This window comes from Paenibacillus sp. 1001270B_150601_E10, from assembly GCF_015558675.1.
Classification (GTDB): domain Bacteria; phylum Bacillota; class Bacilli; order Paenibacillales; family Paenibacillaceae; genus Paenibacillus_B.
In genome coordinates this window covers 652-115994 of sequence record NZ_JADMOL010000005.1, presented here as the reverse complement: position 1 = coordinate 115994, position 115343 = coordinate 652, and the positions used below count along the sequence as shown (strand labels likewise).

The 115343-nt window shown below is 48.1% G+C and carries 98 protein-coding genes, 2 pseudogenes and 3 riboswitches; of the genes and pseudogenes, 65 read left to right on the top strand and 35 right to left on the bottom strand.

Annotated elements, in window-relative coordinates; all coding sequences use genetic code 11:
• Window positions 1-103 precede the first annotated feature (103 nt).
• Complete coding sequence (locus tag I2H74_RS13730) at window positions 104-784, top strand: DUF1232 domain-containing protein (protein ID WP_195574563.1); 681 nt, start codon at window positions 104-106, stop codon at window positions 782-784.
• Window positions 785-824: 40 nt separating this feature from the next.
• Here the strand turns inward: I2H74_RS13730 and I2H74_RS13725 are convergent, their stop codons facing one another.
• Both I2H74_RS13725 and I2H74_RS24675 read right to left on the bottom strand, forming a co-directional pair.
• Window positions 825-1376, bottom strand: coding sequence for a DNA topology modulation protein (locus I2H74_RS13725; protein WP_195574561.1), 552 nt, complete (start codon window positions 1374-1376; stop codon window positions 825-827).
• A gap of 18 nt (window positions 1377-1394) precedes the next feature.
• Complete coding sequence (locus I2H74_RS24675) at window positions 1395-1646, bottom strand: hypothetical protein (RefSeq protein WP_229106660.1); 252 nt, start codon at window positions 1644-1646, stop codon at window positions 1395-1397.
• Between the two features lie 351 nt (window positions 1647-1997).
• Here I2H74_RS24675 and I2H74_RS13715 point away from each other — a divergent pair, with 351 nt between their 5' ends.
• Window positions 1998-2696 carry a hypothetical protein gene (locus I2H74_RS13715; RefSeq protein WP_324254072.1) on the top strand — a complete coding sequence of 233 codons (699 nt, stop codon included), beginning with the start codon at window positions 1998-2000 and terminating at the stop codon, window positions 2694-2696.
• Window positions 2697-2767: 71 nt separating this feature from the next.
• Here the strand turns inward: I2H74_RS13715 and I2H74_RS13710 are convergent, their stop codons facing one another.
• Window positions 2768-3625 carry a YusW family protein gene (locus I2H74_RS13710; protein WP_229106659.1) on the bottom strand — a complete coding sequence of 286 codons (858 nt, stop codon included), beginning with the start codon at window positions 3623-3625 and terminating at the stop codon, window positions 2768-2770.
• A gap of 382 nt (window positions 3626-4007) precedes the next feature.
• On the opposite strand from I2H74_RS13710, the gene I2H74_RS13705 reads away from it, so the two are divergent.
• The 4 genes from I2H74_RS13705 to I2H74_RS13690 all read left to right on the top strand — a co-directional run bounded on the left by I2H74_RS13705 (window position 4008) and on the right by I2H74_RS13690 (window position 8972).
• Entirely contained in the window at window positions 4008-4463 is a 456-nt protein-coding gene (locus I2H74_RS13705; RefSeq protein ID WP_195574556.1) for a MerR family transcriptional regulator, read from the top strand.
• The gene (locus I2H74_RS13700; RefSeq protein ID WP_195574555.1) at window positions 4457-5662 is read left to right on the top strand and encodes an MFS transporter; all 1206 of its coding nucleotides are present in this window, start codon (window positions 4457-4459) and stop codon (window positions 5660-5662) included. The genes I2H74_RS13705 and I2H74_RS13700 overlap by 7 nt, the downstream gene beginning before the upstream one ends.
• A 336-nt stretch (window positions 5663-5998) precedes the next feature.
• Window positions 5999-6817 carry a MerR family transcriptional regulator gene (locus tag I2H74_RS13695; protein ID WP_195574553.1) on the top strand — a complete coding sequence of 273 codons (819 nt, stop codon included), beginning with the start codon at window positions 5999-6001 and terminating at the stop codon, window positions 6815-6817.
• Window positions 6818-6977: 160 nt separating this feature from the next.
• Window positions 6978-8972: an FAD-dependent oxidoreductase gene (locus tag I2H74_RS13690; RefSeq protein ID WP_195574551.1), complete on the top strand. Its 1995-nt coding sequence runs from the start codon at window positions 6978-6980 to the stop codon at window positions 8970-8972.
• A 189-nt stretch (window positions 8973-9161) separates the two neighbouring features.
• Here the strand turns inward: I2H74_RS13690 and fabI are convergent, their stop codons facing one another.
• Both fabI and msrA read right to left on the bottom strand, forming a co-directional pair.
• Entirely contained in the window at window positions 9162-9941 is a 780-nt protein-coding gene (gene fabI / locus I2H74_RS13685) for an enoyl-ACP reductase FabI (protein WP_324254071.1), read from the bottom strand.
• Window positions 9942-10162: 221 nt separating this feature from the next.
• Window positions 10163-10708 (bottom strand): peptide-methionine (S)-S-oxide reductase MsrA, encoded by a 546-nt coding sequence (msrA, locus tag I2H74_RS13680; protein ID WP_195574549.1) that lies wholly within the window; start codon window positions 10706-10708, stop codon window positions 10163-10165.
• A 290-nt stretch (window positions 10709-10998) separates the two neighbouring features.
• On the opposite strand from msrA, the gene I2H74_RS13675 reads away from it, so the two are divergent.
• The 5 genes and pseudogenes from I2H74_RS13675 (at window position 10999) to I2H74_RS13655 (ending at window position 18159) form a co-directional block, all read left to right on the top strand.
• Window positions 10999-12786, top strand: a complete 1788-nt coding sequence (locus I2H74_RS13675) for a B12-binding domain-containing radical SAM protein (protein ID WP_195574547.1) — start codon at window positions 10999-11001, stop codon at window positions 12784-12786.
• Between the two features lie 35 nt (window positions 12787-12821).
• A complete protein-coding gene (locus tag I2H74_RS13670; RefSeq protein WP_195574545.1) occupies window positions 12822-13937 on the top strand; it encodes a low temperature requirement protein A in 1116 nt (371 codons plus the stop codon).
• Between the two features lie 349 nt (window positions 13938-14286).
• Window positions 14287-16059 (top strand): annotated as a pseudogene (locus I2H74_RS13665) (ABC transporter ATP-binding protein); the annotation flags it as partial.
• Window positions 16060-16333: 274 nt separating this feature from the next.
• Complete coding sequence (locus I2H74_RS13660; protein WP_195574541.1) at window positions 16334-17008, top strand: response regulator transcription factor; 675 nt, start codon at window positions 16334-16336, stop codon at window positions 17006-17008.
• The gene (locus I2H74_RS13655; RefSeq protein WP_229106658.1) at window positions 17005-18159 is read left to right on the top strand and encodes a sensor histidine kinase; all 1155 of its coding nucleotides are present in this window, start codon (window positions 17005-17007) and stop codon (window positions 18157-18159) included. Before I2H74_RS13660 ends, I2H74_RS13655 begins: the two co-directional genes overlap by 4 nt.
• Before the next feature lie 268 nt (window positions 18160-18427).
• Here the strand turns inward: I2H74_RS13655 and I2H74_RS13650 are convergent, their stop codons facing one another.
• From I2H74_RS13650 to I2H74_RS13610, 9 genes are all read right to left on the bottom strand, one after another.
• Window positions 18428-19507, bottom strand: coding sequence for a M42 family metallopeptidase (locus tag I2H74_RS13650; protein ID WP_195574538.1), 1080 nt, complete (start codon window positions 19505-19507; stop codon window positions 18428-18430).
• Window positions 19508-19728: 221 nt separating this feature from the next.
• Window positions 19729-21486 (bottom strand): phospho-sugar mutase, encoded by a 1758-nt coding sequence (locus I2H74_RS13645; RefSeq protein ID WP_195574536.1) that lies wholly within the window; start codon window positions 21484-21486, stop codon window positions 19729-19731.
• A 58-nt stretch (window positions 21487-21544) separates the two neighbouring features.
• A complete protein-coding gene (locus tag I2H74_RS13640; protein WP_195574535.1) occupies window positions 21545-21733 on the bottom strand; it encodes a hypothetical protein in 189 nt (62 codons plus the stop codon).
• A 162-nt stretch (window positions 21734-21895) separates the two neighbouring features.
• Complete coding sequence (locus I2H74_RS13635) at window positions 21896-22612, bottom strand: pirin family protein (protein WP_229106657.1); 717 nt, start codon at window positions 22610-22612, stop codon at window positions 21896-21898.
• A 157-nt stretch (window positions 22613-22769) separates the two neighbouring features.
• Entirely contained in the window at window positions 22770-23171 is a 402-nt protein-coding gene (locus I2H74_RS13630) for a DoxX family protein (protein ID WP_195574534.1), read from the bottom strand.
• Between the two features lie 97 nt (window positions 23172-23268).
• Entirely contained in the window at window positions 23269-23736 is a 468-nt protein-coding gene (locus tag I2H74_RS13625) for a MarR family winged helix-turn-helix transcriptional regulator (RefSeq protein WP_195574532.1), read from the bottom strand.
• Window positions 23737-24117: 381 nt separating this feature from the next.
• Complete coding sequence (locus tag I2H74_RS25025) at window positions 24118-26214, bottom strand: CotH kinase family protein (protein ID WP_195574531.1); 2097 nt, start codon at window positions 26212-26214, stop codon at window positions 24118-24120.
• A gap of 18 nt (window positions 26215-26232) precedes the next feature.
• Window positions 26233-26940, bottom strand: a complete 708-nt coding sequence (locus I2H74_RS13615; protein ID WP_195574529.1) for a DUF4956 domain-containing protein — start codon at window positions 26938-26940, stop codon at window positions 26233-26235.
• A 3-nt stretch (window positions 26941-26943) separates the two neighbouring features.
• A complete protein-coding gene (locus tag I2H74_RS13610; RefSeq protein ID WP_195574527.1) occupies window positions 26944-27657 on the bottom strand; it encodes a polyphosphate polymerase domain-containing protein in 714 nt (237 codons plus the stop codon).
• 249 nt (window positions 27658-27906) lie between these two features.
• Between I2H74_RS13610 and I2H74_RS13605 the strand changes: the two genes are divergently transcribed.
• Entirely contained in the window at window positions 27907-29160 is a 1254-nt protein-coding gene (locus I2H74_RS13605; RefSeq protein ID WP_195574525.1) for a purple acid phosphatase family protein, read from the top strand.
• Window positions 29161-29325: 165 nt separating this feature from the next.
• On the opposite strand, the gene I2H74_RS13600 is transcribed toward I2H74_RS13605, so the two are convergent.
• The 5 genes from I2H74_RS13600 to I2H74_RS25165 all read right to left on the bottom strand — a co-directional run bounded on the left by I2H74_RS13600 (window position 29326) and on the right by I2H74_RS25165 (window position 37660).
• Window positions 29326-31008 carry an alkaline phosphatase family protein gene (locus I2H74_RS13600; RefSeq protein WP_229106656.1) on the bottom strand — a complete coding sequence of 561 codons (1683 nt, stop codon included), beginning with the start codon at window positions 31006-31008 and terminating at the stop codon, window positions 29326-29328.
• Between the two features lie 127 nt (window positions 31009-31135).
• The gene (locus I2H74_RS13595) at window positions 31136-32614 is read right to left on the bottom strand and encodes a glycosyltransferase family 2 protein (RefSeq protein ID WP_195574522.1); all 1479 of its coding nucleotides are present in this window, start codon (window positions 32612-32614) and stop codon (window positions 31136-31138) included.
• A complete protein-coding gene (locus I2H74_RS13590; protein WP_195574520.1) occupies window positions 32611-34149 on the bottom strand; it encodes a glycosyltransferase family 2 protein in 1539 nt (512 codons plus the stop codon). Before I2H74_RS13590 ends, I2H74_RS13595 begins: the two co-directional genes overlap by 4 nt.
• Window positions 34103-36421 (bottom strand): glycosyltransferase, encoded by a 2319-nt coding sequence (locus I2H74_RS13585; protein ID WP_195574519.1) that lies wholly within the window; start codon window positions 36419-36421, stop codon window positions 34103-34105. Before I2H74_RS13585 ends, I2H74_RS13590 begins: the two co-directional genes overlap by 47 nt.
• 129 nt (window positions 36422-36550) lie before the next feature.
• Window positions 36551-37660, bottom strand: coding sequence for a DUF6385 domain-containing protein (locus I2H74_RS25165; RefSeq protein ID WP_324254070.1), 1110 nt, complete (start codon window positions 37658-37660; stop codon window positions 36551-36553).
• 61 nt (window positions 37661-37721) lie between these two features.
• Here I2H74_RS25165 and I2H74_RS24655 point away from each other — a divergent pair, with 61 nt between their 5' ends.
• On the top strand, window positions 37722-37982 hold the full coding sequence (locus I2H74_RS24655; RefSeq protein WP_229106655.1) for a hypothetical protein: 261 nt from the start codon (window positions 37722-37724) through the stop codon (window positions 37980-37982).
• A 157-nt stretch (window positions 37983-38139) separates the two neighbouring features.
• Here I2H74_RS24655 and I2H74_RS25160 read toward each other — a convergent pair whose 3' ends face one another.
• Window positions 38140-39177, bottom strand: a complete 1038-nt coding sequence (locus tag I2H74_RS25160) for a DUF6385 domain-containing protein (protein ID WP_324254069.1) — start codon at window positions 39175-39177, stop codon at window positions 38140-38142.
• Window positions 39178-39303: 126 nt separating this feature from the next.
• Between I2H74_RS25160 and I2H74_RS13565 the strand changes: the two genes are divergently transcribed.
• From I2H74_RS13565 to I2H74_RS13555, 3 genes are all read left to right on the top strand, one after another.
• Window positions 39304-39645, top strand: a complete 342-nt coding sequence (locus I2H74_RS13565) for a DUF1904 family protein (RefSeq protein ID WP_195574516.1) — start codon at window positions 39304-39306, stop codon at window positions 39643-39645.
• 231 nt (window positions 39646-39876) lie between these two features.
• Window positions 39877-40494, top strand: a complete 618-nt coding sequence (locus tag I2H74_RS13560; RefSeq protein ID WP_195574515.1) for a LysE/ArgO family amino acid transporter — start codon at window positions 39877-39879, stop codon at window positions 40492-40494.
• Between the two features lie 108 nt (window positions 40495-40602).
• Window positions 40603-41226, top strand: a complete 624-nt coding sequence (locus tag I2H74_RS13555) for a TraX family protein (RefSeq protein ID WP_195574514.1) — start codon at window positions 40603-40605, stop codon at window positions 41224-41226.
• A gap of 24 nt (window positions 41227-41250) precedes the next feature.
• Here I2H74_RS13555 and I2H74_RS13550 read toward each other — a convergent pair whose 3' ends face one another.
• Window positions 41251-42012 (bottom strand): tryptophan-rich sensory protein, encoded by a 762-nt coding sequence (locus I2H74_RS13550; protein ID WP_195574513.1) that lies wholly within the window; start codon window positions 42010-42012, stop codon window positions 41251-41253.
• 468 nt (window positions 42013-42480) lie between these two features.
• On the opposite strand from I2H74_RS13550, the gene I2H74_RS13545 reads away from it, so the two are divergent.
• The 6 genes from I2H74_RS13545 to I2H74_RS13520 all read left to right on the top strand — a co-directional run bounded on the left by I2H74_RS13545 (window position 42481) and on the right by I2H74_RS13520 (window position 51594).
• Window positions 42481-43389 carry an NAD-dependent epimerase/dehydratase family protein gene (locus tag I2H74_RS13545; protein WP_195574512.1) on the top strand — a complete coding sequence of 303 codons (909 nt, stop codon included), beginning with the start codon at window positions 42481-42483 and terminating at the stop codon, window positions 43387-43389.
• A gap of 365 nt (window positions 43390-43754) precedes the next feature.
• On the top strand, window positions 43755-45143 hold the full coding sequence (locus tag I2H74_RS13540; RefSeq protein ID WP_195574511.1) for a dicarboxylate/amino acid:cation symporter: 1389 nt from the start codon (window positions 43755-43757) through the stop codon (window positions 45141-45143).
• 247 nt (window positions 45144-45390) lie between these two features.
• Window positions 45391-47202 carry an LTA synthase family protein gene (locus I2H74_RS13535; protein WP_195574510.1) on the top strand — a complete coding sequence of 604 codons (1812 nt, stop codon included), beginning with the start codon at window positions 45391-45393 and terminating at the stop codon, window positions 47200-47202.
• Between the two features lie 342 nt (window positions 47203-47544).
• A complete protein-coding gene (locus I2H74_RS25155; protein WP_195574509.1) occupies window positions 47545-49188 on the top strand; it encodes an endonuclease/exonuclease/phosphatase family protein in 1644 nt (547 codons plus the stop codon).
• 366 nt (window positions 49189-49554) lie between these two features.
• Entirely contained in the window at window positions 49555-50376 is an 822-nt protein-coding gene (locus I2H74_RS13525) for a M15 family metallopeptidase (RefSeq protein WP_229106654.1), read from the top strand.
• Between the two features lie 186 nt (window positions 50377-50562).
• Window positions 50563-51594: an FUSC family protein gene (locus tag I2H74_RS13520; RefSeq protein ID WP_195574507.1), complete on the top strand. Its 1032-nt coding sequence runs from the start codon at window positions 50563-50565 to the stop codon at window positions 51592-51594.
• Window positions 51595-51953: 359 nt separating this feature from the next.
• Here the strand turns inward: I2H74_RS13520 and I2H74_RS13515 are convergent, their stop codons facing one another.
• Together I2H74_RS13515 and I2H74_RS13510 are read right to left on the bottom strand one after the other, a co-directional pair.
• Window positions 51954-52655 carry a GTP pyrophosphokinase gene (locus I2H74_RS13515; protein WP_195574506.1) on the bottom strand — a complete coding sequence of 234 codons (702 nt, stop codon included), beginning with the start codon at window positions 52653-52655 and terminating at the stop codon, window positions 51954-51956.
• Window positions 52656-52778: 123 nt separating this feature from the next.
• On the bottom strand, window positions 52779-55013 hold the full coding sequence (locus I2H74_RS13510) for an ATP-dependent helicase (protein ID WP_195574505.1): 2235 nt from the start codon (window positions 55011-55013) through the stop codon (window positions 52779-52781).
• 441 nt (window positions 55014-55454) lie between these two features.
• Between I2H74_RS13510 and I2H74_RS13505 the strand changes: the two genes are divergently transcribed.
• The gene (locus I2H74_RS13505; protein WP_195574504.1) at window positions 55455-56240 is read left to right on the top strand and encodes a zinc ribbon domain-containing protein; all 786 of its coding nucleotides are present in this window, start codon (window positions 55455-55457) and stop codon (window positions 56238-56240) included.
• A gap of 193 nt (window positions 56241-56433) precedes the next feature.
• Entirely contained in the window at window positions 56434-56745 is a 312-nt protein-coding gene (locus I2H74_RS13500) for a dipeptidyl aminopeptidase (RefSeq protein ID WP_195574503.1), read from the top strand.
• 171 nt (window positions 56746-56916) lie between these two features.
• On the opposite strand, the gene mscL is transcribed toward I2H74_RS13500, so the two are convergent.
• Both mscL and I2H74_RS13490 read right to left on the bottom strand, forming a co-directional pair.
• Window positions 56917-57405, bottom strand: a complete 489-nt coding sequence (mscL, locus tag I2H74_RS13495) for a large conductance mechanosensitive channel protein MscL (RefSeq protein ID WP_195574502.1) — start codon at window positions 57403-57405, stop codon at window positions 56917-56919.
• Between the two features lie 97 nt (window positions 57406-57502).
• A complete protein-coding gene (locus tag I2H74_RS13490; protein ID WP_195574869.1) occupies window positions 57503-58405 on the bottom strand; it encodes a diacylglycerol/lipid kinase family protein in 903 nt (300 codons plus the stop codon).
• Between the two features lie 206 nt (window positions 58406-58611).
• Here I2H74_RS13490 and I2H74_RS13485 point away from each other — a divergent pair, with 206 nt between their 5' ends.
• Window positions 58612-59388, top strand: coding sequence for a sporulation protein (locus I2H74_RS13485; RefSeq protein WP_195574501.1), 777 nt, complete (start codon window positions 58612-58614; stop codon window positions 59386-59388).
• Between the two features lie 84 nt (window positions 59389-59472).
• On the opposite strand, the gene I2H74_RS13480 is transcribed toward I2H74_RS13485, so the two are convergent.
• The 4 genes from I2H74_RS13480 to I2H74_RS13465 form a co-directional block, all read right to left on the bottom strand.
• Window positions 59473-59733: a transposase gene (locus I2H74_RS13480; RefSeq protein ID WP_195574867.1), complete on the bottom strand. Its 261-nt coding sequence runs from the start codon at window positions 59731-59733 to the stop codon at window positions 59473-59475.
• 136 nt (window positions 59734-59869) lie between these two features.
• Window positions 59870-60490 (bottom strand): TVP38/TMEM64 family protein, encoded by a 621-nt coding sequence (locus I2H74_RS13475; RefSeq protein WP_195574500.1) that lies wholly within the window; start codon window positions 60488-60490, stop codon window positions 59870-59872.
• 42 nt (window positions 60491-60532) lie between these two features.
• On the bottom strand, window positions 60533-61705 hold the full coding sequence (locus I2H74_RS13470; protein WP_195574499.1) for an MFS transporter: 1173 nt from the start codon (window positions 61703-61705) through the stop codon (window positions 60533-60535).
• Between the two features lie 182 nt (window positions 61706-61887).
• Window positions 61888-62937, bottom strand: coding sequence for a serine hydrolase domain-containing protein (locus I2H74_RS13465; RefSeq protein ID WP_195574498.1), 1050 nt, complete (start codon window positions 62935-62937; stop codon window positions 61888-61890).
• Between the two features lie 230 nt (window positions 62938-63167).
• On the opposite strand from I2H74_RS13465, the gene I2H74_RS13460 reads away from it, so the two are divergent.
• A complete protein-coding gene (locus tag I2H74_RS13460; protein WP_085495594.1) occupies window positions 63168-63356 on the top strand; it encodes a hypothetical protein in 189 nt (62 codons plus the stop codon).
• A 188-nt stretch (window positions 63357-63544) separates the two neighbouring features.
• On the opposite strand, the gene I2H74_RS13455 is transcribed toward I2H74_RS13460, so the two are convergent.
• Window positions 63545-64339: a YhcN/YlaJ family sporulation lipoprotein gene (locus I2H74_RS13455; protein ID WP_195574497.1), complete on the bottom strand. Its 795-nt coding sequence runs from the start codon at window positions 64337-64339 to the stop codon at window positions 63545-63547.
• A gap of 523 nt (window positions 64340-64862) precedes the next feature.
• Between I2H74_RS13455 and coxB the strand changes: the two genes are divergently transcribed.
• The 31 genes and pseudogenes from coxB to I2H74_RS13300 all read left to right on the top strand — a co-directional run bounded on the left by coxB (window position 64863) and on the right by I2H74_RS13300 (window position 101389).
• Window positions 64863-65942 (top strand): cytochrome c oxidase subunit II, encoded by a 1080-nt coding sequence (gene coxB / locus I2H74_RS13450; protein WP_195574496.1) that lies wholly within the window; start codon window positions 64863-64865, stop codon window positions 65940-65942.
• An 81-nt stretch (window positions 65943-66023) separates the two neighbouring features.
• Complete coding sequence (gene ctaD / locus I2H74_RS13445; RefSeq protein WP_195574865.1) at window positions 66024-67874, top strand: cytochrome c oxidase subunit I; 1851 nt, start codon at window positions 66024-66026, stop codon at window positions 67872-67874.
• Window positions 67871-68488 (top strand): cytochrome (ubi)quinol oxidase subunit III, encoded by a 618-nt coding sequence (locus I2H74_RS13440; RefSeq protein WP_195574495.1) that lies wholly within the window; start codon window positions 67871-67873, stop codon window positions 68486-68488. Before ctaD ends, I2H74_RS13440 begins: the two co-directional genes overlap by 4 nt.
• Window positions 68489-68492: 4 nt before the next feature.
• Entirely contained in the window at window positions 68493-68816 is a 324-nt protein-coding gene (locus tag I2H74_RS13435) for a cytochrome C oxidase subunit IV family protein (RefSeq protein WP_195574494.1), read from the top strand.
• Between the two features lie 94 nt (window positions 68817-68910).
• The gene (gene ctaG, locus I2H74_RS13430) at window positions 68911-69822 is read left to right on the top strand and encodes a cytochrome c oxidase assembly factor CtaG (RefSeq protein WP_195574493.1); all 912 of its coding nucleotides are present in this window, start codon (window positions 68911-68913) and stop codon (window positions 69820-69822) included.
• An 89-nt stretch (window positions 69823-69911) separates the two neighbouring features.
• The gene (locus I2H74_RS13425; protein WP_195574492.1) at window positions 69912-70376 is read left to right on the top strand and encodes a DUF420 domain-containing protein; all 465 of its coding nucleotides are present in this window, start codon (window positions 69912-69914) and stop codon (window positions 70374-70376) included.
• A gap of 244 nt (window positions 70377-70620) precedes the next feature.
• Window positions 70621-72078, top strand: coding sequence for a PLP-dependent aminotransferase family protein (locus tag I2H74_RS13420; protein ID WP_324254079.1), 1458 nt, complete (start codon window positions 70621-70623; stop codon window positions 72076-72078).
• A gap of 10 nt (window positions 72079-72088) precedes the next feature.
• A pseudogene (locus tag I2H74_RS13415) lies at window positions 72089-72981 on the top strand (D-alanine--D-alanine ligase).
• Complete coding sequence (locus tag I2H74_RS13410; RefSeq protein WP_195574491.1) at window positions 72968-74140, top strand: aminotransferase class I/II-fold pyridoxal phosphate-dependent enzyme; 1173 nt, start codon at window positions 72968-72970, stop codon at window positions 74138-74140. Before I2H74_RS13415 ends, I2H74_RS13410 begins: the two are co-directional and overlap by 14 nt.
• Before the next feature lie 459 nt (window positions 74141-74599).
• Entirely contained in the window at window positions 74600-75547 is a 948-nt protein-coding gene (locus tag I2H74_RS13405) for an ABC transporter permease (RefSeq protein WP_195574490.1), read from the top strand.
• Window positions 75548-75574: 27 nt separating this feature from the next.
• Entirely contained in the window at window positions 75575-76471 is an 897-nt protein-coding gene (locus I2H74_RS13400; RefSeq protein ID WP_195574489.1) for a carbohydrate ABC transporter permease, read from the top strand.
• A gap of 69 nt (window positions 76472-76540) precedes the next feature.
• A complete protein-coding gene (locus tag I2H74_RS13395; protein WP_195574488.1) occupies window positions 76541-78163 on the top strand; it encodes an extracellular solute-binding protein in 1623 nt (540 codons plus the stop codon).
• A 199-nt stretch (window positions 78164-78362) separates the two neighbouring features.
• Window positions 78363-80156: a cache domain-containing sensor histidine kinase gene (locus I2H74_RS13390; RefSeq protein ID WP_195574487.1), complete on the top strand. Its 1794-nt coding sequence runs from the start codon at window positions 78363-78365 to the stop codon at window positions 80154-80156.
• Window positions 80150-81760, top strand: coding sequence for a response regulator (locus I2H74_RS13385; protein WP_195574486.1), 1611 nt, complete (start codon window positions 80150-80152; stop codon window positions 81758-81760). The genes I2H74_RS13390 and I2H74_RS13385 overlap by 7 nt, the downstream gene beginning before the upstream one ends.
• A complete protein-coding gene (locus I2H74_RS13380; protein WP_195574485.1) occupies window positions 81761-83677 on the top strand; it encodes a beta-N-acetylhexosaminidase in 1917 nt (638 codons plus the stop codon).
• 333 nt (window positions 83678-84010) lie between these two features.
• Window positions 84011-84739, top strand: coding sequence for a hypothetical protein (locus tag I2H74_RS13375; RefSeq protein WP_195574484.1), 729 nt, complete (start codon window positions 84011-84013; stop codon window positions 84737-84739).
• 54 nt (window positions 84740-84793) lie between these two features.
• Complete coding sequence (locus I2H74_RS13370; RefSeq protein WP_195574483.1) at window positions 84794-85201, top strand: GntR family transcriptional regulator; 408 nt, start codon at window positions 84794-84796, stop codon at window positions 85199-85201.
• On the top strand, window positions 85198-86106 hold the full coding sequence (locus I2H74_RS13365; RefSeq protein WP_195574482.1) for an ABC transporter ATP-binding protein: 909 nt from the start codon (window positions 85198-85200) through the stop codon (window positions 86104-86106). The genes I2H74_RS13370 and I2H74_RS13365 overlap by 4 nt, the downstream gene beginning before the upstream one ends.
• Window positions 86103-87008: an ABC transporter ATP-binding protein gene (locus tag I2H74_RS13360; RefSeq protein ID WP_195574481.1), complete on the top strand. Its 906-nt coding sequence runs from the start codon at window positions 86103-86105 to the stop codon at window positions 87006-87008. The genes I2H74_RS13365 and I2H74_RS13360 overlap by 4 nt, the downstream gene beginning before the upstream one ends.
• Complete coding sequence (locus I2H74_RS13355) at window positions 87001-88281, top strand: ABC transporter permease (RefSeq protein WP_195574480.1); 1281 nt, start codon at window positions 87001-87003, stop codon at window positions 88279-88281. Before I2H74_RS13360 ends, I2H74_RS13355 begins: the two co-directional genes overlap by 8 nt.
• A gap of 365 nt (window positions 88282-88646) precedes the next feature.
• Window positions 88647-88841: riboswitch (cobalamin riboswitch) on the top strand.
• A gap of 165 nt (window positions 88842-89006) precedes the next feature.
• Complete coding sequence (gene nrdI / locus I2H74_RS13350) at window positions 89007-89387, top strand: class Ib ribonucleoside-diphosphate reductase assembly flavoprotein NrdI (protein WP_195574479.1); 381 nt, start codon at window positions 89007-89009, stop codon at window positions 89385-89387.
• A 10-nt stretch (window positions 89388-89397) separates the two neighbouring features.
• Window positions 89398-91452, top strand: a complete 2055-nt coding sequence (gene nrdE, locus I2H74_RS13345; protein ID WP_229106685.1) for a class 1b ribonucleoside-diphosphate reductase subunit alpha — start codon at window positions 89398-89400, stop codon at window positions 91450-91452.
• Window positions 91453-91466: 14 nt separating this feature from the next.
• Window positions 91467-92462, top strand: coding sequence for a class 1b ribonucleoside-diphosphate reductase subunit beta (gene nrdF / locus I2H74_RS13340; RefSeq protein WP_195574477.1), 996 nt, complete (start codon window positions 91467-91469; stop codon window positions 92460-92462).
• Window positions 92463-92787: 325 nt separating this feature from the next.
• Window positions 92788-94434: a spore germination protein gene (locus tag I2H74_RS13335; protein WP_195574476.1), complete on the top strand. Its 1647-nt coding sequence runs from the start codon at window positions 92788-92790 to the stop codon at window positions 94432-94434.
• A gap of 16 nt (window positions 94435-94450) precedes the next feature.
• Complete coding sequence (locus tag I2H74_RS13330) at window positions 94451-95545, top strand: spore germination protein (RefSeq protein ID WP_195574862.1); 1095 nt, start codon at window positions 94451-94453, stop codon at window positions 95543-95545.
• A complete protein-coding gene (locus tag I2H74_RS13325; protein ID WP_195574475.1) occupies window positions 95542-96756 on the top strand; it encodes a Ger(x)C family spore germination protein in 1215 nt (404 codons plus the stop codon). The genes I2H74_RS13330 and I2H74_RS13325 overlap by 4 nt, the downstream gene beginning before the upstream one ends.
• A 450-nt stretch (window positions 96757-97206) precedes the next feature.
• Window positions 97207-97422: a cation transporter gene (locus tag I2H74_RS13320; protein ID WP_195574474.1), complete on the top strand. Its 216-nt coding sequence runs from the start codon at window positions 97207-97209 to the stop codon at window positions 97420-97422.
• 186 nt (window positions 97423-97608) lie between these two features.
• Complete coding sequence (locus tag I2H74_RS13315) at window positions 97609-97809, top strand: copper ion binding protein (protein ID WP_195574473.1); 201 nt, start codon at window positions 97609-97611, stop codon at window positions 97807-97809.
• A 31-nt stretch (window positions 97810-97840) separates the two neighbouring features.
• Window positions 97841-100273 (top strand): heavy metal translocating P-type ATPase, encoded by a 2433-nt coding sequence (locus I2H74_RS13310; protein ID WP_195574472.1) that lies wholly within the window; start codon window positions 97841-97843, stop codon window positions 100271-100273.
• A 168-nt stretch (window positions 100274-100441) separates the two neighbouring features.
• Window positions 100442-101098 (top strand): nitrite reductase, encoded by a 657-nt coding sequence (locus I2H74_RS13305; protein WP_195574860.1) that lies wholly within the window; start codon window positions 100442-100444, stop codon window positions 101096-101098.
• 51 nt (window positions 101099-101149) lie between these two features.
• Window positions 101150-101389 (top strand): glutaredoxin family protein, encoded by a 240-nt coding sequence (locus I2H74_RS13300; protein ID WP_195574471.1) that lies wholly within the window; start codon window positions 101150-101152, stop codon window positions 101387-101389.
• 172 nt (window positions 101390-101561) lie between these two features.
• On the opposite strand, the gene I2H74_RS13295 is transcribed toward I2H74_RS13300, so the two are convergent.
• The 3 genes from I2H74_RS13295 to I2H74_RS13285 all read right to left on the bottom strand — a co-directional run bounded on the left by I2H74_RS13295 (window position 101562) and on the right by I2H74_RS13285 (window position 104234).
• The gene (locus I2H74_RS13295; RefSeq protein WP_195574470.1) at window positions 101562-102332 is read right to left on the bottom strand and encodes a class I SAM-dependent methyltransferase; all 771 of its coding nucleotides are present in this window, start codon (window positions 102330-102332) and stop codon (window positions 101562-101564) included.
• Between the two features lie 200 nt (window positions 102333-102532).
• On the bottom strand, window positions 102533-103147 hold the full coding sequence (locus tag I2H74_RS13290) for a nitroreductase family protein (RefSeq protein WP_195574469.1): 615 nt from the start codon (window positions 103145-103147) through the stop codon (window positions 102533-102535).
• A 211-nt stretch (window positions 103148-103358) separates the two neighbouring features.
• Window positions 103359-104234 (bottom strand): AraC family transcriptional regulator, encoded by an 876-nt coding sequence (locus tag I2H74_RS13285; RefSeq protein ID WP_195574468.1) that lies wholly within the window; start codon window positions 104232-104234, stop codon window positions 103359-103361.
• Window positions 104235-104427: 193 nt separating this feature from the next.
• Here I2H74_RS13285 and I2H74_RS13280 point away from each other — a divergent pair, with 193 nt between their 5' ends.
• From I2H74_RS13280 to I2H74_RS13270, 3 genes are all read left to right on the top strand, one after another.
• Window positions 104428-104943: a YfiT family bacillithiol transferase gene (locus tag I2H74_RS13280; RefSeq protein WP_195574467.1), complete on the top strand. Its 516-nt coding sequence runs from the start codon at window positions 104428-104430 to the stop codon at window positions 104941-104943.
• A gap of 184 nt (window positions 104944-105127) precedes the next feature.
• Window positions 105128-105877, top strand: a complete 750-nt coding sequence (locus I2H74_RS13275) for an AAA family ATPase (protein WP_195574466.1) — start codon at window positions 105128-105130, stop codon at window positions 105875-105877.
• 47 nt (window positions 105878-105924) lie between these two features.
• Window positions 105925-106470 (top strand): GNAT family N-acetyltransferase, encoded by a 546-nt coding sequence (locus tag I2H74_RS13270; protein WP_195574465.1) that lies wholly within the window; start codon window positions 105925-105927, stop codon window positions 106468-106470.
• 238 nt (window positions 106471-106708) lie between these two features.
• On the opposite strand, the gene I2H74_RS13265 is transcribed toward I2H74_RS13270, so the two are convergent.
• Both I2H74_RS13265 and I2H74_RS13260 read right to left on the bottom strand, forming a co-directional pair.
• A complete protein-coding gene (locus I2H74_RS13265; RefSeq protein ID WP_195574464.1) occupies window positions 106709-106876 on the bottom strand; it encodes a hypothetical protein in 168 nt (55 codons plus the stop codon).
• A gap of 143 nt (window positions 106877-107019) precedes the next feature.
• Window positions 107020-107643 (bottom strand): hypothetical protein, encoded by a 624-nt coding sequence (locus I2H74_RS13260; protein ID WP_195574463.1) that lies wholly within the window; start codon window positions 107641-107643, stop codon window positions 107020-107022.
• A gap of 527 nt (window positions 107644-108170) precedes the next feature.
• Window positions 108171-108371: riboswitch (cyclic di-AMP (ydaO/yuaA leader) on the top strand.
• A gap of 112 nt (window positions 108372-108483) precedes the next feature.
• A riboswitch (cyclic di-AMP (ydaO/yuaA leader) is annotated at window positions 108484-108650 on the top strand.
• Window positions 108651-108908: 258 nt separating this feature from the next.
• Between I2H74_RS13260 and kdpF the strand changes: the two genes are divergently transcribed.
• The 5 genes from kdpF to I2H74_RS13235 form a co-directional block, all read left to right on the top strand.
• Window positions 108909-108989 (top strand): K(+)-transporting ATPase subunit F, encoded by an 81-nt coding sequence (gene kdpF / locus I2H74_RS25300; RefSeq protein WP_139829183.1) that lies wholly within the window; start codon window positions 108909-108911, stop codon window positions 108987-108989.
• Between the two features lie 30 nt (window positions 108990-109019).
• A complete protein-coding gene (kdpA, locus tag I2H74_RS13250; RefSeq protein WP_195574462.1) occupies window positions 109020-110687 on the top strand; it encodes a potassium-transporting ATPase subunit KdpA in 1668 nt (555 codons plus the stop codon).
• Window positions 110688-110714: 27 nt separating this feature from the next.
• Window positions 110715-112742, top strand: coding sequence for a potassium-transporting ATPase subunit KdpB (gene kdpB / locus I2H74_RS13245; RefSeq protein ID WP_195574461.1), 2028 nt, complete (start codon window positions 110715-110717; stop codon window positions 112740-112742).
• 16 nt (window positions 112743-112758) lie between these two features.
• Window positions 112759-113334: a potassium-transporting ATPase subunit KdpC gene (gene kdpC, locus I2H74_RS13240; RefSeq protein ID WP_195574460.1), complete on the top strand. Its 576-nt coding sequence runs from the start codon at window positions 112759-112761 to the stop codon at window positions 113332-113334.
• Between the two features lie 171 nt (window positions 113335-113505).
• Window positions 113506-115343: histidine kinase (locus I2H74_RS13235; RefSeq protein ID WP_229106653.1), on the top strand; the 1838-nt coding region annotated here is incomplete at its 3' end.

Genomic DNA, 115343 nt, shown 5'->3' with positions numbered 1-115343 from the left:
CCCCATAGTACGACTGTTATTGTGAAGTTGTTCCTGTTTCGTTGATTTCGTTGAGAAAATGTCAACACGGTGTTTGTTATCAACAGGGGAGGAGTGGGTTGAGATGCCCAATGAGCAGAAGGACAATCAACTTGGTGAAACCTTATCGTCCTTGCTGAAGGCTCGGTCCTTATCCATGCGAAAGCTCAGCACGCTTTCAGGAATAGATACGGCTACGATATCACGGATCGTCAACGGCAAGCAGAAGCCGAAGTTGAGCCACTTAGAGCGATTTGCCGTTCATTTAGGAGTTCCGGCTTCGCATTTGCTTCAAGCAGCTGGATTTGGCGGCATGACAGCTGACGAGCATCCATTTACAAATATTCATTCCACGCTATCAAGTATTACTGAGATCCTGCAGGCCTCGAAGCTGATCGGCTATCCATTTAAGATTGAGGATGTTCAGCAGGAATTGGCGAAGTATGAGCCTTATGCGCTAACAGAGGAAGGACAACGAATCATCGTAAAGGATTTCCCGATGAAAATAGCCAGTGTGAATGGGGCAGGTCCCTTTATTGATGAATTGAAGAAGCTGTACGAGCATTTCTGTGCAAATGAAGTACCTGTCGAGAAGCGTGCGATCATGGGAAGCGCGCTGCTGTACTTTGTACTGTCGGCAGATGTTATCCCTGACTACGTATTCCCGATTGGATACCTCGATGACGCTATTGCGGTCCAATTGGTCTTGGCTCGTCTTTATCGCGAGGATCTGGAAGCCGGATCTTCAATGGACTTGTATGAATAAAGCACTAAGAAAATGAAGACAAGACGGACGCGCTATTTCATTATTTTGCGGGGAACGGTTCAAGGTCTTCAAAGACACGTGCCCCCGCATCTTTCACTTTGTCCAGGAATGACTTGGCTTCTTTCGGGCTCTTAATGATTACAATTTTGGCATGATCGGAATGCTCGCTCAGCTTGTTCATAATGCTGGGTCTTTTATCTCTTCGGTAATTCCATCCTAGCTTGATGAAGGGCCAATCCAACGATTCGGGGCAGCCCTCATTGAGATCTGGTCTTGTTTTGCCGTGGTACTGAATTCTTCTTTTAATGACGCGATACGTGGTGACCCAAGGGGACAGATCAAAAAAGACGATGACATCGGCTGCCTGCAAACGAATATCCAAAGTACGGCCGTAATAGCCATCAATGATCCATTCTTCCTTTTGAACGAGCTGCTGGTTGAATTCAACCCATTCATCGTGGGGAGTTTGAACCCAGCCCGGCTGCCAAAAGTACAAGTCGAGATGATAGATGGGAATTTGAAGAAGCTCGCCAAGCTGTCGAGAAAAGGTGGATTTCCCGGCACCGCTTGAACCAATGACGATCAGTTTCATGTGTATGTATCCTCCTGGCTACCATAGTTGGCCTTCGCCCAGATCCAGATAAATATCCGCTCTTTCAAATGTTTCGCGATTCTGTTTCGCATTGTCGGAATGGAATCTTGCCATAACAGTCAAGCCCAGTGAATCACTGCGGAAAGGAGCTTGCCGTATGCCTCCAACCAGAACAGCCTCAGAAATAGGCTCCCAACCACCCCGTGTATAGAAGGGCACTAGAGCAGGCTTGCATCTGAAAATACTAAGATCAGGGCTGCTTCTATCCATAAAGGAACAGGCCTCTTTAATCATCCTTAAACCGAAGTGGGATGTGTATCAGGGTTGTCAGGCCAGGGGACATCGTCACCGTTATGTTCGAAGGCTTGAGGCCATTCTTGTTGCATCATTGATAGAATTTGAACCTTATCCGGTTGAGAAGATATAATCTCAATCAGTTTAACACATTCATATGAGCTTATCAGAAACATCGAAAAAGGATATTTACTGTACTTTTCCAAATCAAACATTAAATCTCCTAATATGCGATAAAAAAGATGGAATATGGAAGAAATATCATTTTGTTTCGGAAACTATTCCGTTATCATAGATAAAAAAAGACATAGAAAAAGAGGGGATTCTGTGAGAAAGAGTTTGATACGCACTGCCATTCTATCCACTTCACTTCTGATGGTGGCTTTTGGCATGTCTGCATGCAGCAGTAATACGAGCAGCTCAGCTTCAGCTGACACTTCTGCACTAGAAAAAAAGATTGCGGAACTAGAGAAAGAGAACAAGGAGCTGAAGGCGCAGCTTGAAGGCGTTGAGGGCCATGGTGCAACAGATAGTAGCAATGAAGGGGTTAAAGAAGAGCCGGTAAAAGAAACCGCAGCAGACCCATCACCAATACTTGAAGCAAATAAGGCTGTAACTGTAGATAAATATGCAGAAGTTACCTTGCTGGGTGCAAAGTTTAAGAAGAAGGTAGAGCCGCCTAATCCAGATAGCTTCTATACGTATTATGAGGTGAAAGAGAACGATAATATTTATTTGGACACTGTGATTAAAGTTAAGAGCTTGCTGACGATTGGAAAGAGTGCGGATGAGTTCGTGTCAGTAGACGTGCTCTATGATGGCCAGTATGAGTATGGCACGTTCTCTACGATTGAAGATCGTGGAGGAGCAGACTTTACATATACGAATATTACGCGTATAGAGCCGCTGAAATCGGGTGTCATTCACTTCCTGGCAGAGGTTCCAGAAGAAATCAGTAAAGACGGTAAACCTGTTCTAATTAAAGTGAATATTAACGATCAAGAATATACCTTCCAAGTGAAATAATATATCGCAGTATATTTGAGTTAAGAAAGCAGTCCTCATACTAGAGGGCTGCTTTTCTTGTATACAATGATTTACTTCAATTTGTATTCTTTTTCTACACCGTTGTTAAACTTCACTTCAAGCTCGAATTCCTCATAGCGGTTATCCAACTTAAATGCAGCCACTACCTGTTCAGCTACTTGCTGCTTTGTCGAATTCGCGTCAAAGGTTAGCTGATTAAGCTTTGCTTCCACCTGCTTGATGGCTTCGCTTCCTTTGATCTTAGTATCTTGATCGTGACGCTCATCCTTGATCTTGGCTTCCAGCTTGTTGCCTTTGCGTTGATACTCAACTTCATAGGTACCATGATCGTATTCCACCTCAAGATCGAATTCCATAAAGCGAGTGCTGCTGACCGCAGCTTGATTCTGGCTGCTGTTGCTGCCAGATTGGCTGGATTCTTGCTGATTGCTGCTGTTATTCAGATGCTGTCCAGACTCGTGAATGGATGCTGTTCCAAAATGAGCGCTTGTATGGTTTGGATTGTGCACCAATACCAGCTTGAGCTGCAGGACATCCTTGTAAGCGAGCTTCTTTAGCATGCTTTGCAGCTTCTTGGACTCGTTTTGTGCCGCTTTCGTGATAAGGCTGGCATCAGATGAAGGATATCCCTGAGCGGTCCAAGTGCTCTCTTGCTTTAGCTTGCTGATCATGTCATTCACAGTGGAAGTCGACAGCTTCACGCCTGTTAGATCAAAGAGCTGCTGTTGATCGAACGTCAACACTGTTTTATAGTTGTTCTCGTATAGGACGGAAGAGCTTGTTTTATGAACAGCTTGGCTCTCACGTTCGATGGAAGATTGCGAATGCGAAGCAGTAGGGAACAGCGCCACAGAGCCCGCAATCGCAATGATGCTCGTAATTGCGATCGTCTTCGTGATCGGATTCATAACGGTCATTCCTTTCTTTTTATGTATTCGTATACATACGTCACCTTATCATAGGCACTCTGTTTACTATTGCTCCATATATGACGTTTTTTTGAATAGTGAACGGATTTGTGTCTGTTTTTATTTACAAACAACATTGTTTGTTGTAAAATATTAAAATTTTTCTTTTGCAAGATAATGAAAAGGAAATAATCACAGCATTCCATACGCTTCATGGGCAGGATGATGCAAGATGCATCATGGCGCCTGTGAGGCTTTTTTTATATGGGAAAGGAAAAAATTAACGAATCGCGGCAGATTACATATGTAATCACTTACATAATATTATATATAAATAATTACATATGTAAATATTGACGCTTACGTTAACAAGGAGTATCGTATGAAGAGCATCAAGAACGGGGTGAAGGCAATGAAGACCTACAAGATCGAAGAGGTGATGCGCGAAACAGGGTTAACGAAGCGCACGCTTCGCTATTATGAGGAGCTTGGTATTATCCAGCCTCCTGATCGGAGTGAAGGGAATATTCGCTTGTACTCGGATGCGGATATTCGTCGGATTCGGTTACTGATCGAAGCCAAAGAGGTGCTCGGCTTCTCGCTCGCAGAACTTAAACAGTTTGTGGACTGGAGAGAGCACATTAGTGATGAGCATAGGAAGCAAGGGAAAGTAGAACAAGAGTCCTTGCTTACTGCTGAGGAGATGCTCATGAACCAGCTTCAGCAGCTTGAGAACAAGATGAAGCGCATGGAGGAATTCAAGGGCTACATTGAGGAGCTTCTTGAAACGGTTCGTGACCATCTCAAGAATGAAGAGGGGGAAACCAATGTATGTTAACAGAAGCACAAAAAAGCAGGGGTAGAAAAATCACAATCTTCGCCACATTCCTGGCATTCATGGGAATCGGAATTGTAGACCCGCTGCTGCCTATTATTGCTGAACAACTCGGAGCCAACCATGCACAGGTTGAGATGCTGTTTACGGCATATATTTTTACGATGGCGATTATGATGCTCCCTGTCGGGATGCTTGTATCAAAAGTAGGGGACAAACGAATGATGGTCATTGGGATGGCGATCGTTACCGTCTTTGCACTGCTGTGCGGCTTCTCCAATTCCATCTTGGAGCTGTCCCTATTCCGTGCGGGCTGGGGCCTAGGCAACTCGATGTTCTTTGCGACAGCGATGACGCTTCTGATCTCCTTGTCACCAACGGTATCTGGGGCAGTCGGCGCTTATGAGGCCGCGATTGGCCTTGGTATGGCAGGCGGACCGCTCGTTGGCGGACTGCTCAGCAGCTCCTGGCGCTATCCATTTATGATGACCGGCGTATTGATCTTTATTGCCTTCATCCTTGTTCTATCCCTGGTCAAAACACCGGAGATTCACCACAAAGGCGTGAAGCGTAAGGCAGCAGGATTCAAAGAGCTTGCCCATCTTCTCTCCTACAAGCCATTCTTGCGCGGGGCGATTGCAGGAATGCTGTACAACTACGGCTTCTTTGTCATCTTGGCTTATTCGCCGCTCGTGATTAAATTGACCGCAATTCAGCTTGGGCTTGTCTTCTTCGGCTGGGGCTTGCTGCTGGCATTTGGCTCTGCAAAGCTAGCTCATGCTCTGGAGACGAAGTATACGCCTGAGCAAATCTTGAAGTTCAGCTTGTTCGGCTTTGCCATTATCATTTTCTTATTGTTCTTCCTGCACAATACAGCGATTCAGATTACGCTTGTTGTCTTGTCCGGCCTTCTGTGCGGCTTGAACAACGCGCTCTTTACAAGCCATGTGATGGGCGTATCCCCTTATGAGCGCGGAATTACTTCAGGGGTATACAACTTCGTACGCTGGCTTGGTGCGGCGATTGCACCACTGTTGTCCGGTGTGATTGGCGGAGCGATCAGCCCATTCGCGCCTTATGGCGTTGCGGGCATTCTGCTTGTGATTGCAGGCGGCTTAATGTTTATTCGCGTGAAGCATACGTTGACTTCACACGCCGCACAAACGCAAGAAGCCGCTTCTTCAACAGGGGCGACAGTCTAGTATCCAACTGCTGAACGATGGACGGCATGAGTGAAGATGAGCGGACAATGATTCAGGTTTAACAGGGAATAAAATTTAACAGGGTGAAAGATCTTGAGTACAGGAAGAGAGGATGCTCTTCCATACTCAGGGTCTTTTTTTGTTTGGGGTTTACTCAAAGGGATATGGAACAGCGATTCGGTTAAAACAATGACATTCCAGTCTGGAAGGTTTTAACGTTCATTGTGGCAACAAATTTGTGAAACTATTCACTAAAATATCGACTTCTTTTCGCTATAGTAGAGATAAAGGGGCAAATCCGCCATTTATACAATATACAAACATGGGGTGGCTGACATGAGATATTCCATTGGAGAGTTTGCATCCATAACCGGTGTGACAGCGGACACGCTGCGATTATATGAAAAGCACAATATCCTTCGTCCGTTAAAGGATGATCACAACAAATACCGGTACTTTCATGATTTGGATGCTCGAAACCTGCTGATGAGCCGATGGTATCGCAGCATGATGATACCGCTTCATGATGTATCTTCCCTCATAAACGGAGGAACCATGCAGCAGGCGCTTGGCAAGCTAGAAGAATCCAAGCACAATCTACAGGAACAGCTACGAAAGAGCACGCTGCTCTTAAATAAGATTAATGAGATTCATACGGAAATTGAGCAAATTCGCAATCGGCTGCGGGAGTGCCAGATCAAGTCTGTGCCCGGACGATACCGTCTCAAGCAGACCGATCAGAATCGTTTATTAAAGGAGCATGCCTTGAAGCAGTTGGTGAATGAGTGGATGGACTTGCTGCCTTTTACGTTCTTTTGCTTTCGCATTGAGAATTGGCTCGAGGTCTTGAACCAAAAGGAATTGCAGTACAGCTGGGGGGTGTCGCTAACGGAGGACGACATGAGGGCATTAGAGGTCGAAGAGAATGATTATATGGAGTATTTGCCCCCGGCAACATGCCTTACTTCCGTCATATATGTTTCGGAGAAGGAGCCGTTCGGTGTGTCATGCTTTCAATTTATGCTGGATGAGATCAAAGCAGCAGGACATCTTATGAACGGGGACATTACAGGCAAGATTCTGCTTAATGAATATACGGAGGAGCGAGGTTCTTATCTGGAAGTCAATATTCCGATACAACCCGCTGTTGCCTAGACATTCGATACGAAGATCAAAGTCGTTTTTTACATGACTTTGATCTTTTTTTCACATAATCGTCATTGACCTTGGAGCTGCACCAAGGTTTACCCTGATCTTAACGCCTGCAAGGACGAAGCCAGCAGGCACCACAAACCAGATACAGGGGGAACACACCATGAAACGGAAACCAGGATTCAAGTTTCTCATGATCTCGCTATGCCTTGTGCTGATGGTATCCATGTTCAGCGGATGCAGCAGCGATAGCACGAAGCAGGATGCAGCTAACCAGCAAACCGAGCAGAATCAGACATCGAAGGAGCAGGATACAGCGGATTCGCCTTCGGCGGAGTTAACCTTTAAGCCAGGCACCTATACGGGAGAAGCGAAGGGGAAAGAAGGAGCCTTGAAGCTTGAGGTGACATTTACGGAGCATGAGATAGCCGACATTAAGGTCGTGAGCCAGGGAGAAACAGCGGGCATAGGAGATGCGGCAATTGAGTCGCTGAAGGAACAGATTCTCTCCGGCCAGACGCTTGCTGTAGATGCGGTCAGCGGTGCCTCTCAAACGAGCGAGGGCTTAATAGCAGCGGTAGAAGATGCGGTCAGTCAAGCTGGCGGCGATGTCGAGGCGCTTAAGAATCGAGCGGTGAAGAAGGAGAACGAGGGCAAAGTGGAGCAGCTTGAAGCCGATGTCGTCGTCGTAGGTGCAGGCGCATCAGGCGTCTCAGCGGCTGTATCTGCTGCGGATCAAGGAGCTAAGGTCATTCTGATAGAGAAGACCGCGACGATCGGAGGAGCAAGCAATCTGTCGTGGGCAGGAAAATTCTATAATTCTTCTGCATCTATCAGTGACGGCTTAAAGGTAGAAGTGGAAAAAGAAATCGCAGAATGGATCTACAACAATCACTGGCGTGTGGATGCGGCTGCAATTCGCCAGTATGTCACTCAATCCGGAGAAACCTATGACTGGCTCGCCAAGAAGGGCTACCAAACGACTTTTCTAAACTTTGCGGGAGAGCCGCTTCATGTGCTGCCGTCTTATGAGGACCGTCAGCCGCTGCTTCGTGCGATGCTCCATGCTTCTGTAGAGCAGAACGGGGGACAAGTGATTACAGAGACAACAGCGAAGGAGCTCATCACGAACGAGAGCGGAGCAGTTACAGGCGTGATTGCGGAGCAGTCGGATGGGACGAAGCTGAATATTGCCGCGAAGACAGTCGTCATGGCGACAGGTGGTTATGCAGCGAATAAAGAGATGGTTAAGGAAGCCTTCGGCTTTGAAGGCGTCAACGGCGGGCTTGGTCAAAATATCGGCGAGGGTCTAAAAATGGCATGGGCAGCAGGAGCTAAAGTGCCTGACAACTTCGGCGGTCAGATGCTCCATCAGACGCTTGCAAGAGCAACAGACAAGCTGAAGGAACAGTATTCAGCCTTCGAGGCGAGCTATCCCTTGATGCTGACGTACTTGCCGAACTTTATGAATGTAGGCCCTTCTGGCGCACGATTCCGTGATGAGGCGGCGACGCTTGAAGCTGTAGCGGCAGCGAATACAAGTGCCTTCAATGGTCCGCATCACTTGGTCATTGTCTCTCAATCCCAGCTTGATGCGCTGACGAAGAAAGGAATGAACGGGGTTCATGCGCCAAAGCTGCCAGGCATGCCGCCGGAATTCTATGCTGCATTCCAAGAGCAATTCAAGCTGGATACGCCATGGACGAATGCACAGCAAATTTTCGACAAGATGGTGGAGAATGGAGACGGTTATAAAGGCAATACCATCGAGGAGCTGGCGAAAAACGCGGGTATGGACGTAGAGGTATTCAGTAAAGCCTATAACAACTATCAGGCTGCGATCAAAAACGGAGTTGATACCGAATTTGGTAAAGCGAAGGAGTACTTGGAGCCTATGAGCGGAAATGGTCCGTATTATGCGATTATTGCAGAGGTAAATAACCTTGGCTCTGTCGGCGGACTGCTTGTGAATACCGAATTCCAAGTGCTCAATGATCAGCGTGTGCCGGTCAAAGGACTGTACGCGGTCGGCTTGGAGTCAGAAGGCGTATTGTTTAATGATACGTATGTCGGAAATGGCGTCGGCATTGGCTATTCCTTTACCTCGGGACGCCTTGGCGGAGAGAGGGCTGCTAGTGAAGCGTTAACTGCAAAGTAATGTATGAAGTAGATGATTGACATGAGCTCAAGCAAGCTTGAACCAAGAGATCATGAACGGGCTGCTGATGAGTAAAAATAAGCCAAGCTGGATGAGGGGCGGGCATTGCTCCCTTACAGCTTGGCTTCTATTTATACGTTATGTTGCGCTGCACCTGTTTGTCTATTTACGAGAAAGGACAAGCCAGGATTAGCCCATAATATTGTAGCCGGAGTCCACGTACACGATCTCGCCTGTGACGCCGCGGGACAAATGGCTCATCATGGCAAGGGTCATGTCGCCAACCTCTTCTTGCGTAACGTTGCGCTTCAATGGAGATTCCTCTTCGATCACATGCAGGATGCGATTGAAGGAAGGAACGCCTTTTGCAGCAAGTGTCTTGATGGCGCCAGCAGAGATCGCGTTCACGCGAATGTTGTATTTGCCAAGGTCAGAGGCGAGGTAGCGAACGGATGCTTCAAGCGAAGCCTTCGCGATGCCCATGACGTTATAGCCCTCAACCACGCGCTCCGCACCGAGGTAGCTCATCGTAATGATCGATCCGCCCTCTGTCATATATGGCTTAGCCGCCTTTGCAACAGCGATCAAGGAATACGCGCTTGTATCTTGAGCGAATGCAAAGCCTTCTCTTGATGTGTCGATGAAGTCACTCTTTAGATCCTCTGCATGAGCGAATGCAATGGAGTGAACAACGCCATGGATCGTGCCCACTTCTTGCCCGATCTTCGTGAATGCCTCCAGGATGCTCTCATCGCTGTTGATGTCGCATGGGATCACTAGCTTAGCATTGAAGTTGTTTGCTTCAATCAGTTTCTCAAGCTTTGCGAGAGAACGCTCCTTGCGATATGTAAAGATGAGGTTTGCGCCTGCTTGAATAAGCGACTTTGCAACACCCCATGCCAGGCTGCGCTCATTGGCAACACCCATGACAACAATATTTTTATCTCTTAGCTTAAGCAAATCTTCCATGAGATCCTCCTTAGGGGATTAGAATACATCGTGTATAAAACAGTCATTCATCATTATGGTTAATATCTGCTCTTAGCAGCTGATACCAAATTAGAGTATATCATACTTGAAATGGTTTGAAACTATATTTCCATATTCAGGGAGAATGTATGACCTAATCGGTATAGGTGCTTACCTATGCGAGGTACGCATCTGCAGTGCTGCGGAAGGAGGCGTCCTGCCTATTTCCAATGCTTCTCGATAAATTCATCCCGCCCCGAGACGGCACGATCCTGCTTATAGTGCTCCGGCTCCTTGCGGTAGTAGTCCTGATGGTAATCCTCAGCAGGGTAAAAAGGAGCAGCATCCCGAATAGGCGTCACGATCGGTTTATCGAATCGTCCGCTCTGTACGAGAGCTTCCTTCGATGCCTCGGCAAGATGGCGCTGCTCATCGGTATGAACGAAGATCGCAGTCGTGTACGACTCCCCGCGATCTTGGAATTGGCCGCCAGCATCCGTAGGATCAATCTGTGCCCAGTACAGCTCTAGCATCTGCTCATAAGAGATGAGCGATGGATCATACGTAATTTGCACGGCCTCAAGATGGCCTGTCGTTTGGGTTTTCACCTGCTCATAGGTGGGATTCTCCACATGTCCGCCCGTATAGCCGGAGATGACGGCATGAACGCCATCCCATTGGTCGAAGGGCTTGACCATGCACCAGAAGCAGCCGCCCGCGAATGTAGCGAGCTGAAGGTGTGAAGCCTGTGATTGCTGAGAGGTCATGATGAACCCTCCTTATCGTCGATATTTTCTATATACTAGCAGCTTATCACGCATTGTGTTGCTAGTGTACTGCGTTTGCCTGACATTGTGAAGAGCCTAGCTTCTGTAATGGCGGGGCTTATCCTATTCATTAAGAAGGTTTTCTATTGATTATGCCTCGTATAACCAACCCTAGCAGAGCTGTGACTTCCTCCATTGACGCGAAAGAAGCACATTCGTTACGGTATGGGGTGGTATGCCACTGCATGCACAACGCGTCATTTGACGCTATAAGATAGGAAGTTAAGCTGATGAAAACCATTGTAGCGGCAATCAATGCCAAGTATATACACACCGCGTTATCCCTTCGATTGTTGAAGGCATACGCCCAAGATACGTTTGAGATCGAGATGGCAGAGTATACCGTGAAGGACCCTGCGCTTCATATCGTAACGGATTTATATAATCGCAAGCCCGATGTGGTAGGCTTCTCGTGCTACATTTGGAACATTGAAGAGACACTAAACTGCGTATCCTTGTTGAAAAAGGTGCTGCCCGACGTCCGCATCATTCTTGGCGGTCCAGAGGTATCGTTTGACCCTGAGCACTTTATGAGTCGCGAACATGGAATCGATGTCATCGTCATGGGGGAAGGGGAGGCTGCCTTCAAGGCGATTCTTGCAGCCTATTCGGAAGATGGGGTGCTTCATCATATATCGGGCATTGCTTGGCGAGGATATGAGTATGCCACAGAAGGGCAGACTGAGAAAGTAGAACGCATATACGTTCAGCCTCAAACGGATAAGATTGCACTGGATGCGCTCCCTTCCCCTTATCGTTTGGAGGAGGATGTGCAGGATATTAGCAAGCGCATCGTTTATTTTGAAACGAGCCGTGGCTGCCCGTTCAACTGCCAATTTTGCTTATCGAGCACAGAGGTAGGCGTGCGCTATTTTGACAAAGAGCAGGTGAAGGCAGATCTTCTCTACCTTATCCAGCACGGAGCAAGAACGATCAAGTTTTTGGATCGTACCTTTAATATTAATCGGGAATATGCGCTCGACATCTTCCAGTTCCTGATCGACAATCACAACGGCTGTGTGTTCCAATTCGAGATTACCGCGGATATTATGCGGCCAGAGGTGCTTGCATTTTTAAATGAGCATGCGCCAAAAGGCATCTTCCGCTTCGAGATTGGCGTCCAGTCGACGAATGAGGAGACGATGCGGCTTGTGAAGCGGAGACAGAACTGGGACAAGCTTTGCCGAACCGTGAATCTGGTGAAGGAGGGCGGGAAGATCGATCAGCATCTCGATCTGATTGCAGGCCTTCCGGGGGAGGACTATGACTCCTTCCGCCGCACGTTCAATGATGTGTTTGCGCTTCGCCCGGAAGAGTTGCAGCTAGGCTTCCTGAAGCTGCTGCGAGGAACCGGACTGCGGCGAGATGCCGAGCTTTACCATTATCAATACATGGAGAACGCGCCCTATGAGATGCTGTCCAATGATGCGCTTTCCTTTGGCGATGTGGTAAGAATTAAGCAGACAGAAGATATTTTGGAGAAGTACTGGAATGACCATCGTACCGATCTCACGATTGAGATGCTGCTAGCGCTAGTCTTTGACACACCGTGGGACTTCTTTCATTCCTTCGGAACGTATTGGGCATCGCAGGGATGGTCAAGGATTGGGCACCAGCTTGCCGACTTATTTGTTCGGCTGGATCAATTCCTCGCTGCGGAGAAGGCACACGGCCTGAGTTCGATTCGCGGCATGATGCAACTGGATTACCTGCTTCAGCACAATCACAAGCCGCGTACGATCTGGTGGGAAGCGATGCCGAAGCAAGTCGTAAGCGAGTGGCTGTCTCGTGCTTCAGCACTGTCCTCTGCACAAGATCATACATTCAGAACCATGGAATGGACTGAGGGATATTTGCACAAGCATGCCATGGTTCATCGGCTTCCGTTTGACCTGAAGCTGTGGTTAGAGGATAGGAAGCTTATTGACAGCAAGGATACAATGGTAATGGTATTATTCGGAGATGCGGCTGATAAGGCAAAGGAGCATGGAATCAGCCGCTGGATGATCATCGATTAATCATTAGGTGCCGCTAAAAAAAGGAGGATGCATGAATGGAAGAACGCAAAGTATCCTGGCTCGAGCTGTTCTTTGATCTGGTTTTCGTTGCAGCTATATCCTCCACGAATCACCTGCTGCTCACGATCGGGGCGAATCCTGACAAATCACTCGTTTATTTTTTCGAATATTTGCTGATGGTTACGCCCATGTGGTGGGCATGGGTCGGGCAGACGATGTTCTTCAATCGTTTTGGGCTTGTCCTTCCTCGACCACAGGGCTATATGCTAGCACAGATGATGCTTCTGATAATCATGACAGCGAGTTTTAACTTGGACTTTGATGAGACGTATTATACGTTCCTCATTGCTTATCTCGGCATCCGCGGGATTACGATCATAGAATACTTTAGCGTATCGCGTGCTGTTTGCCCTCAAGAAGAGAAGGAAGTAGCGGGACTGCTCGGGCGTTTATTCTTAGTAGGCTTTTGCTTGTCGCTTCCGTCCTTGTTCTTTAGCGGCTGGCTGCGTTATCTGATTATGTATATCGGAATTGCGGTCGATATTGCGCTTCCACTAGTGAAAAAAGAGCGATTGAAGCGCATGCCTGTCGATCTGCCGCATCTGGCGGAGCGCTTTGGACTGTTGGTTATCATTGCCCTTGGGGAAATCATTGTGTCTATTATCAGTATTTTAAGCACAGATACGACGAATCTGAAGACGCTTATGTTCAGTATAGTTGCCTTTCTTATCGTATGTCTGATGTGGTGGGGCTACTACGAAGGCTATGAGAAGGTTATGAGCAAGGAAAAGCGCACGAATGGCCAAATTCTGCTGTATGGGCACTATTTTATCATGCTTGCCATTATGCTTCTTGCCGCAGATATTCACCTGATCTATGAGGGGCATGCCAGCTATATGCTTGAGGTCAATCTGTTATTCGGAGCTGCTGCCATGTTCTATATGGCGAAGCATAGTGTACTTGTATACCACAAGAAAGATGAGGTTCGCTTTGGTTACTGGAAAAGCATTTGGCTGCTGATCGGCACGCTCATCGCATATGCTACGATTGTGTGGTTTATGCTGCCGCTGTACACGGCACTTGGGTGGGTGATGCTGTTTCTTCTCTTGGATGCTGTATTGCATAAGCATAATAACGGAAAGCGTCCGTAAAGGCTTGCAGCACCTCTAGACTTTTTTTGCAGTATCCAGCAGTATCCTAATCTCCATACAGGCTTCATCGAAATGGCAATCGGCTCAAACGATAAAGTTCGGGCTGATTGTCTTTTTTTCTTCATATTTATCAATCACTCCTTCCTATAGCAAGAAGAATTTGAAGCTTTAAAAAGAGATGAGTTTAGCAGTAGGGGCATGCTCTTATTTTGATAGACGAATAGATAAGGAGATAGCGCATGAAGGGTGTTCAATGACGTCTTCTGTCTCATTGTTTAAATGGAGTTTACATTGCTCTTGTACGATAAAATCAATTCAAACAAGAGATAGGAATAAAGGAGTGGAAGATATGGATGCATATCCTCATGTTGAAGAAACCAAAGGCTCCCTTGGCAATTGGCGCAAATTTGTCCGCTTGATCCAAGAAACGAAGCCTTCTAAGGCGCTGCTGCTTACTGCTTTGCTCTTAAGCATTGGTGCCACGGTTGTATCATTAATTATCCCGATGTTTACAAAGGGCTTGGTGGACGGCTTTACGATGTCCTCATTGAAGTCCTCTCAGATTGTATCTTTGGGTATTGCCTTTGTGGTGCAGACGATCGCGAGCGGCGTATCGATTTATTTGTTGAATGTGATCGGGCAAAGGGTCGTCGCAAGCCTAAGGGATCGCTTGTGGAGAAAGATGCTCGTGCTTCCGGTTCCCTTCTATGATCAGAACCGGACAGGAGAGACGATTAGCCGGATTACGAATGATACAGGCATTGTCAAAAACCTGATCACCGAGCATCTGATTGCGTTTGTATCAGGGATATTGTCCGTTATTGGTTCTATGGTCATCCTCTTCATGCTGGATTGGCAGATGACCTTGATCATGCTGACCGTGATTCCGGTATCGGCGCTTGTGCTTGTTCCGCTTGGCAAGCAAATGTTCAAGATCTCGAAAGGCTTGCAGGATGAGACAGCTTCCTTCACAGGAAAGCTGACGCAGGTGCTGTCCGAGATTCGACTGGTCAAATCCTCGAATGCTGAGCAGCGTGAATATGAGAATGGCGCAAAGGGCATCTCGAATCTGCTTGCCTTTGGCATTCGTGAAGGCAAGGTGCAGGCGATGATTCAACCGCTTATGTCCTTTGTCCTGATGCTTTTGCTTGTCATCATCGTCGGCTTTGGCGGCATGCGCGTCTCCTCAGGAGCGATGTCTGCTGGTGATCTGGTCGCCTATATCCTCTATTTGATTCAGATTGTCATTCCGATGAGTCAGCTGTCGATGTTTTTCACACAAGTGCAGAAGGCCATAGGGGCAACGGAGCATCTAATGACCATTCTTGATACGGAAGAGGAAGATCATTCGAAGCAGGCGAAGGTAAAGGAAGGCAGCCTGCCGATGACCGTAGATCACGTGAACTTTGCCTATGAAAAGGGGCAGGAAGCGATACTTAAAGATGTTCATTTTCACATTCCTGCGGGCAAGGTTACTGCTATTGTAGGGCCAAGCGGCGGCGGCAAGACGACACTGTTCTCCTTGTTCGAGCGCTACTATGAGCCAACGCAAGGCTCCATTCGACTTGGCGATGAGCGTATTGATTCCTACTCCTTGCAATCCTGGCGCAGTCAGATTGGATACGTCTCACAGGAGAGTCCGTTGATGGACGGAACAATTCGGGATAATATATGCTATGGCATGAATCGGGAAGTAAGCGAAGAGGAGCTTAAGCTTGCAACGAAGATGGCGTATGCCGATATCTTTATCGATGACATGCCGCAAGGCTATGATACAGAGGTAGGGGAGCGCGGCGTGAAGCTGTCTGGCGGACAGCGGCAGCGGATTGCGATTGCGCGGGCGCTGCTTCGTGATCCGAAGATTCTGATGCTCGATGAGGCCACTTCAAGCCTCGACAGCAAGTCGGAGATCGTGGTGCAGGATGCGCTGCAGAACCTAATGAAAGGCCGCACGACGTTAGTGATTGCACATCGACTGTCTACAGTCGTTGATGCGGATCAGATCGTGTTTATTGAAAAAGGGAAAGTAACTGGTATCGGCTCTCATGAGCTGCTATTCGAAGAGCATGAGATGTATCGCGAGTTCGCCATGCAGCAGCTTCGCATTCAAGAGCAAGGACTGCGCAATGTAGAGGCGCTTCCTATGGAGCCCGATCAAGAAGATCAGCATCAAGAAGAGCAGGAAGCGTTTGAGCAAAAGCCACTATTTTTAAGAAAGCAGCAGTCGATGTAAGCTATAGCAAGCAGAAATGCAGGCTTTCAATACCAGAAAAGACTGCAGGATGCGTTCGTGAATAGTAAGGGCACTTTGATTGGATTGCAGATCCTAATGTACGTTTCGGGATGAATCAGATCCTTGTGCCCGCCTATGCAACACGGGAAGGAGGAGGCTAAGCTTGGTTAATCTATTGATTGCAGACGACGATCCCCATATCAGGGAGCTTGTGCGCGTATTTATGCAGCAGCAGGGATACCACGTAGAAGAGGCAGAGGATGGACGTGAGGCATTGTCCCTGCTTGAAGAGAAGAAGATTGATCTGATGATCGTGGATATTATGATGCCCAATATGGACGGATGGGAGCTGACGAAGGAGCTGCGGCAATATTACGATCTACCGGTGCTGATGCTGACAGCGAAGGGGGAGACCTCGCAGAAGATAAAGGGATTCAATCTAGGCGCGGATGATTATCTGGTTAAGCCCTTTGATCCTATGGAGCTCGTCGTGCGTGTTCGGGCATTGCTTCGCCGTTACCAGATTACGGTCTCCAATACGGTGCAGTTTGGCTGGCTACTGCTGGATCACAATACGTATGAGGTCTTGATAGGGGAAACGCGTCTTACGCTGCCAAGAAAGGAATTTGAGCTTCTATTCAAGCTTGGTAGCACGCCAGGCAAGACCTTCTCCCGTGAGCAGCTGATTGAGGATATCTGGGGGCATGACTTCGAAGGCAATGAGCGAACCTTGGATGTGCATATTAATCGCCTTCGAGACCGATTCGACGAGCAACTGCATGGCTTTCGCATTAAGACGATACGAGGCTTGGGTTATCGTCTTGAGGTATGCATATGAGGGAGCGCCAAGGTAGACATCCTGAAAGCCCCCCAACAAGTCGTCATTCAGCAAAAAAGATATCCAAGACGAGGAGATATCTAAAGCATACCCTTGACACGTTAATGCTGCTTCTCGTTCTAGTCGGAGTGTGGATTGCTGCATATTATACGCTGCAGTTCATTCTATCACGTACAGAGTGGGAGCTGTCCGGTCTCGCGTTATTTCTTGTTCAATCAGGCACAGCTACGGTCTACGGGGCTATTGTCCTTACCATCTTTATCTTATTTGCTTGGAGAAAGATGAATTATGCACTGACCCAGATTATCGATGCCCTTCGCCGAATCTCCAAAGGGGAATTCAATGTCATGATCGATACCGAGGATAGGATCGACGGTGAATATGACAAAATCATTGCAGGCATTAATGATATGGCTGTGGGGCTGCAGGAGATGGAGCAGATGCGTCAGGAGTTCATCTCGAACGTATCCCATGAGATACAGTCTCCGTTAACCTCGATTCGAGGCTTTGCCTTGGCTCTTCAAGAGGAGGAGTTGACTGAGAAGGAGCGCAAGCACTATTTGCAAATTATAGAGACAGAGACGATTCGGCTTTCGAAGCTAAGCGACAATCTGCTGAAGCTGACGTCCTTGGAATCGGAGCATCATGTCATGGCCGTCAATACGTACCGATTGGATGAGCAGATCAAGCAGGTGGTGCTTGCTTCGGAATCGCTGTGGGGTTCCAAAAATATTGAGCTTGAATTGTCCCTCTCCCATGCTACCATTACTGCGGATGAGGATGCGCTGAGCCAGGTATGGACGAATCTGATCCATAACGCGATCAAATTTGCCAAGGAGGAAGGCCATATTTGTATCGCAATGAAGCTTGAGGCTGACGTCATCCAGATCAGCATTGCAGATGATGGGATCGGGATTGCAGAGGAGCATCTTCCGCATGTGTTCGAGCGGTTCTATAAGGCGGATGCTTCCCGAAATCGAAAGCTAGGCGGCAACGGACTTGGTTTGTCCATTGTCAAAAAAATTGTGGAGTTGCATCGAGGTAAGGTTCAGGTTGAAAGCCAGCTTGGGGCCGGTTCTGTGTTTATCGTCCAGCTTCCTTATCAATGTGAAGTAAAGGCTGCAGTAGATGCACAAGATTCTTCTTCATAAAAAGGGATATGGCAAGATCATAAATGGTGGCTACGACGCTTGTTCACCTGTTTTTATCTGATCCATAAATAAAACAAAGCCCCCGAGCGAGGACAGGCAAGCTGTAATCGAACGCTCGAGGGCTTATTTGTTTAGAGATACCCTTATCTAATAACTGCTGTAATGTTCTGCCTATTCCTAACGAATGCGACCTGTTCTTATCACGATTAGGAATCATGACATTGCGTAAGCAACTTAGAATAGGGCACATTCATTGTCATGGGATGGCTTATGCATTCTCCACGATAGTGTTGTACGTTGTACGGTCTGTATGCTTCACCAGTTGAACAAGAAGCTCTTTCGCTGCATCGATATCATCGGTATGCACGATAGATGCTGGAGTATGGATGTAGCGGCCTACAACACCGATGATGGTGGAAGGCACGCCTTTACCGCTAAGGTGAATTTGACCAGCATCCGTACCGCCTGGCGATACAAAGTATTGGTACGGGATCTTATGCGTATCCGCAATATCTTGAACGAACTCAACAAGTCCGCGATGTGTGATCATCGTTGGGTCATAGATGCGCAGCAATGCGCCTTTACCCAAGTGTCCGAAGGAATTGCGGTCACCTGTCATATCGTTTGCCGCGCTGCAATCCAGACCATAGAAGATGTCTGGCTGGATCAGGTTAGCTGCTGTGCGCGCGCCGCGCAAGCCGACTTCTTCCTGAACCGTTGCGCCGGAGAATAGAATGTTTGGAAGCTTCACTTGATCCTTGTGGATTTCCTTCAACAGCTCAATAGCAAGTCCAACGCCGTAGCGGTTGTCCCATGCCTTCGCCATGATTTTCTTTGGGTTCACAAGCGGAGTGAACGGACATACCGGAACGATCTGTTGACCAGGGCGAACGCCAGCAGCCTCAGCTTCTTCGCGGCTGTCCGCGCCGATATCGATGTACATGACTTTTGGATCAACGGGCTTGTTGGCCGTTGCTTCATCCAATAGATGTTTTGGAATAGAGCCCACAACGCCTGTAATGCGTCCTTTTGGCGTGATGACTTCCACTTGCTGAGCAAGAATGACTTGTCCCCACCAGCCGCCAAGGGTATTGAACTTAATCATCCCGTTGTCGGTAATTTGCGTTGTCATAAATCCGACTTCATCCAAGTGTCCGGATACCATGACACGAGGGCCGTTTTCGTCGCCGCGAACGACACCGAATACGCCGCCTAGGGCGTCATGAATGATTTCATCTGTGTATTTGGAGATCTCTCCCTTAACTAAGGCGCGAAGCTCACGCTCGAAGCCTGGTGCAGCTGGGAATTCAGTTAAGGTGCGAAATAGTTCGAGTGTTTCCTGTTGCATAGGAAGAACCCCTTTCATTCAGTACATGGAATATATGGTTAGTATGAACCTATTGCAAATGCATTGCAAGCCAAACGAAGGCCAGAAAAGGGGATTGCGAGCAGAGCAAAGTCACCAATCCCTGTCATGGTTATCCGCGTCTAGAGACTTGGAAAAGGCAAGGAGAGTGTGCTCTTACTGCAGTCTTTTCTGACCTCGATCATCATTTGTGTTGCGGCTTTTTATCGCTGATTGATAAAGGCGTCGATGCGAGCCATTACATCATTTGTAAGAGCTGCAAGTCGTTCTTTGGCATCATCAAGCGAGTTCCCTTTTACCGCAAAGTACATCTTGATCTTCGGCTCTGTTCCAGACGGACGAAGACAGAACCAGCTTCCATCCTCGAGGTGGAACTTCAATACATTTTCCTTTGGAAGATCGTACAGGCCTTGAGAGAAGTCCTCGGTCTTCACGATGATCGTACCGCCTGTTGTATCCGGAGCATTGTCACGCCATTCGTTCATGATGCCCTGAATGATCTCAACGCCCTCCATGCCCTTCAGCGTACGGGTCTCTAGCCCTTCCAGATAGTAGCCATGCTGACGATACAACTGCTCTAACACTTCATTTAGCGTCAAGCCTTTGGATTTGTAATAAGCGCCTGCCTCCGCAATAAGCATAGCCGCGATAACGGCATCCTTGTCGCGCGCATAGTTGCCGGCAAGGTAGCCGTAGCTTTCTTCGTAGCCAAAAATGAATGTATGCTCATGGGTTTGATCGAACTGCGTCATCTTCTCGCCGATGTACTTGAACCCTGTCAGCGTGTTCATCACCGTCATGCCAAAGGATTCCGCGATGCTTGCGCCGAGCTCGCTCGTTACGATCGTCTTGATGACGGCGCCATTGGCAGGAAGCGTTCCTTTTTCCTTCATGGAATCAAGCATGTAGTGCACCATAATGGCACCTGCCTGGTTGCCGGTCAGCACCACATATTCGCCCTGCGCATTTTTAACGACGGCACCCATGCGATCGGCATCTGGATCGGTTCCCATAATGAGATCGGCATCCCAAGCTTTGCCTTGTTCAATCGCAATGGCAAAGGCGCTGCGCTCCTCAGGGTTTGGCGACTTCACCGTAGGGAAGCTTCCGTCTGGCTGCTCCTGCTCAGGCACAATGCGCACCTGCTTGAAGCCTACACGGTCAAGTACCTTGCGCACAGGGATGTTTCCAGATCCGTGAAGCGGGGTATACAGCACGCGGAAGTTATCGCTCGATGCTTGAATGACTTCCGGATGCTGGCTGACAGCAGCGACTGCGCTGATATAAGCTTCGTCCAGCTCCTCGCCAAGCCATACAAGAAGACCCTTCTCTTCGGCTTCTTGCTGACTGATCTTCTTAATCTCGGCCAGCGAAGAAATATCCTGAATGCCTTTAATGACGCGGCTGGCCGTCTCAGGCGTGATTTGTCCGCCATCGGCACCGTATACTTTGTAGCCGTTGTATTCAGGCGGATTATGGCTCGCTGTAACCACGATCCCTGCATTGGCGTTCAAATGACGAACAGCGAAGCTCAGCTCTGGCGTTGGACGCAGGCTGTTGAACAAGTACGCTTTCACGCCGTTTGCAGCAAGTACGAGTGCTGCTTCCAGCGCAAATTCAGGCGAGAAGTGGCGAGAGTCGTACGCAATAGCTGCAGAAGGGGCAGTATCTGTACTTTTTAAAAATAAAGCCAAGCCTTGTGTAGCTTTTCCAACCGTATGTATATTCATGCGATTCGTTCCAGCACCGATGACGCCGCGTAGTCCGCCTGTACCGAACTTTAGATCGGTGTAGAAGCGATCTGCAATTTCCTTTTCCTGTCCTGAGATCGCTTGCAGCTCTTCCTTAAGGGAAGGGTCAACGAGCGGATCATTCAACCACAGTTCATATACCTCGTGGGCACGTTTTTCAAGAGTCACGGATAATTCCTCCTTTTGTTCGTCCAGCTTCCATTCATACATGGACTATTGTACGCGATATGAATTCAATCTGCATATGACAAATCAATGCCCTTGACTATTATAAGCATGTACGCTGCTCATAATGACCAAGGAGCAAGGATAACCAGCGTTTAAATGCGATTAGGTCAATTATGCTTTCATTATTTCGGGATTTTGGTGCGATGGCCATGGTTGATTGCTCATTCACTTTGCTTAAGGGCAGGAATTCATGGAGGAGCAAGGCAAGGCTGCATGCTGCAATAGCCATCTTTACAAGATACCTCCTATTAGATAAATCAAACAAAATATGGAATATACGTATTGTATCATAGGAATGGCCATCTTACATCCCATGATTATACCGGGAAGGAAAAAGAAAAGAGCGATCTCCCTGCGGGGAAGATCACTCTTTCATTTCGATATGCTGTGCTTATGGCAAATCAATAAGCATGAAGTGGGAATCCTCGTTCGATGTAATCACGATGTCTGCTGCATCCGTAATTCTTGCGTCATCCCGGCGATTCAATACCGTACCATCATTCAAGCTTAGCTGCCCTTCCAGAACAAAGATGTATGTGGAGCGTTCAGGATTCTGTTTGAAGGTAAGGGTATGCCCCTTTTCAGGTTTGCTCAGGTATAAGGTAAGATCCTGATGAATGCTTGCTGTATGCGATTCCTTAGGTTCTGCTGATACGACAGGCAGAAGCGCATTGCGCAAATTATCGAGACCGTATGTGATGGTTTCGTATGAAGGTTCGATATCCTTGCTTGTCGGGAAGAACCATAATTGAAGGAAGTTCAGCGTCTTTTCAAACGATGCATTATACTCGCTGTGATATATTCCTGTACCTGCACTCATGCGCTGGATCTGTCCAGGCACGATAACCTCTGTATGGCCGGTGCTGTCTTTGTGCTCCAACTCCCCGGCGAGCGGGATCGAGACGATTTCCATCTCGCGGTGAGGATGAAGATCAAAGCCCGTAGCTGGAGCCAGGAAATCATCATTTAAGACGCGCATATAGCTGAAATACATGTTCTCTGGATCATAATAATCCGAAAAGGTATAGCTGTGATAAGACTTCAGCCAGCCATGATTGGCAAAATATCTATCGTCTGCTTTACGCACGACGGTGTTCATCGTAGTCATTGTTGCATCCTCCTTGTTCGTCTAAAGCAACCGCTGCTGCTATGATGCATAATGCTGTGAATGAGGTGTGCTCTTATCATACCAGACTGCTGGCCGTTCATTGAGTGGATTTCAATTCATTTCATAGGATGCTGCCAGCCATTATTTGTACGATTCCTCATCCAATAAGAGCATCGATCGAGATGCTGCCAGCGCCTGTCAAGGCGAGGCCAATCGCTACTGCGATAATGAGCAGGTTATACTCATAACCATTTTGAGTGGACCAGTAGCCGTTCTTCAGGTGCGCAGTCAAGATCGCAACAACCATTGTACCGGCAACAAGAATGCCTCCAGCCCATGTGAAGAGGCCCATACCAAGCAGCAATCCGCCAACAAATTCACCAAGTCCAGCCATTAACGCCATAAATACGCCAGGCTTAAGGCCAAGAGACTCCATCCAGCCGCCCGTTCCTTTTAAGCCATAACCGCCGAACATTCCAAAAAGCTTCTGCGCACCGTGTGCCATCATAGACAATCCTAATACAATTCGAATCACCAATAAACCGTAATCTGCTAACATGAATATCTTCTCCTTTATCGTTCAAATTATTTCTTTAATATAATATTCTCTAATTCGAGATATTAGACCGAGTAAACCGCGCTTCCCTCCTAAATAACTAGGAAGGGAAGGCGGAGTTCTTGCCAAGCTTCTTTAACAAATCAATAAGAGTGGTCTGTTCTTCCACACTTAGCGTGCTGACGGTCTCTTGAATGACTTGTGCATGCTCAGGGAACACCTGCTCCATTAAGGCTTCACCTGTCTCGGTCAGCTGAACATGTATAACGCGTCGATCCTGCTCAGAGGCTTGCCGAACAATAAGTCCTTTGCTTGCAAGCTTATCAATCACATACGTCATGGTTCCACTAGCCAGCAGAATCTTGTTGCCAATCTGTTGAATGGGAGTAGGACCTTTATGAAAGAGCAGTTCCAACACCGCAAATTCGGAAGGATTCAAATTATGACGCTTCATATCATTCTGGGCAACATCCATGAGTGAGCGGGAAGCACGAGACAGGACCACGAACAGCTTAAGAGCTCGTTGAATGTCTGGTTCGTATATGTTAACGCGATTGTTCGCATCCATGCGATCACCACCTATCTGATCCATATTATTTCAAATACTTGAAAAATAATATCTTGAACTTGAGATAAATATATCATGAGCCATTAAAGCTGTCAACCATTTATTCTGATTATATTTAGCCGCATAAATCGTGGAGCTAACATGATATCCATATTATACGTAAGGAATGCCATATTAGAGCGGGCATATGGTTAGGTTGTGTAAAAGGTTCACAAATCAAACACCCCTTACAAGAATGGCATTATCCTCATAAGGGGTGAATCTTCAAGCCTATACAAATGACGACTCATGCAAGGCATCATGTATCGAGCCTAACAAGCATCAAGTCTCCAGTCTCAGTCAAACGATCATAAACGCTAAGAAATGCTTCGTATTCGTATTTTACAATCGTTTTCGCTTATAAAATACAATGACAAGGCAGGCGAGACCGAGAATCCCTGCTGAAGCTAGTGCTGTTAGCGCCGTTTCTACACTTCCTTGCGGGGAAGCCGTTCCGCCGAAGCCGTTCGGACCTGCTCCGCCTCTTCCACCGCCCATGCCATTTGGCCGCTCCATTCCATTGCCGCCATCAGGTGGGACCTCCATTCCTCCGCCAAATCCGTCCGGAGGAGCTTCCATTCCACCACCGAATCCATCTGGCGGTGCCTCACCGTTGTTGGCAGGAGCTGTTCCATCCTGCGCATTTGCTGCTCCATCTCCTTGGGCTGCATGGTCATTGGCCTTCGCATCTGCTCCGCCTGTTCCTTGGTCAGCAGCATTGTTCGGATTGGTGCTTGCAGGTTGTGCTCCAGTTACCTGACCTGCCCCGTTGGCATTGCCGGGAGCAACAGGGGCTTGCCCAGACGGAGTAGTCCCAGCTCCTGTTGCTCCATCTGGTGGCGTGCCTTGATTGTCTGGTGGCTCAGCCATCGCAGGCTGATCACCGCCGCTGCCTGCTCCTTGCTGGTTGATGCCAGCCTCCTGTGGAGCTGTATGATTCCCATTCGGTGCAGGCGCTTGCTGAGCTGCGCTTGTATCTGCCTGTTGCTTAGGAAGGACTGTATCTGACTTCTGAGCGGCACCAGTAGCGGCTTCAGCGGCTTGCCCATTATTCTGCTGCTGGTTAGCCGCTCCTTCTTGCTTGGCGTCTTGGCCGCGTCCACCGAAGCCGCCGCCCATACCGCCGCGACCACCCATGCCGCTGCCGGATCCGTCCCCGGATGAGGCGATCGTGCCATCCAGCTGGCCTTGAATGCTCGTGACGGTATTCGCATTGGTTGTCTTAAGCGAAGTAAGGCCTGCTTGATATTGATCATACGTATAGAAAGCCGTTGGATCCTGTTCAACATCCTTCGCAATGAGCGCGTCCAGCTCTTGGATGCGCAATGCAAAGCTGTCTTCTGAAAGGTATCCTTGGATCGCTTCCTTAATGATCTCATGATAGCGCGCTTTGTATTCCTCATTCGCAAGCAGCTTCGCGATCATTGGCCGTTCTGTAAGTGTGCCTTGGGTAGGCTCATCGATCATTACACTGGAGCCGCCAAAGCCGCCGAACGCCATATTGTAATCCCATGGCAGCATATTGAATATGCCTTGGTTTTCATAAAGATAGTAGTTATGCTTGTTTTGCCCAAGGTAGCTGTCCATATTGGTCGTCACAACATTTAATGCGATAAACTTCAATACCTCATCGACGTCAATAAACTTCTCAAGATCAGACCCATTATTCAGTTCATTGAGCATCTGGATGAAGATATCTTCATTAGAAGAGGCATTTTTTAAATCCAAGCCTGTATACAAATCAGCGCTATTCCCAAGCCAAGTAAGCTCACTGCCGCTGCCGCCGTTAGCTTTGTACAAGGCTCCCCCGGTATAGCCAAAGTTTCGCTCCAGGTAGGATGTTCCGATCTGTTCAATAGATAGATAGAGCCCCTTAAGCTCATTGTTTACATACAAACGAACGTAAGAGTATTTTGGAGTAGGCAGGCCCATCTGCTCCGCCAGCTCGTAAGCGAGAAACTCCCGCATGTAAGTGGGATCGCTATAGTTGTTATTGAGATTTATTTTCGTTACCCCATAAAAATTCTGGCTGCCGATGTATTCATCAAAGGCAATCTTGAAGCTGTAGCGGTCAGAATCGCTGTTTACGACGCTGCGCAAAGATAGATTTCCTTTGGTACGAATGGCCACATTGTCGATCTTTTGCCCATTGTACTCAACGGATGCAGGCTTAAACTCCTCAGCGGAGGCGTTGTCCAGCATGTCCTGGAAGTCATCGGCCTCCATCGTAACTTTAACGTCAATGACCTTATCCTTTGGGAATACAAGTTCATCCAGCTTCTGCTCCTCGTTCGTCTTGGATGTGGAACGGTTTGCTCCACCTTGAGCTGCATCAACATTCTCCGCTTGATTTTGATTTGTCGACATACAGCCAGTAGAGACGATCGTAAGCAGCAGAAGTCCCATCACGAGAAGGAGCGAGGGAATCCTTGCTTTCATATCAACGTCCTCCTCTCTTTAAGATACATAGTCGCCGCTGTAGCTGATTAATACTGCATTCCGTACGCCTGGAAGCGACGATACCGCATTTACAACCTGCCCTTCGTTATCCTTTAAGCGTACCTCAAGCGTCATCTCGATGTTGCCAGGAGATACACTCTTTTGCTTCACATTGTAGCGCTTGACCAAGCTGTGCATATGCTGATGAATGTCTTTTTCGCTTTCGTTGTCTTCACAGTTAACGACCAGCAGGTACGGTGTTTCAAAGGATGAGCGCTTGATCAAGAAGAACAAGATTAATCCCACAATAACGGAGCCTAAGATAGCAAGCGTGTAGAAACCAGCACCAACAACGATGCCCGCAGCAGCTGCCCAGAACAGGAAGATGAGATCTGTCGGATCCTTGATCGGAGTACGGAAGCGAACGATGGATAACGCACCAACCATACCAAGTGAGAGCACGAGGTTTGAATTGACCGCTAAAATAATCATCGCCGTGATCATGCTCATGCCGATAAGGGATACGTTGAAGCTCTTGGAGTAAAGCACGCCGCTAAATACCCGCTTATAAAGCAAATAAATGAAAAATCCAATAATAAAGGCCATACCCATTGTGATCAAAATTTTAGAAAGGCTGATATCAGACACAAAGTTGTTGACAAACGAATTTTTGAGTATGTCCGTAAAGTTCGTCGGTGACGTGGTTGTCGTATTGGTTGTATCCATCGATTAATAATCCTCCCAAGTATTCGTTTTTAAATATTTGCGGCAAATGACGTACTTCGATGCCGATTGCCGATTTAAGCCTTCCAGCTGCAGCGCTGCCTGTATATAGGCGGGAAGGTATTGATCATATTTCACCTCAAGGATGATCAAGTTATGATCCAGTGCCCGAATCGTCTCCAGTTTGGGGTCAAACAAATTCACATTGTGAAGCCCAGTTCGGAGCTCTTTGTCGAAAGTGATGCGGACATTTCCGTTTTCACAAATAAACGGCTCTCTGACATAGTCCACAATAACCTTTGGGCGAAGCAGCCGCTGGGTTATCTCTTGATGGATCTCCATTAGCAGCGGTCGGTCGGGACACCGCAGGATATCGTAGTGACCAGCCATAATCTGATCATGCATCTCGCGAGTCAACGGCTCTTTTACTTTTGCAATATAGTCCTTGAACTTGATCTTCTTTTCAAAGTGGATGATCTGATCCTGCTTGTTGTAAATCCGGATGCGGTACTTGGCCCGATCTCTTATTCCGCCTAGTTTCTCATGCAGCGCTGTATTATTTATGTCATCAAAATATAAGCTCCGAATGTGATATTCACCTGTCGGCCCGACATGCTTGTCTTGTGGAACCAGATGCTTGAGACGCTTCTGAATCGTCAGATACTGATGATGATTGATGAAAAATTTGAGCTCATTTCGATAGGTTAGGGATGGTTGCACGTATGTTTACACCTCATTTCTTTGCATGATTGTTGTCTTGTGTAAAGTCATTGTAAATTTGATTCCTGAGGCTCCGATTAGTAGAAACTGATGAGCAACTGAGCGTTAACTGAATGTTTGCTGAAAATGGAAATGCAGCCTTATGCGCTGTGCTATACTGTGGGCAAACTTGAGCAGGAAGAGGAATGGTGCATGCAGAATATGCCTTTCACTCAACAGGTATGAACACCATTGCGGAAGGGAGAGGACATGAGGAATCAGAGGAAGAGAAGGTCTAGAGACAGCTTGATCTTGGTTGCTGTTGTCGCGATTCTTGTGGCTGGACTGATCGGCATGGAATGGCTGCGTCAGGATGCGTCGAATCAGCCTAAGTCCATTGTGACGACATGGACGGACGATCCAAAGACGACCAGAGCCTTTACTTGGTATACAGCAGCTCCAGTTAAGCAAAGTGTGCTTGAATTGGTAGAGGAGGGGGCGGCGAAGCTGGGAGAAGCGGGCACGATAACAATAGAAGGTACAACTAGAACAATTGATACAGGCAACAAAGGCATACAAACGGTGCATGAAGCGGTAGCCAGAGATCTGCAGCCAGGGAAGACCTATTATTATCGGGTAGGCAGTGGACAGGCTGATGAGTGGAGCAAGGAGCTTCAATTTACGACGGAGGAGGAGCTGAGTGAGGAGAAGCCGCTAACCTTTCTGCATGTGACGGATTCCCAAGGAATCACGTCGGATGACTTCAAGTTATGGGGGAATACGCTTCGTCAAGCCTTCAATATCTTTGACGACACGAAGTTCATTATCCATGGCGGGGACTTGACAGAGGATCCGGAGGATCAGCTTGCATGGGATGCCTTTTTCAATGAAGCTCCCATCGTATCGGAGATTCCGTTGTTACCCGTAACAGGCAATCATGATGAGATTGACGGGGAGGCGGAACGCTTCCTATCTTATTTTCAGCTTCCGAATAATGGGGCAGCGGGCTCGAATCCAGGCACGACCTATTCCTTTGACTATGGCCCTGTGCATGTCGTCGTGATGAACAGCGAATCCAATCTGAAAGCACAGACGGAATGGCTCCGTCAGGATCTGAAAAACAACACAAAGGATTGGATCGTGGTCGCCATGCATCGCGGCGCGTATGGCGGCAATGCCTACAAGAAGGTGCAGGACTGGGTGGACGTGTTTGATGAATTCAAGGTGGATCTGGTGCTGCAAGGCCACAATCATGAATACTCCAGATCCTATCCATTGCGTAATGGCATGGTAACCGGAAACGGTGATCATGTCGTTAAGGAGAGGGAAGGGACTGTTTATGTCGTTACGAATGCGGCAGGACAGAAGTTTAATGAGAAGAAGGATGATCAATTCTACCATCAGGTTCATTTTCAAAATGAAAAGCAGATGTTTGCGGGCATCACGATAACAGGGAATGTACTTGTCTACCAGGCCTATACTGTGGATGGGGAGCTTGTTGACGAGTTTGAGATCAGACATTGAGCTTATGGCATGATGCTAGGGTGATGTCTTCAGAAGTTCGTACGCTTGCCTTGTCCATGCTCTTCTATACAAAAGGTCTGCTGCCGTACGCGACTGCCTGCCTCCATCTTCGTCAAGATGAGTCATGAGCAACGTACAGCGCAGACCTTTCTTCCTGTTAGTGTGTTACCGGGAAGGGGGGATGGCTGGTTGTTCTTTTAATGTGACGAGCTTTACCAGCCATGGCTTGAGATCAACGATTCTTAGCGTGTCAGGCCAATCTGCTGTCCCAGCGGCAATGATCGGAACCAGGGACTCATTGATATGCAGTGAACCATGAGCGCCCCCATTAGGATGTACAGGAGAATTCTCATCCGCTAATTCATAGCCGGACTTGGCTGTGACGACCAGATATTCGCCTTCATGAGAGTTAAGCGCTGCATGCAGCCGCTTTAAGCCGTCTGGATATGTGTTGAAGCGGATGGTGCGGCTGTCTTGATCTGCTTGAATATCCATGACATCTAGATCGCCTGTAAGGGACCATGTCTGCCGATAAGGGTCTGTCCAGTCTCCCCCGGCGCGATATTGCAGCAGATGTCCAGTGCCTGCCTGCAGCACGTGTACTTCGTCGCCCTCCATCCACGCAAGCTGGTCGATTCTTGAATCTTTCGCGAGAAGGGATGCAAGCGCAGACAAGGCAGGGCCATGCTTGAAGCGGTACACGTAAGCCATTGCCTCATTAGCCCCAATCGCAAGATCCGTGAGGGCTTCGGGAGACTTGCCAGGCTGAAGGTGCGCATAGTCCTTTAAAAGGTTCATAAGCTCGATCTTCGACCCATTTTGACGCGACTGCACCTGGCTCACGCCGCTATCTCCGATGATGATGATCGCGCATTGCTTCAATGCTTCATCTATAGAACCGAAGCCCTGCAGCAAGGTATGAAGCTGGTGGTCAAGCTTCACCGTCGACTCCTCCTCCGAAGGACCATGCTTATGGAGCTTCTGATCGGCATCAGGGAGATAGAGATAGAGGAAGTCAGGGAACTGCTTCTTCTCAGCCAAATACGTGGCCATGTGGATGCCGTAATCATTGTTGAGCCCAAAGCGCTTTGTAGGACCAACAGGCAGCTCAATCTTGCCTTCCAGAGGATTCGAAAATGTTCCAAAGGCGAACAAATCAGGGCCCATTACGCTTTGCTTCTCAGGAAATGACAGTGCCTGCTGCACCCATTCCGGAAAGGCCAGTTCGTGCTGAAAGGGACCTCTATATATTAATCCATTAATTGAACCTGATGTTTTGCCTTGCTTGTGAAGCTCTTCAAAGATCGTGGAGACGTTAGGACTCAAGTGATCTCGATTCAGCGAAATAAGGCCATCGTGAATGACGGTGCGCATTCCTTGATGCAGGCTCTCTGAAGGGCCTGTCCCGTAATTGATCAGCCGTTGTTCTTTCTCGGAGTACCAGATAAGGCCTGGAATCCGATGAACATCCGGATAGGAGCCGGTTAGCAGAGAGCTGTCTATCGTAACCGACATGGTAGGAAAAGAGCTGATCATCTTGCGCTCGTAACGGCCTCGCTCAATCAGCGCTTTAATCGTCGGCAGCTTATTCTGTTCTATGCCGCGATCAATTGCTTGAGACAGTAGGGAGTCTGCGACGATCAGGATCACTTTCTTGTGAGCTGCGCTTGCTGGCTGCGTAGACTTAACCCGCAGCAAATCCTGATGGGAGGTGGCATTCTTCTGTCCACAGCTAACAAGGAGACTCGCTCCCAGGAGCAGCAATAATCCACGTGTTAGCCAAGAGCGTGACCGCCGAACGTGTATAGGTTTAAGATGACGGTATTGTTGAAGATCGTCCATAGTCATTGTTTTCTCCTTATCAGAAAAGGATGGTTACTTATTACTATGGGATATCCTCGTCTTTCTTATCCACCCCTCTTCTAGTTCGCAACCCAAAGGGAAGAGGCATCTACCATAGCCAGTAAATGCCCCGTTATTCGAGATATGGCCGGATCCCATCTCCCCACAAGAGCGTATGGCAGGGAAGAGTAGAGATCGGCAAAGGGATGTAGGAAAGTGAGACTTGAGCGGTTCTATGATACGTAAAGCTTAACGCTTGATAAATGAAGGGAGCCTGCCATGCGGAAGTACCCATAAATTGAGACAGATGCTCGGCCACCTCATGGTAAAGGCGCGAATGATAGGCGGAAGCCGCATGAAACAATAGCTGGAGTGCAGGATCAGGATGCAGTATTGCTGCCTGAGCAAAATGCCTGCTGGCTAATGTAGAGGGCTCTTCATGGATCGGGTGGTGCAATTCCGTAACGGGGTGACAATCAAGGCTTTCGCTATCCAGTTCTGAAGGCGGCTGTTTCACCCGATCTTGGGTTGCCCGCTCTATCATCGTTGCCGCAAGCCAATGGGTCCTCCATGTTCTGGTGGCTGCTGTTGTTGTATAGAGATGACTGACATCTCCGCATTGCAGCGCACGCTCCAAGCATATATAGCTGTCTTGCCAGCGTCCCATACTGCTAAGCAGGGAAGCGGTCAGTTCCAATAGATCAGGGAAGTCGGGGAATGCGGTGATGCCTTCTTCCGCTAGAGCTAAAGCTTCCTTGATCGAGCCGATGCGCTGCAAGGCGTATACGCTTTTGAGCCAAACATCCGACAAATATCCAGGACGCTTTTTAACCTCTCTCAAAGCTGTTAAAGCTTGAAGAAGCCAGAGAATCGCTTCTTGCCACTCCCCAACTTGAAAATGCTCTGTACCATAGGCATACCACCACAAGGGTTCGTGTGGCTCATCCTGCATTTGAAGCAAGAGCAATCGACGATTCCGCTCCTGCTTATGCTTCTGTTGAATGGTGTGATCCGTGTACCCATCATGCCAGATCATCAGGCTGCTCCATCCGATCAAGCCTTCGTGAGCTGCTTCGATCGAAGAAGCAATATCCTCATGAATCCTGCCTCGGTAGCGATAGCGGGCATCGTTGCGGAATAGACGACAGCTCATATCGATCGCCATGATATCTTTGGCTTCAAGCGGCTCTGACAGCTTGTGCTCGGTATGGGCAAGCTTGATATAGTAGCCGCTGATCTTATCCTGATGGATAAGGGACTGGAGTCCTTCGTCATTCCAAGTTGAAGGATCAAGGACCTCGTCCGCATCCAGCATCAGGATCCAAGGCTCTTGGGCATAATCTAAAGCAGCATTCCGAGCTGCTGCAAAGCTGTCGCTCCAGACATAGCTGTAGACTCGTGCGCCATAGGCACGGGCAAGGTAGGGCGTAGCGTCCGTTGAGCCGGTGTCGAGAACGATCATTTCTTTTACCAAGGCATGGGCGGAGAGCAGGCACCGTGGAAGAACGGATTCTTCATTTTTTACAATAAGGCAAAGGGAGATCGGGAGTTTGGGAGGAGGGTTTGGCGAAACGTGTAATGACGTATGCGCAAGTGATTGGAGGGGCTTCATAGGGCTTTCTCCCTGAGCTCTGCCTGTGAAAGTGCTGTCGCACCGATTGGCAGAACCAATCTTGCAGCTATCACTCGTTCTCTATAAAGACTGTATCTCTGCATCCTTGCGAGAGCGCCGTCGGCAAGTCGCAAATGCCGCAAGGACTCAGCTAGATAATGGCTGGGCTCTGAAACGTCTGATTGAGCCGTTCCAGTCGGATCAAGTAAAGAGCCGTTGCCATGATCTAATGGAAGCATATTTGCTGCAGCTTGGCGCAGCACTTGCTGGCGTGGCTCCGATTGCTGAAGATACCAGCCTTCACCAACAGAGCAGGTATCCGTATCGGAGCTTTTTGTCGACTTCATCATGCTGCGATCTGCTGAAGCTGCGCCATGCAGAGGGGCTGCTTTTACGCTGCTTCGAGATGATGGATAGTCTTGCAGCAGCTGCTGCAAACGATACGCTGCAAGCCAAGTTGAAGCAGGGCATTGGAAGTCGGACAGCGCAAGCTCAAGCGCAGCCGCCGCCTCGTGCCACTGTCGTGATTCTAAAGCCCATGAGGCGAGCTTGGTATGCGACCGATAGGTCGCAAGTCCAGACTCCGTATGGTAGTGGTTAGGCGGCGGGCCGATGGCAATGGCCTGCTTCAGGGAGGCGATCGCATCTTGGCGCAGCCCCTTGGCGTCTTGATAGTGGGCTAGCGCATAATAAAGATCGGAGTAGTCTGGGTAATGCCTAAGACCGCTTATGCAAGAGGCGATCGCTTCATCATATCTGCCTAGAGCCGCGAAGGCCATCGCTTCATATTTGACGAGCAAATGGGCAAAGGTTGCCGCCGCAGGCGTGGTGGCCTTTGCTTCTATAAGCAGATGGAGAGCGTCTTCTATGCTGCCCTGCCGAAGTTTCTCGACTGCCAGATTAAAAAGATGAAATGGTTCGCGTCCCTCCTGTTGAATCGTCTGCTCCAGCAGTTCAATATTACGCTTAATCTTGTTTTTACTCGCAACGATATGTGGCTGATAGCCGACATGCCGAATCCGGCAGCTGCTTATTCCAAATGCCGAATCCGGCTTCTCACGCAGAATAACGGGGGCGATCTGTTCATGGATAGCGCCCTCGAATCGGTAGCTGGGGCGATTGCGGAACAGCCGCAGCAACGGGTTGATGCTTACGGGTACGGCTCCTACCTCATCTGACAAGTAATGTTCAACCTGGATAAACCAGCCCTCATAATCGCTTGAAGATTCAAGAAGCGAACGTAGGAGCATGGCGTCCTCCATGCACAGCCGCTCATCCGCATCTAGAGATAGAATCCATTCTCCTGCTGCGAGCGCAAGGGCCTGGTTGCGGGCTTCCCCGAAGTGATGCTTCCACTCTATTGTTTCCACATGGGCCCCATATTGCTTGGCAATCTCGATTGTGCCGTCTGATGAGCCAGTATCGACCACGATAATTTGATCTGCAACGGCTTGAATGCTTGCAAGACAAGCAGGGAGAAGCTCCGCCTCATTTTTCACGATCATGCAAATGCTTAAGCGAGGTTTGTTGGACAATGCGGATGTTCCTCCTTTGCAATGGCGTATATACAGTCTGCCATGGCATTCGGCTTACTTGTTGGATCGAGGCGTGCAGCATCTGCAGCTGCTCCTGCCAATCCTGCATCTCTGGCTTCAGTCGAACGGCCTCTCGAAGATGCGCAGCCGACTGCTTCAGATATGCCAGTGCGAGCATGCGGTCTCTTCTCGCATCCATATCGATCGCACCGACCTGTGAATCTTGAAGCCTGCGAGAACCCTCAAGCAGATCGATTGCTTCGAGATATTGATTGGCCTCTAGCAGCAATTCTCCAAGCAATAGCGCTCCCTCGGCATCTAGGCGTTCTTCAGCCATGATCTTAAGTAGGAAGTGAGCAGAAGAGAAGCGGTCTCCTGCTTGGAATAACGCTTTTGCACATCGTAAATCCCATGGGGCAGAATAATTGACCCATTGCCGCAAGGATGCAAGATGGCCTTGCTGCCCAAGCCGGATCACCCACTGAGCAAGCAGATTCTCTGCTTCCTGCGAACAGGATAAGACAGGTACAGGTTGCTGCTCACTTGCAGTATTTGTTTCCATATGACTGGAGTCTGACGAAGGCTCCGTGATGTTTGATGAACCATTAGTTTCAGCAGGGAGGTCCTGCGCAAGTTGTGGAGTGGCATCAGTGGTTACGGCCGATTCTGATTGATCGTGTGTGCCGAGATCCTTGCTCTCTGCATTCGGCATAAGGCTTACCGTCTGGATGCTCATCCCTCGTACATCCTGCTCCTCGCTCCGATCGAATTGATCCGCAAAGCGGCATAAGACGCTGTATGCTTCTATCGTTTTAGGGCTCCAGAAGGATTGGTCAGCCACTGTGAGATTGCCTTGTATATATGCCTGCCATGCGCACAGGGCTTGAAGATGAGTGAGCGACTCGCGTTCATCGTCATACAGCTTGGTATGGCGAAGCAGATGACGGATGAGCTCGTGAGCCTCGATATATCGTCCCATCTGGAACCAGGCCTGGATCAGGCCGTTCATGGCATGGGGAGAGTGGAGGTGCTGGGAGCAGATACGTGCCAAGGCGCTCACAAACCCGGCCTGCTCGTATGCTCTAATGAGTGGCGCAGCTTCGGGAAAGGCGAGGGATCCCCGTTGTTTTTCTAGATGGAGTGAGATGTCTTCTTCTTGGACGTTCAGTTCACTAAGGGCAGCGATAAACCCGAGCAGTGCAGCTTCATTGTCAGGCTGCTGCTCGATGGCTCGATTATAGTAGCGGGATGCTTCCTCGTAGCGTTCTAGGGCATATGCCGTGTCACCTAAGTATAAAAAAGCCGTAGCATGATCAGCGCCGGATTCAGTGACATATCGGTCGCTATGGGATTCGGTTGCAAGGGTATAAGCAAGCAGGGCTTCCTCCAACAACCCTTGCTCTTTGAGGCATTGACCATGCAGCAGATGAAGCTCTGCATAGTCAGGATAGTCGTTAACAACCTCCTTGATCCATGTTTCGGCTTCATGAGGTCTATTTTTACTAAGCAGCACTTTGACGGCATCACGGTATAGAGTAGGGCGATAAGCTGCCTGTTCCGGCACGTATTGACGAGACAGCTCGAACCATTGCAGGGCAAGCTCCAGTTGACCGCTTTGTACCGCGGCAACACCGAGTCCATATAATACAAAAGGGTCTTTTGGCGATTCGGCAAGCGCTAAAGTGAGCAGTTGCTGGTTGCGTTCTAATTTCTTTTTGCTAGCCATAATGGAAGGGAGAGTGCCCGAATGCTCCAGTTGAATGCTGCTGTCTGTGATCGCATGGGTGCCTGATGTATGAATAATAGAAGGTCCGATATCTTCATGGATGAGACCTTCATAGCGATAGCTTTGTTGATTGCGGAAAAGCCGAACCGAACGGTGCTGCACAAAGTGATTGGCGTGCTCGCTTAATCGATTGCGTATGAGGACCGTAAAGGCGCTTGCCTCAGTATTGGCGATCAGGGCGCGAATATCAGCAATAGGCGTTTGCAGCCGTTCATCGGCATCCAATACGAGTATCCATTCTGCGCTCATGGCAAGCAAGGCTTCATTTCTTGCTTTTGCAAAATGATGCTCCCATTTTAGCGTGACGACCGTTGCTCCGAGATCTCTTGCAAGCTGAGGCGTGCCATCGCTGGAGCCTGTATCGGCAACAATAATTTCGTCTGCCCCTTCAGCACTCGCGATGGAGCTGCCAATTACGCTTGCTTCGTCACAGGCAAGGATGAGGACCCCTATACGTTCACTAGCAGTGGGGCGTTGAAGATACATAAGGTCACCTCTCTTTGGATTAAAAATAGGTATCCCGTCATCATAGTCATGATTAATGGACATAGAAAAAGCACATGATGCTCATGTGCTTATAAATGATGCTGTTGTAGTTTATGCCCAATTTATCGATTATGTGCCTTGGGCGTTGAAAATTACATCCAGCGTAGCTGGGGCAGCAAGCAGAGTAGAGCGATACGATAGTCTCGTGTATTTCAGGAAGCGAGCTGGAACGATGACATCGGTCTCTCCAGCGGTAATCGTTGATCCGTTTGTATCGACATAGTAGTGAGTGCCGTCAGCGCTGACCTCGACGCGGGTCGTAATCGATCCGCCTTGACGATTGTATACAAAGAAGGAGTAAACCCCGAGCACGCTAGTTGTGACGGCAGGCAGTGGCGTAAATGTGGTGGAGTTGGCTTGAACATTGACGGTTGTTTGCTCGACAAAGCTCTTTTGCGAGATCGAGGTGACGCTTGCCAGCGTACCGCCGCTGATGGTCGCCCCAAGAATGCTGGTAATCGTACCATTCAAGATGTTGGTGATGGTACCCGCAGACGAGAGTGACCCCGCAGTGATGGTCGCGCCAAGCACGCTAGTGATCGTGCCATCAAGGATGTTGGTGATCGTACCCGCAGATGAGAGCGAACCCGCAGTGATGGTCGCGCCAAGCACACTTGTGATGGTACCGCCAAGGATATTCGTAATCGTACCCGCAGATGAGAGCGAACCAGCGGTGATAGTCGCGCCAAGCACGCTAGTGATCGTGCCATCAAGGATGTTGGTGATGGTACCCGCAGACGAGAGTGACCCCGCGGTGATAGTCGCGCCAAGCACGCTAGTGATCGTGCCATCAAGGATGTTGGTGATCGTACCGGCAGACGAGAGCGACCCCGCAGTGATAGTCGCGCCAAGCACGCTAGTGATCGTGCCATCAAGGATATTCGTGATCGTACCGGCAGACGAGAGCGACCCCGCAGTGATAGTCGCGCCAAGCACGCTAGTGATCGTGCCATCAAGGATATTCGTGATCGTACCGGCAGACGAGAGCGACCCCGCAGTGATAGTCGCGCCAAGCACGCTAGTGATCGTGCCATCAAGGATATTCGTGATCGTACCCGCGGACGAGAGCGACCCCGCAGTGATAGTAGCACCAAGCACGCTAGTGATGGTTCCATCAAGAATATTCGTAATCGTACCCGCAGACGAGAGTGACCCCGCGGTGATAGTAGCGCCAAGCACGCTAGTGATCGTGCCATCAAGGATATTCGTGATGGTACCGGCAGACGAGAGTGACCCCGCAGTGATGGTCGCGCCAAGTACGTTAGTGATGGTTCCATCAAGGATATTCGTAATCGTACCGGCAGACGAGAGTGAACCAGCAGTGATAGTAGCACCAAGTACGCTAGTGATTGTGCCATCGAGAATGTTGGTGATGGTACCAGCGGATGAGAGTGACCCCGCAGTGATGGTCGCGCCAAGTACGCTTGAGATTGTACCGTCGAGAATATTGGTCACTGTACCTGCTGAGGTTAAGGAACCCGCAGTCAGGGTAACGCCTTGAATACTGATGTTGTCAATGGTTCCGCCGATTACAATGGTCTGCAGATTTCCATTTGAATCTGTTTGTAAGGCAATCGGGTTACCCAGACTGTCCTCTCCAAAGATTAATGTCCTTAAATTGTTTGGGTCAGATTGAAAAACACTGTAGTTAGGCAAATTTATCGATCCTCCCTTGCGATTCCAATGGTTTGATACTGATAGTAAATATCAGCTGTCGTTGCACCTTCAGGCGTGATTCGAATACGCGTCCATTTCAAAAAGCGGTTCGGCACAATGACTCCCATCGACCCCGCAGAGATTCGTTCTGTCGCATCCTTCATGTAATCCTTGCCGTTCGGGCTTATTTCCAAGGTTACGATCATATCGTTAACGCCTCGATTAACGACAGCATAGGTGAAGACCGTAGCGATGGACGTATCCTGAGCAGGCATTACACGCTCACTGCGCAAGGTCACATCGGGAAAGTGCTGCTCCTTAAATATCGTTTCTGTCCGCGAAACGACTTTGATATGGTTGACACAGCATTCTGGATCAGGAGTTGGCGGACAGTGGGGAGGACAATGGCGTGAATGATGATGCTCGTGATGTGATCTCATGCAAGGCTTTGAAGGAGCCCTTGGCCTGCTGTCATGCTGCTTGCTGGTACGCTCGTGATGGGACTTATGCGACTTGCAGCAGGAGCGCCTTTTCTTTTTTGGCGCACAGCTTAGCTTGGCGAATGGCTCATTTGGAGTGTGTTTGGAGAAAGAAGAGCTGGAACGATGACGAGAAGATAGCCGCTTTAACGTATCGAGGGGCACAACTCCAAAACAGATATATCGTTTGCGACCGCGACGGTCGAAAGCCCGAACCTTTATCGTACCGATGGGAGAGTGGGATTTGGATGAAAAACGAGCAGAACGAGGCGATTTGTCTGTCATTCTGCTTGTCTGATGTGCAGTAGGATTTCGTTTGTGCGATTTCTTCGGTTTCGTTACAATGATAAGGAGCTTGTTCGCTGCAGAGGAAGGATGATGCTGGCTTGATGTCCTCTTGGAAGCCTGCGAGGAACGATCCCCTTGCTGCGTTTGAGCTTGAGATACAGAGGCTTTATTTCTGGTTGCGGCATGCTCTTTATCGGTTAGATAAATGTTAGGGCTAGTCGATCGATCTCTGGAACGGCCGCGGGAAGCTGGAGATGTGCTGCTTTTGTTCACAATCATCCCGCCTTTCCTTACCAGAATTCGTTAACATTATGATATGTTGGTGATTGACGAAGTGCATGGGATGTATGCCCAGATCAGTCTTGAAATGATGCTAGAATCTAGAGGAGGGGGACAAACATGCCTCATTTGCTGTTTAGAGGAGTGGAAGCGGAGAAGCTGGCTCAGATCAGTCGTCCATTGGTGGAGGAGCTGGCGTTAATATGCTCCTGCGGAACGGATAATTTCACATTAGAATGCTTGGCCACGACAGGAGTTTGGAATGGCGAGCTTGTGCCTTCATTTCCATTTGTCGAGGTGTCGTGGTTTGAGCGTGGAGATGATGTCCGTGATCGTTTTGCCGAAGCGGTTGACCGCATGATGAAGTCATTAGGGATTCCGGAGGCAGAGGTCGCTTTTCGTACCTATGAAGAAAAGGCATACTATATAGACGGCGTACGCTTTGATCGGTATAAAGCATAACCATGCGATGCATTAAGGACCCTCAGTCTACATAGGCGAGGGTTTTTTGTTGTTTGGGATTGTCCATTTTCCCAATAAATGATATTTTTAAATTCTGGAAAATCACCCGTTTTCCCGTTAGACCATGCAGCACGCGCTGCCGCACTGTTCAAAGTTCGACTTCAGCAGCCTAACGATATTGTTTAACTGATGATAGTAGGCACGCCATCTATATTTACATGGGAGGGACATATGTTAGCAGCATTACTTCATGGATTTGTATTGGCCTTTGGGCTGATCCTTCCTCTTGGCGCACAAAATGTATTTGTATTCAACCAAGGCGCTTCGCAACCTAATCTTAAAAAAGCGCTTCCTGTCGTTCTCACCGCATCATTATGCGATACATGGCTTATTCTATTAGCAGTGCTGGGCGTATCGGTCCTTGTGCTTACGGTTCCGATGCTGAAGACCATCATTTTTTCGGTGGGTATCCTCTTTTTACTGTACATGGGGTGGTCGATCTGGAAGAGCGATCCTGCGAATTTGAGTCAAAAGGAAGCGGCTATGCCGATAAAGAAGCAAATCATGTTTGCGCTGTCGGTATCCTTGCTTAATCCCCATGCCATCTTAGACACCATTGGGGTTATAGGAACAAGCTCGCTCAGCTACGCTGGCAATGAGAAAGTGATGTTTGCAGGTGCTTGTATCGTGACCTCTTGGCTTTGGTTTTTGGGGCTTGCTATTGCAGGCAAGCTAATCGGCAATCTTGATCAAGAAGGCAAGCTTCTCGGCCTGATTAATAAATGCTCGGCAGTTATGATCTGGGGGGTAACCGTCTATCTGATCGTGCAGCTGATCGAAGCCATTTAAACAAATGAAAGACCTCAAGGCGCTTAGGCTTTGAGGTCTTCTTCTATTCAATGATATGATGGAATCAATACAACTCTTATTGGATTAACGAAAGAGGGAGGTGCATGCATGGAGCTGATTGCGATGATCTCCATGCTGATCGATCATATCGGGGTTACCTTTTTCCCAGAACAGGACAGCTTTCGAATTATCGGCCGACTGGCCTTTCCGATCTATGCCTTTGCTTTAGTGCGCGGATATCAGTATACACGCTCTCACAAGCATTATGTCCTGCGGCTTCTCCTGATAGCGCTCCTTGCACAGCTTCCCTACATGCTCCTATTTGAAACATGGGACATGAATGTTGTCTTTACGCTTAGCCTATCCTTGGCTTGTCTTGTTTTTGTCGATCGATACAAGAAAATAGACCCTATGATAGCCATCTTGATTCTTGTATGTGCTTGTATCGTTGCAGATCTGCTGCCATTCGAATACGGGGCCTATGGTGTACTGCTCGTTCATGCCTATCGTTTCTTCACAGGATGGCTGTTGATCGCGGCACACCTTGCTTTAAATGGCTTAGAGCTTATGATGGGGGTTCCATTGCAAATATACAGCCTGATTCCGACTTTGTTTATCGCTTGGTCTTCCGGTGCTTGGAACAGCAAGAGATGGGTGGCAGGATGGATATGGAGAACCTTTTACCCTATTCATCTACTCGTATTGGCAGTAGTGGTCTACTTCCTTCGCTAGTCTCCCGTAACGTGATGATTCTGCTTACGACACGGCATTGCGTGATCTAGGCCGGAAGGCGATAGACGCAGCATACAGAAACATAAGTGCAGCAAGGCTTAAGCCGGTATAGAAAACGGTTGGCACCGGGCTATTCTTCACGGCAATCCCGATATAAGCCCATGCAAAGACAAGTACATAGACATAATCCCGATAAAGACCGCCGACGATCCATGCGAGCAGCGTCCCAATCCCTAACATGGCGATCGTCCACAGCTCAGAACTAATGCCAAAGCCATCCCACTTCGATGCATACAGAACGACGCTTGCATTAACGATCGTAGCAACGCTGACCCAGCCCAGGTAAACTTGGAAGGGCAGCTGTAGACAAAGCTTATCGCTGGTGGTTGGCCTGGATATGGCTGCGACACGCTTGTAAATCAAGCTTAAGCTGAGTAGAAGACCGGCCATTGCAAGCAGAGAAAGCCACACTTGCGAATATAGGTAGTGCCACAGCACGATCCACAGCATATTGAATAAGCAGCTGCAAACAAATAAAGGGCCAATAAGCTGTGCCTTATCGTGATGCCGGGGCAGCATGTGATAGATAGCAAATACGAGGAGCAGCAAATAGATGAGTCCCCATATTCCAAACGTGTAGGGTGCAGGTGTTAGGAGCACCGGGAATAAGTCTGAAATTTCTCCTGTTGTTTTACCGTTGAAGGGGATGATATTGGCTAGCGCATTGACTGCAATGGCAGCAACTAGAAACAGCAAATTGATAAATCGCCAATTGGACTGTGTCATTGGGGCTTATCCTCCTTTTAAGTCGTTCTCTATCCGAATGAATGATTCAATATCCTCTATACCCGTTAGTTCACCAAACGATATTCCGTGTCTTCAAACGATCCTGCTCATGGAATGAACGGAAAATGCCTTACCATCTAGTATCCCCGTCATATAAAATTCTCCAAACCTAAATTTCCGATAGCGTGTCATCTCGTTGAACGTAAAAGGTGGAGAGAGACCATGATAAATCGGACTTCTCTATATCCCACGATACGGCTAAGGACTTGCGTTTATGCCAACTGTTTGCCGACTTCATCAGGTTCTGAATGGTGAATGTTGCGAGGGATTTTTCTAGCTCGTTCCTAGTTGGACAAGCAATCAAAGAGCCCTCGTTATATAATAAAGGAAAGAATTGTATGCTTAAGATATAAACACTGGTCAAGAGAGCGAAACCATTTTTTGTTATTTTATGGGGAGGTCAAACCTATGCAGAAGGTGCTTGTGTTAGGGGGAACTCGTTTTTTTGGTAAAAAACTTGTGGAGCGTCTGCTAAAGGCAGGCGTGGAAGTCACGATTGCCACAAGAGGGCAAACGAAGGATGATTTTGGCGATCGGGTCGAGCGTCTGACGATTGACCGCAATGAGAAGAGCTCCATGGAAGCCGCGATTCGAAATAAAAGTTGGGATGTCGTATACGATAATATTTGTTACAGCGCAGCAGGTGCAAAGGATGCTTGTGAGCTGTTTCGGGATAGAACGACGCATTACGTCTTTACGTCCACGCTGTCCGTCTATGAATGTGGAACGATTGCACATCCTGAGGAGAATTTTGATCCGTATACCTATCCGATTCCTGACGAGGTTGGCGAGGTCGGCTATGGCGAGGGCAAGAGATTGGCCGAGGCGGTCTTTTTCCAAAAAGCTTCGTTCCCGGTGACGGCAGTAAGGTTCCCTATTGTGCTGGGCGTCGATGATTATACGAAGCGGCTTCATTTCCATGTGGAGCGCATTGCAGCAGGACAAGGCATCGAGGTCCCGAACCTCCAAGCACGGCTTTCCTTCATCACCTCCGATGAGGCAGCGGATTTCTTGTACGGGGTAGGAGAGAAGCGCGTACAAGGACCGATCAATGCTTGCTCAGACGGCGTAGTGTCCTTGCAGGAGATTGTAGAAATGATTGAGAAAGAATTGGATAAAAAAGCCGTGATTGTCGCTTCCACCGAAGATGATCAAGAGGGATCAGATCCAGCAAAGTCTCCATTTGGCCTTCCTGGTGATTGGGGGATGGATACATCGAAGGCGAAGAAATATGGTCTTACATTCAAGCCGATACATGAATGGTATCCTGCACTTGTTCATCATCTTGCATTGGAACTGAAGGAGAAGGGAGCTTAAGTCAGGGATAATAGGCAAGGGCATAGCATGCGCTTGAGGTAAACGTCATGAACAAACGAATCGCTATAGCCATCGGTGTTGTTTTGGGACTTGTCATTATCGTGAATATTTTGTTTCTTATCATTTATTTTTATATTGCTCAATTAGAAGTCTAGGGGAAGAGGCGTTCACGATATTCATCATGTTCTAAAAGGGTATGACGGCCAATAAAATAAGGATGATCAAGAGCCCTGCAAGGATTGAGCATTGCGTTCAAACCACTGCAGGGCTTTTTGGCAAAAAAAAGAATTGACGAATGAATTCTTAATTCCTATAATACCAATTAAATAACTAGGATTTATATGAAAAAGACGGGGTGAATGTCCATGAAAGAGCAGTCGTGGTTGTCGCTGCAGGATTGGAGTGTATATGGAAGCTGGGGAATGGCTATCGTCCTTACGGTCGTATTATGGTTCCTCGCTAAGAAGAAGGTAGGATTCGGCACGCGAGTGCTGCTGGCGATGGCATTCGGCTTTGCGATTGGGGCGATATTCGGGGAATCCTCCGCTGATATCGGTATTGTCGGCTCTATCTATGTCAGCCTGATCAAGATGGTCGTTATGCCTCTTGTATTCTCGACGATCATTACAAGCATTACCTCGGTTCCAAATATGAATGTGTTGAAGAAGCTTGGGACGAAGACGATTGCGATCTTCTTGATTACGACCGCAATCGCTGCCACGATCGGCATTGGCGTCGCCGTTGTTGTAGATCCGGGTTCCGGCATTGCACACAACAGTGAAGTATCCCAGAGCTTTGAGGCTCGCGAGATTCCAAGCTTTAAGGAAGTGCTGCTCGATCTTGTGCCATCGAATCCGGTCAGTGAGATGGCGGAAGGCAAGGTCGTTCCTGTTATCATCTTTGCCTTCTTTATTGCTATTGCGATTATTTGGGAAGGCGGCCGCCATCCAGAACGAGTGGAGCCGTTAAAGAACTTCTTCCAGTCTCTTTCCCATGTGATGTTCCGTGTGACGAAGCTTGTGATTCGCCTGACACCATACGGTGTACTTGGACTGATGACGGCGATGTCCGCACGTTATGGGCTCGAGACGCTTAAGGAATTGGCATGGTTCATCGCAGCAGTGTATATCGCTTGCTTTATCCATATGTTCATTACGTACAGCGCTTTGCTATCGTTCGTTGCTCGCGTGAATCCGCTGCGCTTCTTCAAGAAGGCATATCCAACCATTGCGGTTGCCTTCACGACACGAAGCAGCTATGCGACGCTTCCTGTGAATCTCGAGGTGATCACGAAGCGGATGAAGGTATCAGAGCGGGTAGCCTCTTTTGTAGCGCCGCTTGGTGCAACGATCAATATGAACGGCTGCGGGATCTATCCAGCCATAGTGGCGGTATTCGTGGCGAAGGTGTTCGGCATCGATCTCGGCGTTACCGATTACCTCTTGATTATCGCGGTAGCTACGCTTGCTTCCATCGGCGTGGCAGGCGTTCCGGGGCCAGCCTCCATCTCGACGACTGTCGTACTCGTTCAGGCTGGACTTCCGCTTGAAGGCTTTGCATTGGTGCTGGGTATCGATGCGATCGTAGATATGGCGCGCACAGCGGTTAATGCAACGGGGACAACGGTAGCGTCGGTTCTTGTTGGCAACAGCGAGGGCGAGTTCGACCGAAAGGCGTTCAACGAAGCTCCGGATGAGGATATTGCGATCGGTTCAGATCGTGATTCCGGCAAGGGCGCAACGGTTCAAGCTTAATCGCATATCGACGTCGAACGTAGTATGAGGTCCAAGAGGGATGTGCAATCCTTCTTGGACCTTTGTTGCTTCTATAAGAAAGCATGCATCTCTTCGTCCAACTAATCAAACCACTCTCTTATCCCGCATGTAAATGATGCAAGGCCTTGTGAAGATTGGAAAGAGTGTGGCTCGCCTCCGTCTATTAGGATCATGCCGTTATTTTTGATATAGTAGGAGGCGAGAATGTTAACGGGGAGTAAAGATTATGGAGAAAAAGCAACAATGGCCCGTTGTTTATCTGGTCTATGGGGCAGCCTTCTTTTTGCTCAAGCTTCTGTTTGTGAATCTGCAGCTGTTTGACGGACTAAAGATCGGCGGAATACTAAGCGATTTTGGCATTCTGCTGGTGCTGCTGCTTCTTGGATGGATGCTTCGCGTGCCGCTGAAGGGCTATTATATCGGATTGAGTATCCTGCTCTCCTTTATATGGCTTGCAACCCTGATGTACAACGATTATTACGGAAGTATTGTTACGACAGATGCGCTTAATCAGGCAGGACAGCTTGGCGAGGTGCAGTCGAGTGTATTTGCACTCTTTCATTGGAGCTACTTGCTGCTGATCGTGGATATTGTGATTGTATGCTTTATAAAATGGAAGCGCCCGCGTTCTAGCTGGAAGGTGAGCGGCGTGACTGTGATCGTTGCTCTTGCCTTAACCGTGCCGATTGTCTGGAATATCAACACCCATCAGAGCATTCTAAACGAGCGTGCGCAAGCACAGCAGATGGGGGTGCTTGGCTATCAACTGCAGCATATCTTCGTCAATGACTCCGAGCTTGAGCCTCTTTCGGCAGAGGCGGCTGTAGGCGAGCTTCAACAGCTGAAGGCACCGGCTGCATCTCCGCTTCAATACCATGGTGTGGCGAAGAACAGCAATGTCATCGTGATTCAAGTGGAAGCCATGCAGCGTTTCCCGGTAGGCCTTAAGCTTGAGGGAATCGAAGTTACGCCGAATCTAAATGCGCTAATGAAGGAAAGCTTGTTCTTCAACCATGTTTACCAGCAGATCGGTAAGGGGAATACGTCCGATGCGGAGTTTATGATGAACACTTCGATCTATCCAACCGGACATACGCCGATGGCTGAATATGTGAGCGGCAGCACGGTACCCAGTCTGCCTAGAGTTCTGAAGGAGAGCGGGTATGAATCCGTAACCTTCCATACCAATGATGTCACGTTCTGGAGCCGGGACAAGATGTACCCGGCGCTTGGCTTCGACCGCTATTACGACAAGTCCTTTTTTGGAACAGAGGATACGATTGCCTTCGCTGCATCTGATGAGGTTCTGTTCGATAAGAGCTTCGAGGTGCTGAAGGAGATGTCGGATAAGGGACAGAAGTTCTATGCCAATATCATTACGATGTCCAGTCACCATCCATTTGAGATTCCTGCGGAGAAGGTGCAGCTTGAGCTTCCAGCCTCCATCAAGGATACGTCTGTTGGGAAATATCTGAATGCGATTCATTACGCAGACTTTGCCATTGGGGAGTTCATTAAAGATCTGAAGGAAGCAGGAATGTGGGAGAATACCACCTTGCTGATTTATGGTGATCATTACGGACTTCAACTTCCTCAGCCAGCTGACCGCGCAGCGATCACGGAGGTGCTGGGACGAGAATATGATGACAAGCTGGATGCCTTTAATATCCCATTCTTCCTACATGCACCTGGAGTAAAGGCGGGGACGATGGATATCGTGGGCGGTCAGGTCGACTTTATGCCGACAGTGCTGAATTTGCTTGGCGTAGCTGATCAAGCTGGGCCTATGTTCGGTGAAGACCTTCTCAATCATAAGACGAACCTGATCGGGAATCGCTTCTATGCGCCATCAGGTACCTTTATGAACCATGAAGTGCTTTATGTGCCGGGAGCAGATTTCGCAAGCGGAACCGCGAAGCGGGTAGAGGATCATGCTCCGGTCGATCCAACACCTTATCAGGCAGACTATGAAAAGGTATTGAAGCTTATGGAGTTGTCAGACCGTTATATTTATACGGTGGTGAAGGGTTCGAAGTAAAGGATGCCTTTCTACCAATGTCCGGATTAAGCTAGTTCCGTTTTCCTTTAAAAATAAAATTGTACAGACGAGCATACGGTGGACAACGGTAATGGATACAGCAGTACGGTAATTAGACCGCAGGAAGGGTACGTAAAGCGTGCCGCCTGCGGTTTTTTTCTAAAGACGTTGTTTATCTTTCGAATCTCGGTAGGACTATTCAAATGGATGTGGAATGGAATGAGAATAAGAGCGCATGCAGCAGCATCCATTAAGAAGTACAGGCTGTTTAATTGTTGACAGTCCATTGAGTCGGAGTATGAGGGTGGAAGATGTCAAATCGAGAAAAGGTGGCGAACAATCGTGACAGAGGAGCATGTTGTAAAGAAGAACGATGAGGGAGAGGGCAATCCTCACTGGCGTATTACGTATGAGGATGTTGAAGGAGCAGAGCTTCGCTCAGGCATAAATGGTGCAGCACTCCATCTAGGGCAGGACGCTGCAAGCCGCAAGCCTATTGCACGCTATAATCCGCTACAAGACTACGAAGGCGACTTCACGATTAGCTTTTGGGTGAGCGGAGAACAGCTTCAAGGCCTTGGTGCACGCAGCTATGGGTTGGTATCTGCGCTTTCCTGGGATCAAGAGCACGTGAGAGGCTGGGAGATTGGGGTTCAGTCCAACGGCTCCTGGTATTGGAAGGCAAGCGACGCGGAGCTTTACAGCTACGAACCGACTTGGGAGCGCCAGCCGCTTCGAGATGGAGATTGGCATCATCTGAGTATGACTTATGCTGCACAGCATGAGGAAGTAAGACTTTACTACGACGGCGTCTCGGTCGCCACTTACAGTGTTCCTTTGCTTCGTCATTCACACCGGATTGATGTTATCGATATACCTGATTCAAATGTAGCTTCCACTAAAGAAGCATGGCATCAAGCAGCTACGATGTGGATTGGAGGAAAGCCTTACAGGACGGCCGATGGTGAGGAAGCACTTGAGCGTGAGGCGTTCCCAGGTTCCATCGATGAGCTGTGGATGGAGAACCGCGTGCTATCGGCTTCCGAGATAGAGTCGCAATATAGACGTCATCAGCATGCTTTGTCTCCAGCAAGGGCAGCACAGGTTAACCGTATGGTTGCGAGGTTGACTAACGATGATGCCGCTCATCAGCGGCTCAATCACGAGGGCACGATCAAGGTCATGACATTCAACATCTGGAACGGCGGACGTGAGATGGGAGCAGAGATGGGGGTGGCGCGCGTGATTGACGTCATTCGAGACAGTGGGGCAGACATTATAGCGATGCAGGAAACCTACGGGTCAGGGCCTATTATAGCTGACGCGCTTGGTTACTACTTTTATTTGCGAAGCTCGAACCTCTCCATTATGAGCCGCTATCCGATGGAAGAGACATACCCCTTCTATGAGCCTTTTCACTGCGGTGGGGTAAAAATTCAGCTGTCAGAAGGCAAATATGTCAATGTATTCTCCATCTGGCTTCATTATCTGGCTGACTATTGGGGAGAACTGTTTCGAGAGAAGGATGTAGCGCTTGAGCACATGCTTGAAGGTGAAGCGGAGCGCATAAAGGAGCTTAATGCCATCATGAAGGCGCTGGAGCCGCTGGCTGCACGCTCCAACGAGGAGCCGCTTCTGCTATGCGGCGACTTTAACAGCAGCTCTCATCTGGATTGGATCGAGGAGACCAGAGATCTGCATAATGGCTATACATTCCCGTTCCCGCAATCGATCGCACTGCATGAAGCGGGATACCGGGATACGTATCGAGAGGTGCATCAAGACCCTGCACTTGATCCATGCATCACCTGGCCAGCGTGGGAGCCGGAGGACTGTATCGGTGATCGCATCGACTTTATTTATGCTTATGGCGACCGTATACAGGTAAAGCAGGCCGACTATATTCGCTCACATGCGGTTCGTTATCCTTCCGATCATGCTGCGGTTATTGTGCAGTTGAAGCTGAGTGAGTCATTTTTTAAATAAACGGACGTATTTCTCCTAATGAAAGCGGTATGGCAGGCAGACGTTGCTTGCGATACCGCTTTTTTTACGGATCAAGGATAGGAAAAATAATCCATACCACAATCACTTGCAATGTAGACTCGAGTTCAGGTTCACGTTAATACATGCAGTTAATTTTTTATCAAATATGTGGCAATTCTAGCAGCTCATCCAAGCAATCTTGCCACTGATCCGTTCATTCTCACCTTCTACTAGGATTAGCTCAGTCATCCTCCTATACAAGGGCCCGCCCGGGTTCTAGGTGAAGTCTAGTCTATTATCCGTTATAATAGAGTCTCACTCGATTCATAGATTTGAGTTAGAAGGATAATAGGAAGGATGAGTAGGATGAAGCATCGCCGTACTGCGACCATGCTGCTACTCTTAGCGCTTAGCTCTGTTCTGGTCCTTGGCGGATGTGGAACGGATGCAGCGAAGGAGAAAGGCAGCGAAACCACACAAACAGGAGAGATCGACCCGGCCCTTGCACCGAAAGATGATGCAACTACGGGAGAAGAGGCGAACGACCCTGTAACTTCCATGCAAACGGAAAATGCTCTTGCTCAAACGGTAGAACAACAAAATGGCAAGGCGATCGTCAACAATGCAGAATCCATGCTGGTAGTCGTCAACAAGGAGCGTTCCCTGCCTGATGGATATGAACCCCCTGATCTTGTTGAACCAAACGTGAAGTTCTCGTTCAGCGAGGAGCATGAGAAGCGCCATATGCGTAAAGAGGCGGCAGAAGCGCTGGAGAAGCTCTTTGCGAACGCCGAGGAGAATAATATTGAACTTAATGCCGTTTCCGGCTATCGTTCTTACAAGCGTCAGCAGTCGCTGTACAACTATTATGTGGATACGCAAGGGGAAGAATATGCTTCCCGTGTCAGCGCCGTTCCAGGTACAAGCGAGCATCAGACTGGCCTAGCGATCGACGTGTCGAGCCCTAGTGTTGGCAATGTGCTGGAAGAGGTGTTTGGCGGCTCAGTCGAAGGAAAATGGCTTGCCGAGCATGCCCATGAATTTGGCTTTATTATTCGTTATCCGCAGGATGGGGAGGCCATCACGGGCTATCTCTATGAACCATGGCATATCCGGTATGTTGGTGTAGAGGCGGCCACCGCTATTTATAATCAAAAAACAACGCTGGAACAGTTTCTTCAGGAATAATCAATTAACGATTACGTAAGCTAAGCTTATCATTCTAGCAGACTGCTTGCTTTGCGCTGCATGGTACAGTCTGTTGCATACTTTTATTTCGTGAGCGATTCTATTCACGTCATCAGCCTGTTGTATGACCATCAGGATTCGAACGACTGTGTGAGGTGCTCAGCACTTTTAAAGGAGGAGTCGTTGGTGGCATTAGGTGCGCGAGTGCTAAAGACAGGTATGGCGGTTGCGATGACCATCTATCTATGCATGCTGTTCAAGCAGGATTCACCGGTTATTGCGGCGGTCGCAGCCATCTTTGCTATGCAGCCATCCATATACCGCTCATGGCGTTATTTTCTTGACCAGCTTCAAGCCAATACCTTTGGGGCCATGATTGCTCTAGGCGCAGGCATGGTGCTGTCGAACGAGCCGATCATGATCGGAATTATCTGTATCCTGGTCATTATGCTTAGTCTGAAAATGAAAATGGAAGACACGATCGGACTGACGCTCGTTACCGTTATTGCCGTCATGGAGGCTTCTGGACAATGGGATTATGCGCTGCTGCGCTTTGCTCAGATTCTGATTGGGATTGGATCGGCCTGCTTTATCAATGTCATTTTCCTGCCGCCTAATCCAAAAAAACAGTTCATTCAGCAGATTGAGGCTGTGTTCAATCAGATGTCTCTTCTGCTGCGGACAAGCATCTCGGATGAGATGACGGAGGCCGCTTTTCATCAGGAGAAGCGGGAACTCGAGAAGAGCATGCAGTCGCTTGCAGACAAGTTCAAGCTGTTTGAGGAAGAGATCAAGAAGCTTAAGCGGGCGAAGTTCAGCCGAACACGGCATGTCGTGGTCTACAAGCAGCTGCTTTATACCCTTCAGCGAGGGATGGAAGTGTTGGATTCCATTGAGAATCATTATTTTCAATCTATTCGTGGAGAAGGCATAGACCACAAGTTCGACGAACACCTGGAGCACTTGATCCGTGTTCATGAGCACGTCCTGTTGAAGTTTGAGGATAAGGTTAAAAAGGATACTGAGATCATTGAACATTTAATGGAGCGGAATGAGGAGTTTCTTGAGACGATGATGAAGGCATGCATTAACGGCGATGACAGCTCTCATCGCTTGGCCATTGTTGTGGCAGCGTGCTATGAATACGGCTTGCAAATTCAGCGGCTTGATCGGCTGGCTGGACATGCGAATCCGGTACCAGAAAAAGAAAATGCATGAGAAAATCTCTTTCGCGGCCATTCAGAAAGGAGCGCCAGATGGAATGCGGTTTCCGTCTATGGCGAACATATCTTAAATAAAATGGCAAAGAAAGAGGAGTCCAAATGACGGGTTGTACCGTTGGACTCCTCTTTTTGTTGAGAGCTGCGTAGTCTCTACGACTAGACAACACTCTAATCATGATAATCGGGGCGTGTCAATGAGGGCCTCATTGTGTTCCCGAATCATGTCTGATGACATCAAGCAAAGTTCATATTTGAGACTTACTCGATGTCGATATTATCATGTGCAGCATGGCGCGGGATTATACATATCAGTGCAAAAAATAAAGGAAAATGGGTTGAACCTGTCTCAACAGCCTATTTGGCTTCCTGCTCTGTTGACGAAGGCTCCATATCAATCGTGAAGGCATCTCCATCAATCCATTCCTGCTGATTGTAGTTCAAGATTTCTTTGCGGAGCTCAAGCATCTTGCGATCCAGCATATCGACAGCCTTGGCGGCATCAGTAAGCTCATGAACGACATGGGAAGGCACCTGCTGCTCATATTTGTAGAATATAATATGCTCCATGCTGGCCCAGAAATCCATCGCCAGCGTTCGAAGCTGGACCTCGACGTAAATCCATCGGACGTCTTCGAACAGGACAAGCGGCACTTGAACAATCACGTGCACACTTTGATACCCGTTAGACTTTGGGTTCTCAATGTAATCTTTGATCTCTACGATGCGGAGATCGTCTCTTGTTTTGAGATGATCCAGAATCGCGTAAATGTCCTTTACGAATGCACACACAATTCGCATGCCGGCAATGTCATAAATTTTGTTGACGATCGTATCCAGATTAACCGGCAGCCCTTTGCGTTCGCACTTGCTGACAATGCTCTTAGGCTCCTTTAATCTTGTCTTTATATGCTCAATAGGAGAATATCCATTGCGGATCTTCCATTCCGAACGAATGACTTTAATCTTGGTCTCAAGCTCCTCCAAAGCAAGCTGGTACAGCATTGGAAGCTGTTTTACTTGTTCATGGGGAGTGCTCATCATATCAGACTTGGTCATATCAGTCCTCCTAGCGGTCGAATTGCAGGCTTGAGACAAGCCTTCCTTTTTATTGTAAAGAATCCACGTTCGAAGATCAAAGAGAATAAAGGACTTCTTTAAACTTCTATGATGAAAATACTGCTAATTCTGCCATGCCTCTACTAAGAAGCGGCTTATTTCCTGCTTCTCTCCATGAACGATGACGGGGGAGCTAATATAGAGCAGCTCGCGAGCACGCGTAACCCCGACATAGAGCAAACGCCGTTCTTCCTCTAGCAGCTGAAGCTTGATATCTTCCTCTTTTGGCTTCGTGTCTGCTCGTGAAGCAAAAAGAGACTTTTCCATCTGATCAGGCGTTATCGCCGCCTTGCGGTCAGCCGGAGGCTTCTCACGCAGCGAAGTTCGATGGGGCAGCAGCTCCTCTGTAATCCCGAGCAAAAAAACAATCGGAAATTCCAATCCTTTTGCTCGATGAATGGTCATTAAGGTGAGCTTGTCTTCATCATCTTCCTGTGCTGCAAGCCCGTTTTGAGAAGAGCGATTAGGGGTTGCCCCTGCATTTCGATCCGTCGCTTGGTGACTGGCACTTGAATGCTGCGCTTCATGCCGCGCTTTAAGCTCATCAATATGCTTAATAAAGGCTTCAACCGTATCAAAGCGCTTGGCTGAGCTTTCAAGCTCTTCCAATAGTTCGGCCGATGCGTCCTGATAAGCGGAGCTGTCTTGCGTGCTGGCCGCCTGCGTGAACTTATCATAGAACTCGCGGCGCATATCCTTCACCGCAATCTCGGGCTTCATGCCGGCAAGCTTCTTGATATAACGAATCCTTGGCTTTACCGCTTCCTGCTGGAAGGAAGCAATTCCTTGACAGGTGGCGAGATGAACCAATGGATACTTTTTGGACCGTTCTTTTTCCTTCCGCTGAATATAGGCAAGGCCGCTGTCTCTAGAGATATACAGGCAGGCGACGGCGCTTGCCAGAGATTCTTGCTCTCTAGGATTTATGGAGAGCCGCAAATGGTCGATGAGCGGCTTGACGATGCTGTGATCATAGAACAGCGGTTCCCGGCCAAGCTGTTCGTAAGGAATGCCCTTCATCGTCAACTGCTCAATCATAGCGCGGCTTGCGCTTTGACTGCGATAAAGCAGGGCTATATCGCGGTAGGCATAGCCCATGCGGCGTCGCTTCTCGATCTCATCTATGATGAGCATCGCTTCTTCTTCAGCGTCGGTTGGACGCAGATAATAGGGCTCAGCCTGCTTAGAATCAATGTAGGCGCGATTCTTCACTGCCTGCATCGTCTTAGGCAGACGGTCTTTATTGTGCTTGATTATAGCATTGCCAAGCCCGACGATAGGTGGAAGAGAACGGAAATTCATATCGAGCGTGACACGAATCGCTTCGGGATAACGCTTTTGGAATGTTGTAATATAACGGTGATCTGCACCGTTAAAGGTATAGATCGTCTGATCATCATCGCCAAAGACGGCGAGATTGCGGTGTGCGCCTATAATCTTCTCAAGCATAGCGATTTGAACAGGTGTGCAGTCCTGAAATTCATCGACCATCACATATTGAAAGCGTCGGGACAGCTTAGCGACGAGTGCTGCATCTTCGTTAAATAGCTGCAGCGTATCCAGCAGCAGATCATCGAAGTCTTTCAGCCCTCGTTCATGCTTCTGTTCCTCGAAGCGAAGCATAGCACGTCTTAGCTCCCGTTCCTGAGAGGTCTTCGGGTGCCAATCCTGCGGCAGCTCCGACCTCGACTTTAGGGCAGAAAGTGAGGCGAGAACAGTTTCTGCCTCAAAGAGATCGTGCAGGTTCAGCTCTCTTAGCACTCGCTTCATAAAGCCATATCGCCCCTGTTCTTCCGCAAACAGGGTAAACGGCTTGGCGTATGCCTGAAGCAGGCGAAGCGCGAAGGAGTGGAACGTACGGGCCTGAATGCGCTTAGCCATATAAGGCGTTACGCCCGGCAGGCGGCAAAGCCGTTCGCGAATTTCGGCAGCGGCTTTATTCGTAAAGGTGACCAGCCATAGCGATTCAGGCGCAATCTCGCGAACGGCCATGAGATAGGCTGCACGTGCAGTCAGGACCGACGTCTTGCCTGAGCCAGCGCCGGCAAGACAGAGAAGCGGCCCTGTTCCGTGCCTTACGGCCTCGCGCTGGGCTTCATGAAGAGCCAGCCCTTGCTCTTCCATCGCTTGAAAGAACCACTGATCCGAAGCCGCGCTCTCTTTTCCAGCTGACGAGGATTCGACCCGAGAAGGAGAGTCGACGGATATCCATGCGGACGTAGGCGCTGTTTGATCAGTGCTCATCCCTTGGGGGCGGTGGCTCCATGCTTTGGCTGAAGCGCTGGTTGTGGATTTCATATTCATAATCTCCTTGTCTATCCATAAACGTTCAACATTCGCCGTTAACCATTTGTTTGCGACGAATTTCAACAGATTGCACGTCTTAGGGTTTGATCCTGTGCACTTGACGGTATATGCTTAAAGAACAGAGTCTAATGGTTATCCCATGGAATGTGTCGTGTTAAAGACATGATGAAAAATGGTGAAAAATTTCGCAACTTGCGATCTTTACCAACGTACATGAATAGGGACTCTTTATGATAGTCGCTTTATTTCAAGAATATTTTTGAGGGCAGGGTGAGCTTGTGCTCACTTAATTGGACACATCATTTGCCTAGAACCCGCATATTTTGTCCATATAGAAGTCTATACGTTTCAATGTCACAAGATCAAGTGTAAAGGGTAATAACGCAGCATGTCTTTTATGAGGTGATGCAGTTGGGGAAGGGAGTAAGCTTTATGAATCGTTTTTTGGATAAGGTTAAGCAAGGAGCATCCAAGGCGTCTGAAAAAGCACAGATCGTCGTGGAGCTGAATCGTATTCAATCTCAAATTGAAAGTCGGCGCAAGGATTGGGAGCAGAATGCCTATGAAATCGGCTGTATGGCCTATAACGCATATAAAGATCAAAAGATGGAGTCTTTGTCTGAGCAAATGGCTGAGCTTGCGGTGTTGAACCTTAAGCTTGAGGAAGAGATTGAGGTGCTCGAATGGAAACGCTGTGAGCTTCGCCATGAGAAGCGCTGTGAGAAGTGCGGCGAAATTTCCGCATGGATCTCTAATTTCTGTTCGAACTGCGGAGAGAAGCTGCCAGAGGCTCCTGAACATATGCGTGACGCCGGGTCATTTGCTTCGGCTACGGGCGAAGCAAAGCGTAAACGCGGCTCCAACGACGGATATATTACACTTAATCCGACGCCAAGCAGTTCGCGGATCACTCCATCTGATCTGAAGCTGGATGTTCACGGAGAAGCAGTCCCTTGGGGGCAGGACGACTCTCCTTCAAACCATTCGAATATGGAGATTCCAATGGATGAGGAAGAGGATATGTATTTCCCTCCGCGTTCTTCTAGAACAGGTGCAGGCAATCATCAGCAAGAGCAGGTAGATGGGCCTCATGTCCATATTGGCGCAAGGCCGGTGACAACAACGATTCCTGCTGATCAGAAGCCATGCGCAGGATGTGGAACGCTTGCGCCGTATGATGCAAAGTGGTGCGAGCGCTGCGGAGCTCCATTTATTTAACAGCTGTTATGTTCATGGAACAGGGTTCATGCCTTTAACAGGCGAATGTCATTAAATACCAGCAACCGATCCTTGCAAGTATCCGTAGTGAGTAGCATATGGTTGAATAGGATTACTTTCTATGGCTTGGGGATAGTAATCACCATAAGCATCAGAGCCGATAACGGACAAATGTGATAAGGAGAAGGATAGAATGGTAGAATGCATCGTGTATTTTGAAGTGCATGATCGTGATGGTGAGATTCACAAGCTGCGCGGATTGGTCATGCTCGAAGAAGGACGGAAGCCTACTACAGCGGAAGTTCAGGAGATGTTGACCATGATGGGTTACGAAACTCGTATTGCCGACGAAGCGCATTATGAGTTCGAGCCTGTATTATCTTCATCCGTTTTTGAACACATTGTAGTAAAGAAGTTCGATGCAGGAGAAGAAACGTTTACGCCAGATCCCATGGCCAAAGCTCTAGCTGAAAGCATGATGGAGAAGAATCGGCGTTCCATATAATTGAATAACGGGAATTGTAAAAGACCGTTCCGAGGAGTGCCATTAGGCATCTTGCTAGGAACGGTCTTTTTGACCTGATAAAAACTATAAAATTGCTTCTAATGGTAATAACGATAACTTCTAATCGCGTTAACACATCTATGAAGGACTTCGAAGACGTATTTCACATCATTAGCGGCTTGCTTGAGCTTCTTCCAGTTGAGAAGTACAGTTCGGGCAGCGTGTTGCTTCAAGGGCAATCTCGGTAATGCAATAAGGGCAAGTTTTGGTTGTTGGCTCTTCCTTAACTTCTTCCACGTTCTTCTTGCGATGCACGGTATTGATTACTTTTACAAGGATGAATACACAAAATGCAACGAGAATAAAGTCGATTACAGTATTAATAAAAGATCCATAGGCAAGGACAGGAACGCCATTGGCGGTTGCATCCGCCAAGCTGATTGGCTCTGTGCTTCCATCCAAACGGATGACGAGATCCTTGAAGTCCATGCCTCCAATAAGGGCACCGATCGGTGGCATGATGACATCATTAACGATGGATGTCACAATTTTGTTGAAGGCTCCGCCGATAATGACACCGACCGCAAGATCAATGACATTACCGCGCATTGCGAAGTCTTTAAATTCTTGTACGAATGATTTTACTTTAGATTCTCCCATGGGAACCTCCTCTTTCCTTGTTTTCTTCCAAAATGAACAGTACAGCATCAATCAAAATGGTGACTCCTTCTTGATTGATAGGCAATAGGCTTGGTCTTCATAGGACTTCTGTTGGTATATGAAGCCGAAGCTTTCCGGCATGCAGCTCAGCTGTGTAAGGTGTTCTTCCGACTAGTTCTCCATCGCCAATGGTAAGCTGTGCGTGTATAGGTTCAATACGCGCGCTTCGGCCTCTTCTCATCTCCACATAACGTCGTAACTTCGTATGCTTCCCGAATAGAACCGTAGGCAATAGAAGAATCAGCTTGATTCGGCTAGCTCGATGAACCACACAAAGATCAAATTGTCCATCGTCACTCCTAGCCTGTGGACAGATTCGTATTCCCCCGCCATAAGTACTGGTATTGGCCACCGCACTAAGCCACACCCTTTTGTAGTGCTGAGACTCCCCATCAACCTCAATCACAGCGTCTACGGGTTTATAGCGAATGAGCATCTGTACGATGCCTAGCAAATAGGCAATAGATCCTAAGCCTAATCGATTGCACCAAGGCTTGTACCAGCTTGTATCTACAACATGTGCAACTTCTGCATCAAAGCCTGTGGCGAGTGCTGTTAACGTCCATGTGCCGTAAGCGTGCAGAAGATCAACAGATCGAGTATTCGCTTTAAGGATTACCTTTAGGGCCTCATCTGGCTCAAGAGGGAGCTTGAACCCTCTTGCCGTATCGTTTCCAGATCCTGCTGGGATAATACCCAGTGCAGCTTCAGTTGAAGCAAGCAGGGGCAGCATTCGATGTATCGTACCGTCTCCACCAACGACGATGATTGAGCAGTTAGGATATTGTTCAAGGTGCTGTTTGACCCGTTCTTCAGCTTCTTCCGGAGAAGTGGAAAGACATACCGCATAAGGCTGCTTGGACTGCCTGTACTTAGGCTCTATCTTCTTCCAGACGCGCAGGGCATTGCCATTGCCTGCAGAGCCATTGATGACAAACATATTCACGGTAATCTCTCCCAATTGCCATGATGTATCGTTGCCTTGACCCTAACTATTATATCATCCGATGCTGAGGCGCCAAGTAGCAGGGAAAAGAAAATCCAACCATTTTTCAAAATCCACTGAAACATTTTAAGATTCCTTCCGTACTATCCATTAGACATCAAGTTAGTCAGAGATTCCCATTCTTGCGCAGGAGGGTTACTATGTCGATGTTCAATCGTTTATTGGCAAGTGTTGGAATTGGAAGTGCGAAGGTGGATACGCTGCTGGAGCATTCCCGTTATACACCAGGAGGGCAAGTTAAAGGTGTTGTTAAAATGCAGGGCGGACAAGTATCCCAGCAGATCGACGGCATTCGATTGTCTCTACAAACGCAATATGTAAGAGAGTCGAATGATACGAAGCGCTGGGAGACGTATGAACTTGCGCATTACCGAGTAAGTGATGCGTTCACCTTGCAGCCGAATGAGCAGAAGGAGTACCCATTTACGATTCAGCTTCCGCAAGCTACTCCGCTCACGATCGGTCAGACACCTGTGTGGTTGAAGACGACGCTCGATATTGCAAGTGCAGTAGACCCTAACGACAATGATCGTTTGGAAATGATTCCAAGCGTGGAGCAAAGCATTGTTATTGATGCCTTGAACCGCTTAGGCTTTCGCCTTCGCAAGGCGGATTGTGAATATGCTCCGCGCCTTGGTGGACATCTTCCTTTTGTGCAGGAATTTGAGTTTGTTCCTACGACGTATTTCAGTGGGGATCTGGATGAGCTGGAGGTTATTTTCATCCCAGTTGATGGACAGCTGGAACTGCTTCTTCAGATTGATCGCCGTGCAAAAGGCTTTGGCGGCTGGCTGTCAGAGGCGATGGACATGGATGAAACCTTTGTTCGATATCGTTTGCCATATGAGGAATGGCGCCGACTCGGCGCTGAAGGTGTATCGGCCGAGCTCGCAGAGCTTATTCGTCGATATATATAACAGGAAACAGGGTGCAGGCACGATTCAATGTCGTGCTTGCACCCTGTTGCTGTATTCATCCTATAAAATAGGATAAATCAAAGATTATTTGTCGCCTCGATCCGTGTGCTTGCGAGGTTCAGACGGGTTGGATGAATCTTTGCCATCCTCTGCTTTTGCAACAAGACGAATGTCCGTCTTGCCATCATGGTGATTGTCAAACATGTACTCCTTCAACTCCCACTCCGTCGCTCCAAGCTGCGGATCGGAGGGGAAATGCTGACCGCGATGGAGCACCTCTTCGCGTCCCCATTCGTTCGCGTAAATCCCATCGACTTCAACTCGATCGTAAGACATTGGGTTCATATCCTGTTCATCAGAACGATCTCTAGGCAAGTACACTCTCTCCTTCCTCAGGTCACATTGCTTCCTTTATAACGTTCCCTAGGAAAGTGAAGGCTATGCTTTAGGGATGGAGATGCACATGAGTGGTACAATCGGACTAAGCCGTATGGTGATATCTTGCCTCGAGCTTCTTGCCCCCGATCCACAACAAGCCGAACACGCCTACAGCAAGCGCGATTCGCCACGGTTCGTGGATAAAGCCCTGCCAGTCATGGCCGATGAAGGCGATGATGAAGATCATGATGGATTTGCCGCATAGGACGGCGATCATAAAGGTCGTAAAGGATACCGTGCTCAAACCTGCGATAATATTAATGATAAATGACGGTGTAAACGGGAAGCAAAGCAGCAGAAAGATCGGCGTAAAGCCTTTACGCTCAATCCAGTCAAAAAGACGCGACGAGCGAGGGAGCTTGCGCTGTATCCAAGCGCTAAACCGTTTTCGAAACAGCCTCGCCATCCAGAAAACACAGAAGGCGCCTGCACAGCATCCGATCCAGGAATATAAAAATCCAAGCCATAATCCGTAAGCTGCTGCATTTGCCAATACAAATACGATTAAGGGCAGGAAAGGCATAAAGGCTTCGATAAAGGGAAGCAGAATTCCTGGCAATGGCCCAAGTGATGAATATTTCATCAGCAGCGCCTGAACCTGATCCATGTCTAGATTTTTCATTGTCACAATTAATTGGTGAAACCAATCCCAACTCACAACCATTCATCCTCTCCCGGCTGATTCATGCTCATTACGTATAACCCATCAGTGTTCCGCGAACCAACGGGATGGGAATAACAAATAAATCAATGCTATTATCGCAAACAATGCTGCACTTATCCAGACGACAGCAGAAATTGAAATATAATCGGCAATTACGCCTCCAATGATGGGGCCAATCAAGACGCCTATTCCTTCAACTGTCGACAATAGGCTCCACCCAAGTCCTTTTTGTGATGGAGGGACGTACAAGGCAAGCAGCGCATTCCAAGCCGGAAGCACTGCTGAGTAAGAGAGGCCAAGAACAACTGCTATGCCATAGGCCAGTCCTGTGGACGGCTTAAGGGACAACGAGGCCAGCATGATGGCAAATATCGCAAAGCCAATAAAAAGGAACGGCTTGCGCCCTGCATGGTCCGACCATTTGCCCATCGGCATTAAGCCAAGCACGGTGCAGCCGCCGCCAAGCAGCAGCAGCACTGAATACTGCGTGGCGCTCAGCCCTAGAAATTCCTTGGCGAAGGTAGGCAGAACGGGTACCAGCATGCTCGCTCCAAGCGTCTGAAGAATCATGCCTGGCAGCAGCGGCTTCATGGCAACAAGCCGCTCTTTTAACGCTGCCCACTGCTCACGGAAAGGAACGGTTGCAGCGCCTGTCTGCCGTCCGCCCGCGACAAAGAAGCTTATAATCCAAGCTGCTGCAGCTAGGATAACAAGCAGCGTATAGGCCCATGAGGACTGTCGATCCAGTATGAAATTGAGCACAACGGGGCCAGAGCCCATGCCGACAAGCCAGATCATGTACAGATAGCCCATCTGTGCGGCACGCTGATCCTCTTTCACTTTAGTAAGGCACACAATCCATACTGGCGAAATGCCCACCCCATAAAGGGCTGCTGCAAATACGAACAAAGCAGGGTGATTGCCCCATGCAAACAGGATGATGCCAAGCAGCGAGAGCAGCAATCCGATGTTAATCACCCAGCGGGCCGACCATCGATCTAGCAAATACCCGATAAAGGTTTTGAGGATCGTATCCGTAAGATAGTGAGCCGTTATGGCCGTACCGATTATTGTTAACTGAAGCATAAGTTCATTTTTGCCGAAGATAGGTATAAAGCTAACGAGAACAGCACCTCTGACGAACTCCACCAAAAATAAGATAACCGATAGCACTATAATCTCAGGTCCAAGCCCTAAAAAACGTTTTCCTTTCACCTTAGACACTCCTTCGATGTTGCAACTAACATTTGGCTTGAGCTGCAAATATTTGTATACATGAAACCATGCTCTTATACATTGTTTACCAAATGTTAGGATGAAAGACTCCTTTCAGTATGAATTTATTTGGTTAGACGGACCATAAAAGGGGAGTCCTTCATCTCAATTAATGGCTTCTCTTAGGGAGACAAAATGGCTGGGAGCAGTTCCTGCTCAAGATAGGTCTTTGGATGTCTCCATCTACGTACTTTAGGATCTGAAGCCATGGCAAGGCTGAGCTTAAGCTCAGGGATCGACCAAATGAACTGGCCGCCATGACCCAGGGCATAAGAGCATGGATAACCAAGCAGCTGATCATTCCAGCGCTGATATCCGTAGGTTCCAAATCCAGGATAGCCGCTGCTCTGAGCAGCCATCGATTCATTTGCCCAGCGATCGGGTAATATCTGTGTAGGACTCATCGTCTGTCTGCTGTCCTCGGCTTCCGATAATTCCGGTGAGGATGGCGCCATGCTGATAGGGGGCCATGTTCCTCTATAGGTCATTAGTTCACCGAATTTCAGCATATCGCGGCCTGTGAGCATAAGGCCGATATGTCCTGCCGCATCGCCATCTGGTGATCGAAGCCACTCATAATGCTTGATATGAAGCGGCTTGAAGAGATGCTGTTCTGCATAATAATCAGCCGTCTGTCCGGTGCAGCGGGTTAGCAGAACCGATAGTAGATGAGAATCGATGCTGCGGTATTGGAATTGTCCTCGCTGCTCCGTCTTAATCGGCAGCCTGAGGGCAAAGCGGATCCAGCTTGGACTCTTGTGAAAGGCATGGATATATCTTTCGCCGAGCTTAGGGCCAGTGATCCAGTGCAGCCCAGTGGTCATCGTCAACAAATGATAGGGCGTAAGCTCCTGCCATAACGTATCATTAGCGTGCCTTCTTGGCAAGATATCCTTAAACCATGCTGCAATAGGCTCATGTGGAGCGACAATTTGCTGCTTGGCATGTGCAATGCCGTAGAGGGCGCCGATAAAGCTCTTCGTGGCCGATCTAAGGTCGTGCAATGTAGAAGCATTGCAGCCATTGAAATAATGCTCCATAAGGAGCTTGCCATTACAGGATATCAGGAGACATCTTAATTTAGGAAATAAATCTGGAAGCTTGCTGACCGCGGATATTAAGCGCTCTGATGAATGCTCGGAAGTGGCTGGGATCATTTGGTGAGGAGACATGGATGGACCCTCCTTTTCATACATTTGTACAGAGATTACAATATTGTTGGAAGCACCTGTCACGGCTTATTATGTCCAACTGAAAATGGATTCAGCGATTGGTGTGTTTTTCTATCTGTCCTGAATATGTTATAATAGGGACTATTAGGTCGAAATTCCAGCATGATAAGCGAAGTCCGTTAGTTCTCCGTTGCGGAGCATGATCTACAACGCTTTGGGAGGGAATTTTCATGGCAACGAAAGGTCACAACGAAGTGAAAGAAAGCTTGTTGGAGATGACGCGTATTTTCCGACCGAAGAATCCTCGGAAGTTCGTGAAGGAATATATCCGGAAGTATCGGATTACGGGAGGCTATGAAGACGAACTAACTCATCTTGTAGAGGTGGAGCTGGGGAAGATTGACTCTAGTGTGTCATAACCATCGAAGATGGACAAGAAACTTTTGTTAACATATGACATCTGTAAAGATTAATAGATAACATTAGGCTAGGCATGCGATTGCATTGTATATAATGGGTTGTTTCTCAGACAGTGAAGCTGTTTGATGAAACAACCCTTTTCTATTTTTAGGGCAACATGGATATATATTATTAAATGGCTGTACAGCTACTTCATTGATTCTCGAATAAGCTGGTGAATCTCATTGCGGTACCCGGTTAGAGAAGTAGCAGGATAAATCTTTGTAGCATAAGCGCTTACCTGGTTGAAGAAATCGGCATTTGCGCTGATATATACGTCGTTAATGTTAGGCAGCATTTCTCGAAGGGTAACAGCGACCGTTTGCCTGAACTCGTGCGACAGGTCCTTGCTGCTGCTTACAGAACGAAGCGAACTGTTCTTGTCAACCACATTGGGCGCAGCAAACGGGGTGCGGGAGACTTTGGCAGTGCCGGGATACTTATACCCTACACCTAGCTGTTCTCTTGTTGAATCTCCTCCCGTTGCTTTCATGCCAAGTCCACCGCCGTTAAGGGCAAGAGCGACATAGGCATTGTCATCCATTTGAATAACATAAGCTAAGCCTACACCATCAAGCTTGGCAAGTGAGGAGCCTGCCTCGCGGTTAAGTCGAACAAGACGAGATGTGGCTTTGTGCTGTGAAGGCAGATCGGAGCCAGATATCGAGCTTGTCCGATAGGTGGATCGCTGCGAGGGCTGCGCGGATTGACTGGCAATAGGCTCTCGATAGGCAGGAGGGCCGACTAGACGAGGATCGCCAGTCTTCTGATCGCCGTATGTCTTTAGAGGGGTGCTGGAATACTGCTGGCTTTGATTAGAAGAGTAAGACGAGCACCCGGAACAAAGCAGGATAACAGCGTTAATTGTGACGAAGGTGTGAACAAATAGTGACCGCCGAGTGCCGATTAGCCTCATTGAATATGGCGAAAGTTTGAAGTTCATGATGCATCTCCTTTCTATTAGTGGTATCGTTTCGAAAAAAGACGAAAACTATACAGGATATGGAATTTTATGAAAGGCATTTGACGTGGATATGACAGGAATAACCATCATTCGACACGTTCAAGAGGGTCCTACATGCATGTTTGAAAACGTTTACAAAGCTTGATATTATGCGGAAAAATTATAAAATTGAACACTTTGTGAACTCGACGGTAAACATTGACAAATAAAAATATGGAAATTATATTTAGGTGAGTGATTGTGTTCATTGACAGGATTGTGACATCCATGCGTGAACTGAAGCTTTCCCTTTTACTGAATAAGTTGGATCATATCAACTATTTTTCCTACATCAGATGAACGCTGATCCGCTATTTCAGCACCCTCTGAGACATCCAGTGCTTACCTCATTGTTCCTCTCCATCCAGAATCATCATCAGTGTGTCTTGCGAGTGATAAGAAGGGTTTGGTATGGGTATGTGATGCCATAATCTTACGAAAACGTAAAAAGTGGGGTTGATCAATGATGAAACGGTGGCATGCTGCGAAACGACTCCTTCCGCTGTTCGCTGGACTTGTCCTGCTCCTAAGTGCCTGCGGCCGCGAAGATTTATCCGCAATTAACCCGCAAGGACCTGTAGCAGAACAGCAATACGGACTCATGACTTTGTCCATTTCCATCATGACGCTGGTCGTTGTGGTTGTATTCGCGATCTCGTTCTATGTCATCATCCGCTACCGTCGCAAGCCGGGGCAGAATGATATTCCTAAGCAGGTCGAAGGCAATCATAAGCTGGAAATTATCTGGACGGTTATTCCTATTGTGCTGCTTCTAATTTTGGCTTTTCCGACCGCTAAGTATGTATTCGCTTTCGCGGAAGATTACAGCAAGGATGAGAATGCGATCCGCGTTAATGTAACTTCTCATCAATATTGGTGGGAATTCGAATACCCTGATTACGGCATTCGAACCGCACAGGACCTCGTCATTCCAACAGGCAAGAAGATTGCAATTAGTTTGAAGACGCAAGACGTGCTTCACTCCTTCTGGGTGCCATCCTTGGCAGGTAAGATGGATACCAACACAGAGGGCAACAAGAACAACATGTACATAGAAGCAACGAAGGAGAACGTATACCGAGGCAAGTGTGCGGAGTTGTGCGGACCTTCTCATGCTTATATGGACTTCAAGGTTAAGGCTGTGAATGAGGATACCTTCAAGGCTTGGGTGAATGAAATGAACTTGGAGCCTAAGGCTTGGACAGGTGACCCTGCTGCTTATGATAAGTTCAAGACGAGCTGCTTGTCTTGTCACGCACTGGATAACAACCAAAGCTTGGGTCCGAACCTTAAAGGACTCGGAAGCCGTGAATCTATCGCGGGAATTATGCTTAATCGCGATAATGTAAACGAGCCGATTAATCAAGAGCTGATGGAACAGCATCTGCGTGAGTGGATTCAGGATCCTGAGAAAGTGAAGCCAGGCAACCTGATGACGAACGGCATGACAGGCGTAGAGTTCACAGACGAAGAGCTTGACCAAATCGTCGATTACTTGGCTAATTATAAGCTCGATTCTCTAAAAGAGATCAATAAGCAATAATGAAAATGCGTTAAGCATCTTCTAGGGGGGGTTACGACCTTGGCTCACACTACGCATACAGTGAAGCGATATCGCGGCTTAATGGATTGGCTGACGACGGTCGACCATAAGAAGATCGGGATCTTGTACCTTATCGCCGGAGCTTTTTTCTTTGGCATCGGGGGTATCGAGGCCATCCTGATTCGTATCCAATTGATCAAGCCGCAGAACACATTTTTGGATCCGCAAACCTTTAACGAATTAATCACAATGCACGGCACAACGATGATCTTTCTAGGCGTCATGCCGATTATCTTTGCACTTATGAATGCAATTATTCCACTTCAGATCGGTGCTCGTGACGTAGCTTTTCCATTCTTGAATGCACTGGGATTCTGGACATTCTTCTTCGGGGGCCTGCTGCTTAATCTTAGCTGGTTGATTGGCAGTGTGCCAGATGCAGGGTGGACATCATATGTACCTCTGGCATCAACGACATATAGCACCCATCACGGGGTCGACTTCTACGTGCTGGGTCTTCAGATAGCGGGTATTGGTACACTCCTTGGTGGCATTAACTTTCTAGCAACGATTATTAATATGAGAGCGCCAGGCATGTCCTTTATGCGTATGCCGATGTTCACTTGGGCATCGTTCATCACTTCGGCCTTGATCCTGTTCGCTTTCCCAGCTGTAACGGTAGGCCTTGTACTACTGATGTTCGACCGCTTGTTCGGCGGTAACTTCTTCGAAGTTGCGAATGGCGGTAACCCAATCCTATGGCAGCATATCTTCTGGATCTTCGGTCACCCAGAAGTATACATCTTGATTCTGCCGGCATTCGGTATTATCTCAGATGTCGTCAGCACGTTCTCCCGTAAGCGCCTGTTTGGTTACAGTTCCATGGTGTTTGCGACGATATTGATCGGATTCTTGGGCTTCATGGTATGGGCCCACCACATGTTTGCAACAGGCCTGGGGCCAGTAGCGAACGCCTTGTTCTCTATTGCAACGATGCTCATTGCCGTACCGACGGGTATTAAGATCTTTAACTGGCTGTTTACGATGTGGGGAGGTTCCATCAAGTTTACAGCGGCTAATTTATATGCAGTAGGCTTTATTCCTACCTTCGTTATGGGTGGGGTAACCGGGGTTATGTTGGCTTCAGCGCCAGCGGACTTCCAGTTCCATGATACGTACTTTGTCGTTGCTCACTTCCACTACGTTATCGTAGGCGGCTTGGTGCTAGGTTTATTTTCAGGTCTCCACTACTGGTGGCCAAAGATGTTTGGCCGCGTCTTGCAAGAAGGCCTTGGCAAAGCGACATTCTGGATGTTCTTTATCGGCTTCCAGCTGACGTTCTTCGTGCAGCACTTCTTGGGTCTTACGGGAATGCCGCGCCGCGTATTTACGTACTTGCCGAATCAAGGCTTTGATATGATGAACCTGATTAGTACGATCGGTGCCATCATGATGGGTATCGGGGTACTGATGTTCCTGTGGAACGTCGTGATTACATCTCGCCAGCCAGCAACAGCTTCCAATGATCCATGGGAAGATGGTCGTACGCTGGAGTGGACAATTCCATCTCCTCCACCGGAATATAACTTCAAGCAAACGCCGCTTGTGCGCGGATATGACGCTTGGTGGAAAGAAAAGATGGAAGGCAATACCGAGATGAAGCCGGCTGAACCGGTCGGTTCCATCCATATGCCATCTCCGTCAATCCTTCCATTCTTCATGGGCATCGGCTTGTTCATTGCAGGCTTCGGCTTCATGTTTGCGAAGGATGACTTCAATAATGTGCTTCTGAATTCACTATTCAACAACTATGTTGTTGCCGGCGTTGGACTTCTCATCACCTTAACTTGCATGTTCTTGCGCTCGGTGATCGATGACCATGGTTATCATATCGAGAAGGAAGAGCTGGAGGATAAGGGGGTAAAAGCATGAGCGCACCAGTGCACGCGGACGGACAATGGCCGCATGAACCGGAAAAAGCAACCCTAGAGGGTCGCAATAAAGTATTAGGGTTCTGGCTGTTCCTTGGTGGTGAATCGGTACTCTTCGGTACGCTGTTCGCTACGTTTATTGCGCTTCGCAATTCCATTGGCGATGGGCCAGCCGCTCATGAGCTGTTCAAGCTGCCGATGGTAGGAGCAGCAACCATCATCTTGCTCGTCAGCTCACTTACAAGTGTGTTTGCGGTGCAGGCTTTGCATCAAAACCGAGTCAAATCTCTTATTCAGTGGCTAATTGCTACTGTAATCCTGGGATTTGCATTCTTAGGACTCGAAATCTACGAGTTCGTCGAGTATGTACATGAAGGCCACACGTTTACAACGAGTGCCTTTAGTACAGCCTTCTATACACTAGTAGGCTTCCACGGTGCCCACGTGGCATTCGGGGTTGTCTGGATCACGATGCTGGTTGTGCAGGTTCAAAAGAAGGGGCTCAACTTTGTAACCGCTCCTAAGGTCTATGTATCTGCGATCTACTGGCACTTTATCGACGTGGTCTGGGTATTCATCTTTACCGTCGTGTACCTCATGGGAAAGGTGGGTTAATCACATGGCAGCTCAACAAGCAGCTTCTGATCAATCGAAACGCCGTCATAAGCATGAAGGACCACAAAAGCATATTGTTGCGTTCATCTTCTCCATCGTACTGACATTGATTGCCTTCGCAGCCGTTGGTTCCGTCGGTGAAGTGAACACGACTTTCATCTATATTATCCTTATTGTCATGGCTATTCTCCAAGTTGTCATTCAGATGGCTTATTGGATGCACATGAAGGATAAAGGACATTTGCTTCCGATTATCTTTATTCTCGGGGGAGCAGTTGTAGCTTTCACCTGTATTATTATGGCTTCGTACTGGGTATGGTGGGGCTAAGAGCATCTTTCAGGAGGTGGCGCTTGCGCCGCCTCTTTTTCCTTGAGGGAAACAGAAGAACGTCACCACGATTACGGAATGGGAGGGTAATCCAATGTTTGGTTTGCAATCATTTTTTAGCTTTTCTGATCTTTGGAGTCCACTAATGCTTGTCGCTACGATCCTTATCATTATCCTTTATATTGGATTGACCGGTCCTTATCGACAACGGTTTGCAGATTCGACACCAGTGCCTCCCTTCCGAAAAGGGCTGTTTATCGTCGGGATTCTGCTCCTGTATTTCGTTCAAGGAGGGCCCGTCAACGTCTTAAGCCATATGATGTTTACGTTTCATATGATCATGATGTCGATCTCTTATATTATTGTTCCACCACTCTTAATGCTTGGCATTCCTAGCTGGCTATGGCGCTTTATGCTGGATCGTGCTTTTATCAAAAAACTGAAATGGGCGATGCATCCGATCTTGACAGCGGTTCTCTTTAATACTCTCTTCTCGATCTACCATGTGCCTGCCGTGCACGACTATGTCATGCTGAATTACGGTGTGCATGTTTTCTATTATATTGCGCTCTTTATCGCATCGCTGATGATGTGGTGGCCTGTTGTCTCTCCAGTGCCAGAATGGCCTGGCATTTCTCACGTAAAGAAGATGGGTTATATCTTTTTAAATGGAGTATTGATCACGCCAGCCTGTGCATTAATTATTTTTGCAGGCGATCCGCTTTACAGCACCTATACGGATCCAGATACATGGGCGCTTGCTATGGGGTACTGTGTTGCTGGGGATCCATCGCAGCTGATTGCGTCCTTTGGCGGACCCGAATTCTTCAATTGGTTTGATCCAGTTGAAGATCAGCAGCTCGGCGGCATTGTCATGAAGCTGATCCAAGAGACGATGTACGGCGCGATATTGGCCTATGTATTCAGCCAATGGTTCCGCAAGGAAGGCAAGGATGATGACGATGTCGTAGAATCGACACTAGACGGACACTGGAAGCAGGCGTAATTCGCGCTATAATAGGAAGGGGAGGCTAGGAGTGGGTTACTGCTCCTGCCGGACATGGAGTAGAAGCATAAAGGGAGGACTTGTTAGCCGTGGATTTGTATAATATTATGCCTGCGATAAGTACAAGCTTTATCGCGATTAGTGCGATTCTTGTCGCAATCGGCTGGCGCCAAATCATAAAGAGACGGATTGTACAGCATAAGCGCACGATGACCTTGGCTGCGATTGCAGCAATAATCTTCTTCGTTATTTATGTATCACGTACAGCTTTTGTAGGGAATACGTCATGGGGTGGGCCTGAGGACTTAAAGACGATCTATACCGTCTTCTTAATCTTCCATATCGTGCTGGCCACCGTAGCGGCTGTATTTGGTCTTACGACTTTGTACACAGGGTATAAGGAAAACTACACGAAGCATCGGAAGCTAGGACGATTCACAGCGGTGATCTGGTTTATTACTGCGATTACAGGTGTAACCGTGTATGTCCTTCTTTATATTATGTATCCAGGCGGACACACGAAGCCTGTGCTGGATGCCATACTAGGCTGGTAAATAAACAGCGGAAAAAGATTATAAGCGGGGCGGCTCTGAATCATTCAGGGCCGTTTTTTTTGTACTAGAGGGGCGGCTATGCCAATGGAGTTGCCGCAGATGATTACCATCCTTCGAAGTGATGCACGAGTGGGATGAATGCTCTAAAATAATATTGTAGAACCACGTTCAACAGAAAGTCAGGGAGGCGTGGTTCTTTTTCATTCGTTCAGGTTATGCCATGATAGATGTGGGAGAGATGATGATGTTCAACGATTTTAAGCTCATAGGAGATCGTCCCGTTTACATTCAGGTAAAGGACTATTTGCAAAAAATGATCGCTCAGGGCGGGCTGCTTGCCGATCAAAAGCTTCCCTCGACACGGGAGCTTAGCGAGCTGCTCCATGTGAGCCGCAATACGGTCATTGCCGCGTATACGAGCTTGGAGGATGAGGGCTTCGTCTATACGATACGGGGAAAAGGCAGCTTTGCGGCTGCGATTATACCTGCTCTCTGCAATGAGCCTTCTCATGATCTTAAGCTGGATTGGAAGCAAAGACTGAGCGGGACCGCTCAGCTGGCCGAAGAGCTGGATCTTATGAAGCGAGGCATCCGTGCAGCGAAGGGCACCATCTCCTTCACGAGCATAGCACCTGACGAGAAGCTGTTTGATCTGGATCAGGTCAAGCGAGCCTTCCTGGATCGCATGTCGATCGAAGGCGATGTTCTGTTGAACTACGGCTATGCCAAGGGCTATAAGCCTTTAATTGAATATTTGCTGCAATATATGGAGAACAAGGGTGTGAATGTGAGCGGCAAGGATTTGCTCATTACGAACGGATTTACAGAGGGATTTGAGCTTGTGCTCTCTGCCCTGCAGAAGAGGAACGGCAGGGTGCTGTGCGAGAATCCAACCCACAACACAGCGATCAAGAATTTGAAGCTCCATGGCTACGACATTACGGGCATTGAGATGGAGTCGGACGGCATATGTCTTGAGAAGGTGGAGCAGGCCTTGCAGAAGCAAAGCTATGACTTTGCCTTCCTTATCCCGTCCTATCACAACCCGACGGGTATTGTCATGTCGCCAGAGAAGCGGGTGAAGCTGATCGAGCTGATGGCAGGTTATCAGGTTCCAATCGTTGAGGATGGCTTCAATGAGGAGCTCAGATACTCGGGTGCTCACGTGGCACCACTGATTGCAACAGCAGGAGGAAGCAACAACGTCGTATACATCGGAAGCTTCTCCAAGGTGCTGTTTCCAGGTATTCGGGTAGGGTGGATCCTAGCAGATCGAGAATTGATTTATTACCTGGAGAGCATCAAGCGTGCTCGCTCGATTCACACCTCTACACTAGATCAATCCTTGTTATATCAATATCTATTGAATGGAAATCTGGATAAATATCTTAAAAAGGCTCGTGCGGAGTACAAACGCAAGTATGAGTGGACGAAGCAGTGCATTGAAGAGCACCTCCCTTGCAAACGCATATCAGGCGACGGAGGCTTGCACGTCTTTGTCGAATTTGAACAAGGCTTTGAGACGAGAGAGCTGCTTAAGATTTGCTCGGAACGAGGGGTTATCTTTACACCGGGGGACAATTTTTACACAGATGGAACGGGTCAGCATACGATGCGGCTTGGCTTCTCTAGAGTAGCGGATGAGGATATTAGCCGCGGCATACGCATCATTGGAGAGACCGCAGCACAATTAATGGGATAGAGGTGCAGCCATGAAGGTTGGCGTGATAATGGGCGGTGTTTCGTCCGAACTGAATGTGTCGTTGATGACAGGAAAAGAAATCATGGCAAAGTTGGATAAGAGTTGGTAGAGAAGACGAAAGGGATCGATATCGCCTTGCTTGCTCTTCACGGTAAGTTTGGAGAGGACGGAACGATTCAGGGAGCGTTAGAGACGATGGGCATCCCTTATACAGGCAGCGGCGTGCTGTCGAGCAGCATGTGCATGAACAAGGATATTACGAAGAAGCTGCTCCGTTATGAAGGGGTTCAGACACCGGATTGGCTGTGCTGGCACAGTATGGAGGAATGTTCCGTAGAGGCTGTTGAACAGCTTGGCTACCCTGTCATCGTAAAGCCGAATTCCGGAGGGTCCAGCATTGGAGCGCAGGTGGTGCCGAATCGGGAAACGCTTATAAAGGCGGTTGAAGAGGTATTCGTCATAGATCGCTCCGTCATGATCGAACGGTATACGACTGGAGAGGAAATCACGTGCTCGATTCTAAATGGAAAGCTGCTTCCGCATCTTGGCATTCGAGCGAATCAATCCACATGGTTTGATTATCAAGCCAAGTATGAGGATGGTGGTGCAATCGAAGAAGTGATTCAGCTGCCGCCGGAGCTGGATGCACGTGTGAGTGAGGCGGCTTTGAAGAGCTACCATGCCCTTCATTGCAGCGTTTATGCGCGCGTGGACATGATCATTCAGAACGGCATGCCTTATGTGCTGGAGATCAATACACTGCCTGGCATGACCTCGAACAGCCTGCTTCCAAAGAGCGCGCAGGCAGCAGGGATTTCCTTCCAAGAGCTGCTGGATCAGATTATTACGATTTCCTTGGAGCAGCGTCAGAAGGAAAGAGGTGGACAATATGTCGGTTGCTGATCGAATATCGCCGCATGTACGCACCATTCCGCCTTCTGGCATTCGCAAGTTTTTCGACTATGCCAGCGGAAGCGCGGATGTCATCTCGCTAGGCGTAGGCGAGCCTGACTTTAAGACGCCGGAGCATATACGCCAAGCAGGCATTCGCGCTTTAAGCGAGGGCATCACGAAGTATACGCCGAACGCGGGCTTTATGGAGCTGCGCGAGGAGATTTCCAATTACATGTCTTATCAGTTTGGATTGAGTTATGATCCTGAAGGAGAGATTGTCGTCACTGTAGGCAGCAGTGAAGCTGTCGATCTGGCGCTGCGAATGCTGATTGCGCCAGGAGATGAGATTCTTATTCCTGCGCCGAGCTATGTGGCGTATTCGCCGATAACAGAGCTGCATGGCGGCAAAGTAGTCGAGGTTGAAGCTTCAGTCGAGCAGCAATTCAAGTTGACAGCAGATGCATTAGCCCGGGCTATAACGCCCCGGTCGAAGGTGCTTATGCTTAATTATCCGAGTAATCCTACAGGAGCAGTAATGTCTTATGAGGACTGGCTTCCGATCGCAGAGGTCATTAAAGCTCGTAACTTGATCGTGATCTCAGATGAAATCTATGCTGAGCTGACCTATGACCAGCGCCATATCAGCATTGCTTCGCTGCCAGGCATGAAGGAACGGACGATTGTGCTGAACGGATTCTCGAAGGCTTTCTCTATGACAGGCTGGAGAGTAGGCTATGCCTGTGGACCACAGTTATTGCTTGCTGAGATGCTGAAGATTCATCAATACATTGCGATGTGTGCGCCAACAGTCAGCCAGATTGCTGCGATTGAGGCACTGAGACATGGAATGGAAGAGAAAGAGCGGATGAAGGAAGCATTTAAAGAGCGCAGAACAAGGTTCGTAAAGGGACTGCGCGAGCTGGGCTTATCCTGTCATGAGCCTGAAGGCACTTTCTATGCCTTCCCTTCGATCACTCGTACGGGAATGTCCTCGGAAGCATTCGCCTTGAAGCTTCTGAAGGAGGCTGGCGTGGCGGTAGTACCGGGGCATGTGTTTGGTACTGGGGGAGAAGGATTCATCCGCTGTTCGTTTGCAGCATCGCTAGACAGGCTTGAAACTGCACTTGAGCGGATGGCACGCTTTGTGAAGCTGACAGTTGAAGTTTAGCAAAGAGTCAAGTCTGTTAAGGGCAGTGCTTGAAGGAAGCCAGAGGAGTTCAAAGAAAGTATTTCAGAAAATGTTTTTAACTTAAAGAGAGATAGGATGAACGCTAGTCTCTTTATCGTCTTCATAGGAATCAATCGCAACCAACCTCCATTCACGTGCAGATGGAGGTTGTCTGTTTGGAATAGGATCACAAGCGGGCATCGCCATTAGGGGTGCCCGTTTTTCTTGTTTACTAGGCTAACGATTCATGAGCTGCGCATTTCACCTGAATATGAACACCCACGAAACAAACTCGCATGACATTGCTAAGCATCTTTATCGCTAGTCTGTTGCCCTAGACCTTTAATTCGTAGGGTATAGTCCTTGAACTCCTGTGGTTGTTGGCGCTTACATCCTTTTCTAGAATGAAGATAGTTCAACAACGGTATACAGAAAAACGTAAGGATGTGAGCAATCCACATGCAATCAACCACCATACCGGCGTTCAGTCCGAGAAAGAAGAAATCCATTTGGCGCAAGCTGGCCTCCCAATATCAACTGCTGTTGATGTCGGTGCCGTTTGTCATTCTGCTGATTGTATTTGCCTATGTTCCCCTGTGGGGATGGATAATGGCTTTTCAGCGCTACTCTCCGGGAAAAGGGATTTTCAACAGCCCTTGGGTAGGCTTTGATAATTTCACGACCTTGTTTCATGATGAGCGATTCTTCCTTGTCCTTAGGAACACACTCGCCATGAGTATGATGAGCCTGGTATCCGGCTTTGTCTGTGCGATTATCTTAGCGCTTCTGCTCAATGAGGTTCGGCACTCGCTGTTTAAGCGTGCCATTCAGACTGTAACGTATATCCCGCACTTTGTCTCGATGGTCGTCATAGCCAATATTGTGCTGACCTTTTTGTCTCCTGACGGTCTTGTGAATGACCTGCTCATCAAGCTCGGCATTCTTAAGGAATCGATCTTCATTATGGGAAAAGGAGAATGGTTCTGGTTCATCAACACGATGGTCGGCTTATGGAAGGAGCTTGGCTGGAGCACGATTATTTACTTGGCCGTGCTGGCAGGAGTGAACCCGGATCTGTACGAAGCAGCGGATGTCGATGGAGCAGGGCGCTTCCAGAAGATGTGGAACATCTCGATCCCAAGCTTGCTGCCGACAGCCATCGTCCTGTTGATTCTATCGATGGGAAATATTATTAACATCGGGTATGAATCGCAGTTCCTGCTCAGCAATCCACTTGTACAGGATTATTCAGAAGTATTGGACCTGTACGCCTTGAATCTATCTTTTGGCTCCGGCCAATACTCTGTCGGTGTTGCGCTCGGCATATTCAAATCCATAATCAGCTTGGCGATCGTTATCTCGGTTAACTTTTTGGCGAAGAAGACGAGCGGCATCCGATTGTTCTGATTACAACGAAGGAAGTGACTTCTTAAGATGAAACGACGACTTCGTGCACGCGATGTTACTTTTGACACGATCAACTATATCCTATTGGCTCTGTTAGGCTTCATTACGCTGTATCCCTTTTACAATCTGCTGATGGTATCCTTTAACGATCCATTAGATACGATTCGTGGGCAGGTCTATTTTTGGCCGAACGAGTTTACGCTCAACAACTATAAAATTGTATTCCAGGACGATGCGCTCTACATGGCTGCTGTTCGATCGGTGCTCCGTACAGTCATTGGAACCTTCCTATCGGTCGGCTGTACGATGATGCTTGCATATACGTTGACGCGCAAGGAATTTGTCCTGCGGAAGTCTATTAATCTGCTGATAATTATCAGTATGTACGTAAGCGGCGGGATCATTCCTTCCTATCTGCTTATCAAGGGTCTTGGGTTGACCAACTCCTTCTGGGTGTATATCCTGCCGGGCTTGATTGGGGTATTTAATGTCATCATTATGCGCACCTCCATTGAGGGCTTGCCTGAAGGCTTGATCGAAGCGGCGAGAATGGAAGGAGCCAACGAATTTCAGGTGCTCTTCCGCATCATTGTTCCAATCAGCCTGCCGGTGCTTGCAACCGTTACGCTGTTTAACTCGGTTGGCCACTGGAACGCTTGGTTCGACAACTATCTGTACAATACGAGGGACAACCTGAACCTGCTCCAATTTGAGCTGATGAAGATACTGCTGCAGTCTACCAGCCAGATGGTCAACAATGCTTCCTCCACAGGCTATATTGACAGCGAGTCCGTGAAGAATGTAACACCGGAGGCCATCCGGGCTACGATGACGGTAATTGTTACGTTCCCGATTCTGCTTGTATATCCGTTCTTGCAAAAGTATTTCATTAAAGGCGCCTTGATTGGTGCTATTAAAGAGTGAGCTAGCGGGGTTATCAACTTGGCTTCATGCCAATTGATATAATGAAATAGACAGAGAGGGTGTCAACGAATGAGAAAGGCGTTATCGATTACATTATGCTTTATGCTGTTTGCTTCGTTGCTTGCAGGATGCGGGAAGTCGGACGACCAAGCTGCAGGCAGCACAGATTCCACAGCACCAATTACCTATACGATGAGCACGACAGATACGAAGCTGAAGTGGGATACAGATGTGGGTAAAGCGATTACGGCAAAGACTGGTGTATCGCTAGATTACATTCCGATCGTAGGAGATGAGGGGCAGAAGAATGATCTGTGGCTTGCTTCCGGAGATTACCCAGACATGATGACCTTGTCGCCAAATATGACAGGGAAGTATCGGGATGCAGGCGCGATCATTCCGCTTGAGGATTTGATTGAGAAGCATGGTCCTAATATTAAAAAGCGCTTTGGTAATTATCTGGATCTGCTGAAGGATTCGGATGGACATATTTATTCGCTATACGGTATTAATCTGGCGCAGGAAGCACCGGCAAGCGCAGCTGCGAGCTTCATTGTGCAGTATGACGTCCTGAAGGAAGCGGGCTATCCGGAGATTAAGACGCTGGATCAGCTGTTCGACGTGCTGGAAGCTTACTATAAGAAGCATCCAACTATTGAGGGACAGTCAACGATCCCATTCTCCGGCTACTGGGGCGGACTGACTTATACGAATCCGGTGATCTCGGCGGCTGGGCTTCCAGACCAAGGCTTCAATATGGTAGACGAGAATAATCAGGTACGCTTTGCGCTGACAGAGCCGTTTACCAAGCAGTATTATCAGTTCCTGAACCGTCTGCAGAACGCAGGAATGCTTGATAAGAACATTTTCGGAAAAGGCGAAGAGAATCTTGCGAAGATTGCGCAAGGACGTGTCTTGGCTGAGTTTATGCCGGGATGGCTCCTCAGCAATGCAGAGAAATCGCTGGTAGCTGCTGGCATGACGGAGCGTCAATATGCGAAGCTGCCGATCTTGTTCGATGAGAACACGAAGGATCAGTCATTTGCCGTTCCTATCACCAATTCAAGCTCCAACTGGGTCATTACCGAGTCTGCTAAGAATCCTGAACGCATTATCCAAATGATTGACTATTTGTTCTCTGATGAAGGGCAAATTCTGATCAACTGGGGCGTGGAGGGCGTTCAATATGAGATCAAGGACGGAAAGCGCATGAAGCTTCAGTCTTATACGGATGAGCTGCGCAAGAACCCTGATCTGGCGTATCAGAAGGGGCCAACAGGTCCAATTGTGAACTTCAGCATTGGTGATGGCGCCTTGTTGGATGACGGTGACTATGCGACATCCAATACGAAGGAATCGGTTATTCAAAACTATGATCAGCTGACGAAGGATGTGCTGGCGAAGTACGGCAAGGAAACATGGTCTGACTTCCTTCCAGCTCCGACGATCGTTCCGGCAATGCTGTGGCAGCTGTCAGAGCCAGAAGAAACGAAGGCAATCTTCCGCAAGCTGGAGGAAACGATCAGCAAGGAAGTGCCGCAGATGATTCTAGCGAAGTCGGATGCGGAGTTCGATGCTGCTTGGAATCGATTTGTAGAGCAGATCGACAAAGCAGGCAAAGCGCAATATGAGGAAGTATGGACGACGACCTGGCAGGATTACGTGAAGCGTTATGATGAGATTGTGAAATAAGCAGAAACATAAGGCATGACGCAACCCGGACGTTCTGAGGAGATGAAGGTCCGGTGTTGCTTTTCCATATCATACAGGATGATTTCGGTAGAGTATAAACTCCTATTAGCGTATAAGCCTGCCTTTAATTGTCGTTAAGCTTCGCATGACAGTGATCGCGATTTATCTCATAATGGAGAGAGGGGGAGGGGAGTGAGACATGAACATTCGGACGAAGATCTTTATCGCCAATGCTGTTGTGTCCCTTCTGCTGCTTGTGGTGCTTACATCGACGATGAGCCAGTTCAGCAGTGGAATTATACTCGACAAGGCAAAGGAAGATGTCAGCTACTCCATCTCTCAGCTCGCTCAGAATATTGACAGCCTGCTGGAATCCTATGAGAAGATCGTGGACTCGCTCTATGTAAGCACAGAGCTTCAGGACAAGCTCCTTCGCAGCTATACGAACTTTCGTGATGCGCAGGAAACCTATTTGAATTATGTGCAGCCCTATGAGGAGTGGATCATGACCTCAAGGGACATTTTGAGATTTTCAATATATACCGATAACCCTACCTTTCAGTTTGCGCAGGTGCGCTATATTGATGACGAGGTAAAGCAGTCGTTTTGGTATAAGAGCACGCAAGGAAATGCTGCCGCTCTGGTTAAAACTTGGACGCTGTCACAGGATGATGCCCTGCTTCATAACGGTGTGCTGAGGCTTACGCAGAAGGTTCATAATGCGAATACGGGCCGAGAAATGTACTTGACGATCGATATTGATGACTTTTTGATCCGCAACTTGATCTCTCGTGAGAATGAGGAGCAGCGGTTTATTATAGCGCTGCCGAACGGATCTGTCATTTTAGATACAGGGGTGCCGAACCCCTATCAAAGCAAGGTCATGGATCTCCCATTCTATGACCGGATTGCAAAAGAGTCGCTATATTCAGAGCTGTACAAGGATGATAACGATGAGGAGTATCTACTGACTGCGAAGACGCTCGGCAGCCGATCCAGCATAAGCGGGCTTAAGGTGATACAGCTCATGCCGATGGATCAGATGATGGGCAAGGTCGATCAGATGAAGAAGCTCGCCTTGCTGCTGCTTGTCATCAGCTCAATTGTATCCGTTATCATTACGTTTTTGATCTCGATGAGCCTTACGAAACGCTTAATGCGTTTCTCAAGCCAGATGAAGACGATTGATATGGAGAATCTGACCCCTACGATGGAGATTAAGGGGCGAGATGAGATCGCGCAGCTCAGCGAGCAGTTCCAGCAGATGATGGTTCGCATTCATCAGCTCGTCCATGAGGTGTATGTATCGGACATTGCGAGAAAAGAGTTGGAGCTTAGCAACAGGGAGTATGAACTGTATGCCCTGCAGGCTCAGATCAATCCGCATTATTTATTTAATACGTTAAATGCCATTCGAGGAAGTCTGTTGGAGAAGGGAGACAGGGAGAACGCGGAAATGATCAAGCTGCTTGCGCAGTCCTTCCGCAGAGTGCTTCATAACCCCTCGGAGATGATTCTCTTAAGCGAGGATCTAGAAATTGTAGATGCCTATCTGCGGATTCAGGTCTACCGCTTTGGCGAGCGTTTGAAGTATGAGATTGAAGTGCCTCGACAACTGCTGAGTGTAAGTATTCCAAGGTTGTCCCTGCAGACACTGATCGAGAATACGATCAATCACGCGCTTGAGCGGACAGAGGGCGGAATACAGATTACGATTCGAGCTTACAAGGAAAGTGAGCGCTGTGTGTGTATCACAGTGGTGGACAATGGACCAGGGATAACGAGAGAGCGACTTGCTGATATTGAGTCGTTAATGAATGATCGGACCACAACGGTGAAATCGAAGCATGTCGGGCTTCGCAATCTGCACCAGCGGCTTCAGCACATGTATGGGAAGGACTATGGCATCCGGTTAGAAAGCGTGGAAGGGCTGGGCACTCGTGTTTCTCTGCTGCTGCCCACAACTGCTGACAAGGAGGGAGACTCATGTTAAAGGTATTAATCGTCGATGATGAGCCGGGAGCGATCAAGGCATTAAAATATGCGCTGGACTGGGAATCCTTCGGGTTTGTCGTAGCGGGGGAAGCGATGAACGGCAGCATGGCCATTGAGCGCCTGAAAGAAAATCATTACGACCTTCTGTTCACGGATATTCGGATGCCAGGTATTAGCGGACTTGAGCTGATTGCCGTCATTCGGGAGCATTCGGATCTGCCGATCATCGTGGTGAGCGGCTACGAAGAATTCGAATACGTGAAGGAATGCCTGAAGCATGGCGTAAAGGACTACCTGCTGAAGCCAGTAGATGAAAATGAGGTTATCAAGCTGCTGAAAAACGTGCAGCAGGACATCAAATCCGCAGCGGAGCTTAATCAGAAGCTCCATCTGGGTGTTCCAGCGATGAGGGATCAGCTGCTTAAAAAGTGGGCGCATGGCGGAATGACCTCTTCACAGGCATTGGCTCAGCTGCACCTCTTGAATATGGATCTGAAGGAACAGGGCTGGTATAGCTGCCTCCTGATCGAGATGGATTTCCAGGAGATGATGGATGTGCATCGAACGGAGCGGGATATTGAAGTGTTGTCCTTTGCGGTTCGAAATGTAATCGAAGAAGTGCTTGGGAGCACCGGCTATGTATTTGAGGAGAGCCTGGAGCGTTATGGCGTGATCCTAATGGATGATGAAGCCAGCACCCTAGAGGAAGCATACGAACAGGGGATCCATCGTGCCGAATCGATTAAGCAGTGTGTACGCCAGTACGTGAAGCTTCCGATTACGATCGGCGTAGGAGAAGCGGCGGAGTCGGCGTCTTTGTTGAAGCACTCATTGGATTCTGCAGCGGTCATGCTGGATCGGAAGTTTTTGCTTGGTCAGGATTCCATCATTACTTACAAGAAAGGCGGCAATGAACGTAAGTCGCTTAGCATTAGCAGCATCGAAACCACGAAGCATCTGATCGAGGCCATGCAGCTGGGCGACCGGGAGCGTGTCGCGGAGCTGCTATCGCAGCAGCTGGAGCAATTTGTCCATCAAGAAGCTCCCAAATCGGTGATTCAGAGCGTGCTCTTTGACTTGCTGGCGACACTAATACGGATGGAGCGGGAATGGGTTAATGCAAAGCAGGATGATGCCTCTCTAGCGGCAGATGAGCTTCAACGAATTCTGCAGGCTTCAAGCGTGCAGGAATTGATTCAATATACCAAAGAGCGCTGCCTGCAGGTCATGGCTCAGCTGGAGGAGACGAGGAAAGACCAGCGCTCGCATGCAATCGATCAAGTGAAACGCATCGTAGCAAAAGAGTATGCAAGCAATCTAAGCCTTAAATCCATCGCAGAGACAATATATATGAATCCGGTGTATCTGGGCCATCTGTTTAAAGCCTCTGAAGGAAAGTCGTTTAATGATTATCTGCTGCAGGTTCGCATGGAGCACGCAAAGGCACAATTAACGTGTACCAATAAAAAAATTTATGCGATTGCGAACGAAGTGGGTTATCGGCAAATGGACTGGTTTTATAAGAAGTTCAAGGAATACACCGGCTTGAGCGCGGGGGAGTTTAGAGCACAATATGCCCAAGGGGAAGAGGAGAGATCTTAGATGAAGCTGAATCTGACGGGTAATATAGAAGAACTTCGATTGGGAATTATCGAATTGGAGGCGCAGCTGTCTTTTACGTGGGATGAGGATGGGCTGCTCGTTCAAGTAGAACAGGGCGAAGGAGATCTAGAGGTGAATTATGAGAATGGAGAGGGGCGCATCAAGTGTGCACAGCCGATCCACTTCTATCGCGCCTTAGGGCTGCTGCTGGAGCATATTCACCGCAACCCTTCTGAGACTCTCCACTTGCACGAAACGCCTTATTTTGACTTCAATGGACCGATGCTTGATATGTCCCGCAATGCCGTGCTGAAGCTTGATACGGTCAAGCAAATCATTCGCTATATGGCGGCAATGGGATTAAATGGCCTCATGCTCTATACGGAGGACACGTACGAGGTTGAGTCTCGCCCATACTTCGGTTACATGCGAGGACGCTACACGCAAGCAGAGCTTAAGGCGCTTGATGATTATGCAGCGCTGTTTGGCATCGAGATTGTGCCGTGCATCCAGACGCTTGCTCATTTGGCCCAAGCCCTGAAGTGGTCGTACGCGAATGAGATCAAGGATCAGGAGGATATTCTGCTGATCGGTGAAGAGAAGACCTACGCCTTCATCGAAGATATGATTGCAGCGGCTTCGGCGCCTTTCCGCTCGAAGCGCATCCATATAGGCATGGATGAGGCCTTCGCTGTTGGCTTAGGCCGATATCTGGCGATTCATGGCTACCGGGATCGCTTTGAGATGATGCAGGAGCATATGAACCGGGTGCTCGAGATCACGAAGAGATATGGCTTGCAGCCGATGATCTGGAGCGATATGATTTTTCATTTTCTATCCAATGACAAGAACGGCTTCCATTATCCACTGGATGTGGACTTTGCGCCTGAGAAGCTTGAAGAGCTGCCAAGCGAGATGCAGTATGTGTATTGGTGCTATGGAACAAGGGAGCAAGAGAAGTATGAGCGTATTATGAAAAAGCATAAGGAGCTTGGATCTACGCCGATCTTTGCCGGCGGCATTCACTGCTGGGGCAGCTTGAGCCCTAATTACGGTAAGACGTGGATGACCTCGCATCCGGCACTAAAGGCCTGCAAGGCACAAGGGGTTCGAGATGTCATCGCGACGGCATGGGGCGACAATGGCCAAGAAACGAATCATCTTGTTATTCTGCCAGGCTTGCAGCTCTTTGCTGAATACGGCTACGGAGATGCGGTGGATGACACGACGCTTGCTCGCCGATTCAAGGCTTGTACGAAGCTTGATCTATTCGAGGATATTGTGGCGCTTAAATATATGGACGAGACGCCAGGCGTGGAGGAAGGCAACCACTGGATGGCGAATCCTTCGAAATACCTTTTGTATCAGGATGTCCTTCAGGGCTTGATGGACAAGCATGTAGAAGGAACGCCTGAAGAGGAGCTGCCAGCGCACTATCGTACGCTGGAACAGCGCTGGAGAAGCTGCAAGGAGAAGACAGAAGGCGCCTTTCACGCCTTGTTTGCTTTTTATGAGCAGTTGAGCCGCGTGCTTGTGCATAAAGGGATGCTGGGTCTTGATATCAAAAGAGCGTATGCGGATCGTCATGCTGCAGCGCTTCGCGAGCTGGCTGAACATCGTTTGCCTGTCGTCCATGCAGAAGTGAATGAGCTGCGCCGCATGCATCGACGTCTATGGATGGAGACGAACAAGGCCCAAGGCTGGGAGGTCCTTGATATTCGTTATGGCGGTATTATGGCTCGACTGTCAACAGCCAGCGACCGTCTTCTAGACCTTGTGGAAGGCCGAGTGGACCAGCTTGATGAGCTGGAGGAGGAGCGTCTGATGTTCGACCCGAATTTGCCGGAGGGAGAAGGACCTCTTACAATCAATATGAGCTCGTATCAGCGCATCGTGACAGCTAGTGCTCTCGTATAGGTAGTTGAATTAATATCAGCAAGAGAACAGAATACGATCTGAAGAAGTGCTATCGGGATGGCGATATGCATGGATGAAATGCAAGCTTTAGAATTAGGACTAGAAGGTATAGAGTTCTCCAGTTGTTTCTTTAACAGGAACGGTGGAGGACTCTTTTTTATTTTTTGGAACGATAATTGAAAAAGATGACAAGATTGGGATTGACACGGTGAGGCACACTGAATATACTGTGTATATAAATATATACAGTAATCACAGTGATGCATGAATAGACACACTGTAGATAGGATCGGTGATATCTCCCTCAACTAGAGGAGAAAGGATCGATAGCGTATGAAGACACAATGGCAGCAGGCTTGGTTGATCACAAAGACTGACCTTGGACGATCAAAGCTTGGGGTGCTTGCCAGCATTATTATTAATGTTTTTTTCGCCTTGAGCGTCTACTCCTTCTGGAACGGTGTTCAGCTGAAAGCGGGCGTTGAGCCGCTCAATCATTTTCTACTCGATTATGTAGGTATTATCGCTGTAACGAATCTAGGCTTTATCTTCAGTGCCAGACATTTGAAGTATATGGAGAACGATTCCTACCGCAATTATCTGCGCAAGCTTCGAACCATGCCGATTGACATCAGGACTGTAGTCTCTACGCGATTTTTTCAAACCGGGCTCTACACCTTCATTAACGGCATCTCGTATTTTAGCATCTTGTATATCCTGATGCTGGCATACGATAAGCAAGCGGTAAGCCTGCTCACCTACATTGTTTTTATCGCTGTCATGCTCTGCATCTCTCTGTTTATGCATACGATATACATCGGCTTTGAATGGACACAGAGCGGAAGGGGTTATTTCTTCGCAATTCTAGGCATTGTTTTGTTTTATTTCTTATTTTCCATCCTATTGTATCTGAGCGGAACCAATCTAACGCTCTCTATCATGTTCCTGGCTGAGCACTATACCTTAATGACCTTAATCGCATCTGTTCTGGGTCTAGGAATTCTGGGCGTGCTTGGTTACAGAACGGCCTACAGGTTACTAAAGAGGTTAGACCTGGCCTAATGTTTAGACATCTAGCGCAGAGGGTTGATCAGCGTACAGGAGGTGGTTGTCAATATGTTTATCCCGATACAAGTGGATGAGAACAGCACGGAGCCGATGTACGCTCAGATTGAGAACCAGCTTCGGGCGTTGATTCTAAGCGGACGTGTTGAGACAGGGACGCTGCTTCCTTCGATCCGTGAATTTGCAAGCCAGCTGCAATGCAGCATCATCACGGTGCGCCGCGTGTACCAGGACCTAGAGAGTGAAGGTCTGCTGCGAACGAAGCAGGGCACGGGGACGTTTGTGGCTCAGGTAGCGCAAGGGGAGAAGGATCAGTATCGAGAAAAGGCTGTGGAGGATGCGTTAAGGAATGCTGTGCAGTCTGCGCAGCAGATGAAGCTCACAAAGCAGGATTTTCGAGAACTGGTGGATCGGGTTGTAGAGGAGAGCTGGAGTGACGAAGGCGAGGGTGAGAGATGAAAGAGAGCAGTTCGATAAGCTTTCATCAAGTGGTGAAGCAAAGAGGAGAGCTGTTTGTAGGACCGATTAATCTGGAATTGCCAAGCGGCTATGTGACGGCGATTGTGGGCCTAAATGGCTCCGGCAAGAGCACGCTGATGAATATGCTGCTTGGGTTGATTCATCCTGATCATGGGGAGGTTCGGCTCGATGGGAAGCGTTATGAGCCATCGAACGATAAGACCTGGAAGCAGGAACTCGGGTACGTGTCTGAGCTCCCGAATCCCGATGATGATACGATGACAGCGGAGAAGCTGGCACAGTTTGCTTCCTATTGGTATCCAAAGTGGAACTGGCAGCTGTATCGCAAGCTTGCAGCCAAGTATGAGGTTCCTCCAAGCACCAAGCTTAAAAAAATGTCCAAGGGGATGCGGCGCAAGTTTGAAATTGTTTTGGCGCTGTCCCATCAGCCGAAGGTTCTTCTTTTGGATGAACCCTCCTCTGGACTTGATCCGCTCGCTTGGCGAAGTATGATTGAGGATGTGCAAAATATCCTGTCTGATGGAGAGCATACCGTCATCATCGCCACTCATATTATTGAGGAGGTAAAGCGGCTTGCCGACTATATTCTATTTCTTCACCAAGGTCAGGTTCTGTGCATGGTGGAGAAGGACCGGCTATTTGACAGCTGGAAAGAATATTGGATTCAAGGTGTTGCCGCTGAAGACCTGCAGGGCGCACCGGGCTTAGCGGATGCTATCCAAGAACGCGGTATGGTACGCCTCATCTCGCATGATGCCGGGAAGCTTGAATCTTTTTTACAGGATGAAGGCTTGGAGGTCGTGAATACGCAGGCGTTAGCACTGGATGAAGTGATGATCTATATGATTCGAATGAGTGAAGAGAGGAGTGTGCGAACACGATGAAGACGCTGCAATTAGACAATATCGTGAAGCAGTATGGCGATAAGCTGGCTGTAAATGGGCTTAGCTTTGAGGTGGAAGAAGGGGAAATCTATGGCTTGCTTGGCGCGAACGGCGCAGGTAAGACAACGACAATGCGCATGGTGCTGGGTTTGATTTATCCAGATGAGGGGAACATTTCCTATTACGGCAAGCCGCATTCTAAGGAGCTTGAAAAGATATTCGGTTACCTGCCGGAGGAGCGGGGATTGTATCCGAAGGTTAAAGTATGCGATCAATTGCTCTATCTGGCTCAGCTTCGCGGTATGTCGCGTAAAGATGCAGATGCCTCTTTGAAAAAATGGCTGGAGCGCTTCCAGGTGCCAGAGAACTACAGCAAGAAGATTGAGGAGCTCTCGAAAGGGAATCAGCAGAAGATCGGATTCATCGCTTCGATTCTTCATAATCCGAAGATTGTCATCATGGATGAGGCGTTCAGCGGCCTTGACCCTGTCAATGTAGAGTTGATGAAGGAGACCGTCAAGGAGCTTCGCGACCAAGGCACCAGCATCCTGTTCTCTACGCATCGCATGGAGCATGTGGAGGAGTTGTGCCGCAACATTACGGTGCTGCAAAAAGGGCAGGCGGTTATTCAAGGGAACATTCGAGAGTTGAAGTCGAAGTTTCCGCGCGAGAAGGTCATTCTTCGCACAAGCGGCGATGTAGCGGGAATAGACAGCATCGCGGGTGTCAGCGGAGTAGAGCGTATTCCGGACGGCTACAGCATTCGCATTGCGGATGAGTCAGCGGCGCCTCATATTCTGGAGACAGCGATGAAGCAGACGGCGATACAGCATTTTGAAGTGAAAGAGCCGACCTTGAATGAAATCTTCATTAAGGTGGTTGGAGGTGAGTCGAATGAATAGCTTAAAGACCGTGATTGGGTTCACGCTTCGTACGAAGCTTCTGACGAAGTCCTTTATCATTACGACTGCAATCTTGGTGGTCTTGATTTCGATTGGTATAAATCTGCCTTATATTATTTCCTTATTTTCAAAAGATGAGCCTGTGAAAATTGGCGTTTTGAGCGGTTCTTATACGACGATTGGCGAGTCCTTGTCCCAAGCCTTCAATGGGCAGGAGAGTAAGGATCTGCAAATAATCGTGGATCCGAATGCGACCGAAGAACAGCTGAAAACACAGCTTGAGAATGAAGAAATCAATGGCTATATCAAGCTGGAAGCCGCAGAAGGAGCTTCGCCTGAAGCATTCCCAAGCGCCGTGTATTATGCAAATAAGGATCTTGGCTTTACAGAGCAGTCCGCGATTACGAGTGTGCTGTCTGTCCTGAAGACGAAGTGGGTCGCGAAGGACGCGTTAAGCGATGAGCAGTTGGCTCAGCTTGAGCAGCCTGTACGCTTTGATACCGTCAACTTGAAGGATAGCGAGGATGGGCCAGTATCAGAAACGGATGATATGCGCAAAATGGTGTCCACCTTCGTGGTACTCGCGCTCATCATTTTGTTCTTCATGACGAATATGATGACAGGAAACATGATCGCAGCTGAGGTAACGCAGGAGAAGAGCTCTCGCATTATGGAGATTTTGATTACGAGCGTATCTCCGCTTGCACAGATGTTTGGCAAAATTATCGGGATGTTTGTTCTTGGCCTGATCCAAATTGTAGTGTTCCTGCTTGCAGCCTTCGTCAATCTGATGCTGCCGCATAATGCTGCGGCATTCAAGGATATCAACTTTGATATTTCAATGATCGATCCGAATGTGGTGCTGCTTGGCATTGTATTCTTTATTCTTGGTTACTTCCTGTATGCGACGTTGTTCGCGGCTGTTGGCTCCATCGTCAGCCGTACAGAGGATCTCGGCCAGGCGATCATGCCAATAACGATGCTATCGCTCGCGGCCTTCTATATTGCATCGTTCAGCGTCTCTGCACCGGATTCGATGCTGGTGAAGATCTCGTCCTTCTTCCCATTCTTCTCGCCGACGACGATGCTGCTTCGTATTGGAGCTGGCGATTATGCGGCTTGGGAAGTCATTGTATCCGTAGCGATTCTCATCGTCTCCATCCTGGCTTGCGGCTGGCTCTCTGCGAAGATTTACCGTACCGGCGTATTGATGTACGGCAAGCGTCCTTCCTGGAAGGAAATCCGCAAGGCGATGAAGGCGTATAAGATTTAACTAGCATAAGTTCTCTTAATAGAGAGAATTATAGTAAGACTCGAGATAGACTTTACTTTTACGATAAAGAGACGAATCAATATATGGATGTCAGACAGCAATCATGCTCATATTATGAACCTTGAGAGGCCGTTTTCAGGTCTCATCAAGGTTTTTTTCTTTGAGATTGACTCATGGCCTGTATAAGCTCAGATTTGCTCGAATAGCGGCAATATCGTCTATTATTCATCCAAGATGTGCTATTGAAAAAGTATAAAATTTGATATTTAATATAAACGTCTTGCTATTCATTATTAAAAAAGGTAAACTAGAATCACAACATGTAGAAGCATAAACCATCAACATACACAATATATAGATTGTGGATGAAATATTAAAAAACCGGTGTCCGAAGCGACTTTATAGGAAATCTGGTGAGAATCCAGAACTGTCCCCGCAACTGTAAGTGTGGAAGAATTGAACATACCACTGTATAGGATCGTGAATAGCGGCTTATATGGGAAGGGTTCAAGGAGGGCGAAGCACAAGTCAGTAGACCTGCCGGATTTTTTTTTGGTTTCACATCTTCGGGGTAGGAGAGGTTGAAACGACGCATCAGCAAGCGAAGAGGATTCCTTGATTTGTTCAAATGAATCTTTGCGTCGTACACACAGCACACCTTCATTGAGGTGGGCTGTTTTAATTTCTTAAGACTGCAGTACGCAGGTTGGTTAAGGAGGGAGATTATGCGTATTGTCTTTGATTCAAAGACCGGCAACGTCAAGAGATTTGTAGGGAAGCTAGATATGGAGTGCACGCAGATTACGCCAGACCTAGAGATGGAAGAGCCGTACATATTAATTACCTACACGACCGGCTTTGGACAGGCACCGCAGGCGACCAAAGATTTTTTGAGCCGTAATGGACGTTTGCCGTTAGCTGTTGCTTCTAGCGGCAACATGAATTGGGGGACCAATTATGGGCGGGCAGCAAACCTTATTGCGGAGCAGTATGGAGTGCCTATTTTGATGAAATTCGAGTTGAGCGGAACACCAAAAGATGTTGCAAGATTTAAACAGGGGGTAGATCAGATTGTCTTCACAGATCGCAAAATGGATACAGCTTAATAATGAAATTATGGTGCAAAAAAACGGGAGCTTCCAGTTCGACAAAGACCGCGAGGCTGCTAGAAGCTATTTTATAGATCATGTTAATCAAAACACGGTATTCTTTCACAACCTAGAAGAGAAGATCAATTACTTGATTGAGAACAACTATTATGAGAAAGAGACCTTCGATCAATATGAATTTGCAGATGTTAAAAAGCTGTACGATTTTGTGTATGCCAAGAAGTTCAGGTTCCCATCCTTCATGAGCGCATTCAAATTCTACAATAACTATGCGCTGAAGACAGACGATGGATCAAAGTTTCTGGAGCGTTATGAGGACCGTATCGCGGTAGTATCGCTGTTCCTGGCAAAAGGCAATATGGAGATGGCGATGAGCTATGCGGATGTTCTTATTTCTCAAGAATATCAGCCTGCTACGCCAACCTTCCTGAATGCGGGCAAGAAACGCCGTGGAGAGCTTGTCAGCTGCTTCTTGCTTGAAGTGGACGACTCGATGAACTCTATCGGATTTTCTATTAATTCCGCTCTTCAACTGAGCAAGATCGGCGGCGGTGTCAGCTTGAACCTGAGCAAGATCCGTGCAGCGGACGAGCAGATCAAGGGCCTTGATGGCAAGGCGAGCGGTGTTCTTCCAGTGATGAAGCTGTTCGAAGATGCCTTCTCCTATGCGAATCAGCTGGGACAGCGCGATGGCAGTGGTGTCGTGTATCTGAACATTTTCCATGCGGACATTCAAGAGTTCCTCGATACAAAGAAGATCAACAGTGATGAGAAAACAAGAATCAAGACCTTGTCGCTGGGCGTTGTTGCGCCTAACAAATTCTTTGACCTCGTAGAAGAAGATAAGGACATGTATTTGTTCTATCCACTTACGGTGTATAAGGAGTACGGCAAGCATCTGGATGATATGGACATCACGGCGATGTATGATGAGCTGGTGAACAACCCGCGCATCCGCAAGAAAAAGATTGTAGCAAGAGACCTGATTATGAAAATTGCACAGACTCAGATGGAGTCTGGTTACCCATATATCATGTTCGTGGATAATACGAATGAATACCATGCGCTCAAGGAATTGGGACGTGTCAAGTTCTCCAATCTATGCAGTGAGATCGCGCAGTTAAGCGAAGTCTCCATCATCAATGATTATGATGAGCAGGATATCATTAACCGGGATATCTCCTGCAACCTAGGCTCGCTTAATATTGTAAACGTGATGAACAACAAGCGCATGAGAGAAACGGTTCATTTGGCGATGGATGCCTTGACTGAAGTCAGCGATCGTTCTAATGTACGCATCGTACCATCGGTTGCGAAGGCGAATCGCGAGCTTCATTCCGTAGGATTAGGCGCTATGAACCTGCATGGCTTCTTGGCTAAAAACAAGATCGCCTATGAATCCAAGGAAGCAAGAGATTTCGTACGGGCCTTCTTCATGATGCTGAATTATTATTCCATTGAACGCTCGATGCTGATCGCGAAGGAGCGTCAGGAGACATTCTTGGGCTTTGAGCATAGCGAATACGCGAATGGCAATTACTTCGACCGCTATCTGACGAAGGATTATTCGCCTGTAACGGATAAAGTGAAAGAGCTGTTTGAAGGCCAAGAGATTCCGACAATGGAAGATTGGAAGCGACTGAAGGAGCAGGTAGCTGAGCATGGCTTATACAATGCTTACCGCTTGGCAATTGCACCAACAGGCTCCATCTCTTATCTGCAGTCCTCGACTGCTTCGATTGCACCAATAACGCAAAGAATCGAGGAGCGCGAATACGGCGATTCCAAGACGATCTATCCGATGCCGTTCTTAAGCGATGAGAACTACTTCTATTATAAAGAAGCTTATGATATGGATATGTTCAACCTGATCGATCTCGTGGCTGATGTGCAGGAGCATATTGACCAAGCGATCTCGACGATCCTGTATGTGAAGGACGACCTGACTACGCGTGATCTGGCGAAGTATTATATCTATGCGCAGAAGAAGGGGCTTAAGACGCTCTATTATACAAGAACGAGAAAGAAGACAATCGATGAATGCGTAAGCTGTGTCGTTTAAGGGGGATATAAGCGATGAATAGATTTGAAGCCGTAAACTGGAATGCACCTGAAACCGATTATACCGAACTCCTATGGACACAGAATACCTCGCAATTCTGGTTGGACACGGAAATTCCGATTTCGAAGGATCTAAAAACCTGGGCCAAGATGACCAGCAAGGAGCAGCTTGCCTACATGCGTGTCTTGGGCGGGTTGACGCTGCTTGATACCGAGCAGGGCAATGTTGGGATGCCGTTGATCGCACAATTTGTGCAGGATAAGCAGAAGAAAGCGATACTTATCTTCCAAGCGGCCATGGAAGAAATACATGCGAAGAGCTATAGTACCATTTTTACAACCGTAGCGAGCTTGGAAATGATCAATGATACGTTCGAATGGGTAAAGGAAAACAAGCATCTTCAGTATAAAACATCGGTCATCGACAGCTTATATCGTAATATTAAGCCAGGTGATGGTCTTAGTTTGTATAAAGCGATGGTTGCGTCCGTGTTTCTCGAGAGCTTTCTGTTTTATTCTGGCTTCTTCTATCCGCTATTCTTGGCTGGCCAGGGCAAAATGGTTGCGAGTGGAGAAATCATTAAGCTTATTATTCGTGATGAGAGTGTTCATGGCGTGTTCGTGGGCTTGCTCGCACAAGAAGTCTTTAATGGTTTGATGGATGAAGACAAGCAGGAGGCAGCAGCGTTTGTGCCTGAGCTTATGAATGATCTCTATCGCAATGAGCTGGAATACACGGAGATGCTGTATGATGATATTGATCTAACGCACGAAGTGAAAAAATATATTCGCTATAATGCGAATAAAGCGCTAATGAACCTTGGACTGGAGCCTGTATTTGATGAGGAAGATGTTAACCCTGTTGTTCTGAACGGCATTCGCACAGAGACAAGCACGCATGATTTCTTCTCAACAAAAGGAAATGGCTATCAGAAGGGCAAGGTTGAACCCTTGCATGATAAAGACTTCTCGCTTCTAAATGATAGAGTGAACCAGTCGGATATTTTTTAATGCTATCCAGATGTTGATGAATCACACCTATATAAAAAGAAAGCCGATCCTAACGAAGGATCGGCTTTTTTCCTTTTTACGATATGATTGCTAACGATATTAAATCTTAACCTTCTAAACTCTTTCACATAGGTTATTTGAAAGGCGCATAGCCTGCTTATTTGCCATATTCATGTTTCCCGTTTTCCATAAAGAAGGACTGCACAACATTCAAGAGTCTGTCAATTTGGTGACTATTCTTGATGCGCATGAAATCATCGTTGTTTCATTTCACCATGTATAGGCGATCTTTCCAAGTCGCATATTACTTAACAGGTGATCATGAATGTGGAATATGGTTGTTTCCTATTTTCCAAGCTGGGAAGTTCTGTTTCAAGCACTAGTTGTAGTAGCCGTTCCATTCGTCCTATCCCAAATGATGTCGAAGACGAAAGACAAGACCGAAGAGAATGCCGAGCAAGAGGATAAGAAGCAGACTCCACAGCGCGACTTTACAGGTAAGCTAGATCACGATCTTAGTCAGGTGAGAGCTGTATTTGGACAGCAGGTGGATGTGAATATTCGGACATTTTGTCTTGGGAACACAACGCAGCAAGCGGCCATTATATTTATTAATGGCATTTCCGATCGAGAACTGATTGACCAGCATATTTTGAAATCCCTGATGGGAGATCTTGCGCTATCAGGAAATGAACAAGCAAGGGGGTCCTCTGTTCCGCCCTATACGAAGCATTATCTAAAAAATCATGTGCTGTCTATAGGAATTATTAAGGAAGTGGACCGGCTATCGGACTTATCGTCCGAGCTGCAGCGGGGACATACGGCTCTCTTTGTAGATAACAGCAACTCCACCGTTATTATTCTGGGTACCAGAAAAGAAATTACGCGCAGTGCGGGAGAGCCGTCATCGGAGATTCTCGTTCGAGGTCCGCGGCTTGGCTTCAATGAAAGCATCTGTGATAATACGACGCTGCTCAGGCAGCATGGCGAACCAGCGAACCTCATGATTGATCAGCTTCGCGTTGGCCAGCGCGTAGCGAAAGAGCTGTCGATAGCCTACATCAAGGATATTGCCGATGATAGCTTAGTTCAGGAGGTTCGCAATAGAATTGAACGGATCGGTCTTGATGACATCCAAGACACAGGATATATTGAGCAATTGATTGAGGACAATTTCTTATCGCCATTTCCACAGGTTCAAAGCACAGAGCGGCTTGATCGTGTAATCAGCGCGTTAATGGAAGGGAGGATTGCCATCCTCTTGGATGGGACTCCCTTTGTCCTGACGGTTCCAACTACTTTTAACATGCTGCTTCAGTCTCCAGAGGATTATTATGAACGGTGGATACCCGGGACGCTGGTTCGGATGCTTCGCTACTTTGCTGCATTCGTATCGACCTTTGGCCCATCGCTATATATATCCTTCATCTCGTTTCATCAAGGTCTGATTCCAACGAAGCTGGCACTCTCCATAGCTGACACGCGAGCAGGCGTACCGTTTCCTTCGCTTATTGAGGTGCTCGTTATGGAGGTTGCGCTGGAAATCCTGAGAGAAGCGGGCTTGCGGCTGCCGAAGCCCATTGGCCAGACGATCGGCATTGTAGGCGGCTTGGTTATTGGAGAAGCGGCTGTTCAAGCGGGTATTGTTAGTCCGCTGATGGTGATTGTAGTGGCGGTTACGGCGATATCCTCCTTTGCGATACCACAGTATAACGCAGGAATTGCACTTCGAATCCTTCGCTTTATAGCGATGATCTTCGCCGCCACATTTGGACTCTATGGAGTGGTGCTGTTCTTCTTATTGTTGTGCAGTCATCTGGCAAAACTGAAAAGCTTCGGTGTTCCCTACATCAGCCCAGCTTCTTCCTACCAGCTGCAGGATTGGAAGGATTTTTTCGTGAGGATGCCATTTAAGCTGATGAAGCAGCGGCCGAAGATGACCAGTGCAAAGAATCCGTTACGTAAGAAGTAAAAAGGGAGAAATGATGGTGAAAACAAGCGCGCAAGAGAGCATTACAACAGGCCAGGCCGCCGTGATCGTGGCTAATTACATACTCGGAGTTGGGATTCTAACATTGCCTAGAACAGCCGCTGAAAAGGTGAAGACGCCAGACATCTGGCTCTCGGTTATTATTGGCGGGGTTATTGCCATATTGGCGGGAATCATCATTGTTAAGCTAAGCCAGCAATTCCCGAACAAGACCTTCTATGAGTACAGCCAAGAGATCATTGGGAAGTGGCTGGGGTGTACGTTAAATCTCATCGTCATCGTGTATTTCATCTTGATGTCGAGCGTTATGCTGCGAGCCATGGCTGAAGTCAACATTTTGTTTCTGCTGGAAGGAACTCCTCGCTGGGCGATGATTATGGTTTTCATGTGGGTGGGATTCTACCTTCTTATTGGAGGTCTTTCAGCGATCACGCGCCTGTTTCAGATTATTTTCCCCATTACCGTCATCATTTTCTTTATGACGGCGGCAATGAGCATTAAGATATTTGATATCAACAACCTGCGCCCAGTGTTAGGGCTTGGATTGGGTCCTGTGCTGAGAGGCGTGAAAACGACAGCCCTTTCCTTTAGTGGGTTTGAAATTATGCTTGTCCTTGTCGCGTTTATGAAAAATCCCAAAACAGCAAAAAAAGCAGTTCTGTTTGGCATTGGGTTTCCCATCCTGATCTATGTCACGACAGCGATTATGGTCATTGGCAGCTTAACGGTTGAGGGTGTGATCAGCTTAGCTTGGCCGACCATAACGCTCATCAAAAGCATTGAATTTCCTGGGATCTTTTTTGAACGTTACGAATCGCTGCTGCTTGCGATCTGGGTGATGCAAATTTTTACGACCTATGTCATTACGCACTATGCAGCGGCATTGGGAGCTGCCCAAAGCATGAAGAAGGACATCCGTCCATTCTTATATATTATGCTGCCGGTAATCTATATCGTGGCTATGCTTCCGCGGAATATAAATGACTTGTTTAAGCTTAGTGAGAACATAGGGAATATGGCTCTCGTCCTATTTGTTGTGCTGCCCGTGCTGCTGCTTGGAATGGCAAAGCTAAGAGGTGATGCGACGAAATGAAGCTCGGCACATGTAGAGTAAAGGTATCTTGGATATGGGCACTTGTCGCAATGGCCATATTGCTGACAGGCTGTTGGAGCCGCAGGGAAATCGAGGATTTAGGCATTACGATAGGGGCAGCAGTTGATATTGGAGAAGAGACTTCACTTGAGCGGCAGTTTGAGCAAGAAGGCGGCGATTATTCCAAACGAAATATCGTAACGCTGACCTATCAAATGGTGAGGCCTGGGCAAAGCGGCAGCATTGTGGGAAAAGGTGGAGGAGGACAAAAGCAATATCGCAACATATCCGTAACGGGAGACTCTTTCTATGAAGTGACGAGAGAAATACCGTTAATCAGTGCAAGACCAATCTTTGGCCAGCATTATAAGGTCATTGTCATCAGTGACGAAGTAGCAAGGCAAATCAGCATGGAGCGTCTCTTTGATTTTTTTATACGTGAACAGGAATTCCGCCCCAGCTGTCTCGTGTTAATCTGTAAAGGCGAGGCCAAACAAGCGTTAGACCACAAAGACAAGAGCGAGTTCCCGGCAATGAGACTGCTTTCCATTACGGATAATCGGTACCAGAGCAGCCGCCTGCTGCCTCCTGTGTCTTTATCGAAGCTGCTTCCGGAAATCAATTCTATGTCGAGCTTTCTTCTGCAGAATATCGTGACTGCTGACGGTGTTGTTAAGTTTGCTGGCGCCGCTGTTATATATGGAAAGACAGGCAAGTTGATCGGCTTCCTTGACGAGGAGGAAGTTGAGGCCATTAACTGGGTGACAGGCGAGGTAAAGGGTGGCGTTGTGAAATCGTATGATTCGAAAACCGGAAAGCCGGTTGTCTATGAAATAACAACGTTAAAAAGCAAAATTAGACCTCATGTGAACAGGGGTCGAATCTCCTTTGATGTTCAGATTGAGTCGGAAGGACGTCTTGGTGAGCAATGGATCGATGGAAACGATTACGACAATCGTTTTCTCAGGCAAGTGGAAGCGGATACGGTTAAGCAGGTGGAGCAGCGTATGGAGAAGATGCTGCAAAAGGTGCAGAAGGAATATCGTGCCGATGTTATCGGCCTGGGCGAATACGTAAGAATATATTATCCTCAGACATGGCAGCAAATAAAGAATGATTGGGACGATAATTTTGCGGAGGCATCGATCCGGTACGATGTCCGTGTAACCGTGAAAGAGTTCGGCACGACGAGTATTAAAATGGACAAATAAAGAGCTGAAAAAGAATCCAATTATGGCTGGTTAAATCTTTCTCCTATGATTTATCCGGCTTTTTTATTTGTAAAAAATAAATGAATATTCTGCTTAAGGGAGAGAACGACTGGCATCAGAGCAGGAAGTTGGGATAAAGGTTTCCTTATCGGCATATGACTTGAAAATGGGAATATAGGGTCTAGGGGTATGATTAGCAGTGTGAATAAAAAAATAGGCACAGGGGGTATGCAAAAAACGGTTGACACAATATAGGGGTAGGGGGTATATTGATAGTAACAGGAGGCAATAACGTCAGCTTCCATAAGATGCTCGCAAATGAAGCAGAATACCTTCATAGGTTGTGAACCATTGATTACAGGAATCCAACAGAAGTCGAAGATCTATACATCCCCTATGTAGAACGAAGATTGGTCAATTCATTTTTATCACATAAAGGAGTGTTGAAGGATGGAACAAGTTACGTTGAACGTAACAGGCATGTCGTGCGGACATTGTGTAAATTCGATTGAAGGAGCATTGAGATCCGTTGGGGTAAGCGGAAAGGTCGATCTTGTGAGTGGAACGGTTGCCAGCGAATATGATAAGGGCCAAGTCGCATTAGAGAAGATCAAGGAAACCATTGAAGAGCAAGGCTACGATGTAGAAGAAGTGAAGGGCCTTTAAAAGCAAGCAGGAATGAATGTATAATTCGGAGTTGTTCAACCATCTGATAGGTTAGCATCCAGCTTATTTTAGAAAAAATGACCCTCTTGCGCCCATTGGTATAGGGTGGTGGGGTATTGTAACCACATGAATGAATCGAAATTCGATCGGCATTTCATGAGAAGCCATAAAAAGGAGACGATAAGCATGACAAATGTGGAATTGAAGGTTAACGGAATGTCTTGTAATCACTGCGTCAATTCGATTGAGGGAGCTTTGAAGGAGATCGGGGCGGAAGGGAAAGTAGATCTCGGAGGCGGAAAGGTTGCTGTGGCGTTTGATGAGAATCAACTTACGCTGGATGCTGTTAAGGAAGCCATTGAGGATCAGGGCTACGATGTTGAGTAATGAATATAGAAAAGGAAAGAGGTGATCTCACATGGAAGCGAGCAAAGCAGCTGCCAAACAAACGTCGCTGCAGATTACAGGCATGACCTGTGCGGCTTGTGCAAACCGGATTGAAAAGGGACTGAATAAGCTTGAAGGTGTATCAGAAGCGAATGTGAACTTTGCTTTGGAGCGTGCAACCGTTACGTATGACCCGAGCAAGATTGATGTGGCGGCGATGGAAGAGCGCATTCAGAAGCTAGGGTATGATACGGCAAAGGAAACGATTGATCTTGAATTGACAGGCATGACCTGCGCAGCTTGTGCCACAAAAATTGAGAAGACCTTGAATAAGCTGCCAGGCGTAAGCAAAGCGAGCGTAAACTTTGCGATGGAGACAGCTCATGTAGAGTATAATCCTTCGGATATTAGCATTGCGGATATGCAGCAGCGCGTGGAGAAATTAGGCTATAAAGCTGCACCTAAGCAGGAAAAAGGAGATCCCACCGAGCATCGCCAGCAGGAGATTACGCGGCAAAAGCGCAAACTTCTTGTATCCTCCATTCTGTCGCTGCCGCTCCTATGGTCAATGGTCAGCCATTTCTCCTTTACTTCATGGATCTGGATTCCAGATATCTTCATGAATCCCTGGTTCCAATTGATTCTGGCTACGCCGGTTCAGTTCTATATCGGGAAGCCATTCTATGTAGGGGCTTATAAGGCGCTCCGCAACGGCAGTGCAAACATGGATGTTCTGGTGTCGCTCGGGACGTCAGCCGCTTACTTCTACAGCTTGTATCTAACCATCGATTGGTTCTTAAAAGGCGGCAGTGCGCATCACGGGCCAGCTATGTATTACGAGACCAGTGCAGTGTTGATTACGCTGGTGCTCATGGGCAAGTTGTTCGAGTCATTAGCAAAAGGCCGTACGTCTGAGGCCATTAAGTCTCTTATGGGATTGCAAGCAAAGACGGCATTAGTGATTCGTGATGGTCAGGAGCTAACGATTCCTGTTGATGAAGTTATCGTTGGGGATGTTGTTCTTGTACGCCCCGGAGACAAAGTGCCTGTTGACGGCGAAGTGCTGGAGGGCATCTCTTCCGTGGATGAATCCATGCTTACAGGCGAAAGCATCCCTGTAGAGAAGAAAGCAGGAGACGCTGTTATCGGCGCGACGATCAACAAGAATGGAATGCTTCGAATTCGAGCAACGAAGGTAGGCAAGGAAACGGCGCTTGCACAGATCATCAAGGTTGTTGAAGAGGCTCAGGGCTCAAAGGCGCCAATTCAACGTATTGCCGATGTGATCTCAGGTATCTTCGTACCGATCGTAGTGGGTATTGCGGTTGTTGCCTTTCTCGTATGGTATTTCCTTGTTGCGCCTGGAGACTTTGCTGAAGCATTGGAAAAAGCGATCGCGATCCTTGTTATCGCATGTCCTTGTGCTCTTGGCCTAGCAACGCCGACTTCGATTATGGCGGGCTCCGGTCGTGCTGCAGAGTTCGGCATCCTGTTCAAAGGCGGGGAGCACCTGGAGCAGACGCATAAGATCGACACGATCATTTTAGATAAAACAGGTACCGTTACAAAAGGCAAGCCGGAGCTTACGGATGTGCTTGCAGAAGGCAATGAAGCGGAATTCCTTAGACTTGTTGGCGCGGCGGAGAAGAACTCGGAGCATCCGCTTGCGGAAGCGATTGTGGAAGGCATTAAGGATAAGCAGATTGACCTTCCATCCACAGAATCCTTTGAAGCGATCCCAGGATACGGGATTCAAGCTGTCGTGGAGGGTCGTGAGCTGCTCATTGGCACACGACGCCTGATGGAAAAGTTTGAGGTTGATGCGAAGCATGCTTACGATACGATGTCTAGGCTCGAGGAATCCGGCAAGACGGCGATGCTGGTTGCGATTAATAAGCAATATGCAGGCTTGGTTGCGGTAGCGGATACGATTAAAGAAAGCTCCAAGGATGCTGTCAGCCGTCTTAAAGGCTTGGGGATTCAGGTTATCATGATTACGGGAGACAATGAGCGTACAGCGAAGGCGATTGCAGCTCAGGTTGGAATTGACCATGTGCGTGCTGAGGTTCTCCCTGAAGGAAAAGCAGAAGAAGTGAAGAAGCTGCAGGCTGAAGGCAAAAAAGTCGCGATGGTCGGGGATGGCATCAATGATGCTCCTGCGCTTGCAACCGCGGATATCGGTATGGCGATCGGCACAGGTACGGACGTTGCGATGGAAGCTGCTGATGTTACGCTGATGCGCGGCGACCTGTCCAGCATTCCAGATGCGATCTACATGAGCCGCAAGACGATGCAGAATATTAAGCAGAACCTGTTCTGGGCGCTTGGCTACAATACGCTAGGCATCCCGATTGCTGCGATTGGATTGTTGGCTCCATGGGTAGCCGGAGCAGCTATGGCATTAAGCTCCGTCTCGGTTGTTCTTAATGCGCTTCGTCTCCAGCGCGTGAAGATTCGTCATTAATCTTGAAGACATGCATATGTACCGCGTACGACATGATGATGCTGATTGATGAACGAAAGTGGGAAAGGTACTTGCATCGTCGTGGTTATATCGGTTAGGAGCAGGGCAGAACCATTAAAGTTCATTGATGGTTCTGCCCTTGCAACAACGGATTGGGGGAGAAGGATCATGGGAGAGAAGGCGGTCATTGCGGTAAGCCCTCCAATACAGGTGGGAGGAAGTTTATTTACGCCGGAGCAGCTAGCGACTATTGGAACGATTGTAGGCTCCGATTCCAAAATTGAGATGACCCCATTCAGGCAGCTGTATGTCGAAGTGGCAGCAGAGGAGCGGGAAGCGATCGAGGGGGGGCTCAAGCGTGCCGGTCTGGAGGTGAATCCGGCAGGCTTCGTTACGAAAAGCCTGATCGCTTGCAACTTCTGCAAAGGCGCAGAGGAGGCGGGACTGGAGACAGCGAAGCGATTGAATAAAGCGATCGCGGGCATTGAGACGCCTATGCCGATGAAGATCGGGTATGCGGGCTGTGCGCTTGGAACAAGCGAGCCCCTGCTAAAGGATATCGCCGTTGTCAAAATGCGGGACCGCTTCGATTTGTATGTCGGAGGAGAGTCGAAAGGGCTTAAGACCTCATTTGCGGAGCAGCTTGCATCTGGCCTGGCGGAGACGCAGCTCGTACCTGTTGTGTTCGCGATCATCGATTTTTATAAAGCCAATGCGAAAGGGAAAGAGAAGTTCAAGAAATTCATCCATCGAGTCACACTTGAGGAACTGCGGAAAGTCGCCATTGAAGAGAACAGGGAAGCCAGAGAATCCGTTCAAAGTTAATGGAAGCAGGACGTAAGGGGTAGTGAAAATGTGCGAAAGGTGTGTTGATTCATGACTGAGCCATTGAAGATTTACTCGATTCCAACGTGTAGTGACTGCAATTATGCCAAGCGTTTTTTAAAAGAAAATGGCATTCCATACACTGATTATAACTGCGAGGAACATGTGCAGTATGCCAGAGAGGTGCTGGAATTGACCGGCAAGCAAATCGTGCCGACGATTGTCATTGGCGATCAGGTATTTATCGGATTCGCGGATAATCTGCAGAAAATTAGTGATCTGGTGAAGTGATCTTTGAATAGATAAGGCCCTCTGAGAGCCCGATTACAAGTCGGTTATCAGAGGGCTTTTTTGGTAGTATGGATGAAATAGGGAACAGATGAATTAAACACGATCTATCATCCACAAATTGTTGGAAATAGGCGGAATGGGAATATCTGATAAAGGAGGCTATGCCCTGTAATTAGCATGCATTCTTTCCTCGTTGACAGACCACGACGATGCTGGGATAATCCTCGCCAAGAGGCACGCCATTCCAGCTTCCGTACCATGCTTGAAGCTCGAACCCTGCTTGTGCCAACAAGAGTTTAAGCTCTTGAGGATAGGTGAACCTTAGATCGATGCGAGAATCGTCGGTGGATTTTCCACCATTAGAAAGCTTGGTCACTCGGTAGGTCGTATTATGCTGAATCTGGGTCACCGGATCATAACGGCTTTCATAATAGACACTGCATTGCTGACCATATTGATCCTTATAAGTATAGGCTAGATCTTCACGCGCAGATGTTGCAAGCTCAGCTCGGGAAGGAAAGCGAAGATCGAAGATCAGCAGGCCATCTGGAGCTAAGTTATGATTGATTTGCCTCAAAAGATTGAGTTGTTGTTCTTGCGTCAAAAAATGCTGAAAGCTATTGCCAACCATAGTGAAGGCAGACGCTCTCGACTTCAATTTGAGATTGAGCGCATTGGCTTGCAGCCACTCGATATCCAGGCCTCGTGCCAAGGCTTTGCTTCTTGCTGTCTCCAACATGCCTTCATGAAGATCGATGCCAATCATGCTGAAGCCAGCTTCGGCTAACGGCAGCGTCAATCTCCCCGTACCGCAGGCCAGATCCACAATAGGACCTTCTATAGCCGAGATGGCTTGAAGGATCAATCCAAGCTCAGGATGCCCTTGATTCTCTATATCATAACGGGATGGATCTATATACTCTTCCATATTGTCGTATGCCATTTTAGTCCTCCACAACAAACAGCGTTATTTTTCACCATGCATTGATTTAAATTTAATTGACGGAGGTGAAGGGTGTATAGGTTGTATTTAGATAATAATGAATTTTGACTATGCCCTTACTGAATACTTGCTATCTTTTTTTGAAAGCAAAAAGACCCCATTCTATTCGAATGAGATCTTCCATGATTAACGTTCATTTGTTATTTCACGAACTTAACTTTCTCTGCAACAGACTTGAATTCTTTTTCATTCGGCTCCACTGTCTTTTTGCCAAACGGCATTTGAGCGATCAGCTTCCACGTAGCGGGGATGCTCCATTGCTGTTTAACCTCGTCATCAATCAGAGGATTATAGTGCTGCAGGTTGGCGCCAAGACCTTCTGCTTCCAGTGCTGTCCAGATCACCAGTTGCAGCATGCCGTTAGACTGCTGCGACCAGGTTGGGAAGTTGTCTTTGTAGGCTTCAAATTGCTGCTGAAGCGATTCAACCACTGCCATATCCTCGAAGAATAATACCGTTGCATAGCCGTTTTTAAAGCCATTCATGCGCTGCTGGGTCGGTTCAAAGCTATCTTGAGGAACGATCTTGCGAAGGGTCTCTGTCGTGATGTCCCACAGCTTATCATGGTGCTCTCCAAATAGGACGACCACTCTTGCGCTCTGGGAGTTGAACGCCGATGGAGTGTGCTGAATGGCTTCTTCAATAATGGATTGAATGGTCTGATCAGATACCACAGCTTCTTTGCCAATGCCATAAATCGTTCTGCGAGCTTTAATGGTTTCTAAGAAACCTTGTGCGTTTAAAGAGTTCGTCATTCGGTAAGCCTCCATAAAAACAAAGATATTTCTATTGTGTCTTAATTTCGTGATTGCATACATGAAAGGACATCTCCCTATAAGAAGATGGATGCTGAGTAATGGCTCATAAGCAGCATAAAAAGCCTTGATCCCTATATAATACAGATCAAGGCTTGCTGGTATATTACGACATGTTATTGCAGCTTCTGCTGCATTTTCTTTTTTAACTTTACTGCCCCTTTTCCGTAACGCCAATCCATATTTCACTGTACACCTGCTGTAGATTGGACATGTCGCCTGTAAAGGATATTTCAGGAACATCGATCAGCTCATAGTGAGAGGAGGGGAGCCATTCTGAAGCGATCTTGGCCCACATATCCTGCATGGTCTTTGGAAAAGGGCCCTCGGAACTGAATATCGCCCATGTACAAGCTGGCACCTCGACAACCTCAAATGCTTCGAAATCGATATCCAAAGTGGTAATGGAGCCGATCAGGTGATCAAGCTCACCTTTCTCCTCCTTTCGGCCTTCGTCAAAATGGTACGATGCATTCACGACCGTGCTTACCTCTGTGTTGCGATAGCTTTGCAGCTTCATTCTTTGCTCTGCTGTAATAGACTGCATCAGTTTCATAATCTCGGGATTTTGTCCCTCAAATATGATGGGCACGCGCTTTTTCACGCCTACTAGCTTAAAAGCTTCTTTTTGAACAATGCGATAATTCATATCCACGCCTCCTTGAACGGTAAGTTGGAAGGTCATACGCGGAAACACCTTTAGCTGAGTTGAGCTCTTCACCTCAGACGGGTTAAGGCCGCACCAATCCTTGAAGGCTCTTGTAAATCCATCGGCCGATTGATACCCATACTTGATCGCAACATCAATGACTCTAACAGGATCTCTTTGCAGCTCCAGGCTAGCCTCGGACAGCCTGCGGTTACGAATATAGCTGTTTAGTGACATCCCGGACAAATAGGAAAATAATCTGCGAAAATGATAGTCTGACGTTCCTGCCAGCTGAGCAAGCTTGTCGTAATCAATGTCCTGATCAAGATGGTCTTCAATGTAGGCAAGCGCCTGATTCAAGTCCCTTAGCATATCCATTTTGTATTTCCCTCCTTACAGTTTTCATTGTAGCGGGATCGGAAGTCTTAGATCCGACTTTTCAAGTATGAGAATGATCGATTATGATGGTAGATGGATAAGAAATGTCCTTATAATCATGATGTTGATTATTCGCATTAACTCTCATGAATAAACCAGATCAGTTAACAGTTAAGTCAGGAGTGAGCATGGAATGAATCGTGACCAATACCCAATCGGAACCTTTGATTGTCCCGCACTGATTTCGAAGGAAGACATCTGTTCATGGATACAGGAGATCAGGCTGCTCCCAATCAGGCTCATGGAGACTGTTCAGCATGCTAGCGAACAGGAGCTTGATCAAGCTTACCGCGAAGGCGGTTGGACGATCCGACAGGTTGTGCATCACCTTGCAGATAGTCATGCCAATGCCTATGTACGATTCAAATTAGCGTTAACAGAAGACAATCCAACCATCAAGCCTTATGCGGAGGATAAGTGGGCAGAGCTTCCTGATTCCAGACTGCCGATTGCAGTTTCCTTGAAGCTGATCGAAGCGCTGCACGAGCGCTGGGTATACCTGCTTGAGAGTCTGTCAGAGGAGCAGCTTGCACGGACCTTTGTGCATCCTGATTCAGGTGTAGTATCTGTTGCCCAAAATATTGGGATATATGCTTGGCACAGTAATCATCATCTGGCGCATATCCACAATGCGTTGAAGCGTGTCTAGGGGAAGTTCATTATTACAAACATCCGCCCTTTGAAGCCTAGTTCGTATTAGGAAGGCTGGATACCATATAGAAGATGGTGAGGCCAACGGGTAGTCTCACCCTTTTTATTATTTTACAATCAGCGTGTAGAATAAAAAGTATAGCAAGGTTTACAATGCATAAGGTTCGGAAAGGAGCCATGCCATGAACCTCGATACCTACCTAAGAAGAATCGAATTAGACAAGAGCCGCATTCCTTCCTTTGACCATTATCCCTTTAATCTTAAAGTCATTCAGCATCTTCAGTCACTGGAGTTCCATCCTAAGGTTACTTATATTGTAGGCGAAAATGGGATGGGCAAGTCTACCCTGATGGAGGCGATTGCGGTCGCTTTGGGCTTTAACCCAGAAGGAGGGACGCGGAACTTTACGTTTTCCACAGCGGCGACCCACTCGCGTCTTTATGAATATATGAAGCTTGTACGGGGCGTAAGCAAGCCAAAGGATGGGTTCTTCTTTCGGGCAGAAAGCTACTACAATCTGGCTACCCATATGGATGAGCTCGACCGTGAAGAGTCTTATAGTCCACCGATTAAGGAATCGTACGGCGGCAAATCACTGCATGAGCAGTCTCATGGGGAATCGTTCTTCGCCACCTTCGTCCATCGCTTTGGGGGTCAAGGCTTGTATGTGTTGGACGAGCCGGAGGCGGCGCTGTCTCCCTTCCGTCAATTGGCCATGCTGTCTCGCATGCATGAGCTGGTACAGGAGCGGTCTCAATTTATCATTGCAACGCATTCTCCTATTTTAATGGCTTACCCAGACTCTGTCATTTACGAGCTTACTGCAGATGGAATTGCAGTTCATGTGTTGGAGGAGACGGATCATTTCTTAATCATGAAGGAATTTGTGAACAACAAAGAGCGTATGCTGGCTGAATTATTCCGGCCATAAAAGAGACTGAAAGGCAGTGAGAGCTTGGTGCAGAGGGAGGAGTATGAATGACATTGTTCCACATTGGTGAAATATCGGTTCGACCGTTAAAGGAAGAGGATGCTGCTTTACTCGTCAAATGGTTGAGTGATCCGCAGGTTCTCGCCTACTATGAGGGGCGGGATCGTCCTCATGATCTGGCTCTTGTGCAGGAGCGTTTTTATGTGGAGGCGGATGAAGAGCATCGATGCATCATCGAGTATCAGGATGAGCCGATTGGCTACATCCAGTATTATCCTATTGGAGAAGAGCGAGAGGAATACGGCTATGAGGATCTGACAAGCCGCATCTATGGCATGGATCAGTTCATCGGCGAGATAGATTGCTGGAACAAAGGAATCGGAACATCGTTAATCCAAGCGATGGTGGACTACCTACATACAGTAGAGCAGGCTGATGTCATTATCATGGATCCCCAAGTCTGGAATGAGCGGGCGCTAAGAGTCTATGAGAAGTGCGGATTTGTGAAAAAGACATTGCTGAAGCAGCATGAATGGCACGAGGGAGAGATGAGAGATTGCTGGCTTATTGAGCATCGAAAGGAAGCCAAATAGTTGTTACTTATAAACAAAAAACAGCCCTGTTGATAAATGAAGGGCTGTTTTGATCAATGAGCATTATTCGGCGGGAAGTGTTCTAACTCCAGCTAAGTACCAATCTTTGGAGCCTGTGATTTTGGTCTTTAACTCCATGACCAAATAAGAGCCATTCGCTTTTTCCCAGTAAACCAAAGCTTGTGACTAATCTGGACTTATAAGCAAAGCCGTTTAGAAGTATTTCCTTTCCTTTGGTCTATGATTGATTTATTTTATATTCGATTTTTTTTACTTCTTCTTGTTGTTCAGCACTTGCATTTGGAAAAAGAGAAGAGAACGTGCCGCTAGCATATGCGGTTGTACCTGTAATCAAAATGAGAGCAGCTAGTCCAAGGACGATGAACTTTTTATTCATTATTTTCATTACTACACACCCCTCAATACATAGCCAGTTTAGATCATATCATCATGCCTTATGTCTTTTTAATTTTTGGGTTGCTTTTTCATGTATTATTGTCGAGATGGTTCATGATGAGGTATGGTATCGATATCCTACAATTCTCCATGTTATAGAACGGAGTAGTAAGCGGTAGCGTATTGTATCCATTCATGCGCCTCCGGCTTTGACTTTTCTCGTAAGAGTGGGAAGCGGGGCAAGTGCCGGCAATTATCGGCATCAAGAGTCCCCGAGTGCTTTATAGCCGCTGCATCAGCAAAGATGACGGCTGCCGGAATAGGTCGTGCAGCAGCTTGCCGTTCAGTACGGGCAGGCATGCCTACCATGCCTTGTTCGATAGGCCATCTACGCTGGCAGAGCTGTTGATAGGAAAGAAACGTATGCATGATCGTCCCATACAGGCGAGCCTGAATACGATTCTCCATTAGATTCATTAGAGCTGTACGCACGAGATGATGCTGCTCATGACTCCAGCAACTTCCTTTCTTCTCTAGGAACTGCAACGCTTCTGCCATTTTACATTTTCGAAAAGTACGCAGATAGCTACCCCAACGAATGAGATCCTCTCGCTTCGTCCCGTTGGACAATAGACACTGTCCGATTCCTTGATGAATACCGCACGTGATCCGGAGAATCCCGTATCGTTTATAGCGAGGTTTTCTTGATGCTTCATCGATGCCGTCTGGATCATCCCATGCGTAGAGCTCGATGCTTGATATGCATTTTGACTGCAATTGCTTCTCCTCCTATCCCAACGCTCCTACAAGCTGCAGTTCATTGGTGCCTAGCAATGGGAGTATGTTTATTTTTCTATATCTGATCGTGTGATTAGATGAACGATTGTTTCAAGGTTACTCTGAATCATAAAGGACATCAGGTGTCAGTGTAAAAGCAGAAACGCTTATAAATACCTCGAAAATTTGGATGATTATAGTAATGAGGTCCGTATCTGGTATTAAAATGAACCCGATCTAGATCTTACTTGGAATATCTCGATTATACGCCTAATTTCTTGTTTTATTTTTTATGGTACTGATTAGCGTTATCGAAAGGAAAGAGATAGAATGCAAGATATTTGCGTGATTTTCAAGAAAATGAAAACCTGAATGGAAAACAGAGATTTTTGCAGATAAAGCATTAATTTATCATGAAATCCCCGTAATGGGTTTAAAACTGGTCTTTTTCATGGTGAAAATTCAAAAACCTTGCTTTGCAAGTCCTGAGAGAAGGGAGTAAGATACATCTCATGAATCAAGACCCACTGGGAAAAACGCTGAATGCTTCATAGGGAGCGCGGGGGAACCAACATCGTGAACATCTGTCCTTCGGGGTGAGAGCCGAAGGCAGTGTACACTCGGGGTGAATCAGTAGAGAAGGACCATGGCCTTCTCCAACACTGTAGGGCGACTCTCACTGCCCGAATCCGACAGCTAACCTCGCAAGCGTCGTGAAGAGAGGAGAATTATATCGCGAATCAATATGATACTAGCGTCGTTATGACGCGGCATACGAGTACACAGCAAGGTGTACGTGAATCATTATAAGTTTGAACATCCAACATCCAACAATATGGATCTTTTGAATCGCTGAGTCCCTAGACATAGGGAGCGGGGGAACCAACCGTGGTCAGTCGTTGATAGACGACTATTCGACCACATGGGGTGAGTCTCGAGCAATCGAGTAGGGCTACTCTTTGAGCCCGAATCCGACAGCTAACCTCGTAAGCGTACAGAGAGGACACTTGCGAACCGCGCATATTGGACACGGTCTTATTTGACTGTGACTGAAGAAGCATGGAGAGGAGTTCCTCTAAGCCATGCTTCTTTTTTGTTGCCTTTTTTAGGGTAAAGATGTGAATTTCTACGTGATAGAGGCAAAAAAACAGGAGGTTCGTCATGAACGATGTGATTATGATTGCGCTGGTAGGCTTGCTTGCAGCATTGATGCTGGGGCTTGCAAAGTGGGCATCTCATGCCACAGAAGAAGGAAGGGATGAAAGATGATGTGGGTGCTTGCGGTGATCATCATCGCCATCTTCTTGTATTTGGGCTATGCCCTGATTAACCCAGAGAAATTCTAGATGGATGAAGGAGCGATTCAAGTGACAACCATGGCTTGGATTTCAATAGCATTGCTCTTGTTGATCGCGTGCCTGCTGGCACGCCCGACAGGTCATTATATTGCCCATGCATTCAACAATGAACGCACGGGGCTGGATCGGTGGTTCGGTCCATTTGAGAATCTTATTTATCGTCTAAGCGGCATTCGCCAAGAGAATCAAAGCTGGAAGCAGTATGCGATGTCAGCGGTGCTCAGCAATACAGTGATGATCTTGATTGTCTATGTGATCTTCCGTTTGCAAGGCATGCTCCCGCTTAATCCGAGCGGGGTTGCTTCCATGGAGCCGACGGTTGCCTTCAATACGGCAATCAGCTTTATGACGAATACGAACTTACAGCATTATAGCGGAGAAACAGGCTTATCTTATTTATCGCAAATGATTGCGATTGTGTTCATGCTGTTCGTGGCGCCTGCTACGCTGTTTGCGGTAGCGATTGCGTTCATGAGAGGCCTTGCAAGCAAGCCGCTTGGCAACTTCTTTGTCGATCTGGTCCGTGCGATTACGAGAATATTGCTGCCGATCGCATTCGTAAGTGCGTTGATCTTCGTTGCCCTTGGCGTACCGCAAACGCTGGAGCCTACGGCTGTTGTAAAGACCGTGGAAGGTCAGGCCCAAGAGATTGCACGCGGACCCGTTGGTTCATTCCTGTCGATTAAGGAGCTTGGGAACAACGGGGGCGGGTTCTTCGGAGCCAATTCAGCGCATCCATTCGAGAACCCGGGCGCAATCAGCAATATGCTGCAAATGCTGTTAATGCTGCTTCTCCCAACCTCGCTTCCATTTACGTATGGCATCATGGTGGGCAATAAAAAGCAAGGGCGTGTCCTATTCGTCTCGATGGCGATGATGTTTCTCTTGTTCTTGGGCATCTCGTTAGCCAGTGAGGCAGCAGGCAATCCTGCGCTGCATGCGCTTGGTGTTAACGAAGCGCAAGGCTCGATGGAGGGGAAAGAGGTCCGATTTGGCCTTGCTCAATCTTCTCTTTACTCTGTGGTTACGACTGCGGCCGAGACAGGTGCCGTCAACACGATGCATGATACCTTGACCCCAATCGCAGGGATGATCGCGATCGTCAACATGATGCTGAACACGGTGTTTGGCGGTGTGGGAGCTGGCTTCTTGAACGTGTTGATGTATGCCATGATTGCCGTATTCTTGTCAGGTCTTATGGTGGGGCGCACACCGGAATTTTTAGGCAAGAAGATTGAGGGCAAGGAAATGAAGCTGATCGCAGTGACGATGCTCATTCCCCCGTTTCTGATTCTGATCCCAACAGCGATCGCGCTGTTTACGAATGCGGATACGATCTCGAATCCAGGTTTCCATGGATTGACGCAGGTGCTGTATGAATATACGTCCTCTGCCGCTAATAACGGCTCAGGGTTTGAAGGGCTTGGAGATGCCACATCCTTTTGGAACATCACCACAGGGATTGTCATGTATCTTGGCCGCTACTGCTCGGTAATCACGATGCTTGCGGTAGTTGGCTCCCTGGCAGCGAAGAAGCCTGTGCCGGAAACGAGCGGGACGTTCCGTACAGACAACGCCTTGTTTGCAGGAGTATTCCTGGTTGCGGTGCTGATCGTAGGCGCCTTGACCTTCTTCCCGGCGCTGGTGCTGGGACCTATTGCTGAGCATTTGACTTTATTGCCATAGATCGGAGTTACATTGGAGGAGAAGCATATGAGCACGAACAAAAGTTCATGGAATCGTGCAGTGGTGAATCAGGCCCTAAAAGAAGCGTTTATAAAATTAAATCCAAAGACGATGATACGCAATCCGATTATGTTTGTCGTTGAGGTCGGGTTCTTGATTACCCTGTTCCTCATCTTCATGCCGGATGCCTTCGGCAACACCGTATCCTTCGGCTTCAATATAGCCGTTGCGCTTATCTTATTGTTTACACTGCTGTTTGCCAACTTTGCGGAAGCGTTGGCGGAAGGCCGAGGCAAGGCGCAGGCGAATTCCCTGAAGCAGACGAAGAAGGAGATTACGGCCAACAAGCTGGTCGGGCATGACCTTGTGCAAGTTCCTTCGACGGATCTCCGTAAAGGTGATGTCGTCGTCGTCTCACAGGGTGAGATGATCCCAGGCGATGGCGAGGTGATCAAAGGGCTTGCTTCCGTAGATGAATCCGCGATTACAGGGGAATCGGCGCCTGTGCTGAAGGAAGCGGGTGGTGACTTCAGCTCTGTAACAGGCGGTACGCGCGTCATCAGCGACCAGATTCAAGTGAGGATTACAAGCGATCCCGGCGAGTCATTCTTAGATCGGATGATTTCCTTGGTTGAGGGAGCGAAGCGCCAGAAGACGCCGAATGAGATCGCGCTCAACACCGTGCTTGTGAGCTTGACCCTCATCTTTCTGGTGGTCGTCGTGACGCTGCCGTTCTTTGCAAACTATTTAAATATTCAATTGGAAGTGCCGGTACTGATTGCATTATTGGTGTGCTTGATCCCAACAACGATTGGCGGATTGCTGTCTGCGATCGGGATTGCAGGGATGGACCGGGTTACGCAGTTCAACGTGCTCGCGATGTCCGGGAAGGCCGTGGAAGCTTCTGGGGATATCAATACGATCATTTTGGATAAAACGGGTACAATCACCTACGGGAACCGGATGGCGAGCGAGTTCGTTCCGGTTGGCACGCATGCATCACAAGAGGTAGGATACTGGGCAGCGATGAGCTCGGTACAGGACGATACGCCTGAAGGGCGATCGGTTCTTGAACTGATGAAGAAGCTGGATTATCCATATGAGCCATCGCTCGTTCGCGATGGAACCTTTATAGAGTTTAAGGCAGAAACCAGAATGAGCGGCGTCGATATGCCGGACGGCCGCAAGATTCGCAAAGGCGCTGTGGATGCTGTGAAGCAGTGGGTTCTATCCCAAGGCGGAGACATTCCGGCTGATCTTGATCCAAACAGCGATGCTATCGCTTCTGCAGGAGGGACACCGCTAGCGGTTGCAGTGGATCATGCGATTTACGGCTTGATATATCTGAAGGATACGGTGAAGCCAGGCATGCGCGAGCGGTTCGATCAGATGCGCAAGATGGGGATTAAGACCATCATGTGTACAGGGGATAATCCACTTACGGCAGCGACAATTGCGAAGGAGGCGGGTGTCGATGACTTCATTGCAGAGAGCAAGCCGGAGGATAAGATTGCGGTCATTCGCCGCGAGCAAGCGGAAGGCAAGCTCGTCGCGATGACAGGCGACGGTACGAACGACGCGCCTGCACTTGCGCAGGCGGATGTGGGAATCGCGATGAACAGCGGCACGGTCGCTGCGAAGGAAGCGGCCAACATGATCGATCTGGACTCTGACCCGTCGAAGATCATTGAAGTTGTCTCGATTGGCAAACAATTGCTTATGACTCGTGGCGCATTGACGACCTTTAGCATCGCAAACGATATTGCCAAATACTTCGCAATTATTCCGGCGATGTTCATGCTGGCCATTCCGGAGCTTGAAGCGCTCAATATTATGAAGCTTCACTCCCCGATGTCTGCGATATTATCGGCATTAATTTTTAATGCCATTATTATTCCGATCCTGATCCCGCTAGCGATGAAAGGGGTCGCTTATAAGCCGATGAGCTCTTCACAGCTTCTGCGGCGGAATTTATTGGTCTATGGCTTGGGTGGAGTCATTGTCCCTTTTGCCGGCATCAAATTGATTGATCTTTTAGTCCAATTCTGGGCTTAATACGAGGTGGAATACGATGAAGATCGTCACGATAACTTTACGAGTGAGCTTAGTATTTATGCTGCTGTGCGGAGTGCTGTACAACTTGGCTGTAACAGGCGTCTCTCAGGCGTTCATGCCCTTTCAGGCGAACGGCAGTCTGATCAAGAATGAGCAGGGAGAGCTGGTAGGCTCCAAGCTGATCGGGCAAGCTTTCACAGACCCGGGATATTTCCATGGACGAATCTCAAGCATTGCATATAACGGTGCGGGTTCTGGTTCTCCGAACTATGCGCCATCGAGTCCCGATATGCTGTCACGGGTAAAAGAGTCCATGGAACAATGGAAGGTGGAGAATCCGCAGGTGCCTGTCGAAGAGGTGCCGGTGGATCTGCTGACAAACTCAGGATCAGGGCTTGATCCTCATATCAGCCCTGAAAGCGCACGTGTACAGATTCCTCGAATTGAGAAAGAAACGGGGATTACAGCAAGTGACCTTACGCAAATGATTGAGCGCCATACCGAAGGCCGAGAGCTTGGTTTTTTAGGTGAGCCAAGAGTGAATGTGCTAGAGCTGAATCTGGAGCTTCAAAAAGTGAGAGCACAATCGTAAATAGTGTTTCGTGGATTGTAGGATTGACCCTGAAGGATGCTTATGCATTCGCAAGGGTCTTTCCCCATTTAGATTGAAAGATGCGCAGATTGTGGAGGTCCGCTATAGACTTCCGACAATGATTGCAGACGAGATAGCCTAATAAAAATAAGAAGAAAAGGAGGGCGGGAGATGGACCCGTTCAAGCGAAAAACCCCAGAGGAGATTCTAAGCTCCATCAACAAGCTGCAGCAGGGCTGGTTCAAGATCTATATTGGAGCGGTCAGCGGCTCCGGGAAAACCTATCATATGCTTCGCGAAGGGCAGGCTTTGCAGGAGCAGGGCATTGATGTGGTTATTTGCGCGGTATCCACGAAGCAGCGGCCAGAGACGATGGAGCAGCTGGCAGAGCTTGAACGTGTCCCAAGCTTGCATTGGCAGCGCAATGGGGTTGAGCAGAAAGATTTGAATCTTGAAGCCCTGCTCTCACGCAATCCAGAGGTTGTGCTTGTCGATGGCCTCGCGCATCGGAATCGTCCGGGCGCGGAGCATAAGACAAGGCTTGAGGATATCCAGCTGCTGCTCGCTCGTGGTATCAGCGTGATTACGACGGTAAACGTCTATGAGCTGGAAGGGGTGACAGAGGCAGCCAAGAAGCTTGCGGGCATCTCTGTAAAAGAAACCGTTCCAGATGATACCCTAGCGCTTGCCGACGAAGTCCAACTGATCGACGTAACCCCGGAAACCCTGCTGCAGCGACTCTCCGATGGTCATCTTCGCAATCAAGCGGAGCTCCGCCACTTTAAGCATGGCAATCTCAGCATTCTGCGCGAGCTTGCGCTTCGGCTTGTTGCAGATGGGGTCAATGATTCCTTGGAGAAGCACCGCGAGGAGATGGGGCTCATTGGTCCCTCCGGGGCGGCGGAACGCATTCTCGTATCCACGCAATATCACTGGAACGGCTCTATTTACGTGCGGCGAGGCCAACAGGTGGCAAGGCGCCTGAACGGCGACCTCATGGTCGTTGTGTTCACAAAGGCAACGAAGAAGCTGACGAAGGAGCAGCAGGTATTCAAGCAGTCGATGAAGAAGCTGGTGTCCAAGGTCGGCGGGACTTTCGAGGAACTATCCATCGTTTCGAGACGGGAGCTGTCTTGGAGATTGGTTCATTATGCGCTGTCCCACAACGTCACTCGCATCGTGCTAGGGCATTCCAAGCAGACGCGGTGGCAAGAGCTGTGGCAGGGATCGCTTGTGTACGAGATTTTAAGGAAGATGAAAAATATCGATGTGTTTATGATGGCAGACCGAGCTGCGCAGGAAGGAGAGCGCATCCTTCCTGCGCGTATTGCCCGCAAGGAAGCGTCTCTGAAAAAAGGAAAGGGCGAGGCTTACCATCGCCTTAGCTCCCATGAGGTCGATGAGAAGATCGGAAGAATCAAACGGGGCACCTTTAAAGTTTACATCGGAGCGGCACCTGGAGTGGGGAAGACGTACACGATGCTGAGAGAAGGCAATATTTTGCTTAAGAAGGGTGTGCGGGTTGATATTGGACTGCTTGAGACCCATGGCAGAAAAGAGACGGAGGAGCAGATTGGGAATCTGCCCATTCTGCCAAGAAAGCAGATCGTCTATCAGGGACGGGTTCTTGAGGAGATGGACACGGACGCCATTATTGCCTGTGATCCTGATGTCGTGCTGGTTGACGAGCTGGCCCATACTAACATGCCGGGATCGAAGCATAAAAAGCGGTACGAAGATGTGATTGAACTGCTGGAAGCGGGAATATCCGTTATTGCAACCGTGAATGTACAGCATCTAGAGAGCTTGAATGATGCGGTGGAGCAAATCACAGGTGTGAGGGTCCGGGAGACGATTCCCGACTTTATTCTTCGGCTTGCTGATGAAGTGGAATTGATCGATGTTACGCCAGAAGCGCTCCGCCAGCGCATGCGGGAAGGCCACATTTATGCGATGGAGAAGGTGGATCAGGCGCTGAGCCATTTCTTCACCTCTGGCAATCTTATTGC

What these genes read in the sequence shown, in the direction of transcription:
- I2H74_RS24675 (WP_229106660.1), bottom strand. Translation starts at nt 1,646, where the DNA reads ATGGATAGAAGCAGCCCTGATCTTAGTATTTTCAGATGCAAGCCTGCT.
- I2H74_RS13510 (WP_195574505.1), bottom strand. Translation starts at nt 55,013, where the DNA reads ATGAAATCCACAACCAGCGCTTCAGCCAAAGCATGGAGCCACCGCCCC.
- I2H74_RS13360 (WP_195574481.1), top strand. Translation starts at nt 86,103, where the DNA reads ATGAAGACGCTGCAATTAGACAATATCGTGAAGCAGTATGGCGATAAG.
- I2H74_RS13545 (WP_195574512.1), top strand. Translation starts at nt 42,481, where the DNA reads ATGCAGAAGGTGCTTGTGTTAGGGGGAACTCGTTTTTTTGGTAAAAAA.
- I2H74_RS13270 (WP_195574465.1), top strand. Translation starts at nt 105,925, where the DNA reads ATGACATTGTTCCACATTGGTGAAATATCGGTTCGACCGTTAAAGGAA.
- I2H74_RS13405 (WP_195574490.1), top strand. Translation starts at nt 74,600, where the DNA reads ATGCAATCAACCACCATACCGGCGTTCAGTCCGAGAAAGAAGAAATCC.
- I2H74_RS13490 (WP_195574869.1), bottom strand. Translation starts at nt 58,405, where the DNA reads ATGTTTGTCATCAATGGCTCTGCAGGCAATGGCAATGCCCTGCGCGTC.
- I2H74_RS13500 (WP_195574503.1), top strand. Translation starts at nt 56,434, where the DNA reads ATGGTAGAATGCATCGTGTATTTTGAAGTGCATGATCGTGATGGTGAG.
- I2H74_RS13380 (WP_195574485.1), top strand. Translation starts at nt 81,761, where the DNA reads ATGAAGCTGAATCTGACGGGTAATATAGAAGAACTTCGATTGGGAATT.
- I2H74_RS13540 (WP_195574511.1), top strand. Translation starts at nt 43,755, where the DNA reads ATGAAAGAGCAGTCGTGGTTGTCGCTGCAGGATTGGAGTGTATATGGA.
- I2H74_RS13265 (WP_195574464.1), bottom strand. Translation starts at nt 106,876, where the DNA reads ATGAAAATAATGAATAAAAAGTTCATCGTCCTTGGACTAGCTGCTCTC.
- I2H74_RS13555 (WP_195574514.1), top strand. Translation starts at nt 40,603, where the DNA reads ATGGAGCTGATTGCGATGATCTCCATGCTGATCGATCATATCGGGGTT.
- ctaG (WP_195574493.1), top strand. Translation starts at nt 68,911, where the DNA reads ATGTTTGGTTTGCAATCATTTTTTAGCTTTTCTGATCTTTGGAGTCCA.
- I2H74_RS13670 (WP_195574545.1), top strand. Translation starts at nt 12,822, where the DNA reads ATGGAAGAACGCAAAGTATCCTGGCTCGAGCTGTTCTTTGATCTGGTT.
- I2H74_RS13280 (WP_195574467.1), top strand. Translation starts at nt 104,428, where the DNA reads ATGAATCGTGACCAATACCCAATCGGAACCTTTGATTGTCCCGCACTG.
- I2H74_RS13275 (WP_195574466.1), top strand. Translation starts at nt 105,128, where the DNA reads ATGAACCTCGATACCTACCTAAGAAGAATCGAATTAGACAAGAGCCGC.
- I2H74_RS13390 (WP_195574487.1), top strand. Translation starts at nt 78,363, where the DNA reads ATGAACATTCGGACGAAGATCTTTATCGCCAATGCTGTTGTGTCCCTT.
- fabI (WP_324254071.1), bottom strand. Translation starts at nt 9,941, where the DNA reads ATGGAAGATTTGCTTAAGCTAAGAGATAAAAATATTGTTGTCATGGGT.
- kdpC (WP_195574460.1), top strand. Translation starts at nt 112,759, where the DNA reads ATGAAGATCGTCACGATAACTTTACGAGTGAGCTTAGTATTTATGCTG.
- I2H74_RS13440 (WP_195574495.1), top strand. Translation starts at nt 67,871, where the DNA reads ATGAGCGCACCAGTGCACGCGGACGGACAATGGCCGCATGAACCGGAA.
- I2H74_RS13485 (WP_195574501.1), top strand. Translation starts at nt 58,612, where the DNA reads ATGTCGATGTTCAATCGTTTATTGGCAAGTGTTGGAATTGGAAGTGCG.
- I2H74_RS13515 (WP_195574506.1), bottom strand. Translation starts at nt 52,655, where the DNA reads ATGACCAAGTCTGATATGATGAGCACTCCCCATGAACAAGTAAAACAG.
- I2H74_RS13705 (WP_195574556.1), top strand. Translation starts at nt 4,008, where the DNA reads ATGAAGAGCATCAAGAACGGGGTGAAGGCAATGAAGACCTACAAGATC.
- I2H74_RS13710 (WP_229106659.1), bottom strand. Translation starts at nt 3,625, where the DNA reads ATGAATCCGATCACGAAGACGATCGCAATTACGAGCATCATTGCGATT.
- I2H74_RS13565 (WP_195574516.1), top strand. Translation starts at nt 39,304, where the DNA reads ATGCCTCATTTGCTGTTTAGAGGAGTGGAAGCGGAGAAGCTGGCTCAG.
- I2H74_RS13525 (WP_229106654.1), top strand. Translation starts at nt 49,555, where the DNA reads ATGAAGCATCGCCGTACTGCGACCATGCTGCTACTCTTAGCGCTTAGC.
- I2H74_RS13560 (WP_195574515.1), top strand. Translation starts at nt 39,877, where the DNA reads ATGTTAGCAGCATTACTTCATGGATTTGTATTGGCCTTTGGGCTGATC.
- I2H74_RS13650 (WP_195574538.1), bottom strand. Translation starts at nt 19,507, where the DNA reads ATGCAACAGGAAACACTCGAACTATTTCGCACCTTAACTGAATTCCCA.
- I2H74_RS13695 (WP_195574553.1), top strand. Translation starts at nt 5,999, where the DNA reads ATGAGATATTCCATTGGAGAGTTTGCATCCATAACCGGTGTGACAGCG.
- nrdF (WP_195574477.1), top strand. Translation starts at nt 91,467, where the DNA reads ATGAATAGATTTGAAGCCGTAAACTGGAATGCACCTGAAACCGATTAT.
- I2H74_RS13550 (WP_195574513.1), bottom strand. Translation starts at nt 42,012, where the DNA reads ATGACACAGTCCAATTGGCGATTTATCAATTTGCTGTTTCTAGTTGCT.
- I2H74_RS13460 (WP_085495594.1), top strand. Translation starts at nt 63,168, where the DNA reads ATGGCAACGAAAGGTCACAACGAAGTGAAAGAAAGCTTGTTGGAGATG.
- I2H74_RS13585 (WP_195574519.1), bottom strand. Translation starts at nt 36,421, where the DNA reads ATGTATCTTCAACGCCCCACTGCTAGTGAACGTATAGGGGTCCTCATC.
- I2H74_RS13375 (WP_195574484.1), top strand. Translation starts at nt 84,011, where the DNA reads ATGAAGACACAATGGCAGCAGGCTTGGTTGATCACAAAGACTGACCTT.
- I2H74_RS13320 (WP_195574474.1), top strand. Translation starts at nt 97,207, where the DNA reads ATGGAACAAGTTACGTTGAACGTAACAGGCATGTCGTGCGGACATTGT.
- I2H74_RS13480 (WP_195574867.1), bottom strand. Translation starts at nt 59,733, where the DNA reads ATGAACCCAATGTCTTACGATCGAGTTGAAGTCGATGGGATTTACGCG.
- I2H74_RS25025 (WP_195574531.1), bottom strand. Translation starts at nt 26,214, where the DNA reads ATGAAAGCAAGGATTCCCTCGCTCCTTCTCGTGATGGGACTTCTGCTG.
- I2H74_RS13505 (WP_195574504.1), top strand. Translation starts at nt 55,455, where the DNA reads ATGAATCGTTTTTTGGATAAGGTTAAGCAAGGAGCATCCAAGGCGTCT.
- I2H74_RS13325 (WP_195574475.1), top strand. Translation starts at nt 95,542, where the DNA reads ATGAAGCTCGGCACATGTAGAGTAAAGGTATCTTGGATATGGGCACTT.
- nrdE (WP_229106685.1), top strand. Translation starts at nt 89,398, where the DNA reads ATGGTGCAAAAAAACGGGAGCTTCCAGTTCGACAAAGACCGCGAGGCT.
- I2H74_RS13595 (WP_195574522.1), bottom strand. Translation starts at nt 32,614, where the DNA reads ATGAAGCCCCTCCAATCACTTGCGCATACGTCATTACACGTTTCGCCA.
- I2H74_RS13290 (WP_195574469.1), bottom strand. Translation starts at nt 103,147, where the DNA reads ATGACGAACTCTTTAAACGCACAAGGTTTCTTAGAAACCATTAAAGCT.
- I2H74_RS13300 (WP_195574471.1), top strand. Translation starts at nt 101,150, where the DNA reads ATGACTGAGCCATTGAAGATTTACTCGATTCCAACGTGTAGTGACTGC.
- I2H74_RS13455 (WP_195574497.1), bottom strand. Translation starts at nt 64,339, where the DNA reads ATGAACTTCAAACTTTCGCCATATTCAATGAGGCTAATCGGCACTCGG.
- I2H74_RS13475 (WP_195574500.1), bottom strand. Translation starts at nt 60,490, where the DNA reads ATGGTTGTGAGTTGGGATTGGTTTCACCAATTAATTGTGACAATGAAA.
- I2H74_RS13385 (WP_195574486.1), top strand. Translation starts at nt 80,150, where the DNA reads ATGTTAAAGGTATTAATCGTCGATGATGAGCCGGGAGCGATCAAGGCA.
- I2H74_RS13420 (WP_324254079.1), top strand. Translation starts at nt 70,621, where the DNA reads ATGTTCAACGATTTTAAGCTCATAGGAGATCGTCCCGTTTACATTCAG.
- coxB (WP_195574496.1), top strand. Translation starts at nt 64,863, where the DNA reads ATGATGAAACGGTGGCATGCTGCGAAACGACTCCTTCCGCTGTTCGCT.
- I2H74_RS13295 (WP_195574470.1), bottom strand. Translation starts at nt 102,332, where the DNA reads ATGGCATACGACAATATGGAAGAGTATATAGATCCATCCCGTTATGAT.
- I2H74_RS13395 (WP_195574488.1), top strand. Translation starts at nt 76,541, where the DNA reads ATGAGAAAGGCGTTATCGATTACATTATGCTTTATGCTGTTTGCTTCG.
- I2H74_RS13305 (WP_195574860.1), top strand. Translation starts at nt 100,442, where the DNA reads ATGGGAGAGAAGGCGGTCATTGCGGTAAGCCCTCCAATACAGGTGGGA.
- nrdI (WP_195574479.1), top strand. Translation starts at nt 89,007, where the DNA reads ATGCGTATTGTCTTTGATTCAAAGACCGGCAACGTCAAGAGATTTGTA.
- I2H74_RS13700 (WP_195574555.1), top strand. Translation starts at nt 4,457, where the DNA reads ATGTTAACAGAAGCACAAAAAAGCAGGGGTAGAAAAATCACAATCTTC.
- msrA (WP_195574549.1), bottom strand. Translation starts at nt 10,708, where the DNA reads ATGACCTCTCAGCAATCACAGGCTTCACACCTTCAGCTCGCTACATTC.
- I2H74_RS13730 (WP_195574563.1), top strand. Translation starts at nt 104, where the DNA reads ATGCCCAATGAGCAGAAGGACAATCAACTTGGTGAAACCTTATCGTCC.
- I2H74_RS13370 (WP_195574483.1), top strand. Translation starts at nt 84,794, where the DNA reads ATGTTTATCCCGATACAAGTGGATGAGAACAGCACGGAGCCGATGTAC.
- I2H74_RS13535 (WP_195574510.1), top strand. Translation starts at nt 45,391, where the DNA reads ATGGAGAAAAAGCAACAATGGCCCGTTGTTTATCTGGTCTATGGGGCA.
- ctaD (WP_195574865.1), top strand. Translation starts at nt 66,024, where the DNA reads ATGGATTGGCTGACGACGGTCGACCATAAGAAGATCGGGATCTTGTAC.
- mscL (WP_195574502.1), bottom strand. Translation starts at nt 57,405, where the DNA reads ATGGGAGAATCTAAAGTAAAATCATTCGTACAAGAATTTAAAGACTTC.
- I2H74_RS13690 (WP_195574551.1), top strand. Translation starts at nt 6,978, where the DNA reads ATGAAACGGAAACCAGGATTCAAGTTTCTCATGATCTCGCTATGCCTT.
- I2H74_RS13335 (WP_195574476.1), top strand. Translation starts at nt 92,788, where the DNA reads ATGTGGAATATGGTTGTTTCCTATTTTCCAAGCTGGGAAGTTCTGTTT.
- I2H74_RS13615 (WP_195574529.1), bottom strand. Translation starts at nt 26,940, where the DNA reads ATGGATACAACCAATACGACAACCACGTCACCGACGAACTTTACGGAC.
- kdpF (WP_139829183.1), top strand. Translation starts at nt 108,909, where the DNA reads ATGATGTGGGTGCTTGCGGTGATCATCATCGCCATCTTCTTGTATTTG.
- I2H74_RS13285 (WP_195574468.1), bottom strand. Translation starts at nt 104,234, where the DNA reads ATGGATATGCTAAGGGACTTGAATCAGGCGCTTGCCTACATTGAAGAC.
- I2H74_RS13725 (WP_195574561.1), bottom strand. Translation starts at nt 1,376, where the DNA reads ATGAAACTGATCGTCATTGGTTCAAGCGGTGCCGGGAAATCCACCTTT.
- I2H74_RS13655 (WP_229106658.1), top strand. Translation starts at nt 17,005, where the DNA reads ATGAGGGAGCGCCAAGGTAGACATCCTGAAAGCCCCCCAACAAGTCGT.
- I2H74_RS13355 (WP_195574480.1), top strand. Translation starts at nt 87,001, where the DNA reads ATGAATAGCTTAAAGACCGTGATTGGGTTCACGCTTCGTACGAAGCTT.
- I2H74_RS13605 (WP_195574525.1), top strand. Translation starts at nt 27,907, where the DNA reads ATGAGGAATCAGAGGAAGAGAAGGTCTAGAGACAGCTTGATCTTGGTT.
- I2H74_RS13675 (WP_195574547.1), top strand. Translation starts at nt 10,999, where the DNA reads ATGAAAACCATTGTAGCGGCAATCAATGCCAAGTATATACACACCGCG.
- I2H74_RS13310 (WP_195574472.1), top strand. Translation starts at nt 97,841, where the DNA reads ATGGAAGCGAGCAAAGCAGCTGCCAAACAAACGTCGCTGCAGATTACA.
- I2H74_RS13410 (WP_195574491.1), top strand. Translation starts at nt 72,968, where the DNA reads ATGTCGGTTGCTGATCGAATATCGCCGCATGTACGCACCATTCCGCCT.
- I2H74_RS13645 (WP_195574536.1), bottom strand. Translation starts at nt 21,486, where the DNA reads ATGTATGAATGGAAGCTGGACGAACAAAAGGAGGAATTATCCGTGACT.
- kdpA (WP_195574462.1), top strand. Translation starts at nt 109,020, where the DNA reads ATGGCTTGGATTTCAATAGCATTGCTCTTGTTGATCGCGTGCCTGCTG.
- kdpB (WP_195574461.1), top strand. Translation starts at nt 110,715, where the DNA reads ATGAGCACGAACAAAAGTTCATGGAATCGTGCAGTGGTGAATCAGGCC.
- I2H74_RS13635 (WP_229106657.1), bottom strand. Translation starts at nt 22,612, where the DNA reads ATGACTACGATGAACACCGTCGTGCGTAAAGCAGACGATAGATATTTT.
- I2H74_RS13400 (WP_195574489.1), top strand. Translation starts at nt 75,575, where the DNA reads ATGAAACGACGACTTCGTGCACGCGATGTTACTTTTGACACGATCAAC.
- I2H74_RS13365 (WP_195574482.1), top strand. Translation starts at nt 85,198, where the DNA reads ATGAAAGAGAGCAGTTCGATAAGCTTTCATCAAGTGGTGAAGCAAAGA.
- I2H74_RS13625 (WP_195574532.1), bottom strand. Translation starts at nt 23,736, where the DNA reads ATGGATGCGAACAATCGCGTTAACATATACGAACCAGACATTCAACGA.
- I2H74_RS13315 (WP_195574473.1), top strand. Translation starts at nt 97,609, where the DNA reads ATGACAAATGTGGAATTGAAGGTTAACGGAATGTCTTGTAATCACTGC.
- I2H74_RS13465 (WP_195574498.1), bottom strand. Translation starts at nt 62,937, where the DNA reads ATGTCTCCTCACCAAATGATCCCAGCCACTTCCGAGCATTCATCAGAG.
- I2H74_RS13640 (WP_195574535.1), bottom strand. Translation starts at nt 21,733, where the DNA reads ATGGCTATTGCAGCATGCAGCCTTGCCTTGCTCCTCCATGAATTCCTG.
- I2H74_RS13600 (WP_229106656.1), bottom strand. Translation starts at nt 31,008, where the DNA reads ATGACTATGGACGATCTTCAACAATACCGTCATCTTAAACCTATACAC.
- I2H74_RS13435 (WP_195574494.1), top strand. Translation starts at nt 68,493, where the DNA reads ATGGCAGCTCAACAAGCAGCTTCTGATCAATCGAAACGCCGTCATAAG.
- I2H74_RS13630 (WP_195574534.1), bottom strand. Translation starts at nt 23,171, where the DNA reads ATGTTAGCAGATTACGGTTTATTGGTGATTCGAATTGTATTAGGATTG.